This window comes from Streptomyces sp. NPDC111802, from assembly GCF_055634335.1.
This window is the reverse complement of sequence record NZ_JBVKCZ010000005.1, coordinates 63,337-176,558: the sequence shown is the minus strand read 5'-3', so window position 1 is coordinate 176,558 and position 113,222 is coordinate 63,337. Positions and strand designations below refer to the sequence as shown.

Annotated in this window: 102 protein-coding genes and 4 pseudogenes; 66 read left to right on the top strand and 40 right to left on the bottom strand. The window is 70.9% G+C overall.

Annotated features, from left to right (window positions below; all coding sequences use genetic code 11):
• Positions 1-169: 169 nt before the first annotated feature.
• Genes ACZ7NC_RS07040 through ACZ7NC_RS07025 form a run of 4 tightly spaced genes read left to right on the top strand, consistent with a single transcriptional unit; the run spans position 170 to position 3,148 of the window.
• Positions 170-475, top strand: coding sequence for a hypothetical protein (locus ACZ7NC_RS07040; protein ID WP_471485608.1), 306 nt, complete (start codon positions 170-172; stop codon positions 473-475).
• Positions 476-480: 5 nt separating this feature from the next.
• On the top strand, positions 481-1,782 hold the full coding sequence (locus ACZ7NC_RS07035; protein ID WP_471485606.1) for a hypothetical protein: 1,302 nt from the start codon (positions 481-483) through the stop codon (positions 1,780-1,782).
• Positions 1,779-2,522, top strand: a complete 744-nt coding sequence (locus ACZ7NC_RS07030) for a hypothetical protein (RefSeq protein ID WP_471485605.1) — start codon at positions 1,779-1,781, stop codon at positions 2,520-2,522. Before ACZ7NC_RS07035 ends, ACZ7NC_RS07030 begins: the two co-directional genes overlap by 4 nt.
• A 14-nt stretch (positions 2,523-2,536) precedes the next feature.
• Positions 2,537-3,148, top strand: coding sequence for a hypothetical protein (locus tag ACZ7NC_RS07025; RefSeq protein WP_471485603.1), 612 nt, complete (start codon positions 2,537-2,539; stop codon positions 3,146-3,148).
• Between the two features lie 54 nt (positions 3,149-3,202).
• Here ACZ7NC_RS07025 and ACZ7NC_RS07020 read toward each other — a convergent pair whose 3' ends face one another.
• A complete protein-coding gene (locus ACZ7NC_RS07020) occupies positions 3,203-4,480 on the bottom strand; it encodes an FG-GAP repeat domain-containing protein (RefSeq protein ID WP_471485602.1) in 1,278 nt (425 codons plus the stop codon).
• A 380-nt stretch (positions 4,481-4,860) separates the two neighbouring features.
• Here ACZ7NC_RS07020 and ACZ7NC_RS07015 point away from each other — a divergent pair, with 380 nt between their 5' ends.
• The 4 genes from ACZ7NC_RS07015 (at position 4,861) to ACZ7NC_RS07000 (ending at position 8,648) form a co-directional block, all read left to right on the top strand.
• Entirely contained in the window at positions 4,861-5,778 is a 918-nt protein-coding gene (locus tag ACZ7NC_RS07015) for a calcium-binding protein (RefSeq protein ID WP_471485600.1), read from the top strand.
• Positions 5,779-5,857: 79 nt separating this feature from the next.
• Positions 5,858-6,460 carry a Chromate resistance protein ChrB gene (locus ACZ7NC_RS07010; RefSeq protein WP_471485833.1) on the top strand — a complete coding sequence of 201 codons (603 nt, stop codon included), beginning with the start codon at positions 5,858-5,860 and terminating at the stop codon, positions 6,458-6,460.
• Between the two features lie 17 nt (positions 6,461-6,477).
• Entirely contained in the window at positions 6,478-7,635 is a 1,158-nt protein-coding gene (locus ACZ7NC_RS07005; protein WP_471485831.1) for an MFS transporter, read from the top strand.
• Positions 7,636-7,952: 317 nt separating this feature from the next.
• Positions 7,953-8,648, top strand: a complete 696-nt coding sequence (locus ACZ7NC_RS07000) for a DUF2637 domain-containing protein (RefSeq protein ID WP_471485598.1) — start codon at positions 7,953-7,955, stop codon at positions 8,646-8,648.
• Between the two features lie 49 nt (positions 8,649-8,697).
• On the opposite strand, the gene ACZ7NC_RS06995 is transcribed toward ACZ7NC_RS07000, so the two are convergent.
• The gene (locus tag ACZ7NC_RS06995; protein WP_471485597.1) at positions 8,698-8,991 is read right to left on the bottom strand and encodes a zinc-ribbon domain-containing protein; all 294 of its coding nucleotides are present in this window, start codon (positions 8,989-8,991) and stop codon (positions 8,698-8,700) included.
• Positions 8,992-9,099: 108 nt separating this feature from the next.
• The gene (locus ACZ7NC_RS06990; RefSeq protein ID WP_471485595.1) at positions 9,100-11,394 is read right to left on the bottom strand and encodes a (Fe-S)-binding protein; all 2,295 of its coding nucleotides are present in this window, start codon (positions 11,392-11,394) and stop codon (positions 9,100-9,102) included.
• A gap of 203 nt (positions 11,395-11,597) precedes the next feature.
• Between ACZ7NC_RS06990 and ACZ7NC_RS06985 the strand changes: the two genes are divergently transcribed.
• The 5 genes from ACZ7NC_RS06985 to ACZ7NC_RS06965 all read left to right on the top strand — a co-directional run bounded on the left by ACZ7NC_RS06985 (position 11,598) and on the right by ACZ7NC_RS06965 (position 16,921).
• Complete coding sequence (locus ACZ7NC_RS06985) at positions 11,598-12,662, top strand: MraY family glycosyltransferase (protein WP_471485594.1); 1,065 nt, start codon at positions 11,598-11,600, stop codon at positions 12,660-12,662.
• A 94-nt stretch (positions 12,663-12,756) separates the two neighbouring features.
• Positions 12,757-14,604: a molecular chaperone DnaK gene (dnaK, locus tag ACZ7NC_RS06980; RefSeq protein WP_471485593.1), complete on the top strand. Its 1,848-nt coding sequence runs from the start codon at positions 12,757-12,759 to the stop codon at positions 14,602-14,604.
• Positions 14,604-15,251, top strand: coding sequence for a nucleotide exchange factor GrpE (grpE, locus tag ACZ7NC_RS06975; RefSeq protein ID WP_471485591.1), 648 nt, complete (start codon positions 14,604-14,606; stop codon positions 15,249-15,251). Before dnaK ends, grpE begins: the two co-directional genes overlap by 1 nt.
• Positions 15,252-15,287: 36 nt before the next feature.
• Positions 15,288-16,469 (top strand): molecular chaperone DnaJ, encoded by a 1,182-nt coding sequence (gene dnaJ, locus ACZ7NC_RS06970; protein WP_471485590.1) that lies wholly within the window; start codon positions 15,288-15,290, stop codon positions 16,467-16,469.
• 5 nt (positions 16,470-16,474) lie between these two features.
• Positions 16,475-16,921, top strand: coding sequence for a heat shock protein transcriptional repressor HspR (locus ACZ7NC_RS06965; protein WP_471485588.1), 447 nt, complete (start codon positions 16,475-16,477; stop codon positions 16,919-16,921).
• An 81-nt stretch (positions 16,922-17,002) separates the two neighbouring features.
• Here the strand turns inward: ACZ7NC_RS06965 and ACZ7NC_RS06960 are convergent, their stop codons facing one another.
• Together ACZ7NC_RS06960 and ACZ7NC_RS06955 are read right to left on the bottom strand one after the other, a co-directional pair.
• Positions 17,003-18,949 carry a PA14 domain-containing protein gene (locus tag ACZ7NC_RS06960; protein WP_471485587.1) on the bottom strand — a complete coding sequence of 649 codons (1,947 nt, stop codon included), beginning with the start codon at positions 18,947-18,949 and terminating at the stop codon, positions 17,003-17,005.
• Positions 18,950-19,037: 88 nt separating this feature from the next.
• The gene (locus ACZ7NC_RS06955; protein ID WP_471485585.1) at positions 19,038-20,753 is read right to left on the bottom strand and encodes a fibronectin type III domain-containing protein; all 1,716 of its coding nucleotides are present in this window, start codon (positions 20,751-20,753) and stop codon (positions 19,038-19,040) included.
• Positions 20,754-21,046: 293 nt separating this feature from the next.
• Between ACZ7NC_RS06955 and ACZ7NC_RS06950 the strand changes: the two genes are divergently transcribed.
• Positions 21,047-22,171, top strand: coding sequence for a sugar ABC transporter substrate-binding protein (locus ACZ7NC_RS06950; protein ID WP_471485583.1), 1,125 nt, complete (start codon positions 21,047-21,049; stop codon positions 22,169-22,171).
• 30 nt (positions 22,172-22,201) lie between these two features.
• Here the strand turns inward: ACZ7NC_RS06950 and ACZ7NC_RS06945 are convergent, their stop codons facing one another.
• From ACZ7NC_RS06945 to ACZ7NC_RS06935, 3 genes are read right to left on the bottom strand one after another with little or no spacing between them, the layout of a single operon-like run.
• Entirely contained in the window at positions 22,202-23,074 is an 873-nt protein-coding gene (locus tag ACZ7NC_RS06945) for a transglutaminase family protein (RefSeq protein ID WP_471485581.1), read from the bottom strand.
• A gap of 1 nt (position 23,075) precedes the next feature.
• The gene (locus ACZ7NC_RS06940; RefSeq protein ID WP_471485579.1) at positions 23,076-24,008 is read right to left on the bottom strand and encodes an alpha-E domain-containing protein; all 933 of its coding nucleotides are present in this window, start codon (positions 24,006-24,008) and stop codon (positions 23,076-23,078) included.
• The gene (locus ACZ7NC_RS06935) at positions 24,005-25,558 is read right to left on the bottom strand and encodes a circularly permuted type 2 ATP-grasp protein (protein ID WP_471485577.1); all 1,554 of its coding nucleotides are present in this window, start codon (positions 25,556-25,558) and stop codon (positions 24,005-24,007) included. Before ACZ7NC_RS06935 ends, ACZ7NC_RS06940 begins: the two co-directional genes overlap by 4 nt.
• Before the next feature lie 365 nt (positions 25,559-25,923).
• On the opposite strand from ACZ7NC_RS06935, the gene ACZ7NC_RS06930 reads away from it, so the two are divergent.
• Positions 25,924-26,970, top strand: coding sequence for a helix-turn-helix transcriptional regulator (locus ACZ7NC_RS06930; protein ID WP_471485576.1), 1,047 nt, complete (start codon positions 25,924-25,926; stop codon positions 26,968-26,970).
• Here the strand turns inward: ACZ7NC_RS06930 and ACZ7NC_RS06925 are convergent.
• Positions 26,933-27,877 carry a helix-turn-helix transcriptional regulator gene (locus tag ACZ7NC_RS06925; protein ID WP_471485575.1) on the bottom strand — a complete coding sequence of 315 codons (945 nt, stop codon included), beginning with the start codon at positions 27,875-27,877 and terminating at the stop codon, positions 26,933-26,935. The genes ACZ7NC_RS06930 and ACZ7NC_RS06925 overlap by 38 nt on opposite strands.
• Before the next feature lie 370 nt (positions 27,878-28,247).
• Between ACZ7NC_RS06925 and ACZ7NC_RS06920 the strand changes: the two genes are divergently transcribed.
• Positions 28,248-28,583 (top strand): hypothetical protein, encoded by a 336-nt coding sequence (locus tag ACZ7NC_RS06920; RefSeq protein ID WP_471485573.1) that lies wholly within the window; start codon positions 28,248-28,250, stop codon positions 28,581-28,583.
• Between the two features lie 177 nt (positions 28,584-28,760).
• Here the strand turns inward: ACZ7NC_RS06920 and ACZ7NC_RS06915 are convergent, their stop codons facing one another.
• Positions 28,761-29,174: a pyridoxamine 5'-phosphate oxidase family protein gene (locus ACZ7NC_RS06915; protein WP_471485571.1), complete on the bottom strand. Its 414-nt coding sequence runs from the start codon at positions 29,172-29,174 to the stop codon at positions 28,761-28,763.
• Positions 29,175-29,293: 119 nt separating this feature from the next.
• Between ACZ7NC_RS06915 and clpB the strand changes: the two genes are divergently transcribed.
• Together clpB and ACZ7NC_RS06905 are read left to right on the top strand one after the other, a co-directional pair.
• On the top strand, positions 29,294-31,891 hold the full coding sequence (clpB, locus tag ACZ7NC_RS06910) for an ATP-dependent chaperone ClpB (RefSeq protein WP_471485569.1): 2,598 nt from the start codon (positions 29,294-29,296) through the stop codon (positions 31,889-31,891).
• 158 nt (positions 31,892-32,049) lie between these two features.
• Positions 32,050-32,577 (top strand): YbjN domain-containing protein, encoded by a 528-nt coding sequence (locus ACZ7NC_RS06905; RefSeq protein ID WP_471485568.1) that lies wholly within the window; start codon positions 32,050-32,052, stop codon positions 32,575-32,577.
• A 138-nt stretch (positions 32,578-32,715) separates the two neighbouring features.
• On the opposite strand, the gene ACZ7NC_RS06900 is transcribed toward ACZ7NC_RS06905, so the two are convergent.
• Complete coding sequence (locus ACZ7NC_RS06900) at positions 32,716-33,906, bottom strand: pyridoxal phosphate-dependent aminotransferase (RefSeq protein ID WP_471485567.1); 1,191 nt, start codon at positions 33,904-33,906, stop codon at positions 32,716-32,718.
• Between the two features lie 802 nt (positions 33,907-34,708).
• Here ACZ7NC_RS06900 and ACZ7NC_RS06895 point away from each other — a divergent pair.
• The 10 genes from ACZ7NC_RS06895 (at position 34,709) to kynU (ending at position 45,195) form a co-directional block, all read left to right on the top strand.
• Positions 34,709-35,281 (top strand): DUF2617 family protein, encoded by a 573-nt coding sequence (locus tag ACZ7NC_RS06895; protein ID WP_471485565.1) that lies wholly within the window; start codon positions 34,709-34,711, stop codon positions 35,279-35,281.
• A 36-nt stretch (positions 35,282-35,317) separates the two neighbouring features.
• Positions 35,318-36,937 (top strand): polyamine aminopropyltransferase, encoded by a 1,620-nt coding sequence (locus ACZ7NC_RS06890; RefSeq protein WP_471485564.1) that lies wholly within the window; start codon positions 35,318-35,320, stop codon positions 36,935-36,937.
• Between the two features lie 127 nt (positions 36,938-37,064).
• Positions 37,065-37,943, top strand: coding sequence for an SRPBCC domain-containing protein (locus ACZ7NC_RS06885; RefSeq protein ID WP_471485563.1), 879 nt, complete (start codon positions 37,065-37,067; stop codon positions 37,941-37,943).
• Between the two features lie 208 nt (positions 37,944-38,151).
• Positions 38,152-38,949 (top strand): aldose epimerase family protein, encoded by a 798-nt coding sequence (locus ACZ7NC_RS06880; protein WP_471485562.1) that lies wholly within the window; start codon positions 38,152-38,154, stop codon positions 38,947-38,949.
• Positions 38,950-38,959: 10 nt separating this feature from the next.
• Positions 38,960-39,508: an orotate phosphoribosyltransferase gene (gene pyrE, locus ACZ7NC_RS06875; RefSeq protein WP_471485560.1), complete on the top strand. Its 549-nt coding sequence runs from the start codon at positions 38,960-38,962 to the stop codon at positions 39,506-39,508.
• 177 nt (positions 39,509-39,685) lie between these two features.
• A complete protein-coding gene (fbaA, locus tag ACZ7NC_RS06870; RefSeq protein WP_471485559.1) occupies positions 39,686-40,708 on the top strand; it encodes a class II fructose-bisphosphate aldolase in 1,023 nt (340 codons plus the stop codon).
• A 70-nt stretch (positions 40,709-40,778) separates the two neighbouring features.
• Complete coding sequence (locus tag ACZ7NC_RS06865) at positions 40,779-42,266, top strand: MFS transporter (RefSeq protein ID WP_471485558.1); 1,488 nt, start codon at positions 40,779-40,781, stop codon at positions 42,264-42,266.
• Between the two features lie 284 nt (positions 42,267-42,550).
• Positions 42,551-42,964 (top strand): DUF3151 domain-containing protein, encoded by a 414-nt coding sequence (locus ACZ7NC_RS06860; RefSeq protein WP_471485557.1) that lies wholly within the window; start codon positions 42,551-42,553, stop codon positions 42,962-42,964.
• Between the two features lie 187 nt (positions 42,965-43,151).
• Entirely contained in the window at positions 43,152-44,000 is an 849-nt protein-coding gene (locus ACZ7NC_RS06855) for a tryptophan 2,3-dioxygenase family protein (RefSeq protein WP_471485555.1), read from the top strand.
• Complete coding sequence (kynU, locus tag ACZ7NC_RS06850; RefSeq protein ID WP_471485554.1) at positions 43,993-45,195, top strand: kynureninase; 1,203 nt, start codon at positions 43,993-43,995, stop codon at positions 45,193-45,195. The genes ACZ7NC_RS06855 and kynU overlap by 8 nt, the downstream gene beginning before the upstream one ends.
• On the opposite strand, the gene ACZ7NC_RS06845 is transcribed toward kynU, so the two are convergent.
• Positions 45,192-45,794, bottom strand: coding sequence for a TetR/AcrR family transcriptional regulator (locus ACZ7NC_RS06845; protein ID WP_471485552.1), 603 nt, complete (start codon positions 45,792-45,794; stop codon positions 45,192-45,194). The genes kynU and ACZ7NC_RS06845 overlap by 4 nt on opposite strands.
• A gap of 208 nt (positions 45,795-46,002) precedes the next feature.
• On the opposite strand from ACZ7NC_RS06845, the gene ACZ7NC_RS06840 reads away from it, so the two are divergent.
• The 7 genes and pseudogenes from ACZ7NC_RS06840 to ACZ7NC_RS06810 all read left to right on the top strand — a co-directional run bounded on the left by ACZ7NC_RS06840 (position 46,003) and on the right by ACZ7NC_RS06810 (position 51,716).
• Entirely contained in the window at positions 46,003-46,917 is a 915-nt protein-coding gene (locus tag ACZ7NC_RS06840; RefSeq protein WP_471485551.1) for an alpha/beta hydrolase family protein, read from the top strand.
• 116 nt (positions 46,918-47,033) lie between these two features.
• Positions 47,034-47,236: pseudogene (locus ACZ7NC_RS06835) on the top strand (LuxR C-terminal-related transcriptional regulator); the annotation flags it as partial.
• A 75-nt stretch (positions 47,237-47,311) separates the two neighbouring features.
• Positions 47,312-48,649, top strand: a complete 1,338-nt coding sequence (locus ACZ7NC_RS06830; RefSeq protein WP_471485550.1) for a sensor histidine kinase — start codon at positions 47,312-47,314, stop codon at positions 48,647-48,649.
• Positions 48,646-49,311 (top strand): response regulator, encoded by a 666-nt coding sequence (locus ACZ7NC_RS06825; protein ID WP_471485549.1) that lies wholly within the window; start codon positions 48,646-48,648, stop codon positions 49,309-49,311. Before ACZ7NC_RS06830 ends, ACZ7NC_RS06825 begins: the two co-directional genes overlap by 4 nt.
• 23 nt (positions 49,312-49,334) lie before the next feature.
• Positions 49,335-49,769 (top strand): VOC family protein, encoded by a 435-nt coding sequence (locus ACZ7NC_RS06820; RefSeq protein WP_471485547.1) that lies wholly within the window; start codon positions 49,335-49,337, stop codon positions 49,767-49,769.
• 41 nt (positions 49,770-49,810) lie between these two features.
• Positions 49,811-51,031 (top strand): cytochrome P450, encoded by a 1,221-nt coding sequence (locus tag ACZ7NC_RS06815; RefSeq protein ID WP_471485545.1) that lies wholly within the window; start codon positions 49,811-49,813, stop codon positions 51,029-51,031.
• Positions 51,032-51,119: 88 nt separating this feature from the next.
• Positions 51,120-51,716 carry a Uma2 family endonuclease gene (locus ACZ7NC_RS06810; protein ID WP_471485544.1) on the top strand — a complete coding sequence of 199 codons (597 nt, stop codon included), beginning with the start codon at positions 51,120-51,122 and terminating at the stop codon, positions 51,714-51,716.
• A gap of 5 nt (positions 51,717-51,721) precedes the next feature.
• Here ACZ7NC_RS06810 and ACZ7NC_RS06805 read toward each other — a convergent pair whose 3' ends face one another.
• Together ACZ7NC_RS06805 and ACZ7NC_RS06800 are read right to left on the bottom strand one after the other, a co-directional pair.
• Positions 51,722-53,326: an ABC transporter permease gene (locus ACZ7NC_RS06805; protein ID WP_471485542.1), complete on the bottom strand. Its 1,605-nt coding sequence runs from the start codon at positions 53,324-53,326 to the stop codon at positions 51,722-51,724.
• Entirely contained in the window at positions 53,323-54,237 is a 915-nt protein-coding gene (locus ACZ7NC_RS06800; protein WP_471485541.1) for an ABC transporter ATP-binding protein, read from the bottom strand. The genes ACZ7NC_RS06805 and ACZ7NC_RS06800 overlap by 4 nt, the downstream gene beginning before the upstream one ends.
• Before the next feature lie 73 nt (positions 54,238-54,310).
• Here ACZ7NC_RS06800 and ACZ7NC_RS06795 point away from each other — a divergent pair, with 73 nt between their 5' ends.
• Entirely contained in the window at positions 54,311-54,808 is a 498-nt protein-coding gene (locus ACZ7NC_RS06795) for a GbsR/MarR family transcriptional regulator (RefSeq protein WP_471485540.1), read from the top strand.
• 11 nt (positions 54,809-54,819) lie between these two features.
• Here the strand turns inward: ACZ7NC_RS06795 and ACZ7NC_RS06790 are convergent, their stop codons facing one another.
• Positions 54,820-55,680, bottom strand: coding sequence for a diacylglycerol kinase family protein (locus ACZ7NC_RS06790; protein WP_471485539.1), 861 nt, complete (start codon positions 55,678-55,680; stop codon positions 54,820-54,822).
• 197 nt (positions 55,681-55,877) lie between these two features.
• Between ACZ7NC_RS06790 and ACZ7NC_RS06785 the strand changes: the two genes are divergently transcribed.
• Both ACZ7NC_RS06785 and ACZ7NC_RS06780 read left to right on the top strand, forming a co-directional pair.
• Positions 55,878-57,161 (top strand): adenylosuccinate synthase, encoded by a 1,284-nt coding sequence (locus ACZ7NC_RS06785; protein WP_471485538.1) that lies wholly within the window; start codon positions 55,878-55,880, stop codon positions 57,159-57,161.
• Between the two features lie 142 nt (positions 57,162-57,303).
• Positions 57,304-57,804 carry a hypothetical protein gene (locus ACZ7NC_RS06780; protein ID WP_471485537.1) on the top strand — a complete coding sequence of 167 codons (501 nt, stop codon included), beginning with the start codon at positions 57,304-57,306 and terminating at the stop codon, positions 57,802-57,804.
• 217 nt (positions 57,805-58,021) lie between these two features.
• Here the strand turns inward: ACZ7NC_RS06780 and ACZ7NC_RS06775 are convergent.
• The 3 pseudogenes from ACZ7NC_RS06775 to ACZ7NC_RS06765 form a co-directional block, all read right to left on the bottom strand.
• Positions 58,022-58,162 (bottom strand): annotated as a pseudogene (locus ACZ7NC_RS06775) (DUF397 domain-containing protein); the annotation flags it as partial.
• Between the two features lie 54 nt (positions 58,163-58,216).
• Positions 58,217-58,405, bottom strand: a pseudogene (locus ACZ7NC_RS06770) (Scr1 family TA system antitoxin-like transcriptional regulator); the annotation flags it as partial.
• 16 nt (positions 58,406-58,421) lie between these two features.
• A pseudogene (locus tag ACZ7NC_RS06765) lies at positions 58,422-58,700 on the bottom strand (helix-turn-helix transcriptional regulator); the annotation flags it as partial.
• A 650-nt stretch (positions 58,701-59,350) separates the two neighbouring features.
• On the opposite strand from ACZ7NC_RS06765, the gene ACZ7NC_RS06760 reads away from it, so the two are divergent.
• Positions 59,351-59,647: a hypothetical protein gene (locus tag ACZ7NC_RS06760; RefSeq protein WP_471485535.1), complete on the top strand. Its 297-nt coding sequence runs from the start codon at positions 59,351-59,353 to the stop codon at positions 59,645-59,647.
• On the opposite strand, the gene ACZ7NC_RS06755 is transcribed toward ACZ7NC_RS06760, so the two are convergent.
• From ACZ7NC_RS06755 to ACZ7NC_RS06740, 4 genes are all read right to left on the bottom strand, one after another.
• Positions 59,640-60,290 carry a hypothetical protein gene (locus ACZ7NC_RS06755; protein WP_471485533.1) on the bottom strand — a complete coding sequence of 217 codons (651 nt, stop codon included), beginning with the start codon at positions 60,288-60,290 and terminating at the stop codon, positions 59,640-59,642. The genes ACZ7NC_RS06760 and ACZ7NC_RS06755 overlap by 8 nt on opposite strands.
• 152 nt (positions 60,291-60,442) lie before the next feature.
• Entirely contained in the window at positions 60,443-62,899 is a 2,457-nt protein-coding gene (locus ACZ7NC_RS06750; RefSeq protein WP_471485531.1) for a dolichyl-phosphate beta-glucosyltransferase, read from the bottom strand.
• The gene (locus ACZ7NC_RS06745; RefSeq protein ID WP_471485529.1) at positions 62,896-63,597 is read right to left on the bottom strand and encodes a GntR family transcriptional regulator; all 702 of its coding nucleotides are present in this window, start codon (positions 63,595-63,597) and stop codon (positions 62,896-62,898) included. Before ACZ7NC_RS06745 ends, ACZ7NC_RS06750 begins: the two co-directional genes overlap by 4 nt.
• 151 nt (positions 63,598-63,748) lie before the next feature.
• A complete protein-coding gene (locus tag ACZ7NC_RS06740) occupies positions 63,749-65,104 on the bottom strand; it encodes an aminotransferase class III-fold pyridoxal phosphate-dependent enzyme (RefSeq protein WP_471485527.1) in 1,356 nt (451 codons plus the stop codon).
• A gap of 194 nt (positions 65,105-65,298) precedes the next feature.
• Here ACZ7NC_RS06740 and ACZ7NC_RS06735 point away from each other — a divergent pair, with 194 nt between their 5' ends.
• The 4 genes from ACZ7NC_RS06735 to ACZ7NC_RS06720 all read left to right on the top strand — a co-directional run bounded on the left by ACZ7NC_RS06735 (position 65,299) and on the right by ACZ7NC_RS06720 (position 70,057).
• Positions 65,299-65,901, top strand: coding sequence for a type 1 glutamine amidotransferase family protein (locus ACZ7NC_RS06735; protein WP_471485525.1), 603 nt, complete (start codon positions 65,299-65,301; stop codon positions 65,899-65,901).
• Complete coding sequence (locus tag ACZ7NC_RS06730) at positions 65,898-66,356, top strand: MarR family winged helix-turn-helix transcriptional regulator (RefSeq protein WP_471485524.1); 459 nt, start codon at positions 65,898-65,900, stop codon at positions 66,354-66,356. The genes ACZ7NC_RS06735 and ACZ7NC_RS06730 overlap by 4 nt, the downstream gene beginning before the upstream one ends.
• Positions 66,357-66,434: 78 nt before the next feature.
• Positions 66,435-68,390 (top strand): serine/threonine-protein kinase, encoded by a 1,956-nt coding sequence (locus tag ACZ7NC_RS06725; protein WP_471485522.1) that lies wholly within the window; start codon positions 66,435-66,437, stop codon positions 68,388-68,390.
• A gap of 128 nt (positions 68,391-68,518) precedes the next feature.
• Positions 68,519-70,057, top strand: coding sequence for a PstS family phosphate ABC transporter substrate-binding protein (locus ACZ7NC_RS06720; RefSeq protein ID WP_471485829.1), 1,539 nt, complete (start codon positions 68,519-68,521; stop codon positions 70,055-70,057).
• Positions 70,058-70,120: 63 nt separating this feature from the next.
• Here the strand turns inward: ACZ7NC_RS06720 and ACZ7NC_RS06715 are convergent, their stop codons facing one another.
• Complete coding sequence (locus tag ACZ7NC_RS06715; protein WP_471485521.1) at positions 70,121-70,873, bottom strand: SLATT domain-containing protein; 753 nt, start codon at positions 70,871-70,873, stop codon at positions 70,121-70,123.
• Between the two features lie 291 nt (positions 70,874-71,164).
• Here ACZ7NC_RS06715 and ACZ7NC_RS06710 point away from each other — a divergent pair, with 291 nt between their 5' ends.
• The 3 genes from ACZ7NC_RS06710 (at position 71,165) to ACZ7NC_RS06700 (ending at position 72,856) form a co-directional block, all read left to right on the top strand.
• Positions 71,165-71,509, top strand: a complete 345-nt coding sequence (locus tag ACZ7NC_RS06710; protein WP_471485520.1) for a YbaB/EbfC family nucleoid-associated protein — start codon at positions 71,165-71,167, stop codon at positions 71,507-71,509.
• 92 nt (positions 71,510-71,601) lie between these two features.
• Positions 71,602-72,201 carry a recombination mediator RecR gene (gene recR, locus ACZ7NC_RS06705; protein ID WP_062697763.1) on the top strand — a complete coding sequence of 200 codons (600 nt, stop codon included), beginning with the start codon at positions 71,602-71,604 and terminating at the stop codon, positions 72,199-72,201.
• Positions 72,194-72,856, top strand: coding sequence for a DUF5063 domain-containing protein (locus ACZ7NC_RS06700; RefSeq protein WP_471485518.1), 663 nt, complete (start codon positions 72,194-72,196; stop codon positions 72,854-72,856). Before recR ends, ACZ7NC_RS06700 begins: the two co-directional genes overlap by 8 nt.
• 7 nt (positions 72,857-72,863) lie before the next feature.
• Here the strand turns inward: ACZ7NC_RS06700 and ACZ7NC_RS06695 are convergent, their stop codons facing one another.
• Positions 72,864-73,700, bottom strand: coding sequence for a PhzF family phenazine biosynthesis protein (locus ACZ7NC_RS06695; protein WP_471485517.1), 837 nt, complete (start codon positions 73,698-73,700; stop codon positions 72,864-72,866).
• Between the two features lie 187 nt (positions 73,701-73,887).
• Here ACZ7NC_RS06695 and ACZ7NC_RS06690 point away from each other — a divergent pair, with 187 nt between their 5' ends.
• Positions 73,888-74,304 carry an SsgA family sporulation/cell division regulator gene (locus tag ACZ7NC_RS06690; protein ID WP_471485516.1) on the top strand — a complete coding sequence of 139 codons (417 nt, stop codon included), beginning with the start codon at positions 73,888-73,890 and terminating at the stop codon, positions 74,302-74,304.
• 273 nt (positions 74,305-74,577) lie between these two features.
• A complete protein-coding gene (locus ACZ7NC_RS06685) occupies positions 74,578-75,093 on the top strand; it encodes an SgcJ/EcaC family oxidoreductase (RefSeq protein WP_471485515.1) in 516 nt (171 codons plus the stop codon).
• Here the strand turns inward: ACZ7NC_RS06685 and ACZ7NC_RS06680 are convergent.
• From ACZ7NC_RS06680 to ACZ7NC_RS06665, 4 genes are all read right to left on the bottom strand, one after another.
• Positions 75,059-76,444, bottom strand: coding sequence for a sensor histidine kinase (locus ACZ7NC_RS06680; protein ID WP_471485513.1), 1,386 nt, complete (start codon positions 76,442-76,444; stop codon positions 75,059-75,061). The genes ACZ7NC_RS06685 and ACZ7NC_RS06680 overlap by 35 nt on opposite strands.
• Entirely contained in the window at positions 76,441-77,133 is a 693-nt protein-coding gene (locus ACZ7NC_RS06675; RefSeq protein WP_471485511.1) for a response regulator transcription factor, read from the bottom strand. Before ACZ7NC_RS06675 ends, ACZ7NC_RS06680 begins: the two co-directional genes overlap by 4 nt.
• Positions 77,134-77,212: 79 nt before the next feature.
• Positions 77,213-78,400 (bottom strand): cytochrome P450, encoded by a 1,188-nt coding sequence (locus tag ACZ7NC_RS06670; RefSeq protein ID WP_471485510.1) that lies wholly within the window; start codon positions 78,398-78,400, stop codon positions 77,213-77,215.
• Positions 78,390-79,136: a cyclodityrosine synthase gene (locus ACZ7NC_RS06665; protein ID WP_471485509.1), complete on the bottom strand. Its 747-nt coding sequence runs from the start codon at positions 79,134-79,136 to the stop codon at positions 78,390-78,392. The genes ACZ7NC_RS06670 and ACZ7NC_RS06665 overlap by 11 nt, the downstream gene beginning before the upstream one ends.
• A gap of 290 nt (positions 79,137-79,426) precedes the next feature.
• On the opposite strand from ACZ7NC_RS06665, the gene ACZ7NC_RS06660 reads away from it, so the two are divergent.
• The 4 genes from ACZ7NC_RS06660 (at position 79,427) to ACZ7NC_RS06645 (ending at position 84,014) form a co-directional block, all read left to right on the top strand.
• Positions 79,427-80,704, top strand: a complete 1,278-nt coding sequence (locus ACZ7NC_RS06660; RefSeq protein WP_471485507.1) for an aspartate kinase — start codon at positions 79,427-79,429, stop codon at positions 80,702-80,704.
• Positions 80,701-81,753, top strand: coding sequence for an aspartate-semialdehyde dehydrogenase (locus ACZ7NC_RS06655; RefSeq protein ID WP_471485505.1), 1,053 nt, complete (start codon positions 80,701-80,703; stop codon positions 81,751-81,753). Before ACZ7NC_RS06660 ends, ACZ7NC_RS06655 begins: the two co-directional genes overlap by 4 nt.
• A 441-nt stretch (positions 81,754-82,194) precedes the next feature.
• On the top strand, positions 82,195-82,878 hold the full coding sequence (locus ACZ7NC_RS06650; RefSeq protein WP_471485504.1) for a SigE family RNA polymerase sigma factor: 684 nt from the start codon (positions 82,195-82,197) through the stop codon (positions 82,876-82,878).
• An 83-nt stretch (positions 82,879-82,961) separates the two neighbouring features.
• Positions 82,962-84,014, top strand: a complete 1,053-nt coding sequence (locus ACZ7NC_RS06645; protein WP_471485502.1) for a hypothetical protein — start codon at positions 82,962-82,964, stop codon at positions 84,012-84,014.
• Positions 84,015-84,030: 16 nt separating this feature from the next.
• On the opposite strand, the gene ACZ7NC_RS06640 is transcribed toward ACZ7NC_RS06645, so the two are convergent.
• Together ACZ7NC_RS06640 and ACZ7NC_RS06635 are read right to left on the bottom strand one after the other, a co-directional pair.
• Positions 84,031-84,822 carry an SURF1 family protein gene (locus ACZ7NC_RS06640; RefSeq protein ID WP_471485501.1) on the bottom strand — a complete coding sequence of 264 codons (792 nt, stop codon included), beginning with the start codon at positions 84,820-84,822 and terminating at the stop codon, positions 84,031-84,033.
• Positions 84,823-84,866: 44 nt separating this feature from the next.
• Entirely contained in the window at positions 84,867-85,694 is an 828-nt protein-coding gene (locus ACZ7NC_RS06635) for a class I SAM-dependent methyltransferase (protein ID WP_471485499.1), read from the bottom strand.
• A gap of 69 nt (positions 85,695-85,763) precedes the next feature.
• Between ACZ7NC_RS06635 and ACZ7NC_RS06630 the strand changes: the two genes are divergently transcribed.
• The 4 genes from ACZ7NC_RS06630 to ACZ7NC_RS06615 all read left to right on the top strand — a co-directional run bounded on the left by ACZ7NC_RS06630 (position 85,764) and on the right by ACZ7NC_RS06615 (position 89,939).
• Positions 85,764-87,602 carry a S9 family peptidase gene (locus ACZ7NC_RS06630; protein ID WP_471485498.1) on the top strand — a complete coding sequence of 613 codons (1,839 nt, stop codon included), beginning with the start codon at positions 85,764-85,766 and terminating at the stop codon, positions 87,600-87,602.
• A gap of 142 nt (positions 87,603-87,744) precedes the next feature.
• Positions 87,745-88,446 (top strand): flavodoxin family protein, encoded by a 702-nt coding sequence (locus tag ACZ7NC_RS06625; RefSeq protein ID WP_471485497.1) that lies wholly within the window; start codon positions 87,745-87,747, stop codon positions 88,444-88,446.
• 22 nt (positions 88,447-88,468) lie between these two features.
• Positions 88,469-89,317, top strand: a complete 849-nt coding sequence (locus ACZ7NC_RS06620) for a hypothetical protein (protein WP_471485495.1) — start codon at positions 88,469-88,471, stop codon at positions 89,315-89,317.
• Between the two features lie 115 nt (positions 89,318-89,432).
• On the top strand, positions 89,433-89,939 hold the full coding sequence (locus tag ACZ7NC_RS06615) for a DM13 domain-containing protein (RefSeq protein ID WP_471485493.1): 507 nt from the start codon (positions 89,433-89,435) through the stop codon (positions 89,937-89,939).
• A 21-nt stretch (positions 89,940-89,960) separates the two neighbouring features.
• Here ACZ7NC_RS06615 and ACZ7NC_RS06610 read toward each other — a convergent pair whose 3' ends face one another.
• From ACZ7NC_RS06610 to ACZ7NC_RS06595, 4 genes are all read right to left on the bottom strand, one after another.
• Positions 89,961-90,191, bottom strand: coding sequence for an anti-sigma factor family protein (locus tag ACZ7NC_RS06610; protein WP_471485491.1), 231 nt, complete (start codon positions 90,189-90,191; stop codon positions 89,961-89,963).
• On the bottom strand, positions 90,188-90,859 hold the full coding sequence (locus ACZ7NC_RS06605; protein WP_471485489.1) for an RNA polymerase sigma factor: 672 nt from the start codon (positions 90,857-90,859) through the stop codon (positions 90,188-90,190). Before ACZ7NC_RS06605 ends, ACZ7NC_RS06610 begins: the two co-directional genes overlap by 4 nt.
• A gap of 136 nt (positions 90,860-90,995) precedes the next feature.
• A complete protein-coding gene (locus ACZ7NC_RS06600) occupies positions 90,996-91,226 on the bottom strand; it encodes an anti-sigma factor family protein (RefSeq protein ID WP_471485487.1) in 231 nt (76 codons plus the stop codon).
• Positions 91,227-91,236: 10 nt separating this feature from the next.
• Positions 91,237-93,156 (bottom strand): NAD-binding protein, encoded by a 1,920-nt coding sequence (locus ACZ7NC_RS06595; protein WP_471485827.1) that lies wholly within the window; start codon positions 93,154-93,156, stop codon positions 91,237-91,239.
• Between the two features lie 182 nt (positions 93,157-93,338).
• On the opposite strand from ACZ7NC_RS06595, the gene ACZ7NC_RS06590 reads away from it, so the two are divergent.
• From ACZ7NC_RS06590 to ACZ7NC_RS06580, 3 genes are all read left to right on the top strand, one after another.
• Positions 93,339-94,349: a permease gene (locus tag ACZ7NC_RS06590; RefSeq protein ID WP_471485485.1), complete on the top strand. Its 1,011-nt coding sequence runs from the start codon at positions 93,339-93,341 to the stop codon at positions 94,347-94,349.
• Entirely contained in the window at positions 94,346-95,065 is a 720-nt protein-coding gene (locus ACZ7NC_RS06585) for a TIGR03943 family putative permease subunit (protein ID WP_471485483.1), read from the top strand. Before ACZ7NC_RS06590 ends, ACZ7NC_RS06585 begins: the two co-directional genes overlap by 4 nt.
• A 77-nt stretch (positions 95,066-95,142) precedes the next feature.
• Positions 95,143-96,357: an amidohydrolase family protein gene (locus tag ACZ7NC_RS06580; RefSeq protein ID WP_471485481.1), complete on the top strand. Its 1,215-nt coding sequence runs from the start codon at positions 95,143-95,145 to the stop codon at positions 96,355-96,357.
• Between the two features lie 40 nt (positions 96,358-96,397).
• Here ACZ7NC_RS06580 and ACZ7NC_RS06575 read toward each other — a convergent pair whose 3' ends face one another.
• From ACZ7NC_RS06575 to ACZ7NC_RS06555, 5 genes are all read right to left on the bottom strand, one after another.
• Positions 96,398-97,171, bottom strand: a complete 774-nt coding sequence (locus ACZ7NC_RS06575) for a glycosyltransferase family 2 protein (RefSeq protein WP_471485479.1) — start codon at positions 97,169-97,171, stop codon at positions 96,398-96,400.
• Positions 97,168-97,737, bottom strand: coding sequence for a UTRA domain-containing protein (locus ACZ7NC_RS06570; protein WP_471485825.1), 570 nt, complete (start codon positions 97,735-97,737; stop codon positions 97,168-97,170). Before ACZ7NC_RS06570 ends, ACZ7NC_RS06575 begins: the two co-directional genes overlap by 4 nt.
• A gap of 280 nt (positions 97,738-98,017) precedes the next feature.
• Positions 98,018-102,046: an nSTAND1 domain-containing NTPase gene (locus ACZ7NC_RS06565; protein WP_471485823.1), complete on the bottom strand. Its 4,029-nt coding sequence runs from the start codon at positions 102,044-102,046 to the stop codon at positions 98,018-98,020.
• A 368-nt stretch (positions 102,047-102,414) separates the two neighbouring features.
• Positions 102,415-103,347 carry an RNA polymerase sigma-70 factor gene (locus ACZ7NC_RS06560; RefSeq protein ID WP_471485478.1) on the bottom strand — a complete coding sequence of 311 codons (933 nt, stop codon included), beginning with the start codon at positions 103,345-103,347 and terminating at the stop codon, positions 102,415-102,417.
• Positions 103,348-103,390: 43 nt separating this feature from the next.
• Positions 103,391-103,864 carry a carboxymuconolactone decarboxylase family protein gene (locus ACZ7NC_RS06555; RefSeq protein WP_471485476.1) on the bottom strand — a complete coding sequence of 158 codons (474 nt, stop codon included), beginning with the start codon at positions 103,862-103,864 and terminating at the stop codon, positions 103,391-103,393.
• Between the two features lie 194 nt (positions 103,865-104,058).
• Between ACZ7NC_RS06555 and ACZ7NC_RS06550 the strand changes: the two genes are divergently transcribed.
• The 3 genes from ACZ7NC_RS06550 to ACZ7NC_RS06540 all read left to right on the top strand — a co-directional run bounded on the left by ACZ7NC_RS06550 (position 104,059) and on the right by ACZ7NC_RS06540 (position 107,558).
• Positions 104,059-106,704: a winged helix-turn-helix domain-containing protein gene (locus ACZ7NC_RS06550; protein ID WP_471485474.1), complete on the top strand. Its 2,646-nt coding sequence runs from the start codon at positions 104,059-104,061 to the stop codon at positions 106,702-106,704.
• Between the two features lie 37 nt (positions 106,705-106,741).
• Complete coding sequence (locus tag ACZ7NC_RS06545) at positions 106,742-107,260, top strand: hypothetical protein (RefSeq protein WP_471485472.1); 519 nt, start codon at positions 106,742-106,744, stop codon at positions 107,258-107,260.
• A gap of 100 nt (positions 107,261-107,360) precedes the next feature.
• Positions 107,361-107,558 (top strand): hypothetical protein, encoded by a 198-nt coding sequence (locus tag ACZ7NC_RS06540; RefSeq protein ID WP_471485471.1) that lies wholly within the window; start codon positions 107,361-107,363, stop codon positions 107,556-107,558.
• Positions 107,559-107,560: 2 nt separating this feature from the next.
• Here the strand turns inward: ACZ7NC_RS06540 and ACZ7NC_RS06535 are convergent, their stop codons facing one another.
• Positions 107,561-108,973, bottom strand: a complete 1,413-nt coding sequence (locus ACZ7NC_RS06535; RefSeq protein WP_471485470.1) for a DUF2252 domain-containing protein — start codon at positions 108,971-108,973, stop codon at positions 107,561-107,563.
• Between the two features lie 214 nt (positions 108,974-109,187).
• Between ACZ7NC_RS06535 and ACZ7NC_RS06530 the strand changes: the two genes are divergently transcribed.
• The 4 genes from ACZ7NC_RS06530 (at position 109,188) to ACZ7NC_RS06515 (ending at position 112,788) form a co-directional block, all read left to right on the top strand.
• Positions 109,188-109,829 (top strand): HdeD family acid-resistance protein, encoded by a 642-nt coding sequence (locus tag ACZ7NC_RS06530; RefSeq protein ID WP_471485469.1) that lies wholly within the window; start codon positions 109,188-109,190, stop codon positions 109,827-109,829.
• A 75-nt stretch (positions 109,830-109,904) separates the two neighbouring features.
• Positions 109,905-110,363, top strand: a complete 459-nt coding sequence (locus ACZ7NC_RS06525; protein WP_471485467.1) for an SHOCT domain-containing protein — start codon at positions 109,905-109,907, stop codon at positions 110,361-110,363.
• A 43-nt stretch (positions 110,364-110,406) separates the two neighbouring features.
• Positions 110,407-110,859 carry a DUF7144 family membrane protein gene (locus ACZ7NC_RS06520; protein ID WP_471485465.1) on the top strand — a complete coding sequence of 151 codons (453 nt, stop codon included), beginning with the start codon at positions 110,407-110,409 and terminating at the stop codon, positions 110,857-110,859.
• A gap of 36 nt (positions 110,860-110,895) precedes the next feature.
• Positions 110,896-112,788, top strand: coding sequence for a glycoside hydrolase family 15 protein (locus ACZ7NC_RS06515; protein WP_471485463.1), 1,893 nt, complete (start codon positions 110,896-110,898; stop codon positions 112,786-112,788).
• The last annotated feature ends 434 nt before the right edge of the window (positions 112,789-113,222 follow it).

Genomic DNA, 113,222 nt, shown 5'->3' with positions numbered 1-113,222 from the left:
TGACGTGGGGTCAACGAAGGTGGTGTTTCGGAAGGTTCCCGGCGCGGGTTCGTGTGGATTCCGTGACCCTGGAGCGGTCTCTTTGCTCCTTCATGGCATGATCGGGCCCGTTCGGCCGCCGGCTGCTGTTTGCCGGTGCGATCGCGAACCGCGAACGGGGAGGATTTGCGTGGGGGACCACTTCAAGACCGATATCGATCAGCTCGCTGCCTTCACCAAGGATCTCAACAGCGCCCACGACTCCCTTGAGCAGGTGCGTACCGCTCTCCAGCACGTGCGGTCCGACCAGATCGGGACACCGGAACTGGACGAGGCGTGCGACGCGTTCCAGGAGCGCTGGAAGTACGGCAACGAGCAGATCAAGGAGCGCATCGGCAAACTCACCGAGGGGCTCCAGAAGAACACGGACAACTACCGCGAAGTGGAAACCTCCCTGGAGGAGAGCTTCAAGCGGGCCGCGGCCGCGGGGAAGTGATCGCGATGGCACAGAATCCGTATGTGCACCTCGGGTGGAACCCGGTACCGGGCCAGCCGGGCGAGGTCGAGAAGCTCCGCACCCAGCTCGTCGACTCGGCGAGCGCGCTGCAGACGGCGTACCAGAAAATCGACAAGCTGCTCGGCGAGTCCAGTTTCTGGGAGGGCGACGCGGCCGTGGGCTTCCGTGAAGCCCTCGACGGTGATCTGCCGAAGTACATGAAGGACGCGCACAAGTCCCTTTCGCTGGCCGCCGGTCACCTTGGCGCGTGGCACGGCGGGCTGACCAGCCGCAGGGAGCTGGCGCACAAGTACGACGTCGAGGCGGCGGACCACAAGGGCGACCTGAAGAGCGCCAACTCCCGGCACGAGACGGCCAGGCAGGACCCCGACCTGAAGCTCGCGGGGCAGACCTTCGAGGAAGGCCCCGAGCTTCAGAGCGCCCAGGCCCGGCTGAACGCGGCCAACACGCGGCTCAACGACGCCGTCACCGCCGTCAACAACGCGCAGGGCGCCCTCGACGAGGTGATGCGCAAGGCGCGGGAGCTGGAGGGGACGCACGAGGACCAGGCGCGGGACCTCGCGAAGAAGCTCAAGGACTCCACGAAGGATCTGGCGCCCGAGGAGCCGGGCTGGCTGAGCAAGGCGCTCAGCTGGATCGGGGACAACCTCACCAACATTCTCAGCGTGCTGGCGGCGGTGGCGGGGTTGCTGGCGCTGCTGTGCACGGGGCCGTTCGGGATCGCGATGCTGCTGGCGGCGGGCGCGCTGAGCCTGGCGACGATGGGCTCCCGGCTCGCCGATCCCCAGGTGCGGGAATCGCTCGAGGACGGGTTCACCAAGGGCGAGTTCGACGCGGACTTCTGGGAGAACTCCGTGGGGCTCGTCGGCGACGCCCTCGGCGCGGTGCCGGGAGTGGGCGCCGTCAGCCGCGGCCTCAACGGTGCGATCCGGTCGACGCGGTTCGCGTCCGAAGCCGTGAGCGCCGGGCAGTTCCTCGGCCGGTTCGCCGACGACACCGTCAAGGCCGCCGGCCGGATCGCGACCGCGGGTTCCTACAACCCGGTCGGAGACTTGGTGGCCCGCGCGGCGGGCGGCAGCCAGGCAGTCCGGGTGGGCATGGACTACGTCTCGCCGATCGCGGGTGTCGTCACCTCCGGCTACGGACTGGCCGCCGAGAACATCGACGCCCTGAAGAGCGACGCCGGCAAGAACTCCGCCACCGGCGTGGACGCGGCCCGTGCGGGTCTGTTCGACGGCCCCGGTGCCGCCGCGGTCATCGGCAACGTCGCGAGGGTGCTGCGATGACGCGGGAAGCCGCCGAGCAGCCGCCGCTGCGTCTGGTCATCGACGACACGGCCAGAGATCCGAGCTCGAAGATCTGGTACGCGCTGCCGGCCGGGTACCTCGACGTCCCCATCGACGCTCTCGACCCCGAACCGGGCTCGGAGCAGGAGACGTACCTGGATCAGGCACTGGAGCTGGTCCTCGGCCTTGCCCCCGAGGGCCAGCGTGACCGGTACACGGGCGCACTGCGGGATGTTCGGTTCATGGCCGGCCGGATGCGGAGCGAAGGCGTCATCGCCTGCGCGCTCGGTATGCACTACGCGGACGACGGTTCCTCCGCCTCGTCCGTCTTCACGGTGGCGCTCAGAGACATCGACTGGGCGCCGGCCAGGATCACGGCCGTTCGCGCGGTCTCGCTGCGCGAAAGCACCGAGAACATCGAGCTGTTGACGCTTCCGGGCGGTCGTCCGGCGTCGATCGCCGACACCATGATCACCACGCCCGTCCTGGAGGGCGTATCCGGCCAGGACCTCTACCAGTGCACGCTCTACGTCCCGGCCCCCTCGGGTACACAGCTCGGCGTCCTGACGCTGAGCAGCACGGCCGTGGGCTCCCGGAAGCACTACCGCGACATGATGGCGGGCATCGCGCACACGGTGTCCTTCCACGATCCGCTGCCGGAGATCGGGCGCGCCGCACGAGGTGACGGGCCCGACGGCACGGGTGGCGGGGCGGGCGACATCGCCTCCGACTTCGGCTGACCCGGGACGGGCACATGACCATGAACCTCGACAAGCAGGGCTTCGACGGGCCGGTGGCGTGGGACACACCGGGCACCCGACGTGCGCTCCATCGCCGGACGGCGTGGAACCTGGCCAGGGCGCTCGGTTGGGTGACGGTGTGGGTGGGGGCGCTGTACGTCACCCTCCTGTTGCCCGTGGCGGCCGTGCTTCCGATGGTGCTGGTCCTGCTGGTGATCGGAAGACAGGTGATCCTGGGTCTCGGCCGACTCGCCAAGGCCGTGCGGATGCGGCGCATCCTCGCCGTCTATCCCTGGCGTCAGCAGCCGGGTGCCGTGCGGATCAACAAGGGCAGAGCGGTCTTCGTACTGCCCGACCCCGACAAGCCCGAGAAGACGGTGTCGCTGAAGCTCGCCGCCGGGCTGTTCAGGTCCTGGACCCACAAGGCACTGAAGGGCTACGACGAGGAACTCTGGTACGCGGGCGACCCGCGCTTCGCCTGCGTGGTGGCCAAGCCCGGCCTGCGCGGACTGGACTGCCTCACCCAGCCCACCGCCTACGACTCACGCACCGACCCCCGCCGCAAGGGCCTCAGCCCCGAAGCCCGCCGCCGCGCCCGGGCGATCGGAGCGCGCGTCGCCGACTGACGCGTACGCCTACGGCTTCCACGGCTGCTATGGCAACTACGGTTGCTACGGCGGCTACCGCGCCAGGAACTCCGAGCTGGAGAACCGCACCGACGGCTCCGCCGCCACCAGCCCCTTCTTCATCCCCGGATACACGGCCACCGTGTCCTTCGTCTCGCCGACATACGTCCGCACGACCAGGTCCGCCCGCCCGTCCCCGTCGAAGTCGCCGACCGTCACGACGCGTGTGCTGCCCCGTGCGGGTGGCCGCACGGTCACCATGCCCGCCGTCGCGAGTCCTGCCGTACGGCCGTGGAAGATGCGCAACCGCGAGCCGCTGGAGAGGAGTTCGCTCAGACCGTCGCCGTCGAAGTCGGCGGCGTCGAGCGTGGAGCCGGGCGAGTCGAGGGTCGCGCGCACGGCGGCGGTCGGGAGGTCGTAGCGCAGGGACGTTCCGCCCATGGTGCCGATCGCCGCGTCGAGGGCCGCCTTGCCCTTGCCGAAGGTGCCGAGGGCCACGTCGATGCCGGCGGGGAGGGTGGCCCCCGTGCGGGTGGGGCCGGTCGGCCCGCCGAGGACCAGCGCCGACCTGCCGCTGCCTGCCGCCGTACGGATCACCAGGTCGTCGTATCCGTCGCCGTCGACGTCGGCCGCGGGGCCCGTGGGGACGTTGCCGGGTGCCTGGACGGGGGCGCCTGCCGCGCGAGGGCTGCCCTTGCGGCTGAACGGGCCCCGCAGGAAGCTCAGTCGGCCTCCCGACGCGTGGACGACCAGGTCCCGCGCCTCGTCGCCGTCGAAGTCGCCGCACACCGGCATGTCGGGCCAGTCGTTGCCGACGCGCGCGCGGTCCGGGATCGCCAGCTTGACCGCCTTGCCGGCCAGGCCCTTCGGCGAACCGAAGAGGATCTGCAACGGCACCGGCGGCTGCCCCTGGCCGTCGTAGGGCGGGTCGGTGGAGACGACGAGGTCCGTGAAGCCGTCGCCGTCGAGGTCGCAGGTCTCCTCCGCGTCGAAGACGGCCGGGAGCTGGCCCTTGGTCGGGGCCGCCTGCCGCTCGGGGCTGAGCAACTGCCGTGCGCCCGGGGCGAGTCCGCGCTCACCGCCGTAGACGATGCCGATGCCCGCGTCGTCCGCGTGGGCCTGGGCCTTCACCAGGTCGTTGAGGACGAGGTCGCGGTGGCCGTCGCCGTTGAAGTCGTCGGGGGTCTTGCTGCCCTTGCCCTGGGGGATGGGCAGTTGGGCGGGCGCGTCGGCCACGTGGAACGGGGTCCGGCCGGCCGGCTCCGCGTCGTCGTGCCGGGTGGGGCCGCAGGCGGCGACCGCGAGGGCGAGGACCGAGAGGGTGCCGGTCATGACCGCCGTACACTTCCCGCTTCTTCGCGCGCGCACCGCTCACCTCGTCAACATCTGGGACAACAACTGGGTAATCATGCACGCGTTCGAGATGGGGGGACAGTCCTGTGCGGCGCTCTGTCTGTCACCCCGCTGGGGTGAACCGCGGCGCCCCCACCCGCTAGGCCGACCGGCTCGCCGGATGAATTCCTGACGACATCCGCCCGTCGGACAGGTGCCACCCTCCCCGTCGACGGGTCGATCATCGCTGGTCGGCGGCGTTCGCGCGCCCGCCGCCTGGACGGTGCCGGACTGCCGTCGTACGAACCCGTGCACAACCCCTCACCTCGGCCGGGAGTCACGTGGTCGTCGAACCACACGCTCCCCACGGAGGTTGTGCAATGCCCTCTCGCCCCATCGGCCGCACGGCGTTAACCGCTGCGTCGGTCCTCACCCTCACCCTCACCCTCGGCGCGGCGCTGACCGCGTCGATCGCCCTGCCCGCGGTGGCCGGTGCCGCCGCGCAGCCGGCCACCGCGACGGCCGGTGCCCAGGGCTCGGCGGTCGGCTACCGGGCGGCGTCCGGCCAGACCAACGAGGTGACCGTCACCGCGACGTCCGCCGAAGGCCTGGCGCGCATCACGTACGTCATCGACGACGTGGTCCCGATCACCGCGGGACGGGGCTGCGCCCATCCCGACGGCGCCGACCGCACCAAGGTCTCCTGCACGGTCGAGACCCAGGAGAGCCAGGACCCCTACATCACCCTGGATGTGCGACTCGGTGACGGCGACGACGACTTCACCTACCGCAACTCCACCGACCAGGCCTACTACACGGCCTGGGTCGACCTGGGCGCCGGAAAGGACAGGTCGAACCACGCCGGCAGGGTCGACGGCAGCCAGATCATGGGCGGACCGGGCGACGACTCCATCGCGCTGGGCACCGCCGCTGCGGCCTTCGCCGGCGACGGCGACGACACGATCCGCGCCGCCGAATCGACCATCTCGCTGGGCCAGAACGGCGCCGACCGGATCTATGCCTACGGCGACGAGAGCGACGCGGACGGCGGCGCGGGCAACGACGTCGTCCTCGGCGGCGCGGACCGGCAGCGCCTGTACGGCGGCGACGGCAACGACACCGTGAAGGCCGGCACCGGAGACGACTTCCTGTACGGCGGCCCCGGCGCCGACGTCATGCACGGCAACGGCGGAAACGACACCATCCACGGCAACAGCGGCAACGACAAGCTGTACGGCGGCCCCGGCAGGGACACCCTCTCGGGCGGACCCGGCACGGACGTCGTCCGCCAGGACTGACCCCCCTCCCGCAGCCCTGGCAACCGTCCACGGGTCCCGTCCGGATGTAACAGCTGCTACATTCCGAAGTGTGACTGAGATGCGGAGCGGCGAGGGCGACGGCGCGCATGACGAGACGCGCTGGATCGTCCTCGTCGTCAGGGTCCCGGCCGGACCCTCCCGGCACCGTGTCGCCGTCTGGCGCGAACTGCGGAAGATCGGTGCGCTCTCCCTCGGGCAGGGCGTGTGGGCCGTACCGGACGTACCGGTGTTCGCCGACGGGGTCGGCCGGGCGCTTGAGCTGACCGAGCGGGCCGGTGGCGAGGCGGTGTCGCTCGCGGCGACCGGGCGCGGCCACCAGGACGGGCGGCGGCTGCGGGCCATGTTCACGGCCGCGCGCTCCGCCGACTGGTCCGAGTTCCTCGCCGACTGCGGCAAGTTCGAGACGGAACTGGCCAAGGAGATCCGCATCGCCAAGTTCACCCTCGCCGAGCTGGAGGAGGAGGAACAGTCGCTGGAGCGGCTGCGCCGCTGGCACCGGGATCTGACGGCGAGGGACGTGTTCGGCGCCCCCGAGGCCGCGGCGGCCGGCGAGCGCCTGAAGGTCTGCGTGGCCGCCTGCGAGGACTACGCCGAGCGTGTCTTCGCCGCACTGCACCAGGTGCCGGAGCAGCGGGCCTCCGAGGAGGGGAACGGCCGATGACCGCGACAGCGCCCCGGATGTGGCCCCTGTACGCCGCCGGTTTCACCACCGCCTTCGGCGCGCACGGCATCGCCGCCAACCTCGGCGCCCACTCCGGCGACGCCGTGACCTCCCTGCTCGTGCTCGGCGGCCTGCTCGCCCTGTACGACGGCGCCGAGGTGCTGCTCAAGCCGATCTTCGGCACCCTCGCCGACCGGATCGGCGCCCGCCCGGTGCTGCTCGGCGGGCTGGTGGCGTTCGCGGCCGCCTCCGCCGCCTACGCCGTCGCCGACAGCCCCGGCTGGCTCTGGGCCGCACGGCTCGGGCAGGGCGCCGCGGCCTCCGCGTTCTCGCCGTCCGCCGCCGCGCTGGTGGCCCGGCTGAACCCGGCGGCGAAGCACGGCCGGGCGTTCGGCCGCTACGGCTTCCACAAGTCCATCGGCTACACCCTCGGCCCGCTGCTCGGCGGCGTCCTGGTGTGGGCCGGCGGTCTGCGGCTGCTGTTCGTCGTCCTGGCGGCGCTCGGCGTGGCGGTCGCGCTCTGGGCCGCCCTCGCCGTCCCGCACGTGCCGCCGCTTCCCAGGCAGCGGCAGACGGTGCTGGACCTGGCCCGCCGCCTGGCCGACCCGGCGTTCCTGCGCCCCACGGCCGCCCTGGCCGCCGCGACCGCCGCCCTCTCCGTCGGCGTCGGCTTCCTGCCGGTCTCCGGCGCCGCCGCCGGGCTCGGCACGGTCGCGACCGGCGCGGCGGTCTCGGTGCTCGCGGCCTGCGCGGCCGTCGTACAGCCGAAGGCAGGGCGGGCCCTGGACGACGGTCGGCTCACCGTCCGCACCGGACTCACCGCCGGCCTGCTGGCCACCGCGGCCGGGCTGGCCTGCGCCATGCTGCCCGGCCTGCCCGGCCTCCTCACCGCCGCCGCCCTGATCGGCATCGGCACCGGCCTGATCACCCCGCTCGGCTTCGCCGCCCTGGCTGCCGCCACCCCGGCCGAACGGCTCGGCCAGACCATGGGCTCCGCCGAGCTCGGTCGCGAACTCGGCGACGCGGGCGGACCCCTGCTGGTCGCCGCCGTCGCCTCGGTGGCCACCCTGACCTACGGTTACGCGGCTCTGGCCCTGCTCATCGCCATCGGCCCCGTCCTCGCCCTCGCCCTCGCCGCCCGGCGAGGTCCCGCACCCGCCTCCGGTGTTTCATAGATATTCTAGATATTCTGAATTTCAGCGTCCGGTCCCCGTTGTTGGATATTCATTGGATATTCCAGATAATCACCGTTGACGCATATTCCCCCGAATGCCAGATGTCCTGCCCCGCGTGGCACTCGTTATGTGGGAGTGACTTGGCAGGAAAAACACTCAGCCGACGCTCTTGCGCTCCGGTCGCTTCAAGTATCTGATCTGACCGCTGCGGAAAGCATCACGCACTGCTCTGATCTGCTTGAGGATTTCCTGAGGACCATCAGCCGGATGGAGCGTGAATACGTCCGGGCAGCGATGGAAGGGGAAAGGTTCTAGAAATGAGGACCGACTATGACGCGGTAGGCGACCAGTCTCATTACACCCAGCAGCTCGACATGCAGAACCTCTGGCAGGCGCCGGATCAGGTGATCTCGCCGGAGGGATGGGACCTGGACCAGGAGCTGGCACAGATGCTGGGTGCCACACACATCGCGGAGCCCGTTCCGCCCCGGCAGGACAAGGACCGGCCGCCCCCGTCCCAGCCACGCCCGGTCCATCGCAAGCGCCCGCAGCCGGGCGCGCACAGTCTCACCCGAAACCCGAGGTTTCTCACCGTCTCGATCCTGGTCACACTCATCACCCTGTGTGCAGTGACGATGCTCACCTGGTCCATTTCGTATTCATACGATCAGCTGCGCTCGATCGCGCTGCTCGTGGTCTCGCCGAAGCTGGCCCATTGGTGGCCGCTGACGGTGTACGGGCCGTGGCTGCTGGCGGGACTGTCCATCCTGCGGGCGTCCGTTCAGCGCCGGACCGCCCGGCGGTCCTGGGCGGTCATGTTCATCTCCTCCGGCGTCGCGGTCGCGCTGTGCATCGGCCAGTCCGCGGATTCCATGCTGGCGATGGTGGTCGTCGGAATTCCGCCGATCACGGCCCTGGTCTGCTTTCGCGAGCTTGTCGGCCAGTTCTCGGCGCGCCCCGGCCCGAAGCACGCCGCCGACACGATGAACAGCTCCAAGCAGCCGAAGTCGTAGGCCGCCGCCGGGGGTTCCGGAACTCCCGGCCCCTCGGGCCGGGACCGGGTCAGGAGCGGTACGGCTGCTGAGGCTGTCCGTACGGCTGCTGACCGCCGGGGCCCCCGGCGGTGGCCTGCGCCTGGAGCTGCTCGGCCTGCTCCTGGCCCACCTTCTGTTCCGCGCCGCAGAAAGTGCACTGTGTCGCGTACTTGGTCGAGATCGGAAACAGCGGCACGAAGAACAGGGTGAACTTCGTGACGCGCTTCCTCAGCGTGTGTGCCGAGGGGTTGCCGCACTGGCCGCACACCAGCGTGAGTATCGCGAGCTGGTACAGGTAGCCCTTGGTGCCGAAAATGATCACGCTTCGGTCCTTTCCGATCAGTTTCTGCCTACAGCCTGCCGCACCACGACGCCCCCTGTCCCGTGGCGGGAGCAGGGGGCGTCGGAAGGCAGGTGCCGTCGCGGCCGGTCACTTCACCGGGGCAGGCTCCGGCGCGTTCTCCGCCTCGGCCTCGCCGGCCGGGGGCTCGTCGTCCGCGACCGGGGTCTTGACGGAGTCCAGCAGCAGCTGGGCGACGTCGACGACCTGGATCGACTCCTTGGCCTTGCCATCGTTCTTCTTGCCGTTCACGGAGTCCGTGAGCATGACGAGGCAGAACGGACAGGCCGTGGACACGATGTCCGGGTTGACGGAGAGGGCCTCGTCGACGCGCTCGTTGTTGATGCGCTTGCCGATCCGCTCCTCCATCCACATCCGCGCGCCACCGGCGCCACAGCAGAAGCCGCGCTCCTTGTGGCGGTGCATCTCCTCGTTGCGGATGCCCGGCACGCTGGCGATGATCTCGCGCGGGGGCGTGTAGATCTTGTTGTGGCGGCCCAGGTAGCAGGGGTCGTGGTAGGTGATGATGCCCTCGACCGGGGTCACCGGGACCAGCTTGCCCTCGTCGACGAGGTGCTGGAGCAGCTGGGTGTGGTGGATGACCTCGTAGTCGCCGCCGATCTGCGGGTACTCGTTGCCGATCGTGTTGAGGCAGTGCGGGCAGGTGGCGACGATCTTCTTGGCCGACCTGGGCTTGCGCGACTCCTCGGTCACCTTGCCGTCGTCGTCCATCTCCTCGCCGAACGCCATGTTCAGTGCCATGACGTTCTCCATGCCGAGCTCCTGGAACAGGGGCTCGTTGCCCAGGCGGCGCGCGGAGTCCCCGGTGCACTTCTCGTCGCCGCCCATGATCGCGAACTTGACGCCCGCGATGTGCAGCAGCTCGGCGAAGGCCTTGGTGGTCTTCTTGGCGCGGTCCTCCAGGGCGCCGGCGCAGCCGACCCAGTACAGGTACTCGACCTCGGTGAGGTCCTCGATGTCCTGGCCGACGACCGGGACCTCGAACTCGACCTCCTTGAGCCACTCCAGGCGCTGCTTCTTCGCCAGGCCCCAGGGGTTGCCCTTCTTCTCCAGGTTCTTGAGCATCGTGCCCGCCTCGGACGGGAACGCGGACTCGATCATCACCTGGTAGCGGCGCATGTCGACGATGTGGTCGACGTGCTCGATGTCCACCGGGCACTGCTCGACACAGGCGCCGCAGGTGGTGCAGGACCACAGCACGTCCGGGTCGATGACGCCGTTCTCCTCGGCGGTGCCGATGAGCGGGCGCTCGGCCTCGGCCAGCGCTTCCGCCGGCACCGAGGCGAGCTGCTCCTCGGACGCCTTCTCCTCGCCCTCCATCGTCTTGCCGCCGCCGGCCAGCAGATACGGCGCCTTGGCGTGCGCGTGGTCGCGCAGCGACATGATCAGCAGCTTGGGGGAGAGCGGCTTGCCCGTGTTCCAGGCCGGGCACTGCGACTGGCAGCGGCCGCACTCGGTGCAGGTGGAGAAGTCCAGCAAGCCCTTCCAGGAGAACTGCTCGACCTGGGAGACACCGAAGACGTCGTCGTCACCGGGGTCGGTGAAGTCGATCGGCTTGCCGGCGGAGGTCATCGGCTGGAGGGCGCCGAGGGCCGTCCCGCCCGTCGCGTCGCGCTTGAACCAGATGTTCGGGAAGGCCAGGAAGCGGTGCCAGGCCACACCCATGTTGGTGTTCAGCGAGACCACGATCATCCAGATGAACGAGGTGCCGATCTTCACCATCGCGGTGAGGTAGACCAGGTTCTGCAGCGCGGTCAGGCTCAGGCCCTTGAAGGCCAGTACCAGCGGGTACGAGGCGAAGTAGGCCGCCTCGTAGTGCTCCACGTGGTGGATCGCGCCCTCCAGGCCGCGCAGCACGTAGATCGCGAGGCCGATGGTGAGGATGACGTACTCGACGAAGTACGCCTGACCCGACTTCGAGCCCGCGAAGCGGGACTTGCGGCCCGCGCGGGAGGGCAGGCTGAGCAGACGGATCACGATCAGCACCGCGATGCCCAGGATCGTCATCACGCCGATGAACTCGATGTACAGCTCGAACGGCAGGAACCCGCCGATGACCGGCAGCGTCCAGTCGGCCTCGAAGAGCTGGCCGAACGCCTGGGCCAGGGTCGGCGGCAGCGTCAGGAAGCCGACCGCCACGAACCAGTGGGCGATGCCGACGATGCCCCACCGGTTCATCCGGGTGTGACCGAGGAACTCCCGCACCAGCGTCACGCTGCGCGCGTAGGGGTTGTCGGTCCGGCTGCCGGCCGGTACCGGCTGGCCGAGTTTGAAGTACCGGACGAACTGGCCGATGGCGCGTGCGAGCAGCGCAACGCCGACCACGGTCAGCACCAGCGACACGATGATCGCGGCGAGTTGCATTTCGGGGCTCCTCGGGCCTGCGAGGGGTGGTCGAGGGAGGTCCTCGACATTACTAAGCGGTAACTTATGCAGTCCTCTGAGACTACCCGCATCCTCTGTCGCACTGTAGCCAGGCGCGAGGTGATCTGAGTCGCTGAGGCTTGCCTTAAGAACAGATCGTGTTATTCATCCCGAAATGGTATATACGCCACTAACCTAGGCCCGTGCTTTACGGGATCGCCGCCGCCACCGCCGCCCTCCTCCTCGCCGCCCTCTTCGCGGCGCTGCTTCGCCTGCCCGCTCTGCGCTTCGGCATCGTGGACCGTCGGCGACAGCGGCCGCTGCCCCTGCTCGGCGGGGTGGCCGTCGCGCTCGTGACCTGCCTGGTGGCCGGTGCGGGTGAGTGGACGGGAGTCGCCCGACTGGGCTCGGAGATCATGCGGCTGCTGATCGCCGCGGGCGCCGTCGCCGTGCTCGGGCTGGTCGCCGACGTACGGCGGGTGAAGGCGCGGTTCCTGGTCGGCGGTACGGCCGTGGCGGCGGCCTGTGTGGTGCCGTACGGCGACACGGGGATCCTGCTGGGGCTGGTGGCCGTCGGCTGGATCGTGCTCGTCGCCGTCGGCTTCAAGGCGCTCGACCACGCGGACGCGCTGGTCGGCACGGTCGGGGTGCTCACCGCCTTCGGTGTCGGCGTCTGCGCGGCGGCCGAGGTGATGGACGAACTCGCCGTACTGCTCAGTGTGCTGGCCGCCGCCCTGACCGGGTTCCTCATGCACAACTGGCATCCCGCGAAGATCGGGCTCGGGGCGTCCGGGTCCCTGTTCGTCGGGTTCGTGCTCGCGTCCTCGGCCGTGATGACCCGTGCCGGGCACGACCCCGTGTCGAGCGCGGGCGTGCTCTACGCGCTCACCGCCCTCGCCACCGCCGACGTCCTCCTCGTGACGCTGTCCCGCCGACTGGCCGGGCGGCCGCTGCTGCGGGGAGGCCCCGACCATCTCGCCCACCGGCTGCGCCGCGTCGGCCTCACTCCGCAGGGCGTGACCATCCTGCTGGGTGCCGGGGCCTTCTCCGGGGTGCTCGTCGGCGTCCTCGTGCACCTGGGATGGATGGCGCGGTCCGGGGCGTTGTGGGTGGGGGTGGGTGCCCTGATCGCCGTACTCGCGCTGCTGCACATCAAGACCTACGGGCCTCGGCGTCAACCCAGTTTTCCCGTGCAGGACTCCGTTCGAGCCTCCGCGCGGGTTGCATCCTCGCAGGTGGGAGCCCAGTTGCGTGTAAGGAACGGATAAGAGTTGAGTGAGGTCGACTCAGCTCTGTTGACCCATCGGGAGCCGTCGTGCACACTTGAGTCCGTTCCACTCAAGTCAGCTGGAGGAATCAACCATGGCACGTGCGGTCGGCATCGACCTGGGCACGACTAACTCCGTCGTCAGCGTTCTCGAAGGCGGCGAGCCCACCGTCATCACCAACGCCGAGGGTGCCAGGACCACGCCGTCCGTCGTCGCCTTCGCCAAGAACGGCGAGGTGCTCGTCGGCGAGGTCGCCAAGCGCCAGGCGGTCACCAACGTGGACCGGACCATTCGGTCCGTGAAGCGTCACATGGGCACCGACTGGAAGATGGAGCTGGACGGGAAGCCCTTCAACCCGCAGCAGATCTCCGCGTTCATCCTCCAGAAGCTGAAGCGGGACGCCGAGTCGTACCTCGGCGAGAAGGTGACCGACGCGGTCATCACCGTCCCGGCGTACTTCAACGACTCCGAGCGCCAGGCGACGAAGGAGGCCGGCGAGATCGCCGGTCTGAACGTCCTGCGCATCGTCAACGAGCCCACCGCGGCCGCGCTCGCGTACGGCCTCGACAAGGACGACCAGACGATCCTCGTCTTCGACCTCGGTGGCGGCACCTTCGACGTGTCCCTGCTGGAGATCGGCGACGGCGTCGTCGAGGTGAAGGCCACCAACGGTGACAACCACCTCGGTGGTGACGACTGGGACCAGCGCGTCGTCGACTACCTGGTGCAGCAGTTCAAGTCGGGCCACGGCGTGGACCTCGCCAAGGACAAGATGGCCCTGCAGCGCCTCCGTGAGGCCGCCGAGAAGGCCAAGATCGAGCTGTCCTCGTCCACCGAGACCTCGATCAACCTGCCCTACATCACCGCCTCCGCCGAGGGCCCCCTGCACCTCGACGAGAAGCTCACCCGCGCGCAGTTCCAGCAGCTGACCGCGGACCTCCTGGAGCGCTGCAAGACCCCGTTCTTCAACGTCATGAAGGACGCCGGCGTCTCCATCAACGAGATCGACCACGTCGTCCTCGTCGGTGGCTCCACCCGTATGCCCGCCGTCGCCGAGCTCGTCCGCGAGCTGACCGGCGGCAAGGACGCCAACAAGGGCGTCAACCCGGACGAGGTCGTCGCCATCGGCGCCGCCCTGCAGGCCGGTGTGCTCAAGGGTGAGGTCAAGGACGTCCTGCTCCTCGACGTGACCCCGCTGTCCCTCGGTATCGAGACCAAGGGCGGCATCATGACCAAGCTCATCGAGCGGAACACGACGATCCCGACCAAGCGGTCCGAGATCTTCACCACCGCCGAGGACAACCAGCCCTCCGTGCAGATCCAGGTCTACCAGGGCGAGCGCGAGATCGCGGCGTACAACAAGAAGCTCGGGATGTTCGAGCTGACCGGTCTGCCGCCGGCCCCGCGCGGTGTCCCGCAGATCGAGGTCGCCTTCGACATCGACGCCAACGGCATCATGCACGTGACCGCGAAGGACCTCGGCACGGGCAAGGAGCAGAAGATGACCGTCACCGGTGGCTCCTCGCTGCCGAAGGACGAGGTCAACCGGATGCGCGAAGAGGCCGAGAAGTACGCGGAGGAGGACCACGCTCGCCGCGAGGCCGCCGAGTCCCGCAACCAGGGCGAGCAGCTCGTCTACCAGACGGAGAAGTTCCTCAAGGACAACGAGGACAAGGTCCCCGGCGAGGTCAAGACCGAGGTCGAGGCCGCCGTCGAGGAGCTGAAGACCGCGCTCAAGGGCGAGGACACCGCCGAGATCCGCACCGCCACCGAGAAGGTCGCCGCGGTCTCCCAGAAGGTCGGCCAGGCCATGTACGCCGACGCCCAGTCCGCGCAGGCCGCGGGCGGCCCCGAGGGCGCCACCGCGGGCGGCAAGGCCGCGGACGACGACGTCGTGGACGCCGAGATCGTGGACGACGAGCGCAAGGACGGTGTCGCGTAATGACGGAGGAGACCCCGGGCTTCGAGGAGAAGCCCGACGTCCCCTCCGGCGCGACCCCTGACGACGCCGAGTCGAAGGCCGCTCCTCAGGAGGGGGCGGCCCCGGCCGGGGACGGAGCAGCAGACGCGGGTCTGGTGGCCCAGCTGGACCAGGTGCGTACGGCGCTCAGCGAGCGCACGATGGACCTCCAGCGGCTCCAGGCCGAGTACCAGAACTACCGCCGCCGCGTGGAGCGCGACCGGATCACGGTCAAGGAGATCGCCATCGCGAACCTCCTGACCGAGCTCCTGCCCGTGCTCGACGACATCGGCCGCGCGCGGGAACACGGCGAACTCGTCGGCGGATTCAAGTCCGTCGCGGAGTCGCTGGAGACCGTCGCGGCGAAGATGGGTCTGCAGCAGTTCGGCAAGGAGGGCGAGCCCTTCGACCCGACGATCCACGAGGCGCTGATGCACTCCTACGCGCCGGACGTCACCGAGACGACCTGCGTCGCGATCCTCCAGCCGGGGTATCGCATCGGCGAGCGCACCATCCGCCCCGCGCGGGTGGCCGTGGCCGAGCCCCAGCCGGGCGCGCAGACGGTCAAGGCCGATGAGGCGACCGAGGCGGCCGACGACAAGGAGAGCGGTGGCCCGGACGAGGGCTGACGTTGAACTGACGAGGAGAGAGGAGGGGCGTCGAGGATGAGCACCAAGGACTTCATCGAGAAGGACTACTACAAGGTCCTCGGCGTCCCCAAGGACGCCACCGAGGCCGAGATCAAGAAGGCGTACCGGAAGCTCGCCCGCGAGAACCACCCGGACGCCAACAAGGGCAACGCCAAGGCGGAAGAGCGCTTCAAGGAGATCTCCGAGGCGAACGACGTCCTCGGCGACCCCAAGAAGCGCAAGGAGTACGACGAGGCGCGCGCCCTCTTCGGCAACGGCGGCTTCCGCCCGGGGCCGGGCGGCGCGGGCGGCTCCTTCAACTTCGACCTGGGCGACCTCTTCGGAGGCGGCGCCCAGGGCGGACAGGGAGGAGCCGGCGGCTTCGGCGGCGGACTCGGTGACGTCTTCGGGGGCCTGTTCAACCGCGGTGGCACGGGTACGACCCGTACCCAGCCCAGGCGCGGCCAGGACATCGACACCGAGGTCAACCTCAGTTTCACCGAGGCGATCGAGGGTGCGACGGTCCCGCTGCGGATGTCCTCGCAGTCGCCGTGCAAGGCGTGTGCGGGCACCGGCGACAAGAACGGCACGCCGAGGGTGTGCCCGACCTGCGTAGGCACCGGCCAGGTGGCCCGGGGCTCGGGCGGCGGCTTCTCGCTCACCGACCCCTGCCCGGACTGCAAGGGGCGCGGCCTGATCGCCGAGCACCCGTGCCTGGAGTGCAAGGGCAGCGGCCGGGCGAAGTCGTCCAGGACCATGCAGGTCCGCATCCCGGCCGGGGTGTCGGACGGCCAGCGCATCCGGCTGCGCGGCAAGGGAGCGCCCGGCGAGCGCGGCGGCCCGGCGGGCGACCTGTACGTCACCGTGCACGTCGACGCCCACCCGGTGTTCGGCCGCAAGGGCGACAACCTCACGGTGAGCGTCCCCGTGACCTTCACGGAGGCGGCCCTCGGCGGCGAGGTCAGGGTCCCCACCCTGGGCGGACCACCGGTCACCCTGAAGCTGCCGCCCGGCACGCCCAACGGGCGCACCATGCGGGCGCGGGGCAAGGGCGCGGTCCGCAAGGACGGCACCCGCGGGGACCTGCTGGTCACCGTCGAGGTGAGTGTCCCGAAGGACCTTTCGGGGAAGGCTCGTGACGCGCTCGAGGCGTATCGCGAGGCGACCGCGGGCGAGGACCCGCGGGCGGAGCTGTTCCAGGCCGCGAAGGGAGCTTGATGGAGATGGACGGTCGTCGACGCAACCCGTATGAACTGACCGAGGAAACCCCGGTCTACGTCATCTCGGTGGCGGCCCAGCTCTCCGGCCTGCACCCGCAGACCCTTCGCCAGTACGACCGTCTGGGCCTGGTCTCCCCCGACCGCACGGCCGGCCGCGGCCGCCGCTACTCGGCCCGCGACATCGAACTGCTCCGCCAGGTGCAGCAGTTGTCGCAGGACGAGGGCATCAACCTGGCCGGCATCAAGCGCATCATCGAACTGGAGAACCAGGTCGCCGCGCTGCAGTCCCGCCTGGCGGAGATGCAGGCGGCCCTCGACGGGGCAGCGGCGGCGATGCAGCAACGCGAGGCCGCGGTACACGCGTCGTACCGGCGCGACCTGGTGCCGTACCAGGAGGTGCAGCAGACCAGCGCGTTGGTGGTGTGGCGGCCGAAGAAGGCGAAGGACTGACACCGGTCAGGCACGCTCACGAAGGGGCCCGGAGGTTCACACCTCCGGGCCCCTCGTGCTTGACGGGCGGTCGGTGCCGGGTCACCCGACCTTGAAGCCGACGCTCGTGAACGGGCCTCCGCGCCCGTAGTAGTCCACTGCCCGCACCTCGAACGTGTAGAAGCCCGGCGCCGGGGGCCTCCAGGTGATCGTCGACCCGTCGGTGCTGAGGTATCCGGAACCGGCGGCGCCCGTGAAGCGGTAGGTGTAGCCGGAGAGCAGCCGGTCGTGTTTCAGCGTCACCGTGAGCGGGACCGAGGTGCCGCCATGGGGGGCGCAGTCGTTGGCCGTGCACTCCTTGTACGGAGCCGACAGTTCGATCGTCGGCGGCGCCGGACCGGTTGGCGTGGCCGGGGTCTCCCTGTGCACCTTGACGACCTCGGAGGGCGCCGACTCCCGGCCCTGGGTGTCCAGGCCGACGACGTAGTAGTCGGCGTTTCCGTCCGGGGCCTCGATGTCGTCGTAGCGGAGCGCGGTGGTCGGCCGGTCGCCGAGGCGGGTCCAGGCGGCGGACGCGGTGGTGCGGCGGTAGACGCGGTAGCCGTGCTGAGCGGCGTCGGACGCGAAGTCCCAGGTGAGCTCCGTCGATCCGTCGCGCGGGGTGCCGACGACGCCCGTGGGCGCCGCCGAGTCGCCGGGCGCCGGGCGGGTCGCGGTGACGGAGTCGGAGACGGGAGAGAGGTTGCCGTATGTGGCGACCGCCTGGACGCGATAGGTGACCGCGACTGCGGCCTCCGCCCGAAGATCGTTGAAGGACAGGCCGAACACGGTCTCCGGCCCGTCGGAGTCCGTCCCGCCCTCCGGCGCCGCCCACACCTGGTAGGAGAAGACGTCCTCGGACGAGGCCTCCCACCGCACCGCGTTGCCCGCCGTGGTGCCCTCCACCGTCACGCCGGTGACCTGGGCGGGCGGGGTGGTGTCCGGTTCGCCGGTGTCCGCGGTGGCCGGAGTGGACTCGTTTCCGGCGGCGTCCACGGCGGTGACGCGGTAGTACAGCCGCTTGGTGTTGTCGGCCGAACGGCCGTTGTACCAGGCGCTGTCGAGGAAATCGGCGATCTTGGTGAAGGGCCCCGCCGCAGCGGTCGCACGGTAGACCCGGTAGCTGTCCGTGGCGTCGCCCGTGTCCCACGTGAGACTCACCGAGCCCGGCGCCACCTTCGCGTAGAGCCCGGTAGGGACGGCGGGGGCGGTGCGGTCGGGGGTGGTGACCAGCTGGTCGGCGGTGCCGGCCGACTCGTTGCCGGCCTTGTCCGCCGCGCGTACCTCGTAGTAATAGCTCTCGCCGGTCGGGGGCGGGGTGTCGGTGTAGGCGGTGGCTGTGGTGGTGGTCAGCTTCTTGTAGGTGCTGGTGCCTTTGAGACGGCGGTAGACCCGGTACCCGGCGAGGTCCATCTCCTTGTTCTTGGCCCAGGTGAGCTTCGCCTTGCCGGTCACCGAGTCGTACGACACCGACGTCCCGGTCGGAACGAGGGGCTTGACCTTGTCGACGGTGGCCGAAGTGCGCGGCGCGTAGCCGAACTTGACGCGGGCGCTGCCGGTCCAGTTGGCGTAGTCGATGCGCAGGGTGTGCTTGCCCGTGGGGACGGTGACGTTGACGGTCTTGGAGACGGTCGTGGAGGTGTTCTTCCACAGGTCGATCTTGCGGACGCCGTCGAGGTAGACCCGGATGCCGTCCAGCCCGGAGGCGGCGAGGGCGAAGGGGCCGCCGGAGCCGAAGTCGCGGGTCAGGGTCCAGCGGACGGCGAAGTTGTCCCTTGGCAGCCCGGTGGCGGGCGCGCCGCTCCAGCTCTGGTCGATCGCGGTGTCGCAGTCGGTCCGCGCGGGGGTGCCGGAGAAGGCGGTGTTCGCGAAGAACTGCCGCTTGAAGACCGGAGAGTTGCAGGTCACGGCGGCGGAGGCGGGCGCTGCGAGGGTTGTGAGCAGGGTGCCCGTGGTGGTGAGCACGAGGGCGGTCGCGGTGGCCGCGGTCGTGCGTCTGGCTGGGTTCATGCGGTCCTTCGGTCCTGTTCGGCGACGGCGGTGATCAACCGTCGCCGAACAGGACCGGCCAGAACGCCTATTGGTTGTACGGCGTCTGTCAGGGGCCGGCGGGGGCGGTGACCGCCCAGTCGCCGCCCGGTGCCGACTCCGTGCCGTCCGCGTAGACGGCGGTCACCCAGTAGTGGCGGGTGGTGCCCGCGCCGGCGCCGGTGTCCACGTAGGAGGTCCCCGTCGTGGCCGCCAGCTTCTCGTACGCCTCGGTGTCACGGTTCCAGCGGTAGACCTGGTAGCCGGTGGCGTCGGCCACGGTGTTCCAGGACAGCACGACGTCGTCGTCGTTGTCTTCGGCCGTCAGACGCACCGGCGAACCCTCGGGCGTGGCCACGCCCGGCGTCATGTCGAGCTCGGTGACCCGCACCGCCTGGGCCGGGTCCTCGCTCCACTTGATGGCGGAGTTGCCCGCGTCGTCCACGGCGTCGACGAAGAAGCAGACCTCGTCGCCGTCGGGGAGCGTGGTGTAGTCGTACGACGTGTCGCCCGGCGCGACGTAGTCCACCAGGCTTCCCCAGCAGACCTGTTCGCCCTCGTCGCCGTAGAGCTCGCCCCAGTGGACGGTGTAGTACTTCAGGTCCGTGGCCGCGCTCTTGTCCCAGACGAGCCGGAAGCCGTACTCGGTCGGGGTGACGTCCAGCCCGGTGACGAGCGCCGGCGGGTCGTTGTCCCAGATCCTGCCGTACTGGGTCGCGGACCGGGCCGACTCGTTGCCCGCCGCGTCGACGGCCGAGACCCGGTAGTAGTACACGACGCTCTTGGCGGCCGAGGTGTCCAGGAAGGACAGCTGGTCCGTGCCGCCGATCTCGGTGTACGTGCCGCTCTCGGTGGCCGCCCGGAAGACGCGGTACTTCACCGCGTCCGCGACGTTGCCCCAGCCGACCTTCAGTCCGCCGGAACCGCCGGTCGGGGTCACCTCACCCGTCGCGGTCGTGATGGTGGGCACGGCGGGGGCGACACGGTCGACGGTGGTGACCATCTGGTCGGTCGTACCGGCCGACTCGTTGCCCGCCTTGTCGTAGGCGCGCACCTCGTAGTAGTACGTCGCTCCGGTCACCGGCAGGGTGCTGTCGGTGTAGGTGGTGGAGGTGGTCGTCGCGAGGGGGCTGCTGCCGTAGGAGGCACCCTTCAGGCGGCGGTAGACGCGGTAGCCCGCGAGGTCCATCTCCTTGTTCCTGGCCCAGGTCAGCTTCGCCTTGCCGGTCGCCGGGTCGTACGAGACCGTGGGCGCGGTCGGCACGAGGGGCTTGACGGTGTCGACGGTGGCCGAAGTCCTCGGCGTGTGGGCGAACTTGACGTTCGCGCTGCCGGTCCAGTTGACGTAGTCGACGCGCAGGGTGTGACTGCCCGCGGGGACGGTGACGTTGGCGGTCCTGGAGACGGTCGTCGAGACGTTCCGCCAGATGTCGATCTTGCGGACGCCGTCGAGGTAGACCCGGATGCCGTCGAGCCCGGAGGCGGAGAGGGCGAAGGGGCCGCCGGAGCCGAAGTCCCGGGTCACGGTCCAGCGGACGGCGAAGTTGTCCCTGGGGAGGCCGGACACGGGGGCGTTCGTGCCCCAGTTCTGGTCGATCGCGGTGTCGCAGTCGGTCCGCGCGGGGGTGCCCGAAAAGGTGGTATTCGCGAAGAACTGCCGCTTGAAGACGGGGGATGTGCACGTCACGGCGGCGGACGCGGAGGGGGTCATCGTGAGCAGAGCGCCCGCGGTGGCGAGCGCGACCGTCGTCGCGGCAGCGGCGGTCGCGCCTCTGGCTGGGTTCATTCGATCCTCTGGTCGAGTGCGGGACAGCGGTGAGGAGCTGTCCTGATCAGGACTCGCGAGGAATGGGGTTGGTTGTACGGATCTTGGCCTCGTGTTCGATCGAGGTTCGGTGGAGGGGGTGTAACGGGCGTTTGGAGAGGTTCCGCCATGTCTTTACATGGTCAGCGGAGCGTGGTGTTGCGCACTCGTTAAGTGATTCCGCTTGACGCTGAGGGCCGTCGGCGCGTTGTCTTTCAGACATCTGGGCGCTATGGCGCGCCCGTGTCCCGAAGGCACCAGAAGTGAGCTCCTCTATGCGTCCCTTGCGTCCGCTGCGCCGCACCGCCACAGCCGTGGCCGCCGCATCCACGATGACCCTCTCGCTGGCCGCGTGCGGGGCGCTGGGTGTCACGGGGGACAGCAGCGAGGCGAGCCCGACCAAGGGCAACGACGTCACTGTGGGACTGCTGCTGCCGGAGACGGCGAACACGCGCTACGACAAGTTCGACTTCCCCATCATCAGGACCAAGGTCCTGGAGCTCACCGACAAGCAGGGCAAGGTCGTCTACAAGAACGCCGACGCGGACGCGAGCAAGCAGGCGAGCCAGCTCCAGCAGATGATCGACGACCAGGTCGATGTGATCCTGCTGGACGCCGTCGACGCGCACGCCATCGCCGGCGGGGTACAGAAGGCCAAGGAGGCCGGGATCCCCGTCATCGCCTACGACCGCCTGGCCGAGGGACCGATCGACGCGTACGTCTCCTTCGACAACGAACTGGTCGGCGAGGTCCAGGGCCGCAGCCTCCTGGAGGCCATGGGGGAGGTCGACTCCTCCGACAAGATCGTGATGATGAACGGCTCGCCCACCGACCCGAACGCCAAGCAGTTCAAGGCCGGTGCCCTCTCCGAGCTCAACGGCTCGGTGGACATAGCCAAGTCGTACGACACCAAGGACTGGAAGCCGGAGAACGCCCAGGCCAACATGGCCGCGGCGATCAAGTCCCTCGGCGCGAACAACATCAAGGGCGTCTACTCCGCCAACGACGGCATGGCCGGCGGCGTCATCAAGGCCCTGGAGGCGGCCGGCGTGACCAAGCTGCCGCCGATCACCGGGCAGGACGCCGAACTGGACGCCGTCCAGCGGATCCTGGCCGGCGAGCAGTTCATGAGCGTGTACAAGTCGTACCCGCAGGAGGCCGAGAGCGCCGCCGAGATGGCCGTCGCCAAGGTCCAGGGCCACGACATCCAGTTCGAGGCACTCGCCCAGGACCAGGTCGACAGCCCGACGGACAAGAACATCCCGGCGCTGCTGGTCCCCGTGGTCGCCCTGACGAAGCAGAACATCAAGGAGACCGTCCTGTCGGACGGGATCTACCAGGTGTCCGACATCTGCACGGCCCAGTACAAGTCGGACTGCTCGGCGGCCGGGATCAAGTAGGGCCGATCCGCGAGTGGTGTCCGGGTGCGCTCACGCCACCCGGGTGAACTCCACCGTCACTTCCGGCGGACCGCCGGGCACCCCCCGGTAGATGCCCTTGTGCGGGGTGACGTCGTCGTAGTCGCGTCCATGGCCGACGACGACGTGGGACTCGTCGGCCCGGGTCCGGTTGGTGGGGTCGTACCCGCACCAGTCGCCCGCCCAGTACTCGACCCAGGCGTGGCTCTGCCCGGCGACCGACCGGTGCGGTTCCGCATCCCGCTCGGGGTGCAGATAGCCGGAGACATAGCGCGCGGGCAGCCCCAGGCCGCGCAGCAGCGCGATGGTGACGTGGGCGATGTCCTGGCAGACGCCCGCCCCCTGCTCCCAGGCCTCGGCGGCGGAGGTGTTCACGCCCGTCGCGCCGGGCAGGTACGTCACCTGGTCGGCGACCAGCGCCGACACGGCGACCGCCGTCTCATGAGGGTCGAGGCCGGCCGCCGCTTCCCGCGCCCGCTCGACGAGCCGACCGGGGACGGTCGTACGGGAGGTCGGGCCGGCGAACTCCAGCAGACGCGAGGACGCCACCTCGTCGGCCAGCTCCCGCCACGTGGGCGCCACGAGGAGCGGAGCCGGCGGACGGGTCTCCACCAGGCTGGAGGCCGTGATGGTCAGTTCGGCGTGCGGGTCCATCAGGTCGAACCCGGTGACCTGTGTGCCCCAGTAGTCCCAGTACGACCAGGTGGTCGCCGCCGGACTGACGGTGACCCGGGCGTCAAGGGTGGTCTGGTCCACCAGCGTCAGCGGGGTCATGCGGACCTCGTTGTGCGAGGACGCGGCGGGCTGGGCGTACGAGACACGGGTGACATGCCTGATCCGGAGGCGGCGAGTCTCCTGAGTGGTCATCGTTTTCCGAGTGGTCATCTCAGGCTCCTTCCTGGGCCCACTCGACGGGCCCCTGGTACGGGAAGAACCGGTCCGCCACCGCCTCCGCCGAGGCCATGCACGCCTGCTGCAAGTCCCTCAGCAGGACCGGCAGTTGGTCCTCCAGGGCGTGCGTGTCCAGGTATTCGAGGCGGGTACGCGTCCGCCCGATCGGGCGGCGCGCGGGGTCCTGGCGGGGGCGGCCGAGAGCGGTGAGGCACTCCTCCGCCGTGGTCAGCGCGTGCAGCGCCGAGCGCGGGAAGTCGCGGTCCAGCAAGAGGAATTCCGCCACCCGGGGCGTGTCGCCGAAACCGCCGTAAACGCGCGCGTACGCCTCGTCCGCGCCGGACGCGCTCAGCAGGGTCGGCCAGTCGGGCGCGTGCGCGGCGTCCAACACGCGGACCGACAGCAGCCGTACCGTCATGTCCACCCGCTCCAGGCTCCGGCCCAGGACGACGAAGCGCCAGCTGTCGTCACGGCTCATCGTCGAGTCGGCCAGACCGAAGAACAGCGCCGCCCGCCTGCGCACGAGCTCCAAGTAGGCGTACGGGCCCGTCCGCCGGGCGGCGAGCCGCTGGTCGGCGAGCGCGTGCCAGGTGGAGTTCAGGCACTCCCACATCTCCGACGACACCGCCTCGCGGGCGCTGCGCGCGTTCAGCCGGGCGGCACCCAGGGCGCCCTCGATCGACCCGGTCGACCGGGCGTCGAAGGCCAGCTGGTCCAGCACCTGCTGCATGTCCACCGGCTCACCGCCGGCGTCCATCCCGAGGATCGCGTACAACGACCGGCAGGCCACGTCCTCTTCGCGCCAGGGGTCCTCCAGCATGCGGTGGAGATAGGCGTCGAGGATGCGACCGGTGGCGTCCGCCCGCTCGACATACCGTCCGGTCCAGGTCAGGGCCTCGGCTATCCGGGAGAGGATCACATCGTTCACTGCTGCTGCGCCCCTTCCTGTACGACGGTGAGGGTGCCGTCGGGTCCGAGCTGACGCGGCGCGACGTCGAGAAGCGTGCCTTCACGGACGGGTGTGGGCGGCTCGGCGGGCCCCTCGGCCAGAACCCAGGTGTCCTTGGAACCGCCGCCCTGGCTGGAGTTGACGATCAGGTTGCCCTCCTGGAGGGCGACCCGGGTGAGGCCGCCGGGGAGCACCCAGACATCGTTGCCGTCGTTGACGGCGAAGGGGCGGAGATCGATATGGCGGGGTGCCATGCGTTCGCCCGCGAGGGTGGGGGAGGTGGACAGGGCGACGGGGCGCTGGGCGATGAAGCCGCGCGGGTCGGCGATGACGGCTTTGCGAGTGCGTTCGATGGTGTCGGCGTCGGCCTTCGGCCCGATGACGATTCCCTGCCCGCCCGCGCCGTCGACGGGCTTGATGACCAGCTGCTCGATCTGGTCGAGGACGGCCTCCAACTGCCCCGGCTCGTCCGGCCGGTAGGACTCGACGTTCGGGAGAACCGGTTCCTCGCCGAGGTAGTACCGGATGAGATCGGGGACATAGGTGTAGAGGAGCTTGTCGTCGGCGATCCCGTTGCCCACGGCGTTCGCGAGTGTGACGTTGCCCGCCATGGCCGCGCTGAGGATTCCCGGGCAGCCGATCACCGAGTCGGGCCGGAAGTGGAGGGGGTCGAGGAAGTCGTCGTCGAGCCGCCGGTATACGACATGGACGGGCACCTCGCCGCGCGTGGTCCGCATCCAGACGCGGTTGCCGTGGCACACCAGGTCATGCCCCTGGACGAGCTGTACGCCCATGAGGCGGGCGAGCAGGGCGTGTTCGAAGTAGGCGGCGTTGCTGGGGCCGGGGGTCAGGACGACGACCCGCGGATCGTCCGCCGCGTCGATGCCGTCGGGCGCGGCGGCGCGCAGGGCGGCGAGGAGTTTCTGGGCGTACCCGTCGACGGGGAGCACATGCTGCTCGGCGAAGAGGGACGGGAAGATCCGGGTCATCGCCCTGCGGTTCTCGATGACGTACGAGACTCCGCTGGGGACGCGCACATTGTCCTCCAGCACCCGGAAGTCCCCGGCTTCGTCCCGTACGAGATCGATGCCGGCGACGTGAATGCGCACCCCGCCCGGTGGTTCGACCCCATGGGCCGCTCTGTGGAAGTGGGGGGAGTTGAGCAGCAGCCGCCAGGGCACGACGCCGTCCTCGAAGGCGCGGGCGGGCCCGTAGGCGTCGGCGAGGTAGGCCTCCAGGGCGCGCACCCGCTGGCTCACCCCGCGTTGTATGAGATCCCATTCGAAGGCGTCGAGAATGCGGGGCACGAGGTCCAGCGGCCAGGGCCGCTCCTCGCCCGCGAAGGCGTACGTCACGCCCCTGTCGGTGAACGCGCGGGCCATCTGATCGGCCCGGAACCGCAGTTCACTCGGCTCGATCGGCTGAAGCGCAGCCAGCACCGGCTCATAGGCGGCCCTGACCTCACCCGGCCGATCGAACATCTCGTCCCACGCGTCGGCCAACGCGTATGCGTCAAATATGTCCGCCATGGGCTGACGTTAAGTGGGGTGTGTATCGAGGTGATCACTGGGGGATTTCCGGGAGGTGCACGCGGAAGGGCGGCATCCGGGTGGTCCTTCCACGCGGGATCCCTGGGCAATTCTCGCGGTGGGGGGAGCTGCCGCGTACGCGTGAGGCGTGTGGGATGCGTCAGCATGAAGGAGCGCGAGGGCTGTTCCTGGCTTGCGAAGAAGGGAAGGCCGCGCGGTGATCGGGCCTCGGCCGTGTTGCGGCGGCAAGCTCCTCTGCGCATAGTTGCGCTGCGGAAGACGGGCGGTTTGCCCATCAGCGCTGTGAGCGTGCTGCACCGGGCTACGGAACGTGTGCGGCAAGGGACGGTAGCCGGGGGTGGGAGATGGACGAGCGCGGAAGGAGTGAGCATCCGCACGGTCCCGACCGGCTGTGCGAGGCCGGGGACCGCGTGTATTCCCGGGCCGTACGGCGTGGTCGTGTGCCCCGCCGGGACGCGGAGTCGGTGCCCTGTCTGCTGGAGTTGGCCTTGCTGCATCCCGACCCCGACGACATGGACTGGCTGGTGCCGACGTCCCCGCAGGAGGTCATGACGCGGCTGCTGCGTGGGGTGTACGACGAGGTCAGCGCGAGCCAGCGACGGATGGGCTCGGCGGTGGCGGCCTTCGAGTGGTACGCCGAGCTCGGTCCGCAGTTGTCGCAGGCGTCCCGGGGCGAGGGCACCGCGATCCGGGTTCTGGACGGTGACGCGCGTATCCAGGGCGCGTTGGACGAGGCGACCCAGGCGTGTACGGCGGAGGTGCTGACCGTGCAGCCCGGCGGCATCCGGCCCGAGCACGAGCTGACCGAGGGCCTGCACCGGGCCCTTGAGCTACGCGCGCGCGGTGTACGGATGCGCGACCTGTACACGCATGTGGCCCGGCACGGGCAAGGCCTGCTGAATTACCTGGAGTTGATGGGTGACTCGGTGGAGGCGCGCACCCTGGACGAGGTGATCGACCGGCTGATCGTCTTCGACCGTACGGTCGCCTTCATCCCGGCGAACGCCGACCGCACGATGGCGCTGGAACTGCGGCATCCGGGGCTGGTCCACTATTTGGTGACCGTCTTCGAACGCTTCTGGCGCCTGGCGATCCCACTCACGGCACCCCTCCCCGACACCGGCATCGAGGGCATCTCCCACCGCGAGCAGTCCATTGCCGCGCTGCTGGCGGAGGGCCATCAGGACGCGGTGATCGCGGAACGGCTCGGCATAAGCGTTCGCACGTGCCGTGCCCACATCGCCCGGCTCTCGGAGACGCTGGGCGCGACGAGCCGTACGCAACTGGGCGTCCGCATCGCCCAGGTGGGCCTGGACACGCCGTCACAGGCCGACACTGTCGCAACGTCATCGATCAGGCTTCCTGATCAAGAATCCCAGACTGCGCGATGAGGAAGCCGAGTTGCGCGCGGCTGCCGCTGCCCAACGCCTGCGCCAGTTTGGCGATGTGGGCGCGGCAGGTGCGGACGTTCATGCCCAGCCGGCGCGCTATGGCCTCGTCGACGTGTCCCTCCACGAGCAGCTTCGCTATGGAGTGCTGGATGTCGGTGATGCCGTCGGGGGCCGTCTCGTACGGGGCGCCGGCGGTCAGCGGTACCGCGCGGTTCCACATGAACTCGAAGACCTTGATCAGGTAGCGGATGAGCCCGGGGTGACGGAGTTCCAGGGCCACCTGCTGGTCGTCCCGGGTGGGGATGAAGGCGACCGACTCGTCGCAGATGATGAGCCGCTCGACCAGCTCGTCGATCGTGCGGTACTCCACCTTTCCGTTGGAGAGCTGGGCGACGTAGGCCAGCTTCTCCGGGTTGTAGCGCGCCGTGTGCTGGTAGAGGGTCCTTATCCGCACGCCCCGTTCGATCATCGGCCGATCGCGCTCCAGCCCCTGGAGGAGCTGGTGCTCGGAGAGACGGTTGCTCGGCTGAACCGTGAGCATCTCGGTATGGCACTGGGCCGTGGCCAGATTGAGGGCGGCGTTGATCCGCTCTCCGCCCTCCAGCACGGTGATGGAGTGCGTGCTCCCCGGCACCTGGGTACTGAGGTCCATGAACGGCTGCAGTGCCTCGGCCAGATCGACCGACATCCGCCTGCGTTCGGCGATCTCCCGTTCGATCGGATTGAGACGCTGAGCGAGGGCGACCGACGCCGGAACGGGGCGCAGCCAGTTCGCGTCGTCAGGATCCGGGTAGAGCAGAGCGAACTCCGTCAGACAGGGTGCGGACTCCGCATCCGCGCGTGCGATACGCCCCGTGCGCAGCGCGTTCGCATAGAGTCGGCCACCTTCCGCGCACATCTCGGTCATCGCATGGGGATGTGTCGCTTTAGTCTGATTCGTTGCCAAATCTCCACCCCCCAGGGTCCTGAACATGCAGGAACATGATGCACCGATCGTGTGGCCATGAAGTGCCCGAATGAGCCATCGTCTTACTCGACGGGGGAAGAGGGGACCTTCAAGTGAGGACGAAGCCGACTATGCGGAACAGAATGCTTCGCTCGATTCTTGTCGCCGCCTTCTCCACCGTTATGGCCTTCGGAGTCCTGAGTGGCCTCTCGGAAGCGAAGAGCGACTGGCGAGCGGACAGTACGTGGCCGTCGTCAAAACCGACTGTCACGATCGCCAAGGACAGCACTTGGCCCAGCTCCGCCGTGCGGGACAGTGCCGGGGAGCCGGCATGACCATCCCGCCCGACGACCGGTCGTTCCGTAGGGAAATGGCCACCGCCTACCGCTCCGGCTGGCACTTCATCGACCTGGTCACCGCGATCCCCCACCCCGGTGACTCGTTGATGGTGACGGTGTTCGGAGAGCCGGTCGTCGTCACGCGGGACGAGGACGAGGACGTTCGGGCATACCGATGTCTGCGGCGGCCTCGGGGGGCGCCGCAGCCCGTGCGGTGCGCCATCCGGTACGGAATGATCTTCGTCAACCTCGATCAGCGCGACCACCGGCTGGTGGAGCCGGAGGCCCCGGCCCCAAGGACTATCTCAGCCACCCCCCGCAGTGCCTGACGCGATTCCCCCGTCGTAACAGATCGCTCAGGTACTTCCCCCCGCAGCGGCGTCACCGTGACCTGAACACGGTGACCCCGCTGCAGTTTTGCGGGGACATTTCCCCGTATCCGACCGTTCGGGCGGTGGCTGAAACCGGGCGACCGGTATCCGGCCAGCCAGTGACCCGTCACCCGGTCATCCCTGCCCCATCGCCCGCGTCAGCTCGATCTCGATCACCACCCGGTCGGGATTCGGTGCCGGCATCCGCTCATAGCGCGTCGCGTACCGGCGCACCGCCTCCGCGACCCGCTCCGGCTCGGTCCTGACGTACGCCCGCCCCTCCAGCGTCGCCCACCGCCGGCCGTCCACCTGGCACACGGCCACCCGGGCCCCGTCCGGGCCGGCGGCCCGGACATGGCTCACTTTCGCGCTGGACTTGTTCGTGATCACCCGAGCCAGCCGCGCCCCGGGGTCGTATGTCACTCCGACGGGTACGACATGTGGGGTGCCGTCCGGGCGCAGGGTGGTCAGGGTGCACAGATGCCTCTCCTGCCAGAAGGTGAGGTACGGCGCGTCCGGCGCGCCAGGATCCTGGGGGTATGCCGCCATGGCCCGGAACCTAGTCGCCCCAAGCCTCCCGGCACTAGCTTGAGTGGAATAGACTCAACTTTGTGCACGCTGACTCAGTCAGCACTGGGAGACGCTGACGCCAGGAGGAGAACGGACACGTGGACGCCGAGCTGACCAACAGGAGCCGGGACGCGATCAACGCGGCCAGCAACCGGGCCGTGACCGAGGGGCACCCGGATCTCACCCCCGCCCACCTGCTGCTGGCTCTGCTCCAGGGGCAGGACAACGAGAACATCATCGATCTGCTGGCGGCCGTCGACGCCGACCAGGCCTCGGTGCGCGTCGGCGCCGAGAAGGCCCTCGCCGCGCTGCCCAGCGTGACCGGGTCCACGGTGGCGCCCCCGCAGCCCAACCGGGACCTGCTCGCCGTGATCGCGGACGCCCAGGCGCGGGCCGAGGAACTCGGGGACGAGTACCTCTCCACCGAGCATCTGCTCATCGGCACCGCCGCCAAGGGCGGCCCGGCGGCGGACGTGCTCAGCAAGCAGGGGGCCAGTGCGAAAAAGCTGCTGGAGGCCTTCCGGCAGGCGCGCGGCGGGCGCCGGGTGACCACCGCCGACCCCGAGGGGCAGTACAAGGCGCTGGAGAAGTTCGGCACCGACTTCACCGCCGCCGCCCGGGAGGGCAAGCTCGATCCCGTCATCGGGCGGGACCAGGAGATCCGGCGGGTCGTCCAGGTGCTCAGCCGCCGTACCAAGAACAACCCGGTCCTGATCGGTGAGCCCGGCGTCGGCAAGACCGCCGTCGTCGAAGGGCTCGCCCAGCGGATCGTGAAGGGGGACGTGCCCGAGTCCCTCAAGAACAAGCGGCTCGTCGCGCTCGACCTGGGCGCCATGGTCGCCGGGGCCAAGTACCGCGGTGAGTTCGAGGAGCGGCTGAAGACCGTGCTCGCGGAGATCAAGAACTCCGACGGGCAGATCATCACCTTCATCGACGAGCTGCACACCGTCGTCGGGGCAGGCGCCGGCGGCGACTCCGCCATGGACGCCGGGAACATGCTCAAGCCGATGCTCGCCCGCGGTGAGCTGCGCATGGTCGGTGCCACGACGCTCGACGAGTACCGCGAGCGGATCGAGAAGGACCCCGCCCTGGAGCGGCGCTTCCAGCAGGTGATGGTCGCCGAGCCGACCGTCGAGGACACCATCGCGATCCTGCGCGGGCTCAAGGGGCGCTACGAGGCCCACCACAAGGTGCAGATCGCGGACAGCGCGCTGGTGGCCGCGGCCACCCTCTCCGACCGGTACATCACCTCCCGGTTCCTGCCGGACAAGGCCATCGACCTCGTCGACGAGGCCGCCTCCCGGCTGCGCATGGAGATCGACTCGTCCCCGCTCGAGATCGACGAACTCCAGCGTGCCGTCGACCGGTTGAAGATGGAGGAGCTGGCGCTGGACAAGGAGACCGACCCGGCCTCCCGTGAGCGTCTGGAGAAGCTGCGCCGCGACCTCGCCGACAAGGAGGAGGAGCTGCGCGGACTGACCGCCCGCTGGGAGAAGGAGAAGCAGTCCCTCAACCGCGTCGGTGAGCTGAAGGAACGGCTCGACGAGCTGCGCGGCCAGGCCGAACGCGCCCAGCGCGACGGCGACTTCGACTCCGCCTCCAAGCTGCTGTACGGCGAGATCCCCACCCTGGAGAAGGAGCTGGAGGCCGCCTCCGCCGCCGAGGAGGAGGCCGCCAAGGACACCATGGTCAAGGAGGAGGTCGGCTCCGACGACATCGCTGACGTCGTCGCGGCCTGGACCGGCATCCCGGCCGGGCGGCTGCTGGAGGGTGAGACGCAGAAGCTGCTGCGCATGGAGGACGAGCTGGGCCGGCGGCTGATCGGCCAGTCGGAGGCCGTGCGCGCGGTGTCGGACGCCGTACGCCGCACCCGTGCGGGCATCTCCGACCCGGACCGCCCGACCGGCTCCTTCGTCTTCCTCGGCCCGACCGGCGTCGGCAAGACCGAACTCGCCAAGGCCCTCGCCGACTTCCTCTTCGACGACGAGCGGGCCATGGTCCGCATCGACATGTCGGAGTACGGCGAGAAGCACAGCGTGGCCCGGCTGGTCGGCGCGCCTCCCGGCTACGTCGGCTACGAGGAGGGCGGCCAGCTGACGGAGGCGGTGCGCAGGCGGCCGTACAGCGTGGTGCTGCTGGACGAGGTGGAGAAGGCGCACCCGGAGGTCTTCGACATCCTGCTCCAGGTGCTGGACGACGGGCGGCTGACGGACGGTCAGGGCCGTACGGTCGACTTCCGCAACACCATCCTGGTGCTGACGTCGAACCTGGGCAGCCAGTTCCTGGTCGACCCGATCACCAGCGAGGCGGAGAAGAAGGAGCAGGTCCTGGAGGTGGTCCGCACCGCCTTCAAGCCCGAGTTCCTCAACCGCCTGGACGACCTGGTGGTCTTCTCGGCCCTGAACAAGGACGAGCTGAGGCGTATCGCCCGGCTCCAGATCGACCGCCTCGCCAAGCGGCTGGCCGAGCGCAGGCTGTCACTGGAGGTCACCGACGCGGCACTGGCCTGGCTCGCCGACGAGGGCAACGACCCGGCCTACGGCGCGAGGCCGCTGCGCCGACTGGTCCAGACCGCCATCGGCGACCGGCTGGCCAAGGAGATCCTTTCCGGCGAGGTGAAGGACGGCGACACGGTCCGGGTGGACGCGTTCGGCGACGGACTGATCGTGGGCCCGGCGACCGGAAAGACGCTCTGAACAGGCGAAATGCCATGATCGCGGGTACCTGGCGAAACCGGGTACCCGCCCTTTGTGACCGGATCGAGTCAGCCGAGGGCTGACAGGCCCGTCAGGGCTTGCCACCCCCCTCCCCGCATGGGGGAGGATGGCGGAATCCGTACGAAGGGAAAATCACGGTGAGCATCGACCCGTCCTCGATTCCGAACTTCGGGGGCCAGCAGCCGCAGCCCGGGCCCCCGCCCGGCCCCGTTGTCCCGGATCAGGACCTCGTGAAGCAGCTCCTCGACCAGATGGAGCTGAAGTACGTCGTCGACGAAGAGGGTGACCTCGCGGCGCCGTGGGAGCAGTTCCGTACGTACTTCATGTTCCGCGGCGAGGGTGACCAGCAGGTCTTCTCGGTGCGGACGTTCTACGACCGGCCCCACAAGATCGACGAGAAGCCCCAACTTCTGGAGTCGATCGACGACTGGAACCGCCGGACCCTGTGGCCCAAGGTCTACAGCCACACGCACGACGACGGCACCGTCCGCCTGATCGGCGAGGCGCAGATGCTGATCGGCACCGGCGTGAGCCTCGAGCACTTCGTCTCGTCGACGGTCAGCTGGGTGCGGGCCGCCATCGAGTTCGACAAGTGGCTCGTCGAGCAGCTCGGCCTGGAGCAGGAGGTCAACGACGCGGAGGAGCCGGAGGACGGCGAGGAGTAGTCCCGCAGCCGCAAAGCGGAGCCCGGCCAGGGGCACCGGCCGTCAAGGGCCGGGTGCCGGGGCCGGGTTTCGCCGTGTGAGGGGGCGTGTGAGGGGGCGGTCCGTCCGTCCACAGCCTGTGGACGGACGGTGGAGGGCTCAGCCCGCCAGGGACTTGAGCCGCTTCACCGCCTCCTGAAGCACCTCCGTCCGCTTGCAGAACGCGAACCGCACGAACGGCGCCCCCTCCTCCCGGTGGTCGTAGAAGACCGCGTTCGGGATGGCGACCACCCCGGCCCGCTCGGGCAGGGCGCGGCAGAAGGCGAAGCCGTCCGACTCGCCGAGGGGCCGGATGTCGGTGGTGATGAAGTACGTGCCGGCCGGCTTGAACACCTCGAACCCGGCCTCGGTCAGCCCCGCGGCCAGCAGGTCCCGCTTGTCGAGCATGTCCTCGCGGAAGGCCGTGAAGTAGCTGTCGGGAAGGGCGAGCGCCTCGGCGACCGCGTACTGGAACGGCCCCGAGGAGACGTACGTCAGGTACTGCTTCGCCGAGCGTACGGCCGTGACCAGGGCGGACGTCGAGGTCACCCAGCCGACCTTCCAGCCGGTGAACGAAAAACTTTTGCCGGCCGACCCGAGCGTCACCGTCCGCTCCCGCATCCCCGGGAACGTGGCGAGCGGCAGGTGCTCGGCGTCGTCGAAGACCAGGTGCTCGTACACCTCGTCGGTCACGACCAGCAGGTCCCGCTCCACGGCCAGCTCGGCGATCGCGGCCAGCTCCGCGCGGGTGAGGACCGTGCCGGTGGGGTTGTGCGGCGTGTTGATCAGCAGCAGCCGGGTGCGGTCGGTGACGGCGGCCCGCAGCTCGTCGAGGTCCAGCCGGAAGCTGCCCTCGTGCGGGCGCAGGGTCACCGGCACCCGCGTGCCGCCCGCCATGGCGATACAGGCCGCGTAGGAGTCGTAGTACGGCTCGAAGGCGATGACCTCGTCGCCGGGCTCCAGCAGTGCGAGCAGGGCGGCCGCGATGGCCTCGGTGGCGCCCGCGGTGACCAGGACCTCGGTGTCGGGGTCGTACGGCAGCCCGTAGCGCCGCTGCTGGTGCGCGGCGACCGCGGTGCGCAGCTCGGGGACGCCGGGGCCCGGCGGGTACTGGTTGCCGCGCCCGTCCCGCAGCGCCCGTACGGCCGCCTCGCGGACCTCTTCCGGGCCGTCGGTGTCGGGAAAGCCCTGGCCGAGGTTGATCGAACCGGTGCTCAGGGCCAGCGCGGACATCTCGGCGAAGATCGTCGTCCCGAACTCGGCGAGCCGGCGGTTGAGCAGCGGGCGGGTGGTGGAGGTCATGCCGGCCATCCTGCGCCCAAGCTCTGGAGTTCCTCAACTCTGCTTTGGGCCGCGAGCGGGCCGGGCATCTTGCTCGCACGCACCGAGCGGGAGGCGCCCACGGGGGGACGTCTCGGGCCGCTTCGGGGGAACGGAAGGAGGCTGACGCCATGGGCATCGGCATCATCGTGGCGCTGATCGCAGTGGTCTGTGCGGGGATGGTCGTATCGGCCGCGCGGAACGGACGGTCGGCGCACCGCGGCCGCGGCGCCCGGCGGAGCTCGCACAGCAGCGGAGGCAGCTGGTGGGCCGGCGGGGGAGACAGTGGATCGTCCTGCGGGGGTGGCTCCTCCTGCGGTGGCGGCTCGTCATGCGGAGGCGGGTCGTCGTCCTGCGGAGGAGGCGGGGGCGGATGCGGTGGCGGAGGCAGCTGACACGGGGCAGCTGAGCTCCCCGAGCAGGGGGAACCGCATCCGGAGGGGAGCGGGGCCGGTGCCTGGGACCGGCCCCGCTTTCGTGCGTTCGGTGCGGGGATCCCGGCCGGATCCGGCGCGCCCGAGCGCACGCCCCGGCCCTGACAGCGCACGCCGGAGTTGAACAGTTGAGCTGATAAGCCCTCTGAGGGATGGAAACCCTACGAACTTGGGTAAAAACGCTGTGGCGGCCCCAGAGTTCATGATTCAGTTAATTTCACCGACGCAGCCCTCGGACGTCCCGCGGACACCTCTTCTGACCGGCCGACTGGGCTGACCGGATCGGCCTCCCGGTGTCGGACGGGAGCGCCGGAGACCGATTCCTCCCTCCCTTTCTTGTGTGCTTGCGGAGCCGATCCATGCTCACGACCCTGAACACCGCCTATACCGACACGCGCGCAGCCGACCTCGCCTGGGCCCTGGGGCGCGAGCCGCTGCCCGCGCTTGCCCTGCTCGACCTCGAACTGGCCGATGCGAAGCTTCAGTTGCGACTGCTCGGCGCGTCCCACCAGGTGCTGTTGGAGGAGGAGCGGGGCAACTGTTCGGAGACGGTGGCCTGTATGCCCGGCAGCAGCACCCCCCTGCCGCTCGGCGTGGCCAAGCGCCAGGGGGACTGGGAGTACGAGTTCGCGGCCCGGGTGGAGATCCTGTCGCCGGGTCAGTTCGCGGGCCGCGCACAGGAGTTGCTCGCTCTGGTCGCCGACCACCCGCACGGCCTCGCCGGTGTCTTCCCCGGCAGCCCGCACGCCTTCACCGCGCTGCTGGCCCAGCACCACGAGGGCCAGGTGCACTGGCGCACCTGGCACGCGTACCCGCAGGACGGGCAGTTGGTGGCGACGCGGACGAGAGTGGGGGTGCGGGGGTCCGCAGGCGCAGCCCTCAGTGAACGACGACGCAAACGTCCGGAGTCTCAACACCACACGTGTGGGTGACGAAGCGTACCCGTGCAGTGACGTACCGTCGGCAGCGTGATCGATCCGCACGCCCCCGCCCCGCCCCGCACGACGCCGCCCTGGTGCGGCCGCGCGCGGCTACCGGTGCGGCCCGGCACCGGGCGGTTCCTGGTCCTCGTGTGCGTCTTCGTCTGCGCCGCCTGCGGACTCGTCTACGAACTCGAACTCGTCGCCCTCGCCTCGTACTTGATCGGTGACTCGGTCACCCAGGCCTCCGTCGTCCTGTCCGTCATGGTGTTCGCGATGGGCATCGGCTCCCTCGCCGCGAAGCGCCTGCGCCCGCACGCCGCGGCCGGGTTCGGCGCCGTCGAGGCCGTACTGGCCCTGGTCGGCGGGTGCAGCGCGCTCGTCCTGTACGCCGTGTTCGCCTGGACCGGCGGCTGGGGCGGCATGGGCGCCGGCGGCTCCCGGGCACTTCTCGTCGCCTTCTCCCTCACCATCGGCCTGCTCATCGGCGCCGAAGTGCCGCTGCTGATGGAGCTCATCCAGCGCATCCGGCGCCAGGACGCGGGCGGCGCGGTGGCCGACCTGTTCGCCGCGGACTACGTCGGCGCCCTCGTCGGCGGCCTCGCCTTCCCCTTCCTCCTGCTGCCCCTGCTGGGCCAGTTGACCTCGACCCTGATCACCGGCGCCGTCAACGCCGTCGCGGGCGGTGCGCTCATCCTCGGCCTGTTCCGGGGGGACCTCACCCGCCGGGCCCGCTGGCTGCTGGTGATCGCCAACGTCACCGTGCTCGGCGTCCTCGCCTCCGCCGCCGTACTCGTCGACGACTTCGAACAGGCGGCCCGGCACGAGGTGTACGGGCAGGACGTACGCGTGGCGCTGCGGACCGAGATCCAGGAGGTCGTTATCACCGGCGGCACCCACGGCCGCCCCCTCGACCTCTTCCTCGACGGACGGCTGCGGGTCAGCGGACGCGACGAACGGCGCTACCACGAGGCGCTGGTCCACCCCGCGATGAACGGCGAGCACACCCGCGTGCTCATCCTCGGCGGCGGCGACGGGCTGGCGGCGCGCGAAGTGCTGCGGCACCCCGGGGTGCACCGGGTCGACGTCGTCGAAGTCGACGCCGGCGTCGTGCGGTTGGCGCGCCGGGACCCTCCGCTGTCCCGCCTCAACGGGCACGCGTACGACGACGACCGCGTCCATGTCATCACCGGCGACGCCTTCCGCCGGCTGCGGACGGCGCCGCCCTCCACGTACGACGTCGTCATCTCGGACCTGCCCGACCCCGGCATCACGGCCAGCACCAAGCTGTACTCGCAGGAGTTCTACGGCCTCGCCCGCCGTGCCCTCACCCCGCAGGGCCGCCTTGTCGTGCACGCCGGGCCGGTCTCCTCCCGCCCGCGCGTCTTCTGGACGGTCGAGACGACACTGCGTGCGGCGGGCCTGCGCGCCGCCCCGTATCGCGTCCGGGGCCGCGACGGCTCGACGGGAACGGCGCGCGCACCGTGCGACTGGGGGTTCCTCCTCGCGGGCCGGGCGGAGCGGCCGGCGCTGCGGCTCGGGGCGGGCCCCAAGGCGCCGCGGCCGGTGACCTTGACGCAGTCGGGACTGGGGGCGGACGCGCGGGCGGCGGAGGGGACGCGGGTCGTGGGGCTCGGGGTGTCGACGCTGGTGCATCCGCGGTACTGAGCGGTGCCGTGGGGCGGTTCCGTGGGGCGGGGCCGGGCGGGGAGGATACGCCCGGCGGTAGGGCGCGCGGTGAGAATCCCGGGATGTTCGGGTGAGGTTCACGCCATGCTGGGTAGGCTCGATCGGCATGGAGCATGAGGTGTTCGTTCCGGCCACGGTCGAGCGGCTGAGGCAGGTGCTGGCCGATCCCGTACGGGTCGCCCGGGCGGTTCCCGGGCTCCAGCAGGATGCCGGCGCCGAGCCCGTCGCCGGGCGGCTGAAGATGCGGGTCGGCGGTCACACCATCACGTACCGGGGCGCCGCTCGGGTCTCCGCACGGGAGGACGGTTCGTACACCGTCGAGGGCGAGGCGACCGAGGCGCGAGGGAGCGGGTCCGTGAAGCTGGCGCTCACCGTGCGGGTGCGTCAGGCCGAGGGCGGGTCCGTCGTGGGCTTCGAGGGGAGCACCTCGGCGGACGGGCGGATCGCGGAGTTCTCGAAGGACGCGGTGGAGGCGGCCGTGGGGCGGCTGCTGAATCGGTTCGGGGAGCAGTTGGGGGTCGTGGCGGGGGAGCCGGATCCCGGGTCCGGGGTGGAGGCTGGGGAGGCTGTGGAGGAGTCTCTGGCGCCCGGGGAGTTCGAGACGCGGGTGACCAGTGACTTCGAGACGACGCCGGACGCGGATGACGCCGCGGCGCCGGAGGTCGGGAGCGGGGGCCCCGTCGGCGATACGGAGTCCGCGTCCGTCTTCGAGACCGATGTGCCGCCGCCGTCGCTGGAGCCCCGGGACGAGGAGGGCGAGTCCGAGGAGGAGCCGCCGGTCGCCGAGGCCGCGCATGCTCGGCGGACGATGATCGGGCGCAGTGCGGAGGAGGTCGATCATGCGCCGCCGCGCGGGCGGTACGCGCCTGTGCCGGCGCCGCAGACGGTCGTGCCGAACTCCACGCTGCGGTGGGCTGCGCCGGCGGCGGCGCTGGTGCTGGCCTCGGCGATCGTGGTGGGGCGGATGCTGCGGCGGCGTCGCTGAGGGTTTCCCTCGCCCCCGCCGCCCCTACCCGTCCCATCCCTGGGGGCTGCCGCCCCCAGCCCCCTGCCGTCGGCCCTGAACGGGCCTCGTCCTCAAACGCCGGACGGGCTGAGCGTGCCTGGACCGGCGCTCAGAGAGCGGCCGCGCCCCCAGCGGTGTGCTCTTGGAGGGGCCATGCCCCCTTGATCCGCCCCAGTAGGGTCGTCCCGTGAGTAACGAACACATCACGCTGACCGCGGGTGACGCGGAGGTGGACGTGCTGCCGGGAAACGGTGGGCGGGTCGGGGGGCTTCGCGTCGGGGGGACGGAGTTGCTGCGGCAGGGGGAGCGCTTCGGGTGCTTTCCGATGGTTCCCTGGTGCGGACGGGTCAGGGACGGGCGGTTCCTGGACGGGGCCCAGATGCGGCAGATGCCGCTCAACGCCCCGCCGCACGCCATCCACGGCACCGTGCGCGACGGCGCCTGGAGCGTCGCCCGGGTCACCGGGGACGAGGCCGTCATCACGTACGACCTGGTCGAGCCGTGGCCCTACGCCGGCCGTGTCACCCACGTCATCGCCCTCGCCCCGGACCGCCTCAGCCTCACCATGTCCGTCGAGACGTACGAGACGTCCTTCCCGGCGCAGATCGGCTGGCATCCCTGGTTCAACCGCAACCTCGGTGGCGAGGGCGCCCAGGACGTCCGGCTCGACTTCACTCCCGCCTGGCAGGAGGAGCGCGGGGACGACCACCTCCCGACCGGTAACCGGATCGATCCCCGGCCCGGCCCCTGGGACGACTGCTTCGGCATGCCGGACGGCGTCGACGTCACCCTCACCTGGCCGGGGCGGCTGGAGCTGAAGGTGAGCAGCCGGGAGGAGTGGGTGGTGGTGTACGACGAGCAGGAGGCCGCCGTATGCGTCGAGCCGCAGACCGGGCCGCCCAACGGGCTCAACACCCTGCCCCGGCTGGTCACGCCCCTGGAACCGCTGGAGGCCACGACCGTCTGGAGCTGGCGGCGCCTCTAAGCTGGGCGGCATGACTGACGTACGCGGTGAGCTGCTGGAACAGATCAAGAACAAGGCCGTGGTGCACGGCAAGGTGACCCTGTCGTCGGGGCTCGAGGCGGACTACTACATCGACCTGCGGCGCATCACCCTCGACGGGGAGGCGGCACCCCTGGTCGGGCAGGTGCTGCTCGACCTGACCGCGGAGCTGGAGTTCGACGCGGTGGGCGGGCTCACCATGGGCGCCGACCCCGTCGCCGCCGCGATGCTGCACGCCGCCGCCGCGCGCGGCAAGCGGCTGGACGCCTTCGTCGTACGCAAGGCCGCCAAGGCGCACGGGCTCCAGCGACGGGTCGAGGGGCCGGACATCGCGGGGCGCCGTGTGCTCGTCGTCGAGGACACCTCCACCACCGGCGGCTCGCCGCTCACCGCCGTCGAAGCGGTCCGCGAGGCCGGCGCCGAGGTCGTCGCCGTCGCGACGATCGTCGACCGGGCCACCGGCGCCGCCGAGAAGATCGAGGAGGGAGCGGGAGTGCCGTACCTCTTCGCGTACTCCAAGGACGAGCTCGGACTGGACTGACACCGGCTCCCGACCGGCGTCCGTCTCGGCTGGTGACAGGCGCTCGGAGCATCCCGGTTCGTCATGGAAAGATGGCCCCCGACGATGACGTCGCACCCAAGGTCTAGGTCAGGGCCGTAAGAAGAACGCAGTACGCATCACGCTGTACGTCAACCCGCACACTCAAGGAGCGGACAGATGCCCATCGCAACCCCCGAGGTCTACAACGAGATGCTCGACCGGGCGAAGGCAGGCAAGTTCGCCTACCCGGCCATCAACGTGACCTCCTCCCAGACCCTGCACGCGGCCCTGCGCGGCTTCGCGGAGGCGGAGAGCGACGGCATCATCCAGATCTCCACGGGTGGTGCGGAGTTCCTCGGCGGCCAGCACAGCAAGGACATGGTCACCGGCGCCGTCGCCCTGGCCGAGTTCGCGCACATCGTCGCCAAGAAGTACGACATCACCGTCGCCCTGCACACCGACCACTGCCCCAAGGACAAGCTCGACGGGTACGTACGGCCCCTGCTCGCCGTGTCCGAGGAGCGCGTCGCGCGCGGCGAGAACCCGCTCTTCCAGTCGCACATGTGGGACGGCTCGGCCGAGACCCTCGCCGACAACCTGTCCATCGCGCAGGAGCTGCTGGAGCGCGCCCGCGCCGCGAAGATCATCCTCGAGGTCGAGATCACCCCGACCGGTGGCGAGGAGGACGGCGTCTCGCACGAGATCAACGACTCGCTGTACACGACGGTCGACGACGCGATTCGTACGGTGGAGGCCCTCGGGCTCGGTGAGAAGGGCCGCTACCTGCTCGCCGCGTCCTTCGGCAACGTCCACGGTGTGTACAAGCCGGGCAACGTCGTGCTCCGCCCCGAGCTGCTGAAGGAGCTCAACGAGGGCGTCGCCGCCAAGTACGGCAAGGCGTCCCCGTTCGACTTCGTCTTCCACGGCGGCTCCGGCTCCACCGCCGAGGAGATCGCGACCGCGCTGGAGAACGGCGTCGTCAAGATGAACATCGACACCGACACCCAGTACGCCTTCACGCGTCCGGTGGCGGCCCACATGTTCCAGAACTACGACGGTGTCCTGAAGGTCGACGGCGAGGTCGGCAACAAGAAGACCTACGACCCGCGCACCTGGGGCAAGCTCGCCGAGGCGAGCATGGCCGCCCGTGTGACGGAGGCCTGCTCGCACCTGCGCTCGACGGGCACGAAGATCAAGTAGTTCCCGGTTCCCCGCGACTTAGGAGCCCGGCGCCTGTCTACGGCGCCGGGCTCGCTGTATACCTGGGACCATGCCCGATGTCCGGCTGGCCTCACCGCAGGGCAAGTGGATCCTGCTCACCACCGTCCTCGGCTCCAGCATGGCGATGCTGGACTCGACCGTCGTCAACGTCGCCCTTCCGCGGATCGGCGAGGACCTCGACGCCGACCTCGCCGCGCTCCAGTGGACGGTCAACGCGTACATGCTGACGCTGGCCGGGTTGATCCTGCTCGGCGGTTCGCTGGGCGACCGGTACGGGCGGCGCAAGATCTTCGTGGTGGGCGTGGTGTGGTTCGCCGTGGCCTCGCTGCTGTGCGGGATCGCCCCGAACGCCGGGATGCTCATCGCCGCGCGGGCGTTGCAGGGGATCGGCGGTGCCCTGCTCACCCCGGGCTCCCTCGCCCTGATCCAGGCGTCCTTCCATCCCGACGACCGGGCGCGGGCCGTCGGCCTGTGGTCCGGGTTCGGGGGCATCGGCGCGGCGGTGGGCCCGTTCCTGGGCGGCTGGCTGGTGGACGGCCCCGGCTGGCGCTGGGTCTTCCTCCTCAACGTCCCGCTGGCCCTGCTGTGCGCGCCGATCGCCGTACGGCACGTCCCCGAGTCCGGCGACGGCACCAAGCACGGCCGCTTCGACGTGCTCGGCGCGACGCTCGGTGCCGCGTCCCTGGCCCTGGTGACGTACGCGCTGATCGAGGCCCGGCAGGGCTCGCTGATCGTGCTCTTCACGGCGATCGCCGGTGTCGTGGCGGGCGTCGCCTTCGTGTACGTCGAGCACCACCGCCCGGACCCGATGATGCCGCTGGACGTCTTCAGGTCCCGGCAGTTCACGGCGGTCAACCTCGTCACCCTCTGTGTCTACGCGGCCTTCGGCGGCTTCTTCTTCCTCGCCGCCCTCCAGCTCCAGGTCGTCGCCGGCTACTCGGCCCTCGGCGCCGGTACGGCCCTGCTGCCGACGACCGCCCTGATGCTGCTGTTCTCGGCCCGCTCGGGCGCCCTCGCCGACCGGATCGGCCCGCGCATCCCGCTGACGGTCGGCCCGCTGCTGTGCTCGGCGGGGATGCTGCTGATGCTGCGGGTGGGCCCGGGCGCCTCGTACATCCCCGACGTCCTCCCCGCCCTGCTGGTCCTGGGCCTCGGCATGGTCACCCTGGTGGCACCGCTGACGGCCACCGTCCTGGCCTCCGTCGACACCGCCCGCGCCGGGCTGGCCAGCGGCATCAACAACGCGGCGGCCCGAGCGGCGGGCCTGATCGCGGTGGCCGCGCTGCCGTTGCTGGCCGGCATGAGCGAGGAGGCCTACCGCTCGGCCGACGCCTTCGACGACGCGTTCGGCCGGGCGATGGTGATCTGCGCGGGCGTACTGGTCCTGGGCGCGCTGGTCGCCTTCGCGGCGGTACGGCCACTGCCACCGGACTGCCGCCGCCCGGAATGCCTCCACCACGGAAGCGTGACGGCACCACCGCTGGAGGGCGTGCGGAGCAGGGGGCGGTTGCAGGTGGAGGGCAAGGGGGGTGCGTGAGGCTCTGCGCGGCCCGGCGGGGGCGGCTGCACCGGCCGGCCACCGTGAAGGGCCCGGCTGAACCCGAGAAGCCCAACGCCGGCCCGCACAATCCAGCCCGTCCGGCGTTTGAGGACGAGGCCCCTTCAGGGCCGAAGCGGGGTCTGGGGCGGCAGCCCCAGCGGGGTCGAAGGGGCGGCACCCCTGGAGGATGGGACGGGTAGGGGCGGCGGGGGCGAGAAAAGCCGGACGTCGCTCAAGGGCGCCCCCCTGCGGTACCCGTCCGATGGGCCAGACTGGACCCCATGTCCATTCACGAAAACCTTCTCGGGGGTCCGCCCCCGACCCACCTCCCCGACGACCCCGAACCCCGCGAGCTGCTCGCCGGCGGCACCGCCCCCGCGGACGTCGCCGCGAAGTACCCGACCTCCTCGCTGGCCTGGGCCCAGCTGGCCGACGACGCGTTCGAGCGGGGCAGTGTCGTGGAGTCGTACGCCTATGCCCGTACGGGCTACCACCGCGGCCTGGACTCCCTGCGCCGCAACGGATGGAAGGGCCACGGCCCCGTCCCCTGGGAGCACGAGCCGAACCGCGGCTTCCTGCGCGCCCTGCACGCCCTCGCCCGCGCCGCCGGAACCATCGGCGAGCAGGAGGAGTACGAGCGCTGCACACAGTTCCTGAAGGACTCCTCGCCGACGGCGGCCCAGACCTTGGGCTAGGGCCTGTCGTTTGGATCATGCCGGCGTCGCGGGGCTAGCCACGCCGGCCCCACGTGAGGCCCGCCGATGTGACCAGGCGGGCCTTGCGCTGCCCGGGGCGATCCCTGAGGATGCCGGGTGGGGACCGGGGCCCCTTTGTCGATAACGGCAGGGCGGACCGCTACCCGGAGTTACACAGGAGACAGCAATGTCCCAGCAGGCTCACAGGTCCACGGGGACTCAGGAGCCCGAGACCCCGAATCTCGACTTCGCGGGCACGACGCCGTACGAGGACTACGTCAAGGCGGACGTGCTCACCCACCTCCAGCACACCCTCTCCGACGATCCCGGAGAGATGGTCTTCCTGGTCACGACCCAGGTGATGGAGCTGTGGTTCACGGTCATCGTCCATGAGTGGGAGACGGCGGCACGCGCCCTGCGCGAGGACCGGCCGGGCGTGGCGATCGACGCCCTGAAGCGCTCCGTACGGGAACTGGACGCCCTGAACGCCTCCTGGAAGCCGCTCGGCCAGCTCACCCCCGCCCAGTTCAACGCCTACCGCAGCGCCCTCGGCGAGGGCTCCGGCTTCCAGTCGGCGATGTACCGCCGGATGGAGTTCCTGCTCGCCGAGAAGTCCGCGTCCATGCTGGTCCCGCACCGCGGCGCCCCGCGTGTCCACGCGGAACTGGAGAAGGCCCTGCACGAGCCAAGCCTCTACGACGAAGTGCTCCGCTTCCTCGCCCGGCGCGGCTGCGCGATCCCCGAGGCGGTGCTGAAGCGTGACGTCTCGCGCCGCTACGAGCCGTCGGAGGCGGTCGAAGCCGCCTGGACCGCGATCTACTCCGGTGACCAGAACTCCGAACTCGCCCGCCTCGGCGAGGCGTTGACCGATGTCGCCGAACTCGTCTGGCGCTGGCGCAACGACCACCTGGTCGCCACCCGGCGCGCGATGGGCGCCAAGTCGGGCACGGGCGGCTCGGCCGGCGTGGCCTGGCTGGAGAAGCGCGCGCAGAAGAACGTCTTCCCGGAGCTGTGGACGGCGAGGTCCCATGTCTGAGCTCGCGGCGAAGGCGGGATCGCTGGACGCGGCCGACGAACTGGCCGGTGTGCGCAAGCAGTTCGTACTCGACGGCGATGTCGTCTACCTCGACGGCAACTCCCTGGGCGCCCTGCCCGCCCATGTCCCCGGCCGGGTCGAGGACGTCGTACGCAGGCAGTGGGGCGAGCTGCGGATCCGTTCCTGGGACGAGAGCGGCTGGTGGACCGCGCCGGAGCGGATCGGCGACCGGATCGCCCCGCTGGTCGGCGCGGCGGCCGGGCAGATCGTGGTCGGTGACTCGACAAGTGTCAATGTCTTCAAGGCACTTGTGGCCGCCGTGCGGATGACTGCGGACGACCGGGACGAGATCCTCGTCGATGCGACCACCTTCCCCACCGACGGGTACATCGCCGAGTCGGCGGCCCGGATGACCGGCCGGACACTGCGTCCGGTGGCGCCCGCGGAGGTGCCCGCGGCGCTGTCCGGCCGTACGGCCGCGGTGCTGTTGAACCACGTCGACTACCGCACCGGCCGGCTGCACGACCTGCCGTCCCTCACCGCCGCCGTGCACGCGGCGGGCGCGCTCGCCGTCTGGGACCTGTGCCACAGTGCGGGCGCACTGCCGGTCGGGCTCGACGAGCACGGGGTGGACCTGGCGGTCGGCTGCACCTACAAGTACCTGAACGGCGGTCCGGGTTCACCGGCGTACCTGTACGTACGCCGGGACCTCCAGGACCGCTTCGACTCCCCGCTGCCCGGCTGGAACTCGCACGCCGAGCCCTTCGGCATGCGCGGCGACTTCGAACCGGCCTCCGGCGCCCTGCGCGGGCGCGTCGGCACGCCCGACATCCTCTCCATGCTCGCCCTGGAGGCGGCCCTGGAGGTCTGGGACGGCGTGCCGATCGAGGCGGTACGGGCCAAGTCGCTCGCGCTGACGGACTTCTTCCTGGAGTGCGTCGGGGCGTATGTGCCCGAGGGGCGCGTGGAGTCGGTGACTCCGGTGGCCCACGGGGAGCGCGGCAGTCAGGTGGCGCTGCGGTGCGAGGACGCCGGGGAGGTCATGAAGCGGCTGATCGAGCGAGATGTCGTCGGCGACTTCCGGCACCCGGACGTGCTGCGGTTCGGTTTCACGCCGCTGTACGTCGGGTTCGCGGACGTGGAGCGGGCGGCGCGGGTGCTGGCCGAGGTGCTGCTCGGAGCGGCGCCGCGCTAACCGACGTACACCCCCGCCGCGGCAGCCGCGTGCGCGGCCCGCGCGGCGCGCTCCGCGGCGGGGGTGTCGGGGACCACCCCGGTCGTCAGCAACTCGTAGTAGAGGGGTGCCGACACGGCGCGTACGACGGCCTCCGCGTCCGTCCCGGCGGGCAACTCCCCGCGGGCGACGGCCTGTTCCACGCACGGCGCCCACTCCGCGACCCGCACCTCGTAGAACCGCCGGAGCGCCTGCGCCGTGCGTGCGTCGCACGTCGCCGCGGCGATCACCGCGCGGAACAGCGCCCCCTGCCGGGGATCGGCCAGCGTCCGCTGCGCCAAGTCCGCGTTGGCCCGCAGATCCCCCAGCGCGGACCCGGTCTCCTCGCGCGGCGACGACTGCTCGGCCATGTCGGCGAGCAGGTCGGCCACCAGTCCTGTCACCGAGCCCCACCGCCGGTACACGGTCGTCTTGCCCACCTCCGCGCGGCGGGCGACGTCCGCGAGGTCGAGGCCGTCGAAACCCTGCTCCGCGAGCACGTCTCCGGCGGCCTGCAGCACGGCGACACGGACACGCGCGGTGCGCCCTCCGGGACGTACGGTGCCGGGTTCGGCGGACATATCGGCCTCCTTGGTGCAGGTGACGGCCGTGGTGTGCGCCGCGCTGCCAGCCTAACGAAACAACAGAACCATTTAACCCTCACCGAGCGTGACATCCGCGTGTCCGCGCACGTCACCCGCCTGATACCGTCCCCGCCAACGGCCGAATTCCCCTGGTCCGCCACCCCCGCTTTCGTCCAAATCCGTTTCGTAGCTGAGAGGTTGGAGCATGCCGGACGACGCCGCAGCTGCCCGGGACGCCGCCGAGGAGGAATCGGCCTTCTCCCACCCGCCCGTCGATCCCGACGCCATCGCTTCCTACGGCGACCACCCCGACCAGGTGATCGACTTCTACGCGCCCCGCCGCGAGCTCCCCGCGGGCGGCCCGGCCCCGCTGGTCGTCGTCCTGCACGGCGGGGCCTGGCGGGCTCGCTACGACCGGCGCCATGTCACGCCGTTCGCGGAATTTCTGGCGCGGCGGGGGTTCGCCGTGGCCAACGTGGAGTATCGGCGAGGGGCGGAGGCGGAGCAGTCGGCGCAGACGGCGGACGGTGCGCGGGGTCCGGTCGTCGATCCTCCGGCCGCGGGCCGGTGGCCGGACACCTTCGACGACATCGCCGCCGCGCTGGACGCGCTGCCCGCGCTCGTACGGGAAACGTTCCCGCAGGCCGATGCGCGCCGGATCGTACTCACCGGCCACTCGGCCGGCGGCCAGCTGGCCCTCTGGGGCGCGGCTCGCCATGTCCTCCCGGCGGACGCCCCCTGGCGCACCGACCGGCCCGCGCCCCTGCGGGGCGTGGTCGCACTCGCCCCCATCGCCGACTTCGACGTCGCCGACAAGCTGGACGTCTGCGGGGGTGCGGTGCGCCAACTCCTCGGCAGTGGCACGGAGTTCGCCGAGCGCCGACCATACGCCGACCCGTCTTTCCTGCTCCCGACGGGCATCGCGACCACGCTCGTCCAGGGCCGTGCGGACATCGTGGTCCCGCCGGCGGTCGCCGAGTCGTACGCGGACGCAGCGGCGAAGGCGGGGGAGGTGGTCGGCCTGACACTGCTGGAGGACGTCGGCCACTTCCCACTGATCGATCCGGCGGCGGACGCCTGCGCGGTGGTGGTGGAGGAGATCGCGCAGTTGGCGTGGTGAGCCTGCCCCTGCATACCCGTCGTACCTGAGAGTTACGTCGCAGGCGCGCTCCCTGGCATGACGGCGGCGACACTGGACGAGACCTACCAGGCCGACCGCGCCAACGCCGCCGAGGCGTCGCGTATGGCGTGAACGCGGAGAGCGCCGAGCGCCTGGTCGTGTCCGCGCAGACCGTGAAGACCCACGTGGGCCGGATCCTGGTGGAGCTCGGGCCGGGGGACGTACGCAGGCGGCGGTGTTCGCGTGCGAGTCGGGGCTGGTGCGGACCCCGGGTTCTGAACAGGGTGCCGATAGGCGCGACCAGCAGGGATACGCGTAGTACCTGAGATGGATCCACCGGAACCCCTCTCACTGGGGACGACCGTCACATCCCCCGGCGCCTACCGTTCTGTACGTGACCGAGACGACCCAGATGCCGGCCCCGCCTCCGGGGGACGCGGCCAAGATGCACAGCCCTGAGTTCCGGCTTGCCGTCGGCGCCCTGCGGGGACTCCGGCAGGACCTGCTCCACGACTCCTTCGCCTACCGCCCGATGCCGCGGATGAGCATGGACGGCCCCCTGACCCGGCGGCTGCCGGGCCGTCTGCGCGAGTACGCGAGCTGGACACCGCACGCCATGATCACCGGGGTCGCCCTGATCACCCTGCTCATGGGGGTCGTCGACAACGACGCGGGCGTGATCATCGGCCCGCTCACCCTGATCCCGATCCTGTTGACCATGCTCAGGCCGGTCGGAGCGTTCTGGCTGTCCATGGCGGCGACCCCGGTCAGTCAGGTCTTCGGCAGCTCCTGGGACGGCTGGCCGTGGCTGCCCGCGAACTTCACCTGCCATCTGACCGTTCTGACGGTGGTCGCCCTACGCACCAGGCCGCGCACGGCGGGCTACATGTGGGCCATCACCGCGGCGTACGGCTTCGTGTCGTGGGCGATGTTCCCCCCGGCTCACTACTATCCCGACGACACCGCCCCCATGCTGGTCTTCTCCGCACTGATCCTGCTCGTCGTCGCCATCCTGCACACCCGCAAGGAGGCGCGACAGGAGGTGACCGCGCAGCAGACGGTGACCGCGCACGAGCGCTCCCGGCGGACCCTGCTGGAGGAGCGCACGAACATCGCCCGCGAACTGCACGACGTCGTGGCCCACCACATGTCGGTCGTCGCCATCCAGGCCGAGGCCGCCCCCTACCGGGTGGAGAACCCGCCGCCGGAGCTGGAGCGGGCCTTCGCCACCATCCGGGAGAACGCGGTGGCGGCGCTCACCGAACTGCGCCGGGTCCTGGGCGTCGTACGCGCCGAGGACTACGAGGCCCCCGACACCCCGCAGCCCACCCTCTCCGACCTGGACGGGCTGCTGGCGAACGTGCGGGACACGGGCCTGAGCGTCGAGAAGACGGTGACCGGAGCGGTGCGCGCGCTTCCGCAGGGCGTGGAGCTGTCGGCGTACCGGATCGTGCAGGAGGCGCTCAGCAACAGCCTGCGGCACGCGCCGGGCGCGAGCGCCAGAGTGGAGATCGGGTACGTCCTCGGGGGCCTCGGTCTGCGCATAGTCAACGGCCCGCCGCCCGCGCGGGCCCTGGTGAAGCCCTCGCCGGGTGCCGGACACGGCATCACCGGCATGCGGGAGCGCGTCACCATGCTCAACGGCGAGATGACCGCGGGCGCGACGGACGAAGGCGGCTACGAGGTGACGGTGTTCCTGCCGGTCGCGGCGACGACAGAGGACGGCTCATGACCATCCGCGTGCTGATCGCGGACGACCAGATGATGGTGCGCGAGGGCTTCTCGGTCCTGCTGAACGCGATGCCGGACATCGAGGTCGTCGGCGAGGCGGTCAACGGCCGCGAGGCGGTGGACCGGGTCCGTGAACTCGCCCCGGACGTCGTGCTGATGGACATCCGCATGCCGGAGCTGAACGGCATCGAGGCGACCCGCGAGATCGTCGCCGCGGACAGCGCGGCCAAGGTGCTGGTGCTGACCACGTTCGACCTCGACGAGTACGTGTACCAGGCCCTGCGGGCGGGCGCCTCCGGCTTCCTGCTGAAGGACGCCTCGGCGCGCCAACTCGCCGACGGCGTACGGGTGGTGGCGGCCGGTGAGGCGCTGCTCGCCCCGTCGATCACCAAGCGGCTGATCACGGAGTTCTCGAAGCTGTCCGACTCCCCGCGCCTGATGCCGTCCGCGCATGCGGCGTACGGGGATCTGACCGAGCGGGAGACGGAGGTGCTGGTGCTGATCGCCCAGGGCCTGTCGAACTCGGAGATAGCCGAGCGGCTGGTGGTCGCCGAGTCGACGATCAAGACCCATGTCAGCCGGATCCTGGTGAAGCTGGGGCTGCGGGACCGTACGCAGGCGGCGGTGTTCGCCTACGAGGCGCGTCTGGTCACGCCGGGCTGAGGCGCCGGGGCTACCGTGAGGGCATGGAACAGCGCATCACTCTGATCACGCTGGGAGTCTCCGATCTCGCCCGTTCCAAGGCCTTCTACGAGGCTCTGGGCTGGCGCGGGCAGGAGGTCGAGGAGACCGTGTTCTTCCAGGCGGGCGGCCTGGGGCTGGTGCTGTGGGGGCGGGACAAGCTGGCGCGTGACTGCGGACTGGAGCCCGGGGCGGCGGGCGGTTTCGGCGGGATCGTCCTTGCGCACAACGTCCGGTCCGAGGCGGAGGTCGATGCCCTTCTCGCGGCGGTGGAGCGGGCGGGCGGGACGGTCACCAAGCCCGCGGCCGTCAACGCGATCGGCTTCTACTCCAGTGCCTTCGTCGACCCCGACGGTCACGCGTGGGAGGTCGCCCACAACCCCGGTTTCCCCCTGGCCGAGGACGGCTCGGTCACTCTGCCGGACTTCGGCGCGCCCTAGCCCCCTGGTCAGGGTGGGGGACGGCGGTCTAACGTCCGTGCATGGCAGCTCCTTCCGACCTCGCTTTCGACCCCTGGGACCCGGCGTTCCTCGCCGACCCCTACCCCGCCTACGCCGAACTGCGGGCCAGGGGCCGTGTGCACTGGTTCGCGCCCACGAACCAGTGGCTGGTGCCGCACCACGCGGATGTCTCGGCGCTGCTGCGAGATCGCCGCCTCGGCCGGACGTACCAGCACCGGTTCACGCACGAGGACTTCGGGCGTACCGCGCCGCCGCCGGAGCACGAGCCGTTCCACGTCCTGAACGACCACGGGATGCTCGACCTGGAGCCGCCGGACCACACCCGGATCCGCCGGCTGGTGTCGAAGGCGTTCACACCGCGCACGGTGGAGCGGCTGCGGCCGTATGTGCGGGACCTGGCGGGCGAGCTGGTGTCCGGGCTGGTCGCGGCGGGCGGCGGTGATCTGCTGACGGATGTCGCGGAGCCGCTGCCGGTGGCGGTGATCGCGGAGATGCTGGGCATTCCCGAGGCGGACCGGGGGCAGTTGCGGCCCTGGTCGGCGGACATCTGCGGGATGTACGAGCTGAACCCGTCGCAGGAGACGGCGGCGAGGGCGGTTCGGGCGTCGGTCGAGTTCTCGGACTACCTCACGGAGCTGATCGCGGCCCGCCGCAAGGAACCGGGTGACGATCTGATCTCCGGTCTGATCGAGGCCCACGACGAGGGCGACCGGCTCACCGAGCAGGAGATGATCTCCACGGCGGTCCTGCTCCTCAACGCCGGCCACGAGGCCACGGTGAACGCCACGGTCAACGGCTGGTGGGCCCTGTTCCGCAACCCCGGCCAGCTGGCGGCCCTGCGCGCCGACCACTCCCTGATCCCGTCCGCGATCGAGGAGCTGATGCGCTACGACACCCCGCTCCAGCTCTTCGAACGCTGGGTCCTGGACGAGATCGAGATCGACGGCACGACGATCCCGCGGGGAGCGGAGATCGCCATGCTCTTCGGCTCCGCGAACCATGACCCCGACGTCTTCGAGACCCCGGAGACGCTCGACCTCACCCGCAAGGACAACCCGCACATCTCCTTCAGCGCGGGCATCCACTACTGCATCGGCGCCCCGCTGGCCCGCATCGAGCTGGCGGCGTCGATGACGGCCCTGCTGGAGCAGGCCCCGACGCTGCGACTGGCGGCGGAGCCGGAGCGTAAGCCGAACTTCGTGATCCGGGGCCTGGAAGGGCTTGGCGTCGAGGTGGGGTGATCACCCGTTCGGATGATCGCCGGGCGAACCCCGATCGACAGCCGTCGGCGGCTCGGCAAGCTGGTGCCTGCCTGCGAAGGGAGGCACCATGACGGTTATGGCAGAGCGTGCGTCGTCTCAGTTGTCGGTGGACATGTTCGAGCGGATCGCAGAATTCGCCGCTCGCGAGGACGAGACCGTCAGCTTCGAGTTCATCGGCGGACGGATCGGGGTCAAGAAAGTGACGAACGGCAGCCACGGCGAGATCGCGATGTGGTTGGTCTTCAAGTGCAAGCAAGCACGACCTGACCTCACCCTCTATACGACGAACCAGGGGCTGAAGGTCGAGGCGTACCGCAGGGGCCGGGCCCGGCCCGACGCCCTGCTCGCGCCGGTGGGCTACTTCAATGGCCAGGGCGACTGGGCCAGACCCGACGGCGTGTTGATGGCCGTCGAGATCACGTCGTACGACTCGGACACACACAACCGTGACCGAGTGGAGAAGCCCCGGGCATACGCCGAGGCCGGTATCCCCGTCTACTTGCTGATCGACCGGGACAATCTCTCGGTCCTCGTGCACACCGCCCCCGATCTGGAAGACGGTTACCGCGAGATCCACACAGTGCGGCTGGGGGGCAAGGTCACCCTCCCCGACCCCGTAGGCATCGAACTCGACACCGAGGAACTCAAGCAGTACGTCGACTGATCCCGTCACGTCGTCATGTCCCGCCGCCGCAACCCCCCCAGCCCCCCGGCCACCAACGCCACCGCGAGACCGGTGAGGACCAGCACCGGCCCCCACTCCATCCCGCCCCCCGGCAGCTTCGGCAGATGCCCGAAGGGGGACACGTCCAGCACCGGCTGCGGAACATCGAGCGCGGGGCCCACCCAGCCGACCAGCAGGACCGCGCCGGCCACCGCCCACGCCGCCATCGCCGCTTGTGGGAAGAGGCCGTACAACAGGAGCGCCAGGCCGCCGATGACCCAGATCGCCGGGAGCTGTACCAGGCACGCGCCCAGGATCGGGCCGGTCTCCTTGCCGTAACCGGCCGCGAAACCCAGCCCCGCGAGCAGCATGATCAGCGCGGATCCGGCGAAGGCGATCACCAGGTGGCCCGCCGCCCAGCGAAGGCGGCCCACCGCGTTCGCCAGGATCGGTTCCGCCCGCATCGAGGTCTCCTCGCCGTGCAGCCGTAGGACTGATGCCACCACGTACAGGGCCGCGATGAGCCCGAGCATGCCGACCATCGACGCCAGGAACGCGTCGGTCAGCCCCGACTGCCCGCCCATCCGCTCGAAGATCTCCCGCGCGTTCTCGTTGTCGCCGACCAGGTCGGCCACCCCGTCGGTCAGCCCCCCGTAGACGACCCCGGCGAGGAAGAACCCGATGCTCCAGCCGAGCACGCTGCCGCGCTGCAGCCGCCAGGCCAGCGCGCCCGCCGTCCCGAGACGGCCGAAAGCGGGCCCCGGACGCGCGGGCAGGAAGCTCATGCCGACGTCCCGGCGGCCGGCGAGGGCATAAGCCACCACGCCCTGCACCGAGGCCGCCCCCGCGAACAGCAGCAGCACCCACCAGCGCTCGTCCGCGAACGGCCGCAGGTTCTCCAGCCAGCCCAGCGGCGAGGCCCACGTCAGCGCCGACGAACCGTCGTCCGACGCCGAGTCGCCCGCCGCGCGCAGCACGAACGCGGCGGCCAGCAGCCCGGCCGTCAGTCCCCGCGCCAGCCGCGCGCTCTCGGTGAACTGGGCGACGATCGCCGCCAGCGTGGCGAAGACCATGCCGACCCCGGCGAGCCCGAGCCCGAAGGCCAGTGCCCCGGAGGCGCCCAGCCCGGCCAGACCTGCCGTCACCAGCAGCGCCAGCGCGGCGTTCGCGACAACCGCCGTCAGCAGCGCGGCCGTCAGCGACGCCCTGCGGCCCACCATCCCGGACGCCACCAGTTCGTGACGGCCGCTCTCCTCCTCGTCCCTGGTGTGCCGTACGACGAGGAGCATGCTCACCACGGCGGCGAGGGCGCCCGCGTACACGCCCACCCGCCAGGCCGTCAGGGCGCCGATCGAGTCGTCGAAGACCGGGCCGATCAGAGCGCGGAAGGAGGCGTTGGTGGCCGTGTTCTGGACGAGGTCGGCGCGTTCGGCGGGGGTGGCGTACAGGTTCTCCAGGGTGTTCGGCATGGAGAGGATCATCAGCGCGTTCACGCCCACCCAGACCGGGATCATCAGCCGGTCGCGGCGCAGGGCGAAGCGCAGCAGGGTTGCGGTGCCCGCGAGTTGGCGCGAGCCTGCGGGCCGTACCCCGAAGGCCGTGGCGGTCATCGGGCAGCCACCTCGCTCATGTCCGCCTGGTAGTGCCGCAGGAACAGCTCCTCCAGCGTCGGCGGGGTCGAGGTGAGCGACCGTATGCCGGACTCGCTGAGCGAGCGCAGTACGGCGTCGAGCTTGTCGGTGTCGACCTGGAGGCGGACCCGGCGGCCCTGGACGTCGAGGTCGTGGACCCCGGGCAGGTGTGACAACCCGTTGGGCGGGCCCGCCAGTTCGGCCGTCACGCTCGTCCGGGTCAGATGGCGCAGGTCGGCGAGCGAGCCGCTCTCGACCGTGCGGCCCTTGCGGATGATGCTGACCCGGTCGCAGAGTTCCTCGACCTCGCTGAGGATGTGGGACGACAGCAGGATGGTGCGGCCGCGGTCGCGCTCCTCCTCCACGCAGCGCTGGAAGACCTCCTCCATCAGCGGGTCGAGGCCCGACGTCGGCTCGTCCAGGATCAGCAGGTCCACGTCCGAGGCGAACGCGGCGACCAGGGCGACCTTCTGCCGGTTGCCCTTGGAGTACGTGCGGCCCTTCTTGGTGGGGTCCAGTTCGAAGCGCTCGATCAGCTCGGCGCGGCGCTGCTTGTCGAGGCCGCCGCGCAGCCGGCCGTACAGGTCGATGACCTCGCCGCCGGAGAGGTTGCGCCACAGGGTGACGTCGCCGGGGACGTAGGCGATCCGGCGGTGGATCTCCACCGCGTCCGCCCAGGGGTCGCGGCCGAGCACCCGGGCGCCGCCGGAGTCGGCGCGCAGCAGGCCGAGCAGGACGCGGATGGTGGTGGACTTGCCGGAGCCGTTGGGGCCGAGGAAGCCGTGGACCTCGCCGGTCTCGACGGCCAGGTCGAGGCCGTCGAGCGCGTGCGTCCTGCCGAACGACTTGTGCAGTCCGGATACCTCGATGGCGGGGTTTGCCTTCGTCATGGTTCAGAACGTACGCTTCTTTCAGAAATTTGTGAAGTTAAGGAAGCGTATAAAGGCTCGATAGGATGGACGGATGACGGAGTCAGCCGGGGCCGGCCGGGACGCGGAGTCCGTGTCGAAGTTCGTGGAGTCCTTCGCGGCGCAGCTGGTGGAGGCCGGGATGCAGCGCATGGCGGCCAGGGTCTTCGCCGCGCTGCTCGCCTCCGACAAGGGTGTGCTGACCTCCGCCGAACTGGGCGAACAGCTGCGGATCAGCCCGGCGGCGGTCTCCGGCGCGGTGCGCTACCTGGCCCAGACGCACATGGTGTCGCGTGAGCGGGAGCCCGGATCGCGTCGGGAGCGCTACCGGGTGCACGGCGACCAGTGGTACGAGGCCCTCACCAACCGCGAAGCCGTCCTCAAGCGGTGGGAGTCGGCCTTGCGTGAAGGTGTCACCAGCCTCGGCGCCGACACCCCGGCGGGGCGCCGCCTGGCCGAGACGCTCGCCTTCTTCGAGTTCGTCGAGGTGGAGGTCGCGGGCATGATGGAACGCTGGCGGGTGTACCGCGAGAAGACCTTCGGACAGGGCTGACCCTCCCGGGCTCACCGCCCCGGCAGCACCAACCGCAGCGCGCCTTCCCCCACCGTCCATGTCCGTCTGCGCACCGGCCCGGAGACCCCCGCGTCCGCCCGGTACCGGAAATGCGCCCCCGACACGGTCACCGTCCGCCCCTCGGCCCGCAGCGGCGAGGCCTCCGCCCCCACCGAGGCCGGCCGCACCTCCACCTCGGCCACCCCGGCGCCCCCCGGCGTCACCGACACCCCCTCCACCGGCTGGTCGAGGTCCACCAGCGTCGCCCCGTCGACCTCGACGCGCAGCCGCGCCGGGCCGGGCGACCCGGGTACCGGGGCACCCCGGGCCGGCACCAGTGTCCGTACGAGCGACTGGCACGTCCGCAGCCACGGACGCCCCGCCCCAGGCCCCACCGCGCTCGCCCCGACCGGCGCGGCGGGGTCCCGTATCGGCGGGATCCGCAGCGCGCCCAGCACCACCCCGTCGCTGTCGTCCACGAGCAGATCCAGCCGCCGCTCCACCCCGTCCAGCACCGCCCGCGCCGCCGCGACCGCCCCCGTCGGCACCCCCAGGGATCCGGCCAGCGACAGCGCAGCCCCGACCGGCACCACCGACAGCACGCATTCGGCCAGCTGCCGTTGCCGGTGCAGCAGCGCCACCGTGCGCAGCAGCGTCCCGTCGTCGCCGATGACCACGGGCCTGCGCGACCCGCGTTTCGCCAGGGCGCGGGCGAATTCGTCCGGACCCTCCGGTAGGCACACTTTCGTCGCCGCACCCGCGCTGAGCACGTCTTTCGCGATCCTGACGGACTCGCCGTCCGTCCTCCGGGCGATCGGATCGATCACCACCAGCAGCTGATCGGACATCGCGAAAGTCGCCACCTCGGCCATGCCTCGCTTCCTCGGGTAGCATCTTTGTGCAAGAGCCCCTTGCGCTATTGCGCCAGGGGCTTCGTCTATTCCGGGGCCATCCGGTCCGACGGTTCGCGGCCAACGACGGTCGCGGACGGTCGTGGTGCACACGGTGGAAGACCTCCGTGTGACACCCCTGACCTTGGACATGCCCCGCCCGGAAGGGGTGTACGCGCGTGCCCGCACTTGTGCTGCTCGGTGCTCAGTGGGGTGACGAGGGTAAAGGGAAGGCCACCGACCTGCTCGGCGGATCCGTCGACTACGTGGTCCGCTACCAGGGCGGCAACAATGCCGGCCACACGGTCGTCGTCGGCGACCAGAAGTATGCCCTCCACCTTCTCCCCTCCGGCATCCTCTCCCCGGGATGCACCCCGGTCATCGGCAACGGCGTCGTCGTCGACCCGTCGGTCCTGCTCTCCGAGCTGAGCGGTCTGAACGAGCGTGGCGTCGACACGTCCAAGCTCCTCATCAGCGGAAACGCGCACATCATCACGCCGTACAACGTGACGGTGGACAAGGTGACGGAACGCTTCCTCGGCAAGCGGAAGATCGGCACCACCGGGCGCGGCATCGGCCCGACCTACGCCGACAAGATCAACCGCGTGGGTATCCGGGTCCAGGACCTCTACGACGAGTCGATCCTCACCCAGAAGGTCGAAGCCGCCCTCGACGTCAAGAACCAGGTCCTCACCAAGCTCTACAACCGGCGCGCGATCGCCGTCGAGCAGGTCGTCGAGGAACTGCTGGGCTACGCGGAGCAGATCAAGCCGTTCGTCGCCGACACGGTGCTGATCCTCAACCAGGCGCTGGAGGACGACAAGGTGGTCCTCTTCGAGGGCGGCCAGGGCACCCTGCTCGACATCGACCACGGGACCTATCCCTTCGTCACCTCCTCGAACCCGACGGCGGGCGGTGCCTGCACGGGCGCGGGCGTGGGCCCGACGAAGATCAGCCGCGTCATCGGCATCCTCAAGGCGTACACGACCCGGGTCGGCGCCGGCCCGTTCCCGACCGAGCTGTTCGACGAGGACGGCGAGGCGCTGCGCCGGATCGGCGGCGAGCGGGGTGTGACGACCGGCCGTGACCGTCGCTGCGGCTGGTTCGACGCGGTCATCGCCCGCTACGCGACCCGCGTGAACGGCCTGACCGACTTCTTCCTCACCAAGCTCGACGTCCTCACCGGCTGGGAGCAGATCCCGGTCTGTGTGGCGTACGAGATCGACGGCAGGCGCGTCGAGGAACTGCCGTACTCGCAGACCGACTTCCACCACGCCAAGCCGGTCTACGAGATGCTGCCCGGCTGGTCCGAGGACATCTCGAAGGCCAAGTCGTTCTCCGACCTCCCGAAGAACGCCCAGGCCTACGTCAAGGCGCTGGAGGAGATGTCCGGCGCCCCGATCTCCGCGATCGGTGTGGGTCCGGGCCGGGACGAGACGATCGAGGTCAACTCGTTCCTGTAGGCCGCGAATCCCTGGTCCCCGCCGGAAGCCTTCCGGCGGGGACCAGGCGTATAAGCGTTTGAGTGACTTATCGGGATTTTACCTCCCCTGCGCGGTAGGACTCTCTTCGCATCGCACCCCACAGTCGAAGAGGAGAACCTTCGTGCGTCGTGTCCTCAAGCTCCTGACCATGACGTTCCTCACGCTCGCCCTCGGCGTCTCGCCCGCCCTCGCGGACAGCCCGCATTTCATCGGGTCCCCGACGTGCGCCCCCAAGACGATCTCGCAAAGTGGCGCGTCCATCACGTGCAGCGGCAAGGTGGCCGGTCTGGGAACAGGTCCTGCCGCGGTCTTCGTGACGGCCGATCAGGTCCGCGTCCAGTACATCTGCGTCAACAGGGGCGGGAACACTGCCCCGGGTCACCCGGCCTTCTTCGGCCCTACGACGGGCGCGACCCAGACCATCAACCCCCGTGCGGGCCAGATCACGTTCAGCGTGTCGCTCAACACGCCCCCGAACCCTCCGGCGAGCCAGGTGTGTCCCAACGGCAACTGGCGGGTGCAGGTCGTCTCGGCGACCTTCGTCAATGTCGTGCTGCACGTCCAGCAGCCGGCCGGCAACGACATCCTTACCTGGTTCTTCCATGACATCGACCCGTCGTAATCCGCGGGTTGCGTCCCTGCAGGTGTGAGTGAGAAGCGTCCGGCCAGGTATTGGCCGGGCGTTTCTGCAGTGGGTGCCCCTGCTCAGGAGCCCGTGTGCCCGTCAGTCCCATGAACCGCCGGGAGTTCATGCACAAGTCGGCGTCGGTAGAGGAAGGGCCGGTTCGCGTCGGTCAGGGGCGCGATCTGCGTCATCCCGGCACGCCGGGGCCCGTACGGCAGGGGGCGACTTCGAGGCAGTGGCCGCCGCCGTCGCTGTACGACGACTTGCGCCAGGCGTGGGCGACTTCGACGCAGGCTCCGCCGCCGCTGTCGCTGTAGCTCGACTTGAACCAGCGAAGGTTTCTGGTGCCGGTCATCGTTTCTTCCCTGCCAACTGCTTGATGAAGGCCGGTGATTCGTCGGGACTCAGGGCCTGTGCTCGGGCCCGCGTACGTTCCGCGCAGCCCACGCTCCAGCGGGAGTACCTGCACACAAACATTGTCCCGCTGGGCGTCCTCGGCGAGCGAGCGCAGTTGCCCGCGCAGAATCTCCCAGCTGCCGAACGGACGCCGCAGCACGCTCTCTTCCAGGATCAGCTCGATCATCGGGGTCGGATCCCGTGAGCAGCTCCGCCCGGCCGGTGACGCCGCGCTTGCGGCAGACGGCCTTGAGGTGACCGTTGACGGTGTGGACCGACATGCCGAGGCCGCGTGCGATCTGCTTGGCCGCCGCCCCGTCCAGCAGGTGCTCGATCACCTGCCGCTCGCGGGCGGTGACGCCGTACCAGGATCCGAGGGAGACCAGCAGCTCACGTGCCGGCACGGCCCGTACCAGCACGGCCACCGCCCCGTCCGGGTCCAGAGGCCGGCCTTCCGCGGAGATCCACCGGCCGAACCGGGCTGCCGGGCAGTGCATCACCGGCGCCGGGATCCCGGGCTCCCGCAGGGTCCGCCGCGTCTGAGCGGCGATGCCGGAGACCAACGCGTCCACCCAGCTGGCCGGATGATGCTCGCGCAGCCGCTCCGCCCACCACGCGGCCATCGGCGTGGCGCCGGTGACCTTGCCGGCCGCCTGCTCCTCGGCGACCGGCTGCACCGGGCCGCTGAGCACGTCAGCTCCAGCACCCGCGCGGCGTCCGCCCTGTCGAAGGCCCGGCCACCGGCCGACCGCAGCAGGGCCAGCGAACCCCATACGCCGTGCGAGTCCCGCAGCTCACCACCGACCCCGTGGGCGTCGAACAACTGCCGAATCGACCGATCCCGCGGACCCCGACCGGTGCCCACAAGACCAGTCGGCATCGGCCGCCGGACCAGATCCGTCGGCAGGCACGGATCGTCGCCGGCCAGGTAGCTCCGCATGAACGCGCAGTAACCGCCCATCAGCGCCCATGTCGGTCAACGTCGCCCGGCATCACCACTGCCGCAACCGACTTCACAGGACTGCCCCATGTGTTCGACCGCGCGGCTATGCCGACGGATCACCCGATGGCGCCATGAAACGGGCGAAGTGCATCCAACGCCCATAGCGTGAGGCCGTACAGCCCCGTCAGGCGAAAGGTCACTGTCATGCGCGTGTTGCTTCAGGCCCATCTCGACACCGAGAAGACGAACGCCATCATCCGCAACGGCAAGATGCCTCAGCTGATGCAGGAGATCGTCGGCGCCTTCAAGCCGGAGGCCTCGTACTTCACGGCCGACGGAGGGGTCCGCACGATGTTCCTGGTCTTCGACATGCAGGACTCCTCCCAAATGCCGCCGCTCACCGAGCCGCTCTTCGAGACGTTCGGCGCCGAGGTGGACTACACGCCGGTGATGAACCTCGACGACGTGCAGAAGGGCCTGTCCCAGCTGAAGATCAGCTGAACACGATCATCGACCCCTGGGCCAGGGACCGCGTCGCCGCCGCGTGCAGCCCCAGCCACACATGCCGTTCACGGGCGAAGGGGCTCGGGTCGTAGGGGCCGGGGACGGCCGGTTCCTCCAAGTCCGTCGGGGTGAGCGGGGCCTGTGGTGCCGCCGGGGGGTTGGCCGGGTCGATGCCGATCACCGGGGCCACGAACTCCAGCTCGCGCAGGAGTGACTGGGCGGAGCCCAGGGGGCCGCCGCCCGCGAGGAGTTCGTCGTTGGACAGCGGGTTCGGGAAGTCGACGGGGACGTAGGCACCTGCGTGGTCGTAGTGCCAGACCAGGTGCGACTGCTTGGCCGTCGACTCGAACATCTCCAGCAGCTGCTCGTAGTCGCCGCCCAGTTCGTCGACCGGGGTGACTTCCAGCCCGCAGACCTGGAGCAGATACGCGCGCCGCAGGAAGTGCAGCGCGTCGTAGTCGAAGCCGGCCACCGGGGCCACGTCACCGGACAGGCCCGGCATGTACTGGTACACCGGCACCGGTGGCAGCCCGGCCTCGGCGAGCACCTTGTTGTATTGCGCGAGTTCCTCGGCGAAGGGGTTGTCGGGGGTGTGGCACAACACGTCGACAAGCGGTACCAGCCACAGGTCACAGGCCAAAAGAGGGCTCCTCACACAGCGGTCGCACGGCGTGGCTAATGCGTAGCACAGTGGTCAGGGAAGGGTAATCGGTGCGGCTCGGGGGCGGACCCCTTGTGCAGGCCCGTTCGTACGGATGTGGGCTCCTCACGCGGACTCCTCGTACGGGCTCCTCATCCAGGTCCCCGCTTGTGCAGGTCCCATACCCATACTCCGCCGACCCACCTACCGGGCTCGCCCACCAGCTTCCGCACGGTCGCACGCAGCGCGTCGTCGTGCGGCTGCGGGGCGAGCACCAGTACGCCCGCCTTCCAGTACGCCAGGTCCACCCCGGCCTGCTCCCGCCACGACTCGTTGACCGGCGGGATGTCGCCGGAGTCGCGCACATCACGCAGCAGGTTGGAGGTGAAGCGGGGCTCGGCGCCGTAGATGCCGACGCGTTCGTCGCCGTAGGGGCCGTTGAAGTAGCCGCCGGGCAGCTTGAAGCCGAGGCCGGCCTCGGTCTGCCAGTGCAGCGCCTCCGCGTCGGCGGGATCGGGCAGCGGCACCGGCACGAGTGACTCGCCCTCGCGGACGTACGACTTCCAGGTGCCGTCCGCGATGAAGGCGGGCACGTCGGCGCGGTCGACGGCCCTCAGCGGGGCCGGGATCAGGGGGAGCAGGGCGAGGGCGACGCCCAGCAGGCCGACGTGGCGCATGCCCAGGGGGCGCGTCACCGGCAGCCGGTCGACGGCGAGAGCGAGCAGCATCCCCAGCGCGGGGGCGCAGATCATCGCGACCCGGCTCTCGATGACCGCGTCGAACAACGGCTTGTCGGCGAGGAGTTCCCATGGGCCGGGGAGGGTGACATCCGTCAGCGGTATCCGGAACTCCCGCCCAAGCGACAGAAACGCCGCGGCCACCGCCGTGAACGCCAGCGCTCTGACCAGGGCCCGCTCCCACAGCCGTACGACGACGGCGAAGGCGAGCAGGACCAGCGGCCAGCCGTAGAAGGCGTTCTGCTCGGTGGTGTTGAAGGCCAGGGCGTTCGCCGTCTCCGCGTCGCCCGCGAGCCAGGAGCGCTCGGCGAAGGAGAGCAGGGCGAGGGGGCTGTTGAAGGAGCGCGGGTTGTGCTCGATGCCGGTGTAGCTCTGCGGACCGGCGAACTGCCAGACGAGGGGATACACGATGACGGGCAGACAGACGGAGGCGCCGATGAGGAGGCCGCTGAGCAGCGGACGCCAGGAGTCCCGCGCCGTTTCCGGGCGTACGACGGCGTAGGCGGCGGCGAACAGCAGCAGGCCCAGCGCCGCCAGCAGCAACGGCTCCTCGCCGAGGAAGACCTGGTACGCAGCCATCAGACCCAGCAGCACCCCGTCCCGTACCACCCGGGTGCCCGTGCACAGGCGCAGGGCCCGGTCGATGATCAGCGGGATCATGAACAGGACCACGAAGTTGGGGTGCGCGTGGGCGTGGCTGACCATCGGCGGGGCGAAGGCGGCGAGGGACGCGCCCAGGAAGGCCGCGATCCTCCCGCGTACGACGTACTTGACGATCAGCCGGTACCAGGCAGCCGCGGTGACGGCGAGGCCCAGCGTCATGACCAGGCTGAGGGTGACCGCGGGGCCGGCGGCGAGCGTGAGGGGTGTGAGGGGGACGGACATGCCGAGCATGACCGTGTTGGCCATCAGGTTGACGCCGTCGGGGAAGCCCTGGAGGTCGGTGAAGAGGGGGTTGCGGAAATGGGCGACGTTGTCGGCGGTGACCGCGAAGAACCACTCCCACTGGTGCTGGTCGCGCAGGGAGTCGGGGAGGTAGCGGTGGGCGGGGGCGAAGAAGCGGCCGGAGTAGAGGGCCACCGACATCAGGAGGAAGAGGAGGCCTGCGAAGAGGTCGGCGGGGCGCAGGGAGCGCAGCGCGATGCGGGACATCTCGGTGAGGACGCGGACGTAGTCGAGGGGGCCGACCTTCGAGCCGGGCCGGTGGGACCAGCGGACGGGGACCTCGGCGATGGGCAGTCCGGCGCGGCGCAGGTGCCGTAACACCTCGACGTCTATGCCCCAGCCGTTGACGCGGGAGGCGGCGTAGGCCTCGCGGGCGCGGTCGCCGTCGTAGAGCTTGAAACCGCACTGGGTGTCGCGGATGCCGGGGAGGACCGTGCCGCGTATGAGCAGGTTCCCGGCGCGGCCCAGGAGTTCGCGCGGCCGGGGCTGGCGGTCGCCGATCGTGGCGCCGGGGGCCGAACGGGAGCCGATCGCCGCCGAGTTGCCCTCGGCGAGCGCCTTGTCGAGCCGCTCCAGCTCCTCGATCGGCGTCGCGAGATCGGCGTCGGTGACCAGCACACGGCGGCCTCGGGAGGCGGCGACACCGAGCCGGAGGGCGTGGCCCTTGCCGCGGTTGCGGGTGCCGGTGACCAGATGGACACGGGGGTCCTGGCGGGCGGTGACGAGGTCGCGGGTGGCGTCGGTGGAACCGTCGTCGGCGACGATGATCTCCCACTCGGTCCAGCGGGCGTCCTCGGCGGCCAGGTGGTCGGTGAGGGTGTCGAGGGTGGGGATGAGGCGGTGTTGTTCGTTGTAGGCGGGGATGACGACGGAGAGATCGCAGGACTCGGGTTCGGCGAGCTCCGGCAGGCCCCGCTCAGGGCTCACTCGGCCGCCAGTCGCTCGATCAGGGCGACGGAGTCGGCGTCGTTGGCGGCGATGATCGAGCGGGCCGTGGGCAGATCGCGGCGCATCAGGGCGTCCACCAGGCCGGTGTGCCCGGACCACAGGCGGCCGCGCAGATCGTCGAGGCGGCGCAGGTGCTGGACCGCGCAGACCCAGGACTGCAGGCGCAGCCGGTGCAGGAAGTCCGCGAGGTAGGGGTTGCCGAAGAGGGCGGCGAGTTCGCGCCAGAAGCGCAGGTCGTAGCCGATGAGCACGGTGAGGTCGCCGGCGGTGGCGGCGCGCTGTGCCTCCTCGGCGCGGCGGCGCACTCCGGCCACGGCGGCGGCGACGCGTGGGTTGTCGGGGTCGCGCTGGGCCGAGCGGTCGGTGGCCAGGACCTGGAACATGCCGTCGGTGACCAGGCCGCGGGCCTCGACGATGTCGCGGTAGTCCGCCACGGAGTACTCGTGCACGCGGAAGCCGCGGTGCTGGTCGGCCTCCAGGAGGCCCTGCGCGGAGAGGTCGACGAGGGCTTCGCGTACCGGCGTCGCGGAGACTCCGTACTGTTCGGCGATCTCCTTGACGGTGAATTCGCGGCCCGCCTGGAGGCGCCCGGCCAGTACCTCGTCCCGCAGCGCGTCCGCGATCTGCTGGCGCAGGGTACTTCGCGTGACGGAGCCGTTGCTGCCGGTGCCGGGCATGGTCAGGGCGTCTCCCGTCGTCGCGATGAGGTGGCGTGCACGTATATGTCTACGAGCACGCCACCTTACGCGTTCGGATTGTGGGGACGTTTTTGTGACCTGAACGGGCCTCGTCCTCAAACGCCGGACGGGCTGAAAGACCAGCCCCTGCCTACGCCGTGTACTCGTCCGCCACCGCCAGCGCGGCGTCCAACGCCGCCAGCCCCTCCTTCAGCTCGGCCTCGCTCACGTTGCACGGCGGGACGATGTGCGTGCGGTTCATGTTCACGAACGGCCAGATGCCCCCGGCCTTCGCGGCGGAGCCGAACGCGGCCATGGGGGCGTTCGCCTCGCCGGCCGCGTTGTAGGGGACCAGCGGTTCGCGGGTCTGCCGGTTCTTGACCAGTTCGAGCGCCCAGAACATCCCGACGCCCCGCACCTCGCCGACGCACGGATGCCGCTCGGCCAGCTCCCTCAGCCCCGGCCCGACCACGTCCGCACCGAGCCGCGCGGCGTTCTCGACGACGCCCTCCTCGGCCATGACGTTGATCGTCGCGACGGCGGCGGCGCAGGCCAGCGGATGGCCCGAGTACGTCAGACCGCCCGGGTAGGGCCGCTTCGCGAACGTCTCGGCGACCGCCCCGGAGATCGCCACCCCGCCCAGCGGCACATACCCGGAGTTCACGCCCTTGGCGAAGACCATCAGGTCCGGCGTCACGTCGAAGAGGTCCGCCGCGAACCACTCCCCGGTCCGCCCGAACCCCGCCATGACCTCGTCCAGGATGAAGACGATCCCGTACTTGTCGCAGAGCTCACGGACGCCGGCGAGGTATCCGGGCGGCGGGACCATGATTCCGGCCGTCCCCGGGATCGTCTCCAGGATGATCGCGGCGATGGTCGACGGCCCCTCGAAGGCGATCGTCGTCTCCAGGTGCTCCAGTGCCCGCGCGCACTCCTGCTCCTCGGTCTCCGCGTAGAAGCGGGAGCGGTACAGGAAGGGCGCCCAGAAGTGCACGACGCCGGCCGCGGCACCGTCGGAGGCCCAGCGGCGGGGGTCGCCGGTGATGTTCACGGCCTGCTGGGTGCCGCCGTGGTACGAGCGGTACGCGGACAGCACCTTCGGTCGCCCGGTGTGCAGCCGGGCCATCCGTACGGCGTGCTCCACGGCGTCCGCGCCGCCGTTGGTGAAGAAGATCTTGTCCAGGTCGCCCGGGGTCCGCTCGGCGATCAGCCGAGCCGCCTCCGACCGCGCCTCGACCGCGAAGGCGGGCGCGAAGGTCGTCATCCTCGCGGCCTGCTCCTGGATCGCGGCGACGACCTTGGGGTGCTGGTAGCCGACGTTGGTGAAGACGAGCCCGCTGGTGAAGTCGAGATAGCGCCTGCCGTCGTAGTCCCAGAAGTACGACCCCTCCGCACCGGCGACGGCGAGCGGGTCGATGAGCTCCTGCGCGGACCAGGAGTGAAACACATGCGCACGGTCCGCGGCCTTCACGGCGGCGCCGACCTCGGGATCTGGCTGAGGGGTCATGCGGGTGAGCGTAGGAGGGCGCGGGGTGGGCGAGGTATCGGCGTCCTGTCTGTGGTCCGGGGGTTTCCGCGACAAGGTGTCGACAGGCGGGAGCGTGACTCCACTGAAAGCATCATTGACAGCATCCTGCCTAAGTGACAGCATGTTGTCATTTCGGGGGCGTCAGAGCCCGCGAAGCCCCAGGAGGAGCAGTCATGAGCGCCAAGCCCGTGCACCTCGCCGTCTACGACACCTACGCCGACTGGGAGACGGGACACGCCACCGCGTATCTCGCCCGCGCCGGCCACGAGATCCGCACCGTCGGCCCGTCCACGCGGCCCGTGCGGAGCATCGGCGGGCTGTGCGTCCAGCCCGACCTCGCCCTGGACGACGTACGGCCCGAGGACAGCTCTCTGCTGATCCTGCCGGGCGCCGATCTGTGGGACACGAGCGGCGACCTCGCGCCCTTCGCCCGCAAGGCGCGCGAGTTCCTCGACGCCGGGGTGCCCGTCGCCGCGATCTGCGGGGCCACCGCCGGGCTGGCCCGTGAGGGTCTGCTCGACGACCGTGCACACACCAGCGCCGTCTCCTTCTACCTCGCGGCCACGGGCTACGGCGGCGGCGAGCGGTACGTCGACGCCGATGCCGTCACCGACGGCAAGCTGATCACCGCCGGTCCCACCGAGCCGGTCGCCTTCGCCCGGGAGATCTTCCGGCTGCTCGGGGTGTACGAGGGCGAGGTGCTGGACGCCTGGTACCGGCTGTTCCACGACTCCGACGCGGAGGCGTACGCCGTGCTCGAGAAGGCCGGGCAGTGAGCCGGGAACGACAGGACCTGCTCAGCCGCAGCGCGCTCGGTGTCTTCAAGCTCAACGGCCAGTTCCTCGCGGTCGCCGAGGAACTGGCCCGGCCCTCGGGGCTGACGGCGGCGTGGTGGCAGGTGCTGGGCGCGGTGCTCGGCGAGCCCCTGCCCGTCTCCGGTATCGCCCGCGCCATGGGCATCACCCGGCAGAGCGTGCAGCGCATCGCCGATCTGCTGGTGGACAAGAGGCTCGCCGAGTACCGGCCCAACCCCGCCCACCGCCGTGCCAAGCTCCTCGCGCCCACCCAGGAGGGGCGCGCGGCGATCTCCCGTATCGACCCCGGCCACGCCGCCTTCGCTGACCGGCTGGCGGAGGCTTTCGGGGAGGCCGAACTCGCCGATGCGGTACGGATTCTGGAACGGTTGTCGAAGGTGCTCGACGGCCTCGCCGTCGCTGTTACGGAACCGTAGACACCGGGCCGCTCACCTCCCCATATGCCGCACTATCGTGGGGCCGACGCATAGGCGGGGGCTGGTTGGGGGCGGGCGATGGAGAAGCTGGGGCCGGGGGATCCGCAGCACATTGGGGTGTACCGGCTGCTGGCGCGGCTGGGCGCGGGCGGCATGGGGGACGTCTATCTCGCCCGGTCGGACCGGGGCCGTACCGTCGCCGTGAAACTCGTACGGCGGGAGCTGGCCGCGCAGGAGGAGTTCCGCGCCCGCTTCCGGCAGGAGGTGCAGGCCGCGCGGCAGGTCGGCGGGTTCTGGACCGCGCCGGTGCTCGACGCGGACACCGAGGCAGAGGTGCCCTGGGTCGCCACCGGGTATGTCGCCGGGCCCAGCCTCCAGCAGGTGGTCGGGCACGACCACGGCGCGCTGCCCGAGCGTTCGGTACGGATCCTGACGGCCGGGCTGGCGCACGCGCTCAAGGACATCCATGCCGCGGGGATAGTGCACCGGGATCTGAAGCCCTCCAACGTCCTGATCACCATCGACGGGCCCCGCGTCATCGACTTCGGTATCGCACGCGCGCTGGAGACGGTCGACGAGAGCGGGCTCACCCGTACCGGCGCGCTCGTCGGGTCGCCGGGGTTCATGGCGCCCGAGCAGGTGCGCGGCGACCGGATCACGCCCGCGTGCGACGTGTTCTGCCTGGGCTCGGTCCTCGCGTACGCCGCGACCGGCAGGCTGCCCTTCGGCTCCGTCGACAGCGGCGCGCACGCCGTGATGTTCCGGATCGCCCAGGAGGAACCCGATCTGGAGGGGGTGCCCGAGGGGATCGCCGAGCTGGTGCGGGACTGCTTGCGCAAGGATCCGGGCGCCCGGCCGACGCTGGACCGGATCCTGGAGCGTACGGGAGCCGAGGACACCGTCTCCGGCGGCCGGTCCCGTGATCCGTGGCTGCCGAGCGCGCTGGTGGTGCAGCTGGGGCGGCACGCGGTGCGGTTGCTGGACACGGAGGATCCGGTGGGGCCGTCGGGGCCGTCGGGGCCGGGGGGTTCGCAAGTCCCCGGCCGACAGGGCGATCCGGCGCGGGCGGGCTCGGCCGGGCCCGGTTCCGCGGAGCCGACCCCCGCCGCCTCCCCGGAGCACGCTCCGGCCGCTCCGGCGACACCGCCGGACCAGCTCCCCACCGTGGCCGCGACCCGGACCGGCCCGACCCCGCCGCCGAGCCCCGGCACCCCGCCCGGCGGTGCCTTCGGAGACGCCGCCGCCCCTGGTGACACCCCGGCCCACCCGGCCTACGGCTCCCCCCAGCAGCATCCGCAGCAGCCGGCGTACGGCTACCCTGCGGCCGTCCCGAACACGCCGCCAGGCCCGACGCCGCCCGGCCCCCAGCCGCCGTACGGCTTCGCCCCCTCCTACGGCCCCGGCCCGTCGTACGGCCCCACCCCGCCCTACGACCCGCCCCTGCCGTACCTCCCGTCGCCCCCGCCCGAGGACCCCCGCCGCAGCGGCCGTTCCACGGTGGCGCTCGTCGTCGTCGCCCTGGTCGTCGCGCTCGCCGCCGGTGGTTCGGTGTACGCCCTCATGAACGGCGGCGGTGACGACACGGCCGGCGGCGGCCCGACCGCCACGGCCACCGACCCCGCCACCGCCGGCCCGACCGACCCCGCCACCTCCCCGGACCCGGCCACCTCCGAGCCCGCCGACGGCGCGGTACCGGCGGGGTACCTGGGCACCTGGACGGCGTCGATCGACAACGGCACCGGCGAGAACACCCGCCGGCTGACCATCCGGCAGGGCGAGGTGGGCGACACGGTCCTCTCCCTCGTCGCCGACGGCCCGGCCGGCACCGGCACCTACCACTGTGAGTTCGAGGCGGCGCTGACCCGAGCGCCGGGCGGCGCCGGCTCGTTGGCGATCGGCCCGTCCACCGTGACGGCCGGTCCGGCCACGTCCTGCTCGCCGGGCGAGGCCACCGAGATCACGCTGCTGCCGGACGGCAGGCTGGAGCGGGTGAACACCAGCAGCGGGGAGAAACTGACGTACACCCGGCAGTGAGGGTGAAGTCGCGTTTCCTGTGCGGCAGTTGAACGTCCGGCGAACATCCGCGGACGCGCACCGACGATGGCTCCGAACGGACGTACGGTGACACCGCACTGGCTCTGGTGAGTGGCGGGGGCACCACTGTGGAGTGGCTGAGCGCGGAGAACATCGTGGCCGTCGGCACTGCGGTGCTCGGTGTGGTCGCGTCGGGCGTCATGGTCTGGTACGAGCGGCGCGTGCCGCGCAGGAAACGCATCGGCTATCGCGTCCAGATGGACAACCCGATAGGCGACGACGTGCGTTCGGGCCGGGCGAACGTCCGGATCGGCCTCTTCGACGCGGACATGGACGACGCGACCCTCGTACTTCTGCGCGTCGAGAACGACGGCTCGCAGAGCATCGACCGCGACGACTACACGGGCCCGAGCCCCCATGGCCTCACCGCGGTGTTCACGGACCGCACCATCCGCGGCGTCTCGGTCACCCAGCCGACCGACATCGACCACCTGATGGACCACTTCACCGAGCAGCGGGGCTTCGGCTACGAGGGCAACCGGCTGCGCATCCCGCGCGTCCCGCTCAACCCCGGCGACCACTTCAAGCTGCTGGTGATGCTGTCCGGCGGTGACGTGGGCGACGAGATCCGGCTGCGCGGCGGCATCCGGGACGGCGAGGTGCACCCCAACCGCAGTGCGACGCCGGACGACAAGGCGCCGCTGTTCAGCCTGCCGGCCCGGGTCTTCACCGGACTGCTCACCCTCTCCGTCCTGGCGCTTGCGGGCATCGTCGTCTTCCGGGACGGCAATCCGATCGAATGCGAGCAGGGCGAGTTGACGGTGATCGGGTCGACCGCGTTCGAGCCGGTGATCTCGACGCTGGCGGAGCAGTACGAAGGCAAGTGCGCGGGTGCGGAGATCGACGTCGAGACGCGCGGCAGCGAGGCGGGAGTGGCCGAACTCGCCGCGCTGGCCGACCGGTCGAAGGGCGGGGCACGGTCGGTGATCGCGTTCTCCGACGGGCCGCTGGGCGAACGGCTGGGCCTGAAGGGGAAGAAGGTCGCGCTGTCCGTCTTCACGCTCGCCGTCAACGACGGGATCGATCTCGGGCCGGACGGGCTGTCCGTGCGGCAGGTGCGCGACATCTACAAGGGCCGGTACAAGAGATGGGGCGAGGTGCTTCCGGACGCCGGCAAGGCGGTCGCCGACCTGCCCGTCGTCCTGGTCAGCCGCAGTGACAGCTCGGGGACGCGGCAGGCGTTCCAGGACCGGGTGCTCGGGGGGTGGGAGCAGGCGCAGAGCACGTCACTGGACTGCCGGCCGCCCCAGGGTGCCGTCACCGTCGTGACGCGGTGTGAACTCGCCAGTACCGGGGATGTGCTGGACACGATCGCCGAGCAGCCCGGTGCCCTCGGGTACAGCGAGCTGAGTGTCGCCGCCAGGCACAAGGGTGTGCGGACGGTGGCGCTGGGCGGCGACCGCGCGAACGTGGACGAGATCGAGCGCGGCGACAGCGCCTACCCCTATCGCGACATCGAGTACGCCTATACGTACGGCACCGCGGCCGACGGCTCGCTCACCGCCGGGTTTCTCGCCTACCTGGACAAGGAGAGCAGCCGGCAGGTGATCCGGACGCAGGGGCATCTGCCGTGCGGGACGCCGGTGGGGCTGGAGTTGTGCCGCTGAGGCACGGGCGGCACCCCTGACTCCAGGACGCGGTCCTCACGAGGCCTCACCATGGCCCCTCCCTCACCGCGGCTCGGGCGGCCGCTGCCGAGGCATGTTCGGTCGCGCCCCGTTCGGCGGCGGCACCGTGAAGCGGCCCTGCCCCACGGCCGCGTCCGGCCGCGTCCCGCCGGCCACCGACGACTGGATCCCCATCGGCGCCGAGCCCGTCCGGAACTCCACCATCCAGTCGGCCGTCTCCGCGCGGACCAGCTCGGTCACGTCCTCCGAGAACCGGCGCAGTACGCCCAGGCACCGCTCGGCGGCCTCGCCGGCCGTTCCCTCGGCCGGGCCGAGGACCTCTCTTACGCTCTCCGTCGCCCAGTCGAACTGGAGCACCTGAAGCCGCCGCTGCACCGCCTGCGCCGTGGCGAGGTCCCTTATCCAGCCCGAGGTGACGCCGAAGGAGCGGTCGATCGCCACGCACGCCACCGCCATGAGAAGGGAGAGATAACCCCAGGGGGCCACCCCGCTCGCGACCCCGGTCAGGTCCAGCAGGGGCAGCGCGGCCCCGACGACCGCTCCCGCCGCCGCCCCGCCGCGCAGCGCCCGCGCCCCGCGCCGCTTCCACACCCGGTCCGCGAGATACCACGCCGCCGTGTCCAGCGCCCCCCGCTCCACCCACCGGTACAGCTCGTCGAGCCGCAGCGCCGGCTCCCCCCAGTCCCCGAGCGGAAACGCCCGCCCCGTCAGATCGCCCGGCCGCAGTCCGGCCGCCCCTTCGCCGCCCCGCCCGTCCTGAGGCGACCTGTCGGGCTGCATCTCCGGCTGACCCACCCGGCACTCCCTACTGTCACGGTGCGTGACATCACGTACGACTTACGTCCGGGTACGACCCCCCGCAGCGCACGGAACGTCACGCAACACCTGAGGCTGACGCGCCGGACCCTTCCTACCGCCCAATGGGTGTCGAAGAGATGCCTTTCGCCTCTTTTCCGCCCGGAAGTAGGTCTTGATCAGGTATAGGACTCCAGTTCCTCTCACTCGAAAGAGTGCCGGGGCGACGGCTGCCCGGACCACGTAGGCTCGTGCTGAACGGGAAAGCCGTACAGAGGCAAGGAGCTGATCGTGATCCCCGGTGGTGGCCAGCCCAACATGCAGCAGTTGCTCCAGCAGGCGCAGAAGATGCAGCAGGATCTGCAGCGGGCGCAGGAAGAACTGGCGCAGACCGAGGTCGAGGGCCAGGCGGGCGGCGGCCTGGTGAAGGCCACTGTCACCGGTGCCGGTGAGCTCCGCGCCCTGAAGATCGACCCGAAGGCGGTGGACCCGGAGGACACCGAGACCCTCGCCGACCTGGTCGTCGCGGCCGTACAGGCCGCCAACGAGAACGCGCAGAATCTGCAGCAGCAGAAGCTGGGCCCGCTGGCCCAGGGCCTGGGCGGCGGCAGCGGCATCCCCGGCCTGCCCTTCTGACGCTCCGGGTGTTCTGCGGCTTGCCTTTCTAAGAGGGGCCGCCGCCAACTACCGTACGTACCGTAAGGAACCCCAGGAAGGACGGCAGTCCGTTGTACGAAGGCGTGGTCCAGGACCTCATCGACGAACTGGGGCGGCTGCCCGGCGTCGGTCCCAAGAGCGCCCAGCGGATCGCCTTCCACATCCTGCAGGCGGAACCGACGGACGTACGACGCCTGGCCCAGGCCCTGCTCGAGGTCAAGGCGAAGGTCCGCTTCTGCGCGATGTGCGGGAACGTCGCGCAGGAGGAGCTGTGCAACATCTGCCGCGACACGCGCCGCGATCCGGCGGTGATCTGCGTGGTCGAGGAGCCGAAGGACGTCGTGGCGATCGAGCGGACCCGTGAGTTCCGCGGCCGTTACCACGTTCTCGGCGGCGCGATCAGCCCGATCGAGGGTGTCGGACCGGACGACCTCCGTATACGAGAACTTCTCGCGCGGTTGGCCGACGGGACGGTCACGGAGCTGATCCTGGCCACCGATCCGAATCTCGAGGGCGAGGCGACGGCCACGTACCTCGCGCGCATGATCAAGCCCATGGGCCTGAAGGTCACCCGCCTGGCCAGCGGCCTCCCGGTGGGTGGCGACCTGGAATACGCGGACGAGGTCACTCTCGGCCGCGCCTTCGAGGGGAGACGACTCCTAGATGTCTGACGCCACGCTGCACGCGACCGAACACAACCCGGACGACTTCGCGGTCCAGATCTCGGACCAGATCGAGAGCTTCCTGGTCGCCGTCACGGAGGTCGCGAAGGGCGACGAGCCGGGCTCGACCGTGCCCTTCCTCCTCCTGGAGGTGTCCCAGCTCCTCCTGGCCGGCGGCCGTCTCGGCGCCCACGAGGACATCGTCCCCGACGAGCGCTACGAGCCCGACCTGGGCCCGGAGCCGGACGTGGACGAACTCCGCGAGAACCTGGCCCGCCTGCTCGACCCGGTCGACGTCTACTCCGAGGTCTTCGACCCCTACGAGCCCCGCAAGGCCCCGGTCCCGGCCCGCATCTCCGACGACCTGACCGACGTCATCACCGACCTCCGCCACGGCATGGCCCACTACCGCGCCGGGCGCACCACCGAGGCCCTGTGGTGGTGGCAGTTCTCCTACTTCTCCAACTGGGGCTCGACGGCCTCCGCGACCCTGCGCGCGCTGCACTCGGTCCTCGCCCATGTCCGCCTGGACCAGCCCCTGGAGGAGCTGGACGGCCTCGACACCGACCAGGGCGTGATGGGCGACGAGACGCTGGAGTTCGAGGCCGGCCAGGTGATGGAGCAGGAGATCGGCGAGCAGCTGGGGCTGCGGCCGGCGCAGTGACGGCTGTTCAGATCCGTACGGCCGTGCCGGTCACGCCGATACCCGTGCCCGGCTCCGCCGGTACCGTCACCGTGATCGTGCTGGGCCTGCCCAGGTCCACGCCCTGATGGATGGTCAGGGTGGCGGGCGGGGTGACGAGTCCGAACTCCCGTAGATAGCCGCCGAACGCGGCCGCCGCAGCGCCCGTGGCGGGGTCCTCGACGACACCGCCGGGCGGGAACGGGTTGCGGGCGTGGAACACGGTGGGGGACTCCCGCAGGACCAGGTCGACGGTCGTCCAGTCCTCGCGGGCCATGAGGGCGGCCAGCGCGTCCATGTCGTAGTCCAGGTCGGCCAGCCGCTCCCGTGAGGAGGCGGCGAGGATCGGGTGCCAGGCCCCGGCGAAGGCCACCCGCGGCGGCAGCGCCGGGTCCAGGTCCGCGGCGGACCAGCCCAGGATCGCCAGCAACTCGGCCAGGTCGGCCGCCGCGATCGGCACCGACCGCGGCGCCACACTCACCAGGGTCGCCGTCACGGTGCCGTCCGCCGTCCGGTCGGTGGTCACGGTGACCGGGCCCGCCTTGGTACGCAGCCGCAGGCGGCCGGTGCCGTGGAGTTCCGCGTAGGCGACGGCGGTCGCGATCGTCGCGTGGCCGCAGAACGGCACCTCGGCGAGCGGGCTGAAGTACCGGATGTCCAGCGTGCCGTCGTCGGCCGGCACCACGAACGCCGACTCCGAGTAGCCGAGTTCGGCCGCCGTCGCCAGCATCGCCGTGTCCTCGACCCCGGTGGCGTCGAGCACGACACCCGCCGGGTTGCCTCCCGCGGGGTCGCTGCTGAAGGCCACGTAACGCGAAATCTCCATCCGTGGACCGTAGCCGCGAGTTGGGAGCAGGGCGAGCGGATTACTCCGGCCCGGAGAGGTGACGCAGGTTACACATGAAGCCTCCGGAAGTGGCGTAATGCACGGCCCCTTCGCTCGGTCTCACAGGCATCGCACCACAACACCCACACCAGGCCGTTGCGCCCGCCCCCCGAATCGGAGCCCGACCATGCACGTCACCCTGGAGCAGCCGACCGGCGCCCGTCTGATCACCGACGCGGGCCAGGAGTTCGCGATACCGGCCACGCTCCGCTACACGGCCGGCGACCCGCTGGCCGTGCACATCGACTTCCCGCCCCATGTCACCCTCGACGGCGAGGCCGTGACCTGGACGTTCGCCCGGGTACTGCTGGGCGGGGGACTGCGGGCCCGGGCCGGACTCGGCACCGTGCGCATCCGCCCGTGCGGGGCGTCCCACACCTACATCGAGTTCCACTCGCCGATGGGCGTGGCCATGCTCAGCTTCGCCACAGCGGACCTGTATCGCTTCCTCGCCCGTACGTACACCGTGATCGCACCGGGCGAGGAGACGTTGGGGGCGGAGCTGGACCAGGGGCTGGTGACGCTGTTCGGGGGGCGGGTGTGACGCCTGCGGATTGGTTGATCCGCGTACAGGGACACCGGCGGCCCGCCCACCCCCCCCGCGGAGTTCATGAACCCCCCGTGCCGGTACGGCGACCAGCTCTGCGTGATCGAGCGGACGCGCAGGGTGAATTGGCACCGTCTTGTCTAGGGGCTGTACGTCCGCTGCACGGCCCCTAACCGGTGCACAGCGAATCTGGAGTCACTTCCACCGCAGAGGCAAGCGCCCGACAGGACGCGGAGGGAGGAAAGCCACCAGATCCGCACTGGAGATGCAATGACTCGTAGGGCAAGCAAGTCCATAGGCAAGCGCGTAGCCATTGTCACCGCCACCGCTGTCGTCGCCGTAGGCACCTTCGCCGCCGGTGCCGCTGTGGCCGGGCCCGGGTGGGGTGGAGGGAAGCAGCCCACCGAGAAGCAGGTGGCCGGGCTGTTCGACACCTGGAACACAGCCCTGCAGACCGGCGACCCGGAGAAGGTCGCGGACCTGTACGCGAGCGACGCGGTGCTGCTGCCCACCGTGTCCAACAAGGTCCGCACCGACCGCGCAGCCATCGTCGACTACTTCGAGCACTTCCTCGCGAACAAGCCGGCCGGCACGAAGCTCGACACACACGTCAACGTGCTCGACCGCGACTCCGCCATCGACACCGGTGTCTACGAGTTCGCGCTCACCGACCCCAAGACCGGTGAGAAGAGCACCGTCAAGGCCCGCTACACCTACGAGTACGAGAAGCGGAACGGTGAGTGGCTCATCGTCAACCACCACTCCTCGAAGATGCCCGAAGGCTGATCGTCACCCTCAGCCCGCCCCCGGGCGCGTCCCCGAGGGTCACGGTCCCGCCGTCGTCCGTCACCAGCTGCTTGACGACGGCGAGGCCGAGGCCGGAGCCGGACTTCCCGGTCAGCCCCCTGCCGCGCCAGAAGCGGTCGAAGGCACGGGACTTGTCGGTGTCCGACATCCCGGGTCCCTCGTCGAGAACCGAGAGCACCACCTCATCGCCCCTGGGCTCCACCTCGACGGTGATCGTGCCGCCGTCCGGTGACACCTCAAGGGCGTTCGAGAGCACGTTGTCCAGCACCTGGTCCATATGACCGGGGCTGGTCAGCACGAGCGGCCGGCCGTCGGCACTCCCCCCGAGCGTGATGGTGACTCCACGCTCGTCGGCGGCCGGCCTCCACACATCCAGCCGCTCCCGGACGATGTCCCACAGCGGCAGCGGTTCCGCCGCCGTCACCTTCGCCTCCGCACGGGCCAGCACCAGCAGCCCGTTCACCAGCCGGCTCATCCGGACGACCTCGGCCGTCGCCTGCTCCACGTCCTCCTTGACGAAGTCGTCGTCCACACCGTCCGCGATGTTGTCCAGCGACAGCCGCAACGCCGTGAGAGGAGTACGGAGTTGATGTGAGGCGTCCGCCACGAAGATGCGCTGGGAGGCGACCAGCGTGTCCAGTCGTTCCGCGCCCTGGTTGAGGGTGCGCGCCAGCGTCTGGGTCTCCGGGGGGCCCGTCACGGGAGAGCGGGCGGTCAGATCGCCGTCGCTGAACTTGCTGGCCATGTCGTTGAGCTGACGGAGGGGGCGTGTGATACGCCTCGCCGCCGCGGCGCCGATCACCGCGGCCACCGCCAGGACGACCACCGCCAGGACGACCCGGAAACCCCAGATCTGCCACAGCCGGCTGGTCAGGTCGTCGGTCGAGTACACGATGCGTACGGCGCCGACGACCGGGCCCCGGTTGCGGCCGTCGAGGTCCACCGCGCTGGAACGGGCGGGAACCGTGATCTTCAGCTTCGGTCCCCAGATGAAGGAGGAGCCCCAGTCGGTCGTGGGTTCGCCCTGCTCCAGGGCCTTGGTCAGGGCCGTGTCCGGCTGCGGGTGCGGCAGACCGGTGGCGCAGCGCTCGGTCACCTCGACCGTGCCGGGTGTCTGGCCGGCGTACGCCCTGGCCATCTCGTCCAGTGCCGCGCACGACGAGGTGTTGCCGTTGCCGAGCAGCAGCGCCATGGTGTCGGCCTCACGCCGGACCGAGTCCGCGGTGTCGCCCCGCAGCTGGTCCGTGAGTGTGAAGGCCACCGGCACGGTGAACAGGGCGATGGCGACCGCGACGAGCAGCACGTAACTGCGGATGAGCTGGCGGATCATGACGCGCCGCTATCGCCGTTCACGATCTCCAGGCGGAAGCCGACGCCTCGCACGGCCTCGATCGTGATCGCCCCGGCGAGCTTGCGCCGCAGCGCCGCCACATGCACGTCCAGTGTCTTGGTCGGCCCGAACCAGTTGGCGTCCCAGACCGCCTCCATGATCTGCTCGCGCGACATCAGCGCCCCGGGCTCCTCGGTGAGGAAGGCCAGCAGGTCGTACTCCTTGGGCGCGAGCCCCACCTCCTCGCCGTCCAGACGGACGCGGGCCGCCTTGCGGTCGATGGCGAGGCGGTCGCCGTAGCGGTCGGGGCCGGCCTCGGCGGCGGCGGGCGTACGGGGCTGGATGCGGCGCATCACCGCTCGTATCCGCGCGATGACCTCGCGGACCCCGAACGGCTTGGAGACGTAGTCGTCCGCGCCCAGCTCCAGCCCGACCACCCGGTCGGTCTCGTCGCTGCGCGCGCTGATCACGATGATCGGCACGTCTCCGCGCTCGCGCAGCACCTTGCAGACGTCGAGACCGTCGGTGTCGGGCAGGCCGAGATCGAGGAGTACGACGTCGTAGGGCTCGGCGTGGCTCAGCGCCGCGGCACCCGTGGTGACCCAGGCCACCTCGAAGCCGTAGCGCATGAGTCCGCGCCGGAGCGACTCGGCGACCGGCTCGTCGTCTTCCACCAGAAGTACGCGCACACGGCGAACCATAGTGGTTGAACTTTAAAGACGACCGGTCGCCGAGCCCGTGAACAGGCGATCCGTGGGCAAAAGCCCCTTACCACATGGTCGGCAGCCGCTCCGGGATCCGCTTCATGAAGCCGGTCCGCCACACGAGCTGCTCGATCGGCACCGCCAGCCGCAGCTTCGGCATCCGCTCCAGCAGGGTCTGAAGGGCGATCTCGGCGTGCTTGCGGCCGAGGGCGGTGGCCGGGCAGTAATGGCGGCCGCCGCCGAAGGAGAGGTGGGCGGTGGCGTTCGCGCGGCCGAGGTCGACCGTGTGCGGGTCGGGGAAGGCGGCCGGGTCGAAGTTCGCGCCCTCGACGAGGACCAGGACGAGGTCGCCCGCCTTCACGTCCACGTCTCCCAGCCGTATGTCCTGTGTCGCCAGTCTCGGCAGGCCGTCGCCGATGGACAGGTTGATGCGCAGGAGTTCGTCGACGGCGGCGGGGATCCTCCCGGGGTGCGCGACCAACTCCTCCTGCAGATCCGGGTGCTGGATCAGCGACACCAGCGCCATGGTCAGGAAGCCCGAGGTGGAGATGACGCCCGCGCCGAACATCGTCACCCCGACCGTCGCGAGCATCTCGTCGGTGAGGTGGTCGTACTCCGGGTCCGCGCGCAGGGCGGCGAGCTCGGCCATCAGACCCGTCGTCGCCGGGTCGTCGAGCCGCTCCGTCATGTACGCGATGTCCCGGTCCCAGTTGAGCCGGGCGCCCGCGACGGGGCACGCCGAGTTCATGAACGCGATGTCCAGGCTCCGCATCAGCCGGGGCGCGTCCGTGAGCGGGATGCCGAGGATGCGGCAGTGCATGCCGGCCGAGTACGGATCGGCGAAGCCGCCGCGCAGGTCCGCCGGGGCGCCGTCGGCCATCAGCCCGTCGACGAGCTCGTCGGCGTACGACCGCATCCACTCCGCCAGCCCGGGGCTCTTCGGGTTCAGCGCCTTGAGTACGGCCTTCCGCAGCCCCGCGCCGGTGATGTTCCCCATGTTGTTGACGACCTCGGGCGGGATCGTCAGCGCGTACTGGCGGGGCACTCCCGGAGCCGAGGTGTCCTTCAGGCTGAACCGGGGGTCTTCGAGTACCTGCCTGCACAGGTCGTACGACGACACCAGCCAGGCCTCGTCGCCGGCGATGGTGCGCACCCGGCGTACGGGCGTGTTGTCGCGCAACTCCTCGACCTTGTGGGGGAGTTGGTCGCCGCGCCAGGAGAACGGGAAGTCGATGGCGGTGTCAGTGAGCATCGTTGGCCCCCTCGGCGGGCGTCACGATGGCGTGCCCCTGGTTGCGGGAGGCGCGCAGGCCGGCGCCCCGGGAGTAGAGCAGCTCGGCCATCGGCAGCAGCTGGTGGTAGCAGTTGAGGGAGGAGGGGACGCCGAGGATGGCGGGGGTGTCCAGGAAGAGGGGGGCCTCGGCGCAGACATAGGCCAGGCAGACCTCGCGCTGGGCGTCGGTCGCGCGCCCTGCCTTGTCGGCCAGGAAGGAGTCGACGAGCTTCTCGCAGGTCGTGCGGAACTCGTCGTCGGTGGCCAGGCGGGCCTCAAGACGGTCGTGGATCTCGCGGTACGCCGGGTTGCCGCGGAAGTCGGACATGGCGTGGGCGTGCAGACGGGTGCCGCCGGGGTCCACCTCCTGTACGGCGCCGAGGACCTTGGCCCGTACCCCGCGGAGGTTCTTCACCGCCTTGCGGCGCGCGTCGTCGGGCGGGTAGCCGGACGCCGCGTACATCTCGGCCACGTACAGATCCGTGTAGACGAGGTCCACCCTTTCGAACAGGGCCAGGCCCCAGCGGGCGAGGTCGTGGACCCGGCGGGCGGAGAAGTAGCTGTTGCCGGGGGAGACGCCGATGACGGCGTGGTCGCCGGCGGCTCGGATCACCTCGCAGTGCGGGGTGAAGGGCTGGATCCTGAAAAGGCCGGCCCGGGAATCCGTATCGGCCGGTGTGACGTGCTGGATCTCGGAAGCGGTCGCAGTCGTCAAAGGAGGGAATCCTTCGCGTCGCAAGTCCCGATGGAGCCTTGTGCCCCTGGTGTGGCGACGACGACGCGAAGTTAGTGTGCGACTACGGAGAGCGTCAATGGGCTCATGATGGTCGGCGGCACCTGCTAGTGACACTCGCTAGTGACCTGTCCCACTTTCCGGAGTGCTCTGCTCCCCACCGGGCAGACACCATCCCGGAGCGCCGGAATCTCACCATCTGGGAACCCCAAGGTCGAATTCGGACGCTCGATAGACTGAGCCGACACACACGGACTGAGCGAGGAGCGCACGTGGGCCTTGTCGTGCAGAAGTACGGAGGCTCCTCCGTAGCCGATGCCGAGGGCATCAAGCGCGTCGCCAAGCGGATCGTGGAAGCCAAGAAGAACGGCCACCAGGTGGTGGCCGTGGTTTCCGCGATGGGCGACACGACGGACGAGCTGATCGATCTCGCCGAGCAGGTATCCCCGATCCCTGCCGGGCGCGAGCTCGACATGCTGCTGACAGCCGGAGAGCGGATCTCCATGGCCCTGCTGGCCATGGCGATCAAAAACCTGGGCCACTCGGCCCAGTCGTTCACCGGCAGCCAGGCAGGTGTCATCACCGACTCGGTCCACAACAAAGCCCGGATCATCGATGTCACGCCGGGCCGGATCCGCACCTCGGTGGACGAGGGCAACATCGCCATCGTCGCCGGTTTCCAGGGCGTGAGCCAGGACACGAAGGACATCACCACGCTGGGGCGCGGCGGGTCCGACACCACCGCGGTGGCACTGGCCGCGGCGCTGGACGCCGAGGTCTGTGAGATCTACACGGACGTCGACGGTGTGTTCACCGCCGACCCGCGTGTGGTGAAGAAGGCGAAGAAGATCGACTGGATCTCCTTCGAGGACATGCTGGAGCTGGCCGCGTCCGGCTCGAAGGTGCTGCTCCACCGCTGTGTGGAGTACGCCCGTCGCTACAACATCCCGATCCACGTCCGGTCCAGCTTCAGCGGGCTTCAGGGCACGTGGGTCAGCAGCGAGCCGATCGAGCAAGGGGTAAAGCACGTGGAGCAGGCCATCATCTCCGGTGTCGCGCATGACACCTCCGAGGCCAAGGTCACGGTCGTCGGTGTGCCGGACAAGCCGGGCGAGGCCGCCGCGATCTTCCGGACGATCTCCGACGCCGAGATCAACATCGACATGATCGTGCAGAACGTGTCCGCCGCGTCCACCGGCCTGACGGACATCTCCTTCACGCTGCCGAAGTCCGAGGGCCGCAAGGCCATCGACGCCCTGGAGAAGAACAAGGGCGGCATCGGCTTCGACTCGCTGCGCTACGACGACCAGATCGGCAAGATCTCCCTGGTCGGCGCGGGTATGAAGACGAACCCGGGCGTCACGGCCGACTTCTTCAAGGCGCTGTCCGACGCCGGTGTGAACATCGAGCTGATCTCGACCTCCGAGATCCGTATCTCGGTCGTCACCCGCGCCGACGACGTCAACGAGGCCGTACGCGCCGTGCACTCCGCCTTCGGGCTCGACTCCGACAGCGACGAGGCTGTGGTGTACGGGGGCACCGGGCGATGACCCGACGACCGACGCTCGCGGTCGTGGGAGCGACCGGGGCCGTGGGCTCGGTCATGCTCCAGATCCTGTCCCAGCGTGCGGACATCTGGGGTGAGATCCGTCTGATCGCCTCGCCGCGCTCGGCCGGCCGCAAGCTGGCCGTGCGCGGCGAGGAGGTCGAGGTGGTGGCGCTCACCGAGGAGGCCTTCGCCGGGGTCGACATCGCGATGTTCGACGTACCGGACGAGGTGGCCGCCCGCTGGGCGCCGATCGCCGCCGCCAAGGGCGCGGTGGTGGTGGACAACTCGGGCGCCTTCCGGATGAACCCGGAGGTGCCCCTGGTCGTGCCCGAGGTCAATCCGCACACGGTCCGGATGCGGCCGCGCGGGATCGTCGCCAACCCCAACTGCACGACCCTCTCGATGATCGTGGCGCTGGGCGCGCTGCATGCCGAGTTCGGGCTGCGGGGGCTGGTCGTGTCCTCGTACCAGGCGGTGAGCGGGGCCGGGCGCGCCGGTGTGGAGACGCTCAGGCAGCAGCTGTCCCTGGTCGCCGGCACCGAACTGGGGACCGGCCCCGGTGACGTACGGCGGGCCGTCGGCGACAACACCGGACCGTTCCCGGAGCCGGTCGCGCTGAACGTCGTGCCGTGGGCCGGGTCGCTGCGCGAGGACGGCTGGTCCTCGGAGGAGATGAAGGTACGGGACGAGTCCCGCAAGATCCTCGGGCTGCCCAAGCTGCCGGTCGCGGTCACCTGTGTACGGGTGCCGGTGCTGACCGGGCACTCACTGACCCTGCACGCCCGCTTCGAGAACGAGGTCACGGTCGCCAAGGCGCGCGAGATCCTGGCCACCGCACCGGGGGTCGTGCTCTACGACGACCCCGCGGCCGGTGAGTTCCCGACGCCCGCCGATGTCGTGGGCACGGATCCGACCTGGGTCGGCCGGGTGCGGCGCGCGCTCGACGATCCGACGGCGCTCGAACTGTTCGTCTGCGGCGACAATCTGCGCAAGGGCGCGGCGCTCAACACCGCGCAGATCGCGGAGCTCGTGGCGGCGGAGTTTTCGTGAACCGCCCGTGGTGCCGGAAATCTCCTGGGCTTCGGCTGGATCGTTTGTAGGATCTGTGTGAGAAATGTGAGCCGATCGATGGTCCGGACCACTTGAACCGGGCCAGGTCGGCAGCTGAAGATTTTCCTCCCCGCTCTGCAACCGCTTGCAGGGCGGGGAGCGTCTTTGCGGTCGCCCTTATGGGGCATGGAGACGCGTTTTTCTGGCGTGGGGACGCCAAATGGGCAGGGCGTGGGGACGCCCGTTCATATGGGACATAAGGGAAGAGCGGGTAGTCATGTGGGCGCTTGACGCACGGTCAGCTGTGCCGCCTGGGACGAGACGGTCGGCTGCGGGGGTGAGTGGGTCCGTCGCGGGTTCCGGAGAGGCGACTGCGGAGACTGGCGCAAAAGTGACGTCCGGCACGTACAACCCTCACGGGGGGACGCGTGTCCAACAGACGTGGCAGAGGTACTCGACTTCAGCGCGGCGACCCGCGGCACGGCCCTACGGCCGCCCCGTCGGCCCGTCCGACCCCGCATGCCCGGTGCGCCCGGCGGCATGCCGGTGATCGCGCCCATGCCCGCAGCGCGGCACACCCGCATACCCAGTCAGCGTGACGGTGCCGAGCACGCCGAGAACACCGCGGCGGCCGGTACCACCGTCGACCACCTCACCGAGACCTACCGGGCGCACTACCGCTCGCTCCTGGGCCTCGCGGCCCTCCTCCTCGACGACACCGCCTCCTGCGAGGACGTCGTCCAGGAGGCGTTCATCCGCGTCCACTCCGCGCGCAAGCGGGTGCGTGACCCGGAGAAGACGCTGGCGTATCTGCGCCAGACCGTTGTGAATCTCTCCCGCTCCGCCCTGCGCCGCCGCATACTCGGCCTGAAGCTGCTGTCCAAGCCGATGCCCGACATGGCGAGCGCCGAGGAAGGGGCGTACGACCAGCTCGAGCGGGACTCCCTCATCAACGCGATGAAGGGCCTGCAACGCCGTCAGCGCGAGGTGCTGGTGCTGCGGTACTTCGCGGACATGACCGAGGCGCAGGTCGCCGAGACGCTCGGCATCTCGCTGGGCTCGGTGAAGGCGTACGGCTCGCGCGGGATCGCGGCGCTGCGGGTCGCCATGGAGGCGCCGGCATGAGCGGGGACCAGGACGGGCGGCGCGATCCGGCAGAGCGCCGGCACGAGCAACATCCGAAGCAATCGCACGCTGGGAACGGAACTGTGAACCACGGCCCCGACGACCAGAGCCCCGAGGGGTTCGACTCGGACGAGCTGGCACTGCGCCGCTTGCTGCACGATGCGGTCCAGGAGATCGAGCCGCGCGACGGCACGCTGGACCATCTGCGGCGGGCGGTGCCCGCGCGCCGGGCCCGCAAGCGGCAGGCGCTCGTCGGCATGGCGGCCGCGGCCCTCTTCGTCGGCACCGCGGTCCCGGCCCTGGTGCATGTGTCCAACTCCACCGGCACCGATGTCAACCCGTCCGTCGCCGGCCATGGTGAGCAGGCGCAGGGCGGGTCCGGCCAGGGCAAGGAGACCGAGGGCGGACAGGGCACCTCGGGCGGCTCCTCCGGCACGACCGAGAACCAGGGCAAGGGGGACGACAAGGAGGAGGACAAGGGCACCAGCACCGGGTCCGGTGACGACTCCGGAAGCCCCGAGGACCCCTCGGCGACCACCGCGGCCGGCATCACGGCGTGCACCGCCGAACAGCTCGGCACGTCCGGTGGGAGCGCCGCTGCCCCCGACCCGTCGGGCGCGGTGTACGGCACCTTCCGCTTCAGCAACGTCTCCACGGCCGACTGCACGGTCAGCGGTCCCGGCACGGTCAGCTTCACGACGAGCGGGGCGGCCGACGCCACGAAGATAGCCCCGGCCCGGCATGTCTCCGGCGACGCGGCGGTGGGCCTGCCCGATCCCGCCCAGGAGCTGACCTCCCTCGTCCTCAAGCCGGGCGCCGCCTACGAGGTGAAGTTCGCCTGGATCCCCTCGGAGACCTGCCCCACGACGAGCGATCCCACGACCGGCGGCGGCACGGGCGGCGGCGAACCCTCGCCCGACCCGACCCCGACCGACACCACCAGCGGCTCGACCGAGGGCACCTCCACGGGCGGTGACACCGGCACCTCCACCCAGCTGCTGTCGCAGGACACCACCCTCGACGGCAGCGTCACGATCATCAACACGACGGAGGCGGGCGCGCCGACGGCCACCGTGACGGTGTCCAACGCCTGCGCGGGGATCGTCTACTGGACGGGCGTGCTGGCGGGGGCGTAGCCGCGGCGCCGGTTTCTCACACCCCGGACGGGCTGGAAACGGGCTCCTCGTCCGGCGCCAGGCCCAGTTCCGCGTCCCGGGCGAACTCCACCTCGCGGCGCAGCAGCCGGAACCACATGAAGACCACGAAGCCGGCGAAGACGAACCACTCGCCGGTGTAGCCGAGGTTCTGGAACGCCTTCAGGTCCAGGCCGGTGTCGCTCGGCGCGGACGCCGGTACCGCCTTCATGCCGGAGTCGGCCTTGTCGAGGGTGATCCAGGCGTCGTAGACGTCGTACGGCACCAGGTTCACCAGCGACGCCGCGCTGATCGCGCCCGTCTGGCCGGACGGCAGGCCCCCTTGCGCGGGCACCCCGTTCTCCCCGGGCACCTCGGACGCCTGGAGCGCGCCGGTGACCTCGACCTCGCCGGTGGGCGCGGCGGGGGCGTCGGCGCGGTCGGCCTCACCCGGCAGCCAGCCCCGCACGACCGGCAGGGCCTTGCCGTCGTCGGTGCGCAGCAGCGTCAGGACGTAGTAGCCCCGCTTGCCGTCCAGCTCGCGGCCCGGCACGAGCAGCTGCTTGTCGTAGCGCCCGCTCGCGGTGGCCTGTCTGCCCGACGTCGCCTTGTCCACCGGCAGCAGCTCGGCGAGCGGACGAGCGGCCTCCCGCTTGTTCTCCTCCGCCCGCGCACCGGCGCTGCGATGGTCCTCGACCCGGGCCTCGAACCGGCTCAGCTGCCAGGACCCCATGAACACGCAGAACGGGATGGCGAGCAGCACGAAGACGTTGATCCCCCACCAACGGGGCGTCAGCAGAAACCGGTACACGTCCTCAACGGTACGGGGCCGCCGCGCAGGGCACTCCCGCGGGGTCAGTGCCGCTTGCTCGCCTTCACCGAGTACATCAGCGGAATCCGCGGCCGTCCCGCCGGGAAGCGGAAGTAGCCCTCCCGCTCCTCGAAGGTCTCGAACCGGCGGAACAGCGAGACGTCGTGCTCGTGCAGGAACTCGATGCGCAGTCCCGTCGCCGCGAGCGCGGTCACGACCTCGCCGATCGGGTGCTGCCACTCGACGCTGCGGTTGTTGACGGTGTCGGTGCGGTCGGAGCCGTATGTGCCCGGGATGTCGTACACCTGGGCGGTGCGGTCGAAGTAGTCGCGGACGACCCGGGAGCCCGTCTCGTCGTCGAGGGCCTCGGTGAGGGGATGGAACTCGGCGAGATAGAGGAACCCGCCCGGCGCGATCAGCGAGGCCGCCGTCTCGGCCCAGCGCCGCAGGTCGGGAAGCCAGCACAGCGCGCCCCCGCCGGTGTAGACGATGTCGTACGCGGGGTCGGGCACCGCCGCGGGCGCGTCGTACACGTCGGCGGTGACGAAGGCGGCGCGGTCGGGCCCGAGACCGAGGTCGGCGGCGAGCGAGCGGGCCGTGTCCACCGCGGGTGCGGAGAAGTCCAGGCCCACGACGCGGGCGGCACCGTGCCGCGCCCACGACAGGGTGTCCAGGCCCAGGTGGCACTGCAGGTGCAGCAGCGACCGGCCCGTGACATCGCCCACCTCGGCCAGCTCGAAGTCGCGCAGGGCGTCGGCGCCGGCGCGGAAGCCGTCGAGGTCGTAGAAGGAGCCGGCGGTGTGCAGCGGGACCCGTTCGTCCCACATCGCACGGTTGGCCTCGTTCCAGTCCGCGGGGGTGGTGGAGTGCATGCCGCGAAGTTATCCACAGGCTGGGGACCTCGCCAGCGAATTGTCGGCCGGGCCAGGCACTATGGGGCCATGACTGAGAGCCACGGGTCCGATTCGCGGGATCACCACATGCAGGACAAGGACATGCCGGACTGGGAGAAGCGCTTCCGGGCGCCTCGGGTGTCGCTGCCCGACTGGGCGGAGGACGCACCGGACCGCTCCTTGTTCGTGTCGAACGCCACGGGGACGTACGAGCTGTACGCCTGGGACCGTGCGACGGGCGAGCAGCGCCAGGTGACGGACCGGCCGAACGGCACGACGGACGGCGTGCTCTCCCCGGACGGCGCCTGGATCTGGTGGTTCGACGACAAGGACGGCGACGAGTTCGGCGTCTGGCGGCGCCAGCGGTTCACCGGCGGCGAGGACGAGCTCGCGGCGCCCGGCCTGGACCCGTCGTACCCGGCGGGCCTGGCCCTCGGCCGGGACGGGCGTACGGCGATCGTGGGCCGCTCGACGGACGAGGACGGCACGACGATCCATCTGGCCCGCACCGGTGAGCCTCCGGTGGAGCTCTACCGCCACCGCGAGTCCGCGGGCGTCGGCGACCTCTCGCACGACGGCACGCTGATCGCCGTCGAGCACACCGAGCACGGCGACGCGATGCACTCCGCCCTGCGCGTCCTGCGCCCCGACGGCACATCGGTCGCCGAGCTCGACGACACCAAGGGCGGCACCGAGGAGCTGGGCCTGGAGGTCCTGGGCTTCGCCCCGGTGGACGGGGACACCCGGCTGCTCATCGGGCATCAGCGCCGCGGCCGCTGGGAGCCGCTGGTGTGGGACGTGGCGACCGGGGAGGAGTCGGACCTCGCGCTGGAGCTGCCGGGCGATGTGAGCGCGGAGTGGTATCCCGACGGGACCGCTCTGCTGATCGTGCACAGCTTCGAGGCGCGCAGCGAGCTGTTCCGGTACGACCTGGAGCGGCGTGAGGCGGTGCGGATCCCGACCCCGGCTGGCTCGGTGTCGGGGGCGACGGCCCGGCCGGACGGCAGCGTGGAGTACCTGTGGTCGTCGGCGGCCGAGCCGTCGGCGGTGCGCTCGACGACGGGCCGGGTCGTACTGGACCCGCCCGGCATGAGGTCCCCCGGCTCGGTCGCGGTGGAGGACGTGTGGGTGGAGGGGCCCGGCGGCCGCATCCACGCGCTCGTGCAGCGCCCCGAGGGCGCCGAGGGCCCGCTCCCCACCGTGTTCGACATCCACGGCGGCCCGACCTGGCACGACAGCGACGCGTTCGCCGCGGGCCCGGCGGCCTGGGTGGACCACGGGTACGCGGTGGTGCGCGTCAACTACCGGGGCTCGACGGGCTACGGCCGCGCGTGGACCGACGCGCTCAAGCACCGGGTCGGGCTGATCGAGCTGGAGGACATCGCGGCGGTCCGCGAGTGGGCGGTGACGTCCGGTCTGGCCGACCCGTCCCGGCTGGTCCTGACCGGCGGCTCCTGGGGCGGCTACCTCACCCTCCTCGGCCTCGGCACCCAGCCCGACGCGTGGACGGTGGGCATCGCGGCGGTCCCGGTCGCCGACTACGTCACCGCGTACCACGACGAGATGGAGGCCCTGAAGGCCATGGACCGCACCCTCCTGGGCGGCACCCCGGAGGAGGTACCGGAGCGCTACGAGGCGTCGTCACCGCTGACCTACGTCGACGCGGTGAAGACCCCGGTCTACATCTCGGCGGGCGTGAACGACCCGCGCTGCCCGATCCGCCAGATCGACAACTATGTGAAGCGGCTGAAGGCCAGGGGCGCGGTGCACGAGGTGTACCGCTACGACGCCGGGCACGGTTCGCTGGTGGTGGACGAGCGGATCAAGCAGGTGCGGCTGGAACTGGACTTCGCGGAGCGGCACTTGACGGGGAGCGGCCCGTCCTGACCCGTACCTGCCCTCAGCGGGCAGCGCCTTTTCGACGCCGGCCCCCGCAGCTCACCACGGCTGCGGGGGCCGCCGTCACCTCACTCGCCATCAACTGACGGGCCCGCTTGTAACGTTCGGCGGGCAGACGGCACTGAGGGGTATGAGCCATGACGACCTGCGTGCGCTGTTCCTCAACTGCACGCTGAAGAAAAGCCCCGAGCGCAGCCATACCCAGGGCCTGATCGACCTCAGCTCGCGGATCATGGAGAAGCAGGGCGTTCACGTCGAACACCTGCGGCCGATCGACCATGAGATCGCCACCGGGGTGTGGCCGGACATGACCGAGCACGGCTGGGAGCGCGACGCGTGGCCGTCGATCCAACAGCAGGTGATGGCCGCCGACATCCTCGTCATCGCCGGGCCGATCTGGCTGGGTGACAACAGCTCGGTCGCCAAGCTGGTCATCGAGCGGCTCTACGCCTGCTCGGGTCTGCTCAACGACGCCGGTCAGTACGCCTATTACGGACGTGTCGGCGGCTGTCTGATCACCGGCAACGAGGACGGCGCCAAGCACTGCGCCATGAACGTCCTGTACAGCCTGCAGCACCTGGGATACACCATCCCGCCGCAGGCGGACGCGGGCTGGATCGGAGAGGCCGGGCCGGGCCCCTCCTATCTCGATCCGGGCTCCGGCGGTCCCGCCAACGACTTCACCAACAGGAACACCACGTTCATGACGTGGAACCTGCTGCATCTCGCACGGCTGCTCAAGGACGCCGGTGGCATTCCGGCGCACGGGAACCAGCGGTCCCAGTGGGACGCGGGGTGCCGCTTCGACTTCGAGAATCCGGAATATCGCTGAATCAGCAACGAAAGGCTGAGAAATGACTGTCGAGAACACCGTCGAGAACAGCGCCGAGACCTTCCCCACCTGCGCCTACCCGGGCTGCGCCAACCCGCCCGAGTCACCCGCGCCCGACGCGCAGGGGCCGGCGCCGCGCTACTGCGGGCACCCCGAGCACAACGCTCTCGGCGCGTTCCGGAAGTTCCGCGCCAAGCGGCAGCAGCGCAAGGAGGACAAGCGCGCGGCAGCCGAGGCCAAGAAGGCGGCCAAGGAGGGCGCGAATCAGGCCCCGGCGGCGGTCGTCGAGCACTCCTGGCCCGCCGTCTCCGCACCGTCCGAGCACACGCGGACGGATGCCGTGATCAGTGAGATGGAGGCGATGGCGGAGGCGCTGGAGTCGATGGAGGCCATGGCCGAGATGCCGACGGCCGACAGCGACCGTGCCGCCCGGTCACGCGACGCTCTCGTCGGCCTCATCACACAGCTCGCCACCGATCTGCCCGCCTACATAGAGGAGTTGGCGATCATCACCGACTCCGCCGCGGCCGAGGCCCGCATCGAGACGGTCACGCGGGCCGCCGCACAGCGCATCCTGGCCGCCGAGGAGCGCGCCACGCTCGCCGAGGAGGCGGCCGACATGGCTGTCACCGCGCTCGACGTCGCGCAGCAGAAGTTCGCCGAGGAGACAGGGGCGATCCGCGAGGAGACCTCCCGGCAGGTGGCGGACGCCGTGTTCGTCCGGGCCGAGCTGGAGCGCTACCGCGAGCGCGTCGGCATGCTCGAAGTCAGGCTCGACGCGGTCCGCGACGAGGCCGACCAACTGCGTCGTGCGCGGCCTCCGCACGCCGCCGAGCCGGAGCGGGCGCGCCCCGCCCCCGAGAACTGCTGACGGCCGTAGGCCGGCGGGCACCGAAGTTCCGGAAGAGCGGCGGGCGTTCAGCTGTAACGTTCGCCGCTCTTTCCGTCTCTGAATGCCGACACCCGAACGAGAAACGGAAACCCTCATGTGCCGAAACAAGCGCCCCCTCCTCTGGATCACCACCGCCGTGGTCGTCGTCGCGGCGGCCGTCGGGCTCTACCTCTTCCAGCCCTGGCGGCTGTTCACCACCAACCGCGTGGATGAGGCGCCGCCGGCGGCCGCCGCCCAGCAGGGGGGCTCGGCCAAGGAACTGGCGACCGGGACGTTCCTCTCCCACGAGCACGACACCAGCGGCTCGGTGGCGGTCCTTCGGCTCGCGGACGGGAAGGCGACGCTGCGCCTGACGAACCTGCGCACGTCCGACGGCCCGGCCCTGCACGTCTGGCTCAGCGACCAGCCGGTCGAGAAGGACGGCGGCGGCAACCTCGACGACGGCGAGCACCTTGACCTCGGCGACCTCAAGGGCAACGAGGGCAACCAGAACTATGCGATCCCGGCGGGCACCGACCTGAGCAAGTTCTCATCGGTGACGATCTGGTGTGAGCGCTTCAGCGTGTCCTTCGGCGCGGCCGAGCTGGAACAGCGCGCCTGACCGGGATCGACGGGACCGGGCTCACTGCCGCTTGAAGCCCCTGAACGCGGAGAGCAGCTGCTGCCTGGCGTCCGGCGAGATGCCGTCCGGGGTCAGCTCACCCGTCGTGGCGATCGTCTGGCGGAACTGGTCCAGGTAGCTCTCGCACCCGGAGCACTCCGCCAGATGCTCGATGAAGCGCCGCTCGTCGTCCTCGGGCAGGGCGCCGTCGAGGAAGTCGGTCACCAGCTCCACGAAGTCGTTGCAGTTCACGCCCGTCCCCTCTCGCCCGCGACGTCATGGGCACCGGACAAGTAGTCCTCCAGTTTACGGCGCAACAAGGCCCTGGCCCGATGGAGGAGGACGCGTTGGTTGCCGGGCGAGATCTCCAGCAGGGAGCACACCTCGTCCGAGCCGTACCCCTCGACATCGCGAAGTGTGATCACCGTGCGCAGGCGGGGCGGGAGCTCCTCGATGGCTTCCGTGATCACCTCGCGGACCTCGCCGCGCAGCACGTGGTCCTCGGGAATGCGCCAGGGACGCGGTTCCTGCCCGACAGCCCAGTGCCCGGCGTATCGCTCGCCGGGGCCGCGGAACCGTTCGGCGTCCACCGTCGGACCCTCCTCCTCCGGCAGCAGGCTGGCGAAGGGGACGGTCCTGCTCTCCTTGGTGCCGCGCGCCTTGGCCGTGTTGACCAGGATCCGGTACACCCAGGTCTTCAGGGACGAACGGCCCTCGAAGTCGCCGATCCCTCTGATGACCGCCAGCCAGGTGTCCTGGACGGTCTCCTCCGCGGAGTCCTTGGTCGACACGAAGGACATGGCCAGCCGGAGCATGCCACCCGACCAGGTGTCCAGCACGAGGGCGAACGTCTCCTCGTGGCCGTCACGCAGCCGCCGCACCAGGATCTCGTCCGGGGGCAGTTCGCGGGCGCCCGCCATGCTTGTCTCCTTGCCGGCCGTCGACTGAGAGCGTCAGCCTAGGGCAGCTCGGTGGGTGAGGTCGCGGCGCGGTGCGTTTGTTCATGGTCCGGTAAGGACATGCACGGCCGTGGACAGCGGGGCCGCAGCCGCGGTGTCAGTCCCGCCGCAAGGCGCGGAAAGCGCCCCGCAGTTGGTCGCGTGACTCGGGGGACAGCCGCGGGCCGGGCAGCTCGCCCAGGATCGCGGTGGTCTGCCGGAACTGGTCGAGACAGGTCTCGCAGCCGTCGCACTCCGTCAGGTGCACGAGGAGGCGCAGCTCGGTCGGCTCATCCAGGGCGCCGTCGAGAAAGGCGGTCACCAGCCCGACGAACTCATCGCAGTTCACCGTTCAAAGGCTACGCCCCAGCCCGCTCCCGCGACCGCCTCCCCAGCAACTCGGCCAACCCCCGTCGCGTGGCGGCCAGGACGACCCGGTCCTCCCTCTGCAGGACGTAGGTGTCGGGCAGGTCCCACACCCACCCCGACTCCGCGTCGCCGGACCGGGTGTCCTCGTAGGACTCCTCCGCCGCCGGTTCCTCGCGGCGTTCCTGCGGCGGCGTCCGGTCCAGCGCCAGCACCCGCCAGGCGCCCGGCCGGAAGGCCTCGCCGACCGTCTTGTCCTCAAGCTGTGGATGACCGGCCACGTCCACGGCGGCGAACAGCAGCACCCGCCGCTCGACGGGGATCGCGCCCAGGATCTGCCGGCCCATCATCGCCCCGGCGAACGCGGGCGCGGCCAGATGCGTGACGCTCCGGCTGCGGGTGGAGGCGTACGGGTGCGCGGCACGCAGGGTGCGGTAGACGGCGGTGGCGAAGTCGTCGTCGTACAGGCGCAGGACCACGCGGAGGTCGGGGCGTACGGAGCGGGCGTACAGGGCGGCTTCGAGGTTCGTCGTGTCCGCGCTGGTCACCGCGAGAAGGGCGTGCGAGCGGTGGATCTTCGCGGCCTCCAGGACGCCCTCCTGGGTGACGTCCCCGAGCACCACCGGCACCCGCAGCCGCCGCGCCGTCGCGAGTCCGCGCGCCTCGGGGTCGGCCTCGACGCAGACCACGGGGATGTGCAGTTCGCGCAGCCGGGTCAGCACCCGGGTGCCGATCTTGCCCAGCCCGAGCAGCACCACATGGCCGCCCATCCCGCGCGGCGGTCTGCGCAGACCGGACGCCGAACGGAACGTACCGAGGGCCTCCAGCACCGCCGCCAGCAGCACCGGAAGGAGCAGCAGACCGGTCAGCCCGGACAGCAGCTGGAGGAGCTGGCGGGCCAGCGGTTGGTGGAGCGCGGGGTCGTTGATGGCGAAGAGGTCGAGCAGGGTCATGTACGTCGCGTACAGCGGGTGTTCGCCGGTCACCACCGTCAGCGCCACGGCCAGCGCCGCCACACACCCCACCAGTCCCGCCAGCGACCATCGCAACCGCCGTGAGAACAGCGAGCCGAACGACGGCACGATGCCGCGCCCGCCCCCGCTCGACGGCATCGACGTGCCCGCGTAGGACACCTGCTCCAGGACGACCGTCCCCCGGCCCCTCGCACCCCGCACGGCCGCCGCGTCCGGCAGCAGCAGGGGGCCGTGCTCCCCGCTCTCCGAACCGTCGCCCGCGCCCGGGTCGTTGCCGTTCGCTGACAGCAGGGCCAGCGTGAGCAGCCCGGAGGGCGGCGCCTGCCCGGTGCCCAGCGCCGGGCGTTCCACCGCGCGGAGCAACAGGCCGTCCGCCTGTACGACCTTGGTGGTCCCGGCGACCGCGGCGGCGGCCAGCGCGGGGGCGGCCGTATCGGCGTCGGACAGGACGGTCGTGGAGGTGTCCAGGCCGGCGTCGTCCGTGCCCGTCGCCAACGTGGCGGCCTGGTCGAGGAGTTCCTCGATGTGCTGGCCCAGCCGGCGGTTGTACAGGCGCAGCACGAGCCGCAGCCGGGGATTGAGGCGGCGGGCGGTGAGGGCGGCGCGGATGTTGGTCTCGTCGTCGTCATAGACGAGGGCGAGGGCGTCGGCGTGCTCCACGCCCGCCTCGGCCAGCTTGGCCTCGCTTGCCTCGGCGGCCTCCACCACCCGTACGCTCCCGGCCGGTTCGCCGCTGCCCCCTGCGGCGCCCGCACGGCCCACGGCCGCGGTCACCACCCGGTCGAGCAGCGCCGCCGACGCGGCTCGGGCCCGGCCCACCACCGGCGGCCGTACCGCGCGCTCGGAGGGCGGCACGACGAGCGTGACCTGTTCGCCGTACACCCCGCGCAACTCGGCGGCCAGCCGATGCGCGAGCCCGTCGTCGCCGCACACCACCATGTGCGCGGCGGTGTCACCGCCTAAGCCCTGATTCGGAACGCTCGCCACGAGGGAGAAGACTGCCTCAATGTGACGGGTGGTTCCACAAGCGGCCCGTCCGCCGCTGAACGCCCCCGCCCCCGCCGCCGTACTGGAGGGGAGGGAAACCAGCGCCCTTCCGCACCACCGGAGGTACCTCGCCCGTGGCGATCACCAAAGCCGCCCCGCAACGCCGGACGCCGGAGGGAGGGGCCGAGCAGGAGGGCCGGCACCTCAACTCGCCCCTCCTCCTCACCATCGTCATGCTCGCGCTGGTGCTGCTGCAGAGCCCGATCCGCCGCGCCCTGGCCGCGCCGGTGATGCAGAGCTGGACGACGGTGTTCGTCGCGGTGATGGTGCAGGCCCTGCCCTTCCTGGTGCTGGGCGTGCTGCTCTCGGCGGCGATCGCGGTGTTCGTGCCGCCGTCCTTCTTCGCCCGCGCCCTGCCCGGCCGCCCCGTCCTCGCCGTCCCGGTCGCCTCAGCGGCGGGCGCGGTGCTGCCGGGCTGCGAGTGCGCGTCGGTGCCGGTGGCCGGGGCGCTGGTGCGGCGCGGGGTCACCCCGGCGGCGGCGCTGGCGTTCCTGCTGTCCGCACCGGCGATCAACCCGATCGTGCTGGCGGCGACTGCGGTGGCCTTTCCCGGCGACCCGGAGATGGTGCTCGCCCGCCTCGTCGCGAGCCTGCTGGTGGCCTGCGCGATGGGCTGGCTGTGGCTGCGCCTGGGCCGTGCCGACTGGCTGAAGCCGCCGTCCCGTCCGTCCCACGACGGCCAGAGCAGGGGCGAGGCCTTCTGGGGCTCCGTGCGGCACGACGTGATGCACGCCGGCGGCTTCCTGGTCGTCGGCGCGATGGCGGCGGCGACCCTGAAGGCGGTGGCCCCGGAGAGCTGGCTGCGCGCGGCGGCCGGCAACCCGGTGCTGTCGGTGCTCGCCCTCGCGGTCCTCGCCGTGGTGCTGTCGATCTGCTCGGAGGCGGACGCGTTCGTGGCGGCGTCGCTGTCGCAGTTCTCGCTCACGGCCCGGCTCACCTTCCTCGTCGTGGGCCCGATGATCGACCTGAAGCTGTTCGCGATGCAGACGGGCACCTTCGGCCGCGCCTTCGCCCTGCGCTTCGCACCGGCCACCTTCGCGCTGGCCGTGGTCGTGTCGGTCCTGGTCGGGACGGTGATCCTGTGAACCGCCAGGCCCAGTCGGCAGTCCTGTTCCTGCTCGGCGCGTCCCTGCTGCACGCGGCCACCACCGACCTCTATCTGCGCTACGTCAAGCAGGGCCTGCGCCCGCTGGTGCTGGCGGCCGGGGTGGTGCTGGTCGCGGCGGCGGTGGCGACGGTGTGGTACGAGCGGAAGCGGGCGCGACGGCAGAAGCAGGCCGGTGAACAGGCCCACCACGAACCCCGAGTCGCCTGGCTCCTCGTCCTCCCCCTCCTCGCCCTCATCCTGGTCGCCCCGCCCGCCCTCGGCTCCTACAGCGCGACCCGCACCGGCACGGCCCTCCAGGAACCGCTCGCCTACCCCGACCTCCCGTCCGCCGACCCCCTGCCCCTGAGCGTGGTCGACTACGCGGGCCGCGCCGTCTACGACCACGGCCGCACCCTGCGGGGCCGCCGCGTCCAGCTCACCGGCTTCCTCGCCCTGGACCGCGACGGCACCCCCTACCTCGTCCGCATGGCCCTCAACTGCTGCGCCGCCGACGCCCAGCCGGTCAAGGTCGCCCTGACCGGCCAGGTCCCGCCGGTCCTCCAGCCGGACACCTGGCTCCAGATCACCGGCAGCTACACCCCGCGCCGCGCCGAGGACCCGGTCAACGGCGGTCCGATCCCGTTCATCGAGGTCACGGAGGCGAAGCCGGTGGCGGAGCCGACGGACCCGTACGACGAGAGCTGGAACGGCTGACGCGTGCTCTCTCTTGCCGCTCCCCGGGGCGCCCCCTACGCTGAATCTGATGGACCGTCAGATTCGGGAGGCATGGCGTGGCCAGAACCGAGAGCGGCACGAAGGACCTGCCCAGGGTCATCAGCGTGGACGACCATGTGATCGAGCCCGCGCACCTCTTCGAGACCTGGCTCCCGGCCAAGTACCGGGACCGGGGACCGAAGCCCCTCACCGCCGGGATCGGTGAGCTGGAGTACGTCGGCGGGAAGTACCGGTTCACCACGGACCCGGAGGGCCAGATCACCGACTGGTGGGAGTACGAGGGCCAGCTCTTCCCGTACAAGCGCATCATCGCGGCCGTCGGCTTCTCCCGCGACGAGATGACTCTCGACGGCATCACACGCGAGCAGATGCGGCGCGGCTGCTGGGATCCCAAGGCCCGGCTGGCGGACATGGACATCAACCATGTCGAGGCCTCGCTCTGTTTTCCGACCTTCCCCCGCTTCTGCGGGCAGACCTTCGCCGAGGCCAAGGACAAGGAGGTCGGGCTGGCCTGTGTGCGGGCCTACAACGACTGGATGGTCGAGGAGTGGTGCGGCGACAGCGCCGGCCGGCTGATCCCGCTGTGCCTGATCCCGCTGTGGGACATCGACCTCGCGGTCGCGGAGATCCGGCGCAACGCGGAGCGCGGGGTGCGCGCGGTGACGTTCAGCGAGATCCCGACGTATCTGGGGCTGCCGTCCATCCACTCCGGCTACTGGGACCCGTTCTTCGCGGCCTGCGAGGAGACCGGCACGGTCGTCAACATGCACATCGGGTCCTCCTCCCAGATGCCGGCCGCCTCACCCGACGCCCCGCCCGCCGTCCAGGCCTCGCTGAGCTTCAACAACGCCATGGCGTCGATGATGGACTTCCTCTTCTCCGGGGTCCTGGTGAAGTTCCCCCGGCTGAAACTGGCGTACAGCGAGGGCCAGATGGGCTGGATCCCGTACGCCCTGGAACGCGCGGACGACGTGTGGGAGGAGCACCGGGCCTGGGGCGGCGTGAAGGACCTGATCCCCGAGCCGCCGTCGACGTACTACTACCGCCAGATCTTCTGCTGCTTCTTCCGCGACAAGCACGGCATCGAGGCGATCGAGACGGTCGGCGTCGACAACGCGACCTTCGAGACGGACTATCCGCACGTCGACTCGACCTGGCCGGAGACCAAGCGGGTGGCCGAGGAGCATGTCGGCGGGCTCTCCGACGAGGTCGCCTACAAGCTGCTGCGCGGCAACGCGATCCGGATGCTGGAACTCCCCTTTGATCGGTGAACTCCCCTTCGATCGGTGAGCTCACCTTTGATCAGTGAGTTCACCGAGCAGCGGGCGGATACCGCCAGGCGAACGAGCCCAGTGCCCGCGCCCTGGCCGCCACCACGGCCATGCGGGCCTGCCGCTCCGCGGGGTCGACATGCGCCGCCTGACCCGTCGCCTGGCCCTCCCACTTGCGGTAGAGCAGGCCGACCTCGGCCGAGAACCAGCCCCGGCTCACGGAGTTGAGGGCGAGCAGCAGGCCGGTGTCCTCCGACGCCGGGAGCGCCATCCAGCCGCCGAGCGCGAGCAGGAGGTCCCGGCGGACGCACAGGGTCGCCGGGTGGACCTGGGCGCGGAAGTCGTTGGCGTCCCAGAAGTCGAGCACGGCGCCCCGCTCGATCGGCCCCTCGTCGGGATCGCCGGGGAAACCGGCCGTCGTGCCGTCCGGTAGGAGGTCCAGGACCCGGGAGGTCGTCCAGCCGAGGGCGCGGTCGGCCTCCAGGGCGGCGAGGTCACGGGCCAGCGCCCCCGGGGTGAGCTGGTCGTCGGCGTCCAGGATCTTCACGTACTCGCCCTCGGCGTGCGCCAGCGCGAAGGTGCGCGCCACCCCCGGGCCCCCGGGGCGGCCCTGACGGAAGGTCACGCGGGTGTCGTCGGGGACGTAGGGGCGGACCTCGTCCGTCCGGCCGTCCTCCTGGATCACCCAGTGCCACTCCCAGCCCGGCGGCAAGTCCTGCGCGCGCAGCGACTTGTGGGCCTCGGGCAGAAAGCGCGCCGAAGGGCCGTGGACCGCGGTGACGACGATGACGCGCCGGGACACGGCGGCGTTCACCACCTTTCCAGTGACGTGGTGAAGAGCAGGTCCGCGCGGTCGCCGGGCAGGGTGACCTCGGCGATCTCCACGACGCGGTCCGTGATGTCGTACGACGTCTTGCGCAGCAGCAGCACGCTCGTCCCCGGCGGCAGCCCCAGCTCCCGCGCCTCCTGGGGCGTCGGTGGCCGTGCGGAGACCCGTTCCTCGACCCTGCCGACCTCGACGCCGACGGTGTAGAGCTGGTTCTGAGTGCCGCCCGGCCAGGGCTCGTTGGCCGAGTCCAGCAGATCGGGGTTGGCGGCGATCAGCTCGCGCACCAGATAGGAGGTCACCAGGCTGAACGGGGCGCTCTCGGCCGTGTACCGCGTCCGGTAGCCGCGCTCCAGCAGCAGGGTCCCCTTCGGTACGCCGAACGCGGCCGCGAGTTCACGGGGTGCGGCGATCTCGCGGTAGCGGGCGTGGAAGACGAGGTCCCGCAGGTCGAGGCCGGTCTCGTGTTCCGTGGCGCCGGTGGCGGCCCGCGTGGCGTGCGGGCGGCGCACCCGGTCCTTCTCCCACTGGTGCCGGTGGTTGTCGCGGAGCATCGGGGTGCGGGGGCGTCGCGCGTCGTCCACGGTCACTTCGTACGCCTTGGGCACAGCCTCAGCGTACGACTCCTCACATGCGAACGCCCGATCGCTGGCGACGGGGGATGCACCAGCGATCGGGCTGGGGCCAACAGTAACAAGGCTGCCTGCCTCTCGGGAGCCGCCTCTTCGGCTGCGACGAGGTGTTGTGATCGGGATCACGGAAACCGCTGTCCGCTCAAGCCTCGTGATGCCACTTGCGTCTCCGGACCGTCACGGAGGGGAACTGAGGGGTGAGCTACCGCGCGCACGGCGGCTCGTACGACAGCCGCGGCAGGTACTCGTCCCACTTCTCCCGGGTGAGCACGCCCTGGGTGGTCGAGCAGACGCGGTCGATCGCCTGGTCCACGTTCAGGTTCCACAGCCGCACGGTGTCGGTGCCGCTGGAGACGCCGAGCATGTGGCTGGCGGGGCTGAAGGACAGGAAGTAGCCCGTCTTGGCGTTGGGGCTCATCGCCTGGCCGATCGCGGAGGCGCCGGACGGGCCGGCGACGTTCCACAGCCGGACCGTGTTGTCGTTGCCGCCGCTGGCCAGATAGCGCCCGCCCTTGCTGAACGTCAGCGACACGACCGCCTCGGTGTGGCCGGTGAGGGGCGAGCCCCGCTCGCTCGCCTCGCGCGGGTCGGTGACGTCCCACAGCCGTACGGTGTCGTCGTCGCTGCCGCTGGCCAGCGTGTGGCCGTCCGGGCTGTATTCGAGCGCGTTGACGGGCCCGGTGTGACCGGTGAGCGCGGTCAGTGCGCTCGGCCGGTCCGGTTCGGTCACGTTCCACAGCCGGACGGTGGAGTCCGCGCTGCCGCTGGCCAGGGTGTGCCCGTCGGGGCTGAAGACCAGGGAGTTGATGTAGCCGGTGTGGCCCGTGATCGGTGACCCGAGGGGAACCACCCGGGAGGGGTCGGCGACGTTCCACAGCCGGATGGTGCGGTCGTCGTAGGCCGTGGCCAGGGTGCGCCCGTCCGGACTGAACGCCAGCGCGTCGGGACCCATGAACCGGGTGCGCAGGGTGAGGGGCGGGCCGAGGGAGACCGGCCGGGCCGGGTCGCCGATGTCCCACAGATGGACCTGACGGCTGCCGGTCAGCACCGCGAGGGTGCGGCCGTCGGGGGAGAACACCAGGGAGCGCTGGCCACCGTCGCCGGGCATGAAGGGCCTGTTCAGCAGGGTGGGCCGGGCGGGCTTCGCCACGTTCCACAGCCGGACGCTGCCGTCGCGCGCGGCGGTGGCGAGCACCTTGCCGTCCGGCCGGAACGCGCCGCCGCGGCCGATCATGTCCGACGTCGGGATCGACCACAGCCGGACCTTGCTGTCGCCGCTGCCGGTGGCGAGGGTGCGGCCGTCGGGGCTGAAGCCCAGCGCGTACATCTCCCCGCTGGCGCCCGCGAGGGGCTCGCCGACCTGGGAGGGGTACGCCGGGTCGCTGACGTTCCACAGGCTCGCGGTGCTGTCGGCGCTGGCGGCGGCGAGCATGGTGCCGTCGGGACTGAAGGCGACCGACCAGATGGGGCCGGTGTGCCCGGTGAGCGGTGCGCCGAGCCGGCGCCCGTGCCGCGGGTCGGTCACGTCCCACAACCGGATCGTGTCGTCCGCGCTGCCACTGGCGAGGGTGCGGCCGTCCGGGCTGAAGGCGACGGAGTGCACCAGGTCGGTGTGCCCGGTCAGCGTGCCTAGCTGCTCGGGCCGGCCCGGCTCGGCCACGTCCCACAGCCGGATGGTGTCGTCGTCGCCCCCGGCCGCCAGGGTCCGGCCGTCGGGACTGAACGCCACGGACCGCACGGCGGCCTCGGCACCCCTCAGCGTGGCGAGCGCCTTGGGCCGCTTCGGATCGGCCACGTCCCACAGGCGTACCGTGCGGTCCTCGCTGACGGAGGCGAGCGTACGGCCGTCGGGGCTGAAGGCGATCAGGTAGATCGTGCCCTCGTGCCCGGTCAGGGGCGCACCGATCGGACGCGGCCGGCCCGGGTCGGTCACGTCCCACAGCCGGACCGTGCCGTCGTCGGCGGCGCTGGCGAGAGTGTTGCCGTCGGGGCTGAAGACCGCGCTGCTCACCCAGCTCTTGTGCCCGGTCAGGGGCTTGCCGAGGGGCTTCGGCCGATCCCGGTCGGACACCTCCCACAGCCGTACGGTCCGGTCGTAGCTGGCCGTGGCCAGGAGCCGGCCGTTCGGGCTGAAGCTGGTGAGGTAGACGGCGCCGGTGTGGCCGCGCAGGGGCGTGGCGAGCGGCGCGTTCACGATGGAGATCAGCCGGCTGGTGGTGTCCTCGTCGTCCGGGCGCAGCCGGTGGGCCACCAGGTCGAGCTGGGCGGACAGCGATGGGTCGGAGTACTGGAAGCGGTCGGCCTCGGCGAGCACCTGCGCGAACATGGCGTCGTTCCGCTGCTGCCAGGCGACCACCGCCGCGCCCACGGCCAGCATCGCCAGCGCGACGAGCGCCGCGACCGCGCTGCGCATGATCCACACGGTGCGCCTGCGCAGCCGCACCGAGGCGGCCAGGAACTCCACCGCGCCGCGGGTGAGGAAGGTGTCCCCGGCCGACCGCGCCCACCTGTGCGCCTGCTCCAGCCGGGAACCCCGGTACAGCAGCGAGGAGTCACGGTTCGAGGCCTCCCAGGCCTGGCCGTCCTCCTCCAGGCGCTGGCGCAGCAGATTGCCCTGTCGGTCCTCGTCGATCCAGGTCCGCAGCCGGGGCCAGGCGTGCAGCAGCGCCTCGTGGGTGATCTCCACGGTCTCCGCGTCCAGCGTCACCAGCCGGGCGCGCACCAGCGCTTCGAGCGACTCCTCCGTCTTGCCGGGATTCGTCGACTCCGCCGCCAGCTGCCGTCGCGTCCCGCGCCGCCGGGTCGCCTGGGTGTCCTCGCCGAGCCGGACCAGCCGGAGCAGCAGCAGCCGCGCGGCCGAGCGGGCCGCCGGGTCGAGGCCGGACCAGGCGCGCTCGGCGGTGGCGGCGACCGCGCCCTGAATGCCGCCGGCCGCGCGGTATCCGGCCACCGTCAGCCGGCCGCCCTTGCGCCGCTGCCAGGTGGCGAGCAGCGCGTGCGACAGCAGCGGCAGCGCGCCCGAGTCATGGGTGCCGCGCGGCCCGTCCGCGCTCACCTCGCGCACGATCAGTTCGGCCAGCCCCGGCTCCAATTCGAGACCCACGGCCTTGGCCGGGCCGGTCACCGCCTCCCGCAGCTCCGGGGTGGTCAGCGGGCCGAGCACCATGTGCCGGTGCTGCAGCGCGTCGGCCAGCTCCGGGTGGGACAGACACTGCTCGTAGAAGTCGGCGCGGATGCCGAGGACGACCAGGACGGGGGGCGGGTCGCCGGGGTCGGCGGGGGTGCAGGCGGCGTGCAGGAGCCGGACTAAGGTGCGCCTGTCCGCCTCGTCGGGGCAGAGGGTGAAGGTCTCCTCGAACTGGTCGACGATGAGCACGGGAGGCGTGGTGGCGGACGCCTCACGGCGGGCCCATGCGGCGACGGCCTCACGCGTGGCGTGCGCGAAGCCGGCACCGTTGTCCCGGGCGGCGGCCTCCTCCGGGCCGCCCGCCTCCTCCAGGTCCGCAGGCCGGTCCGGGCCCGACGAGGAGGCGACGACGTCCGCGAGTTCCGGTATCCGGCGGGTCAGTTCGGCGAGCGGATCGCCGCCCGGCACGAGCTGGACGACCGTGCCGGCCCCGTCGCCCTTCCCGCCCAGCACGCCGCCGCGCAGGGCGGGCACCAGGCCGGCGTTCAGCAGGGAGGACTTCCCGGCCCCCGAGGCGCCGACGAGCATGACCAGACCGCCGGTCTTCTCCACCGCGCGGAGCTGGGCGACCAGGGCCTCGGTACTGCGCTCCCGGCCGAAGAACCAGCGGGCGTCCTGCTGCCGGTAGGAGGCCAGTCCCCGGTACGGGCACACCCCCCCGGCCACCGCGGGCGCCTCGACCGGAGTCTGCTCCTCCTCTTCCCCGGCCGTCGCCGTCGCCCGCTCCCAGAGGCGCTGCCACTGGCCGAGGTCGTACAGTCCGGCGGACACGGGCGTGGGCCGCTCGCGCCGCGCCTGGGGGATCAGCACATGCAGTACGGCAGAGAGGGCGGCGAAGTGGGCGGGCACGTTCCTGGCCCGACGCCAGTCGCTGATCCGCTGGGCGGAGACCCGTACGGGACGCCCTCGCTCGTCGACCCGCTGGAGCCGGACGACCGCCTCGGACACGCTCTTCAGGGGCGGGTTGCCGGCCTCCTTGTAGAGCAACGCGAGCCGTTCCGCGAAGGCTGTGCGCGCCGACGAGTCGGAACTCAAGGCCTCCACTCCTTTGCTCAGCCGCACTTGTCATCCGGACCGGAAAACTCACTTTATACGGCTGACCTGCGGCTAAGGTCCCACCCGGAGACCGGAACCTCCTCTCCGGCACCCTCGGCTGGCAGGATCACGTCGCAAATGCGCAAGCATCGCGCGTCGACCAGGCAGGCCACCAGCCAGTAGCTCGGAGACACCACTCATGGCGCCGCATGTTCTCGGACACCTTCCGCCGGAGCCGGTGGCACGGCGCGTCGCTCTCCATCTGCTCGATCCGCTCTGACCCTCCGGCCCACGCGGCCGGCGGGTCACGGATCGACTCCGCCCCGCCGTTCGGCACCGGTCCCCACGAGGGGAGGGACCGGTGCCGGACGATGCGGTCAGGGGTGGCGCGGGTCCACCGCCGGGATCTGCTTCAGTTCGCGGGTGATCGCCCAGGCGTCAGCCGGCCGGCCCAGGTGCCCGAGATTGTCGGGGTTGAGCACTGTGCGGATCGTCTGGATCCGGCCGTCCAGGACGTCGAGCACCAGGGTCTGCAGCACCCTGCCGTCCCGGTCGCGGTAGACGGCACCGGGCTGGCCGTTGATCTCGCGCGGTTCGAACGAGATGTCGACCCGGGCCATCCGCGGGACAACGGTGGCGAGCAGCCGGGCCACCTTCCGCGCGCCCACGACGGCCCTGGCCAGCTGCGGTGCCTTCCCGCCGCCGTCCCCCACGAGCTGCACATCGGCGGCCAGCAGCTCCTGCAGCCCGCCCATGTCACCGTCCTTCAGCGCGTCGAAGAACCGCGCCGCCAGCTCCTGCCGCTCCCGTCGGTCGGCCGCGAACCGGGGCCGCCCGGCCTCCATGTGCCGCCGTGCCCGTACCACCAGCTGACGGCACGCCGCCTCCGAGCGGTCCACCGCCGTGGCGATCTCGTCGAAGCCGAAGCCGAACACCTCCCGCAGCACGAACACCGCCCGCTCCAGCGGACTGAGCCGCTCCAACAGCAGCAGCGCCGCCATCGACACCGAGTCGGCGAGCTCCACCGAGCGCGCCGGATCCTGGTACGGGTCGCTCAGCAGCGGCTCGGGGAACCACGGGCCGACGTACTCCTCGCGCCGCACCCGCGCGGAACGCAGCACATCGATCGAGATCCGCGTGACCACCGCCGACAGATAGGCCTTGGCCGACGTGGGCCGGGTCGGCGAGCCGTCGAAGCGCAGCCAGGTCTCCTGCACCGCGTCCTCGGCCTCGCCCACGCTGCCCAGGATCCGATAGGCGATCGAGAACAGCAGCGGGCGCAGTACCTCGAACTCCTCGACCTTGTTCACGCGCGGTCCTCTCCCGTCGAAGCTGTTTCGGCCGCCGAGGCGGTCAGTGGAACTGCCCGGCCTTGTAGTCGCCGGCGGGCTGCCGGGTGATGACGTTCATCCGGTTCGCCAGGTTCATGAACGAGATCAGCATCAGCAGCGCGGCGAGCTGCTCCTCGTCGTAGTGCCGGGCGGCCCGCTCCCACACCTCGTCGGCGACCCCGACGCCCGTGTCCGCGATCCGGGTCCCCGCCTCCGCCAGCTCCAGCGCGGCCCGCTCGGCCTCGGTGTAGACCGTGGCCTCCCGCCACACGGCCACCAGGTTCAGCCGCACCGTGCTCTCCCCGGCCGCCGCGGCCTCCTTGGTGTGCATGTCGACGCAGACCGCGCAGCCGTTGATCTGGCTCACACGCAGCGACACCAGCTCCTGGGTGGTGGCCGGCAGCGCCGAGTCCTTGATCGCCCTGCCCGCCGACATGACGTGCTTGAGGGCCTTGGCGGTGGTCGGGTCGGTGAGGAGGTTCAGTCGCGCGTCCATGGTGTGCTCCCTTGGCCGTCGTAGTGGCTACATCCACGGGACGAGGTGGCCCGAGCCTCTGTGACATCGGCGAATGTGACCTGCGTCTCCCTCCCGCGGAGCGTGGTCGGGGCGGCTTTCGGAGCCCGGCGCGCAGGAACGCGGCAAAGCTGTGATGGTGGTGAGGGGAGCAGCATCCCCGATCCCGCAGGGCGGTGAGCGTGGTGCCAGCGATCGAGGACATTCCGTACGAAACGGCCGCGCCCCACCTTGATCCGCTGGGAGACCCGTTCCTGCGGACCCGGTTCGCGCTGCCGGCCCGTCCCGCCACATTCCTGCGGCGCGCCCGGCTGGTCGAGCATCTCGACCAGGCCCTGCGCACACCGCTGACGATGGTCAACGGCGCCGCCGGAGCGGGCAAGACCCTGCTGGTCGCCGACTGGGCGGCGGGCCTGGGACAGCCGGTGGCCTGGCTCACGCTCGACGCGGCGATCCAGGGCCCGCGAATGTTCTGGGCGCATCTGCTGCAGGCGCTGCGCATCCACGGTGTGCCGGTCGGCGACCTCGGCTGCCCCTCCGGCGCGAGCGAGGTCGGCCGCACCCTGCTGGCCCGGCTCGCCGCGCGACTGGCCGAAGGCGAACGCGTCGTGACGGTCGTGCTCGACGAGTACGACCGGGTCAGCGCACCGGAGATCTCGCGGCAGCTGGCGTTCGTGCTGCACCACGCCGGACCCGGGCTGCGTCTGGTCATCGTCACCCGCAACGAACCGCTGCTGCCGCTGCACCGCTATCGCACGGCCGGTGCGATCACCGAGATCCGCAACGCCGAGCTGGCCTTCACCCCCGAGGAGACGGTCGCCCTCCTGGAACTGCACGGGCTGCGCCTGCCCGTCCACGCGGCGGACGCCCTCGTGGACCGCACCGGGGGCTGGGCGGCCGGCCTTCGGCTGTGCGCCCTGGCCGCACGGCAGCGCCCGGACCCGGAGGCATATCTGAAGGAGTTCGAGGCCGGGCACAGCACGGTCGCCGACTTCCTGCTCGCGGAGGTCCTCGACCGGCAGCCGCCGCCCACCCAGGACCTGCTGCTGCGGGTCAGCGTCCTGGAGCGCTTCTGCGTGGGCCTCGCGGACGCGCTGACCGGCCGGAGCGACGCCGAGGCCATCCTCGCCGGGCTGCACCGCGAGAACGCGTTCGTCGAGGACCTCGGGCACAGCTGGTACCGCCTGCACCCGCTGTTCCGGGAGATACTCCGGGCCCATCTGCGGGAGCGCTCCGCCGACCTGGAACCGGAGCTGCACCTGCGGGCCGCGCGGTGGCTGCGGAGCTCCGGGCTGCTGCCGGAGATGCTGGCCCACGGTGCCGCCGCGGGGGAGTGGGACTTCACCGCCCGCGCCTTCGTCGACGACCTGGCGATCGGACAGCTCTTCACCGGCATGTGCTCCGACGACCTGGCCGAGCTGTTCTCCGGCATGGGCCCCGAGACGACCAGCCCCGCGGCCGACCTCGTCCGCGCGGCGCGCGACCTGTCCCGGTGCGACCTGGATCGTGCGCTGGCCCGCCTCCACCACGCCCACGAGCAGCTGACCGCCGACACCGACGACCCCGCGGCGGCCCGGCTGAGCTGTGCCCTGCTGGAGGCGCTCGCGGCCCGGCTGTCCGGGTCCCCCCGCCGGGCCGAGCAGGCCGTGCGCACGGCCCGTGAACTGGAGTCGGAGGTCCCGGCCCAGCTGCTGGAGCGGCACCCGGAGCTGCCCGCGCTGCTGCTGACCCAGCTGGGCTCGACCCGGCTGTGGGCCGGGCACTTCGAGGAGGCGCGGGCCGCGCTCAGCACCGTCGCCGACACCACCGCCGGCGCCGCGACGGCACTGCCCAGGGAGGAGTCCCTGGAGCATCTGGCGCTCATCGACTACCTCGACGGCTGGCCGACCAGGGCGGAACGCCAGGCCGTGGCGGCGATGACCGAGACGGAGCGCTTCAGCCTGCCCGAGGCGTCCGTGTCCGCGCTCGGGCGGCTGGTGCTGGCCGCCGTGGCCGTCGACCGCAACGAACTGGCCGAGGCACAGGCGCTCATCGACCAGACGAGCCGCTTCGCGGTGCGCGACCCGGTGACCGCCGCGGGCCGGTCCATCGCGACGGCCCACCTGCTGCTGGCCCGGGGCAGGACCCGCGCCGCCCTCGCGGCCACCGAACCGGCGGTGACCGCCGATGTCGCCTCACCGTGGGAGCGCAGCCACGCCGCGCTGGTCGCCTCGGCCGCCCACCTCGCCGAAGGCCGCGCGGACGAGGCCGCGGAGGTGCTGGAGCCGGTGTCCGGCGACCTGCCGACCTGTGCGGTGGGCGCGGCGCGGGCCCACCTCGCGGCCGGGAACCGGGACACGGCAATGAAGCTGCTCGACGTGATCGGCGCCGAGTCGGCCACCGGCCCCGCGGTGCTCGTGCGGGCCGCCCTGCTCAGGGCGCAGGCCGCGCACGAGGCGGGCGACCTCGCCACCGCCCGCCGGCTGCTCGCCCGGTCACTCACGGACGCCCGGCGAGAGCGGCTGCGGCGCCCCTTCCTGGAGGCCGGGGCGTGGCTCGGGCCCTATCTGGCCGGCCCGCCGCTGCGCGAGCTGGCCGCCGACTGGCTCATCCCGGGGACCGCGTCCGACGAGCCCGCCCCGCTGCTGGTGGAGCACCTGAGCGGACGCGAGCGCGATGTGCTGGAGCGGCTCGCCCAGATGATGTCGACCGAGGACATCGCCGCCGACCTGTATGTCTCCGTGAACACGGTGAAGACCCACCTCAAGAGCGTCTACCGGAAGCTGGCGGTCAACCGCCGCGGCGACGCCGTACGACGAGCCCGCGAGCTGCACCTGCTGTGACGTCCGCGGCCGTACGGACCTGATTCGGGAGGCGGTCATGTCCAGAACCCGGCCCGCGACGGCGCGGGAGCGGCGGGCGGCGCGCAGGGAGCACGCCGACTACACCGGCGGTGTCTACGGCTCCATGCTCGCCGCGTCCGTGGTGATCGGTGCCGGTGACCTGGGGTCCTTCCCCCGCCTGGAACTGGTCCTGCTGCTGATCCTCACCGGCCTGGTCTTCTGGGTGGCCCATGTGCACGCCCAGCTGTTCGGTGCCCGTCTGGCGCAGCACACGCTGGACCTGAGGACCGTACTGGCCGTGTGCCGCGACGAATGGCCCATCGTCAACGCGGCCGTCCCGCCGGCGGTGGCCGTTGCCGTCAGTCCGCTCCTTGGGCTGGACCTGTCCGGTGCGGTGTGGCTCGCGCTGTCCGTGGCGGTGGCCGGGCAGGTGGGCTGGTCACTGGCCGCGGCCCGGCGGGCCGGCGCCTCGGGCGGTCTGATGGCCGTCACTGCCGCCGTCAATCTGGTGCTCGGCCTGCTGATCATCCTGTTCAAGCTCGTCCTGACCCACTGAACCCGGCGGGTCACCTCTGCCGGGTGAGGTGCGGCCCTTTCCCCGGGCGGGACGATGACTCCAGCAGGTCTGCCAGCGTCTGTCGGCGGGAGGGCAGCACATGCGCTACGAGATCCGAGTCGAAGGACATGTGTCGGAGACCCTGGCCAAGGTCTTTCCGGAACTGGATCACGTGGTGATGTCCACTCAGACGCTGCTGTACGGCCCCGTCATCGACGACGCCCACCTGTACGGGCTGCTGGCCCGCTGCCAGTCGCTGGGGCTGCGGGTGGTGGAGATGCGGCAGTTGCCCGACTGACGTCACAGATCGGACGCCGGCACCCGCCCCGAGCGGACGGCCGCACCCAGCGCCTCGAAGTCCCGGTCGTTCTGATCGGCGTACGCCTGCGCGAACTCGGTCAGCGCACGGTCGAAGCGGTCGCTGCCGCCCACGTAGGCGGCGATGGCGACGGGGTCGCCGGAGCGGGCGTGGGCCCGCGCGAGGCTGCCGCCGCACAGCTCGCCGAACAGGCGCAGCATGGCGGGGTCCCAGGTCTCCGGCCGCGCGATGCCCTTCCAGTCCCGCAGCTGCCGTACATAGAAGTCCCGCTCGCGGCCGTCGAGACCGCTGACGATGTGGGTCCAGCCCAGGAAGATGTCGCTGGTCGTCTGGATCAGCCGCTGCCCGTTCACCACGCGGCGGCCCTGGTTGTCGTAGCGCTCACCGCGGACGTGCGCGGCCAGCACCGACTCCTGGGCCTCCTTGGCCTGGAGCAGCAGGGGATCCGAGTCGTCGCGGCCGAGCAGCAGGATGATCCAGCAGCGGGTGCCGACGCTGCCGACCCCCACGACCTTCCGGGCGATGTCCACCAGGTGGTAGCGGCCGAGCAGGTGCCGGCGCTCGGACGACAGGCTCTTCGCGTAGTCCTCGAAGACGGTCTGCAGCTCCTTGGCCTCCTCGCCCCCGGACGAGTCGGCCATCAGGTCGCTGAGCGGTGTGATGAGCGGCGGGTCCGGCGCGATCCGCCGGCCCTCGGAGGTGACGTGGGTGAGTTTGGCGAAGGCCTCCAGATGGGTGCGGGTGCGTGCCTTCGCGGTGGCCTGGGCCGTGCGTCGCCTGGTCTCCTTGTTCATCGACGACGCCATCAGCTCACGCATGTGATCGGCGTCGTCCTGCGCGTACCAGATGTCCAGGGTGCCCATCCCGGCGAACTCCCGCATCCGCGTCCGGTACGCCCGCACACACGCCCGTACGGCGTCGTCCTGCTCGGCGGTGGAGAACCCGTTGGCGCGGGCGGCGATCACGAAGCTGGCCGCCAGCCGTTTGACGTCCCACTCGAACGGGCCGGGATGCGTCTCGTCGAAGTCGTTGATGTCGAAGACCAGATGGCGCTCCGGCGACGCCAGCAGCCGGAAGTTCAGCAGATGGGCGTCCCCGCACAGCTGCGTCGTCAGGTCCGTGTCCGGCAGCCGGCCCAGGTCCATCGCCATGATGGCCGCGGCGCCCCGGTAGAAACGGAACGGCGACTCCAGCATCCGGCCGTAGCGGATCGGCACCAGCTCCTGGATACGGGTGGCCGACTGACGCTCGATCACCTCGATCGGGTCGGGCCGGTCGCCGCCCGCCTCGATGCGGCCCTGACCGGACCGCGAGGCCCGCCTTCGGGCGCTTCTGCCGTACGCCGCCCTCTCGTCCGGCGACAGCGAGGCCGTCAACGCACTCGGTATCGACATGGCTCACCCTCCACCTCCGGGCGGCCGGCGCCCTGCTCCGGGCAGAACGGCAGGCCCTTCCAAGCCCACCTCATCGCCACCGCCGCAGTAGCGGATCACCCGCCATGGGTGACCCGGCACGCGGCGGCGCACGCGACGCTGAGCCAGTGAGGGTGCCGAGCGCCGTCCCGTCGGGGCGTCCGGTGTGTCCGGTCGTACCACGCGAGGAGGAGCCATGACCGTGTCGCGTGGTCCCGCGCCGGACCCCGGGCCCGATCCTCTGACCGACGGGACGGTTCCCGCCCCGGAACAGGACACCGAGCTGGTGCTGGCGAAGCTCGGCGGCTCATGGGGCTGGCTGCTGGGGTCGGCGGTGGCCACGCTGGTGCCGGGCGTTGTCGCGCTGGCCTGGCCGCACGCGACCCTGCACGTCCTGGCGGTGATCATCGGGCTGTATCTGCTGGTCACCGGCGGCTTCCGATTCGTGGCCTCCTTCGCCCGGGAGCACGGCGACCGGCACCTGGGGCTGCTCGCGGCGGCGCTGTACGTCCTCGCCGGAGTGCTGTGCCTGCGCCACCCGCTGCAGACGATCGCCGCGCTCTCCCTGATCGTCGGCGCCGTCTGGGTCGTCACGGGCATGCTGACCGCCTGGACCGCCCTCGCCGCCAGGGGCCTGCCCCACCGCGGCTTCGTCCTCGCCGCCGGGGCGCTGGGCGTCGTCGCGGGCATCGTGGTGCTGGCCCTGCCCAGCGAGTCCGCCGTCGTCCTGACACGGCTGCTCGGCCTGTGGCTGGTGCTGCTCGGACTGGTCGAGCTGGGGGTGGCCTTCGCCTGGCGGTCCGCGCTCCACCGGGCACGCTTCACCCGCCCTGGGTGAGGCCGTTCCTCTTGAGCATGCGCACGCTGAAGACGGTGGGAGCGGCGAACGCCCCGCCAGGGACGGAGGCAGACGATGAGCACGAACACGTACCTCGCCTACGACTATCCGCTGCTGAGCATGTTCTGGACGCTGCTGTGGTTCTTCCTGTGGATCATGTGGTTCGTCCTGCTCTTCCGGATCATCGGCGACATCTTCCGCGACGACTCCCTGAGCGGCTGGGGCAAGACCGGCTGGCTGGTCTTCTGCATCGTGCTGCCGTTCCTCGGCGTGTTCGTCTACCTCATCGCCCGCGGCAAGGAAATGGGCGGCCGCGAGATCTCCCACGCCCAGGCACAGCAGCGGGCGTTCGACGACTACGTCCGTGACACGGCGGGCGGGAGCAAGAGCAGCGCCGAGGAACTCGCCAGGCTGTCCGAGATGCGCAGCCACGGCGACATCACGGACGACGAGTTCCGCCGTGCCAAGGAGCTCGTCCTGAGCGGCGCCGGACCCTCGGCCCGTTCCGATGCCACCACGTCCCGCCACACCTGAGCTCGTACCAGCGGGGACCCCCACAACGAAACGAGGCACAACCATGGCCAGCACGCAGACGAGGCAGGCGGGCACGGCGAAGTACGCCTGGGCCAGCGGCCTGACGGTCTTCGCCGCCGTCATGCTCACCATCGCCGGAATCATCGCCGTCTTCCGCGGCATCATGGGGATCGCCGAGGACGACGTCTTCGTCGCCACCGGCAACTACGTCTTCGAGTTCGACCTCACCGGCTGGGGCTGGGTCCATCTCGTCCTGGGCGCGGTCGCCGTGATCATCGGCATCGGGCTGTTCCAGCCGTCGATGTGGGCACGGGTCGGCGGTGTGGCCATCGCAGGGCTGATCATCATCGCCAACTTCCTCTCCCTGCCGTACTACCCGGTGTGGTCGGTCGTCATGATCGCGATGTCCGGGTTCATCATCTGGGCGCTGTGCGTCGCACGGAAGGAAGACTTCAGCGGCTCCGCCAACCGCATGCCGCGCGGCGACATGCAGTAGTGGTAGTAGAGGCGACATGCAGTAGAGGGCAGGCCCATGAACCGGTATCCGCCCATCGCGGAGCACGGCATGGTCGGCGACCTCCAGACCGCCGCCCTCGTGTCCAGCGAGGGAACCGTCGACTGGTGGTGCAGCCCCCGCTTCGACTCGCCCAGCCTGTTCGCCTCGCTGCTGGACAGCGAGCGCGGGGGCCACTGCCGGCTGGCGGTGGACCTCCGCGACGGCGGCACGACGGTTCGGCAGCTGTATCTGCCCGACACCGCCATCCTGGTCACCCGGTTCATGGCCCCGGGCGGCGTCGGTGAGGTCGCCGACTTCATGGTGCCCGTCGAGTCGCCCGCCGCGACCGACCGGCACACCCTGGTGCGGGTCGTCAGGGTCGTACGCGGAAGCCTGCCCTTCGTGTTCGCCTGCCGGCCCCGCTTCGACTACGGCCGGGCCCCGCACACCCTGACCCGGCCGAACGACCACTCCGCCCTCCTGCACGGCCCAGGGACCGACCTGCATCTGCGGATCACCGGTGACGTCCCGCTGCGTTCCGACGGCGACGACCTCACCGCCCGCTTCACGCTCTCGGCCGGCCAGGTCGTCGCCATCGTGCTGACCAGCACCGACAGCGGCGGCACCGCCCCGCCCGAACCGTCCCTCGACGACGTCGTCGGGCAGCTGAACCGCTGCCGCGCCTTCTGGCTGTCCTGGCTGCGGTCGTGCACCTACCGGGGTCGCTGGCAGGACGTGGTGAACCGCTCGGCGATCACGCTCAAGCTGCTCACCTACGCCCCCTCGGGGGCGCCCGTCGCGGCGGCCACCATGGGCCTGCCCGAGCAGATCGGCGGCGAGCGCAACTGGGACTACCGCTACACCTGGATCCGCGACGCCTCCCTGTCCGTGCGGGCCCTGATCGACCTGGGCTTCGAGGCGGAGGCGTACGCCTACCGGCGCTGGCTGCGCGACCGTATCGAGGCCGGGGGCGCGGCGACCGGGGACCCACTGCAGATCATGTACCGGGTCGACGGCGACCCCCATCTGACCGAGGAGATCCTCGACCACCTGGAGGGCTACCAGGGCTCACGGCCCGTCCGGGCCGGCAACGCCGCCGCCGACCAGCTCCAGCTCGACATCTACGGCGAGGCCGCAGACGCCCTGATCGTGGGCCGCGACATCGGCGCGCTCCGCGGCTGGAAGGCGCTGAGCGGCGTACTGGACTGGCTGAGCGACCACTGGGACCGCCCCGACGAGGGCATCTGGGAGACCCGCGGCGGGCGGCAGAACTTCACCTACAGCCGGCTGATGACCTGGGTGGCGTTCGACCGCGGCATCCGAGCGGCCGTCTACGCCTCCCGCCCCGCCGACCTGGAGCGCTGGACCGTCGCCCGGGACGCCGTCTTCCGGCAGATCGTGGAGCGGGGCTGGCGCGCCAAACGGCAGGCCTTCGTCCAGCACTTCGACACCGACGTCCTGGACGCCTCGCTGTTGCTCATGCCCAGGGTCGGTTTCATTTCCGCGCACGATCAGGACTGGCTCAGCACCCTCGACGCCATGGACCACGACCTCGTCAGCGACAGCCTGGTCTACCGCTACGACCCCACGGCCTCCCCGGACGGCCTGCGCGGATCCGAGGGCACCTTCAACCTGTGCAGCTTCCTCTACGTCGAGGCCCTCGCCCGCAGCGGCCGGCTCGACCAGGCCCGTTACGCCTTCGACAAGATGCTCACCTACGCCAACCATGTCGGCCTGTTCGCCGAGGAGATCGGCCCCTCGGGCGAGCAACTCGGCAACTTCCCCCAGGCCTTCACCCATCTCGCGCTGGTCACCGCGGCGATGGCGCTGGACGAGGAACTGAACAGACAGGGCACCCCGCCGCCGGCGGAGGACCACCGTCACCCGGCACTCCACGGCCTCGCCCTGACCGCCCCCGGGCCCGGCTGAGGCCCCCGGGGCCTGTCACTGCCCAGGCCGCCGCGCGCCCTCGGGCTTCGGCTCGGTTGTTCCCGGCTCGGGCGGGCAACTCGGCAACGTCCCCGGGCGATGGCGCTGGACGAGGAGCTGAACAGACGGGGCGCCCCGCCGCCGGCGGAGGACCACCGTCCCCCGGCACTCCACGGCCTCGCCCCGACCGCCCCCGGGCCCGGCTGAGCCCCCGGGGCCTGTCACTGCCCTGGCTGCCGCGTGCCCTCGGGCTTCGGCTCGGCCGTTCCCGGCTCGGGCGGGCAACTCGGCAACGTCCCCGGGCGAGGGCGCTGGACGAGGAGCTGAACAGACGGGGCACCCCGCCGCCGGCGGAGGACCACCGTCCCCCGGCACTCCACGGCCTCGCCCCGACCGCCCCCGGGCCCGGCTGAGCCCCCGGGGCCTGTCACTGC

Bases quoted from the DNA above. Each gene is read 5' to 3' on its own strand.
- ACZ7NC_RS06740 (WP_471485527.1), bottom strand. From the start codon at position 65,104: ATGACCCCTCAGCCAGATCCCGAGGTCGGCGCCGCCGTGAAGGCCGCG.
- ACZ7NC_RS06950 (WP_471485583.1), top strand. From the start codon at position 21,047: ATGCGTCCCTTGCGTCCGCTGCGCCGCACCGCCACAGCCGTGGCCGCC.
- ACZ7NC_RS06690 (WP_471485516.1), top strand. From the start codon at position 73,888: ATGCACGTCACCCTGGAGCAGCCGACCGGCGCCCGTCTGATCACCGAC.
- dnaK (WP_471485593.1), top strand. From the start codon at position 12,757: ATGGCACGTGCGGTCGGCATCGACCTGGGCACGACTAACTCCGTCGTC.
- ACZ7NC_RS06745 (WP_471485529.1), bottom strand. From the start codon at position 63,597: ATGCCCGGCACCGGCAGCAACGGCTCCGTCACGCGAAGTACCCTGCGC.
- ACZ7NC_RS06735 (WP_471485525.1), top strand. From the start codon at position 65,299: ATGAGCGCCAAGCCCGTGCACCTCGCCGTCTACGACACCTACGCCGAC.
- ACZ7NC_RS06670 (WP_471485510.1), bottom strand. From the start codon at position 78,400: ATGCTCACTGACACCGCCATCGACTTCCCGTTCTCCTGGCGCGGCGAC.
- ACZ7NC_RS06915 (WP_471485571.1), bottom strand. From the start codon at position 29,174: ATGGCGGCATACCCCCAGGATCCTGGCGCGCCGGACGCGCCGTACCTC.
- ACZ7NC_RS06945 (WP_471485581.1), bottom strand. From the start codon at position 23,074: ATGACCACTCGGAAAACGATGACCACTCAGGAGACTCGCCGCCTCCGG.
- ACZ7NC_RS06865 (WP_471485558.1), top strand. From the start codon at position 40,779: ATGCCCGATGTCCGGCTGGCCTCACCGCAGGGCAAGTGGATCCTGCTC.
- ACZ7NC_RS06860 (WP_471485557.1), top strand. From the start codon at position 42,551: ATGTCCATTCACGAAAACCTTCTCGGGGGTCCGCCCCCGACCCACCTC.
- ACZ7NC_RS06845 (WP_471485552.1), bottom strand. From the start codon at position 45,794: ATGTCCGCCGAACCCGGCACCGTACGTCCCGGAGGGCGCACCGCGCGT.
- ACZ7NC_RS06515 (WP_471485463.1), top strand. From the start codon at position 110,896: ATGAACCGGTATCCGCCCATCGCGGAGCACGGCATGGTCGGCGACCTC.
- ACZ7NC_RS06955 (WP_471485585.1), bottom strand. From the start codon at position 20,753: ATGAACCCAGCCAGAGGCGCGACCGCCGCTGCCGCGACGACGGTCGCG.
- ACZ7NC_RS06635 (WP_471485499.1), bottom strand. From the start codon at position 85,694: ATGCACTCCACCACCCCCGCGGACTGGAACGAGGCCAACCGTGCGATG.
- ACZ7NC_RS07015 (WP_471485600.1), top strand. From the start codon at position 4,861: ATGCCCTCTCGCCCCATCGGCCGCACGGCGTTAACCGCTGCGTCGGTC.
- ACZ7NC_RS07000 (WP_471485598.1), top strand. From the start codon at position 7,953: ATGAGGACCGACTATGACGCGGTAGGCGACCAGTCTCATTACACCCAG.
- ACZ7NC_RS06885 (WP_471485563.1), top strand. From the start codon at position 37,065: ATGGAGCATGAGGTGTTCGTTCCGGCCACGGTCGAGCGGCTGAGGCAG.
- ACZ7NC_RS06820 (WP_471485547.1), top strand. From the start codon at position 49,335: ATGGAACAGCGCATCACTCTGATCACGCTGGGAGTCTCCGATCTCGCC.
- ACZ7NC_RS06545 (WP_471485472.1), top strand. From the start codon at position 106,742: ATGTCCAGAACCCGGCCCGCGACGGCGCGGGAGCGGCGGGCGGCGCGC.
- ACZ7NC_RS06620 (WP_471485495.1), top strand. From the start codon at position 88,469: ATGACTGTCGAGAACACCGTCGAGAACAGCGCCGAGACCTTCCCCACC.
- pyrE (WP_471485560.1), top strand. From the start codon at position 38,960: ATGACTGACGTACGCGGTGAGCTGCTGGAACAGATCAAGAACAAGGCC.
- ACZ7NC_RS06530 (WP_471485469.1), top strand. From the start codon at position 109,188: ATGACCGTGTCGCGTGGTCCCGCGCCGGACCCCGGGCCCGATCCTCTG.
- ACZ7NC_RS06960 (WP_471485587.1), bottom strand. From the start codon at position 18,949: ATGAACCCAGCCAGACGCACGACCGCGGCCACCGCGACCGCCCTCGTG.
- ACZ7NC_RS06825 (WP_471485549.1), top strand. From the start codon at position 48,646: ATGACCATCCGCGTGCTGATCGCGGACGACCAGATGATGGTGCGCGAG.
- ACZ7NC_RS06935 (WP_471485577.1), bottom strand. From the start codon at position 25,558: ATGGCGGACATATTTGACGCATACGCGTTGGCCGACGCGTGGGACGAG.
- ACZ7NC_RS06800 (WP_471485541.1), bottom strand. From the start codon at position 54,237: ATGACGAAGGCAAACCCCGCCATCGAGGTATCCGGACTGCACAAGTCG.
- ACZ7NC_RS06725 (WP_471485522.1), top strand. From the start codon at position 66,435: ATGGAGAAGCTGGGGCCGGGGGATCCGCAGCACATTGGGGTGTACCGG.
- fbaA (WP_471485559.1), top strand. From the start codon at position 39,686: ATGCCCATCGCAACCCCCGAGGTCTACAACGAGATGCTCGACCGGGCG.
- ACZ7NC_RS07025 (WP_471485603.1), top strand. From the start codon at position 2,537: ATGACCATGAACCTCGACAAGCAGGGCTTCGACGGGCCGGTGGCGTGG.
- ACZ7NC_RS06815 (WP_471485545.1), top strand. From the start codon at position 49,811: ATGGCAGCTCCTTCCGACCTCGCTTTCGACCCCTGGGACCCGGCGTTC.
- ACZ7NC_RS06555 (WP_471485476.1), bottom strand. From the start codon at position 103,864: ATGGACGCGCGACTGAACCTCCTCACCGACCCGACCACCGCCAAGGCC.
- ACZ7NC_RS06795 (WP_471485540.1), top strand. From the start codon at position 54,311: ATGACGGAGTCAGCCGGGGCCGGCCGGGACGCGGAGTCCGTGTCGAAG.
- dnaJ (WP_471485590.1), top strand. From the start codon at position 15,288: ATGAGCACCAAGGACTTCATCGAGAAGGACTACTACAAGGTCCTCGGC.
- ACZ7NC_RS06520 (WP_471485465.1), top strand. From the start codon at position 110,407: ATGGCCAGCACGCAGACGAGGCAGGCGGGCACGGCGAAGTACGCCTGG.
- ACZ7NC_RS06570 (WP_471485825.1), bottom strand. From the start codon at position 97,737: ATGCTCCGCGACAACCACCGGCACCAGTGGGAGAAGGACCGGGTGCGC.
- grpE (WP_471485591.1), top strand. From the start codon at position 14,604: ATGACGGAGGAGACCCCGGGCTTCGAGGAGAAGCCCGACGTCCCCTCC.
- ACZ7NC_RS07010 (WP_471485833.1), top strand. From the start codon at position 5,858: ATGCGGAGCGGCGAGGGCGACGGCGCGCATGACGAGACGCGCTGGATC.
- kynU (WP_471485554.1), top strand. From the start codon at position 43,993: ATGTCTGAGCTCGCGGCGAAGGCGGGATCGCTGGACGCGGCCGACGAA.
- ACZ7NC_RS06605 (WP_471485489.1), bottom strand. From the start codon at position 90,859: ATGGCGGGCGCCCGCGAACTGCCCCCGGACGAGATCCTGGTGCGGCGG.
- ACZ7NC_RS06840 (WP_471485551.1), top strand. From the start codon at position 46,003: ATGCCGGACGACGCCGCAGCTGCCCGGGACGCCGCCGAGGAGGAATCG.
- ACZ7NC_RS06525 (WP_471485467.1), top strand. From the start codon at position 109,905: ATGAGCACGAACACGTACCTCGCCTACGACTATCCGCTGCTGAGCATG.
- ACZ7NC_RS06895 (WP_471485565.1), top strand. From the start codon at position 34,709: ATGCTCACGACCCTGAACACCGCCTATACCGACACGCGCGCAGCCGAC.
- ACZ7NC_RS06700 (WP_471485518.1), top strand. From the start codon at position 72,194: ATGTCTGACGCCACGCTGCACGCGACCGAACACAACCCGGACGACTTC.
- ACZ7NC_RS06615 (WP_471485493.1), top strand. From the start codon at position 89,433: ATGTGCCGAAACAAGCGCCCCCTCCTCTGGATCACCACCGCCGTGGTC.
- ACZ7NC_RS06695 (WP_471485517.1), bottom strand. From the start codon at position 73,700: ATGGAGATTTCGCGTTACGTGGCCTTCAGCAGCGACCCCGCGGGAGGC.
- ACZ7NC_RS06630 (WP_471485498.1), top strand. From the start codon at position 85,764: ATGACTGAGAGCCACGGGTCCGATTCGCGGGATCACCACATGCAGGAC.
- ACZ7NC_RS06920 (WP_471485573.1), top strand. From the start codon at position 28,248: ATGACCATCCCGCCCGACGACCGGTCGTTCCGTAGGGAAATGGCCACC.
- ACZ7NC_RS06855 (WP_471485555.1), top strand. From the start codon at position 43,152: ATGTCCCAGCAGGCTCACAGGTCCACGGGGACTCAGGAGCCCGAGACC.
- ACZ7NC_RS06805 (WP_471485542.1), bottom strand. From the start codon at position 53,326: ATGACCGCCACGGCCTTCGGGGTACGGCCCGCAGGCTCGCGCCAACTC.
- ACZ7NC_RS07005 (WP_471485831.1), top strand. From the start codon at position 6,478: ATGTGGCCCCTGTACGCCGCCGGTTTCACCACCGCCTTCGGCGCGCAC.
- ACZ7NC_RS07020 (WP_471485602.1), bottom strand. From the start codon at position 4,480: ATGACCGGCACCCTCTCGGTCCTCGCCCTCGCGGTCGCCGCCTGCGGC.
- ACZ7NC_RS06930 (WP_471485576.1), top strand. From the start codon at position 25,924: ATGGACGAGCGCGGAAGGAGTGAGCATCCGCACGGTCCCGACCGGCTG.
- ACZ7NC_RS06655 (WP_471485505.1), top strand. From the start codon at position 80,701: ATGACCCGACGACCGACGCTCGCGGTCGTGGGAGCGACCGGGGCCGTG.
- ACZ7NC_RS06925 (WP_471485575.1), bottom strand. From the start codon at position 27,877: ATGACCGAGATGTGCGCGGAAGGTGGCCGACTCTATGCGAACGCGCTG.
- ACZ7NC_RS06625 (WP_471485497.1), top strand. From the start codon at position 87,745: ATGAGCCATGACGACCTGCGTGCGCTGTTCCTCAACTGCACGCTGAAG.
- ACZ7NC_RS06990 (WP_471485595.1), bottom strand. From the start codon at position 11,394: ATGCAACTCGCCGCGATCATCGTGTCGCTGGTGCTGACCGTGGTCGGC.
- ACZ7NC_RS06760 (WP_471485535.1), top strand. From the start codon at position 59,351: ATGCGCGTGTTGCTTCAGGCCCATCTCGACACCGAGAAGACGAACGCC.
- ACZ7NC_RS06680 (WP_471485513.1), bottom strand. From the start codon at position 76,444: ATGATCCGCCAGCTCATCCGCAGTTACGTGCTGCTCGTCGCGGTCGCC.
- ACZ7NC_RS06540 (WP_471485471.1), top strand. From the start codon at position 107,361: ATGCGCTACGAGATCCGAGTCGAAGGACATGTGTCGGAGACCCTGGCC.
- ACZ7NC_RS06810 (WP_471485544.1), top strand. From the start codon at position 51,120: ATGACGGTTATGGCAGAGCGTGCGTCGTCTCAGTTGTCGGTGGACATG.
- ACZ7NC_RS06535 (WP_471485470.1), bottom strand. From the start codon at position 108,973: ATGTCGATACCGAGTGCGTTGACGGCCTCGCTGTCGCCGGACGAGAGG.
- ACZ7NC_RS06965 (WP_471485588.1), top strand. From the start codon at position 16,475: ATGGACGGTCGTCGACGCAACCCGTATGAACTGACCGAGGAAACCCCG.
- ACZ7NC_RS06595 (WP_471485827.1), bottom strand. From the start codon at position 93,156: ATGGTGGTGTGCGGCGACGACGGGCTCGCGCATCGGCTGGCCGCCGAG.
- ACZ7NC_RS06900 (WP_471485567.1), bottom strand. From the start codon at position 33,906: ATGGCCGGCATGACCTCCACCACCCGCCCGCTGCTCAACCGCCGGCTC.
- ACZ7NC_RS06790 (WP_471485539.1), bottom strand. From the start codon at position 55,680: ATGGCCGAGGTGGCGACTTTCGCGATGTCCGATCAGCTGCTGGTGGTG.
- ACZ7NC_RS07030 (WP_471485605.1), top strand. From the start codon at position 1,779: ATGACGCGGGAAGCCGCCGAGCAGCCGCCGCTGCGTCTGGTCATCGAC.
- ACZ7NC_RS07035 (WP_471485606.1), top strand. From the start codon at position 481: ATGGCACAGAATCCGTATGTGCACCTCGGGTGGAACCCGGTACCGGGC.
- ACZ7NC_RS06685 (WP_471485515.1), top strand. From the start codon at position 74,578: ATGACTCGTAGGGCAAGCAAGTCCATAGGCAAGCGCGTAGCCATTGTC.